This is a genomic window from Neomegalonema sp. (assembly GCF_028688855.1).
Classification (GTDB): Bacteria; Pseudomonadota; Alphaproteobacteria; order Rhodobacterales; family Rhodobacteraceae; genus Neomegalonema.
Genome location: NZ_JAQTXI010000004.1, coordinates 114,739 through 223,939 on the forward strand (window position 1 = coordinate 114,739; position 109,201 = coordinate 223,939).

General features: G+C 68.7%; 97 protein-coding genes, 1 pseudogene and 1 riboswitch (1 of these 99 cut by a window edge). Of the genes and pseudogenes, 38 read left to right on the plus strand and 60 right to left on the minus strand.

What is annotated here, in order from left to right:
- The 4 genes from PHN62_RS04340 to PHN62_RS04355 all read left to right on the plus strand — a co-directional run.
- On the plus strand, positions 1 to 97 hold the 3' portion of the coding sequence (locus tag PHN62_RS04340) for an SDR family oxidoreductase (RefSeq protein ID WP_300146831.1). It extends 677 nt beyond the left edge of the window; the window shows 97 of its 774 coding nt (coding positions 678-774); its start codon lies beyond the left edge, outside the window; its stop codon occupies positions 95 to 97.
- Between the two features lie 193 nt (positions 98 to 290).
- Complete coding sequence (gene ada, locus PHN62_RS04345) at positions 291 to 1,349, plus strand: bifunctional DNA-binding transcriptional regulator/O6-methylguanine-DNA methyltransferase Ada (protein WP_300146834.1); 1,059 nt, start codon at positions 291 to 293, stop codon at positions 1,347 to 1,349.
- Complete coding sequence (locus PHN62_RS04350) at positions 1,346 to 2,095, plus strand: 2OG-Fe(II) oxygenase (protein ID WP_300146837.1); 750 nt, start codon at positions 1,346 to 1,348, stop codon at positions 2,093 to 2,095. Before ada ends, PHN62_RS04350 begins: the two co-directional genes overlap by 4 nt.
- Before the next feature lie 283 nt (positions 2,096 to 2,378).
- Positions 2,379 to 2,588: a cold-shock protein gene (locus tag PHN62_RS04355; RefSeq protein WP_300146840.1), complete on the plus strand. Its 210-nt coding sequence runs from the start codon at positions 2,379 to 2,381 to the stop codon at positions 2,586 to 2,588.
- A 117-nt stretch (positions 2,589 to 2,705) separates the two neighbouring features.
- On the opposite strand, the gene PHN62_RS04360 is transcribed toward PHN62_RS04355, so the two are convergent.
- From PHN62_RS04360 to PHN62_RS04400, 9 genes are all read right to left on the minus strand, one after another.
- Positions 2,706 to 3,980, minus strand: coding sequence for an Hsp70 family protein (locus PHN62_RS04360; RefSeq protein WP_300146842.1), 1,275 nt, complete (start codon positions 3,978 to 3,980; stop codon positions 2,706 to 2,708).
- Between the two features lie 76 nt (positions 3,981 to 4,056).
- Positions 4,057 to 4,875: an ABC transporter ATP-binding protein gene (locus PHN62_RS04365; RefSeq protein WP_300146845.1), complete on the minus strand. Its 819-nt coding sequence runs from the start codon at positions 4,873 to 4,875 to the stop codon at positions 4,057 to 4,059.
- A complete protein-coding gene (locus PHN62_RS04370; protein WP_300146846.1) occupies positions 4,868 to 5,893 on the minus strand; it encodes a hypothetical protein in 1,026 nt (341 codons plus the stop codon). The genes PHN62_RS04365 and PHN62_RS04370 overlap by 8 nt, the downstream gene beginning before the upstream one ends.
- Before the next feature lie 14 nt (positions 5,894 to 5,907).
- Complete coding sequence (locus PHN62_RS04375) at positions 5,908 to 6,894, minus strand: iron ABC transporter permease (RefSeq protein WP_300146849.1); 987 nt, start codon at positions 6,892 to 6,894, stop codon at positions 5,908 to 5,910.
- Complete coding sequence (locus tag PHN62_RS04380) at positions 6,891 to 7,724, minus strand: ABC transporter substrate-binding protein (protein ID WP_300146851.1); 834 nt, start codon at positions 7,722 to 7,724, stop codon at positions 6,891 to 6,893. The genes PHN62_RS04375 and PHN62_RS04380 overlap by 4 nt, the downstream gene beginning before the upstream one ends.
- Before the next feature lie 135 nt (positions 7,725 to 7,859).
- Positions 7,860 to 8,062, minus strand: a riboswitch (cobalamin riboswitch).
- Between the two features lie 40 nt (positions 8,063 to 8,102).
- Positions 8,103 to 9,497, minus strand: coding sequence for a YncE family protein (locus PHN62_RS04385; protein WP_300146853.1), 1,395 nt, complete (start codon positions 9,495 to 9,497; stop codon positions 8,103 to 8,105).
- A gap of 24 nt (positions 9,498 to 9,521) precedes the next feature.
- Positions 9,522 to 11,933, minus strand: coding sequence for a TonB-dependent receptor (locus PHN62_RS04390; RefSeq protein WP_300146856.1), 2,412 nt, complete (start codon positions 11,931 to 11,933; stop codon positions 9,522 to 9,524).
- Positions 11,934 to 12,085: 152 nt separating this feature from the next.
- On the minus strand, positions 12,086 to 13,012 hold the full coding sequence (locus PHN62_RS04395; RefSeq protein WP_300146859.1) for a DUF4880 domain-containing protein: 927 nt from the start codon (positions 13,010 to 13,012) through the stop codon (positions 12,086 to 12,088).
- Between the two features lie 81 nt (positions 13,013 to 13,093).
- Positions 13,094 to 13,597: a sigma-70 family RNA polymerase sigma factor gene (locus tag PHN62_RS04400; RefSeq protein WP_300146862.1), complete on the minus strand. Its 504-nt coding sequence runs from the start codon at positions 13,595 to 13,597 to the stop codon at positions 13,094 to 13,096.
- A 215-nt stretch (positions 13,598 to 13,812) separates the two neighbouring features.
- On the opposite strand from PHN62_RS04400, the gene PHN62_RS04405 reads away from it, so the two are divergent.
- The 7 genes from PHN62_RS04405 (at position 13,813) to PHN62_RS04435 (ending at position 22,653) form a co-directional block, all read left to right on the plus strand.
- Positions 13,813 to 14,346, plus strand: coding sequence for an RNA polymerase sigma factor (locus PHN62_RS04405; protein ID WP_300146864.1), 534 nt, complete (start codon positions 13,813 to 13,815; stop codon positions 14,344 to 14,346).
- Between the two features lie 82 nt (positions 14,347 to 14,428).
- Complete coding sequence (locus PHN62_RS04410; RefSeq protein ID WP_300146867.1) at positions 14,429 to 15,409, plus strand: siderophore-interacting protein; 981 nt, start codon at positions 14,429 to 14,431, stop codon at positions 15,407 to 15,409.
- 148 nt (positions 15,410 to 15,557) lie between these two features.
- Positions 15,558 to 17,999, plus strand: a complete 2,442-nt coding sequence (locus tag PHN62_RS04415; RefSeq protein WP_300146870.1) for a TonB-dependent siderophore receptor — start codon at positions 15,558 to 15,560, stop codon at positions 17,997 to 17,999.
- Positions 17,993 to 18,796, plus strand: a complete 804-nt coding sequence (locus tag PHN62_RS04420) for an ABC transporter ATP-binding protein (protein ID WP_300146873.1) — start codon at positions 17,993 to 17,995, stop codon at positions 18,794 to 18,796. The genes PHN62_RS04415 and PHN62_RS04420 overlap by 7 nt, the downstream gene beginning before the upstream one ends.
- Positions 18,786 to 19,691, plus strand: a complete 906-nt coding sequence (locus PHN62_RS04425) for an iron-siderophore ABC transporter substrate-binding protein (RefSeq protein ID WP_300146876.1) — start codon at positions 18,786 to 18,788, stop codon at positions 19,689 to 19,691. The genes PHN62_RS04420 and PHN62_RS04425 overlap by 11 nt, the downstream gene beginning before the upstream one ends.
- On the plus strand, positions 19,688 to 21,640 hold the full coding sequence (gene fhuB / locus PHN62_RS04430) for a Fe(3+)-hydroxamate ABC transporter permease FhuB (RefSeq protein WP_300146879.1): 1,953 nt from the start codon (positions 19,688 to 19,690) through the stop codon (positions 21,638 to 21,640). Before PHN62_RS04425 ends, fhuB begins: the two co-directional genes overlap by 4 nt.
- Positions 21,637 to 22,653 (plus strand): siderophore-interacting protein, encoded by a 1,017-nt coding sequence (locus PHN62_RS04435; protein WP_300146881.1) that lies wholly within the window; start codon positions 21,637 to 21,639, stop codon positions 22,651 to 22,653. Before fhuB ends, PHN62_RS04435 begins: the two co-directional genes overlap by 4 nt.
- 33 nt (positions 22,654 to 22,686) lie before the next feature.
- Here PHN62_RS04435 and PHN62_RS04440 read toward each other — a convergent pair whose 3' ends face one another.
- Positions 22,687 to 23,610 carry a pseudouridine-5'-phosphate glycosidase gene (locus PHN62_RS04440; RefSeq protein ID WP_300146884.1) on the minus strand — a complete coding sequence of 308 codons (924 nt, stop codon included), beginning with the start codon at positions 23,608 to 23,610 and terminating at the stop codon, positions 22,687 to 22,689.
- Complete coding sequence (locus PHN62_RS04445; RefSeq protein ID WP_300146886.1) at positions 23,607 to 24,749, minus strand: carbohydrate kinase; 1,143 nt, start codon at positions 24,747 to 24,749, stop codon at positions 23,607 to 23,609. The genes PHN62_RS04440 and PHN62_RS04445 overlap by 4 nt, the downstream gene beginning before the upstream one ends.
- A 691-nt stretch (positions 24,750 to 25,440) precedes the next feature.
- Here PHN62_RS04445 and PHN62_RS04450 point away from each other — a divergent pair.
- Positions 25,441 to 26,235, plus strand: a complete 795-nt coding sequence (locus PHN62_RS04450; RefSeq protein WP_300146889.1) for a hypothetical protein — start codon at positions 25,441 to 25,443, stop codon at positions 26,233 to 26,235.
- 121 nt (positions 26,236 to 26,356) lie between these two features.
- Here PHN62_RS04450 and PHN62_RS04455 read toward each other — a convergent pair whose 3' ends face one another.
- From PHN62_RS04455 to PHN62_RS04465, 3 genes are read right to left on the minus strand one after another with little or no spacing between them, the layout of a single operon-like run.
- Positions 26,357 to 26,743, minus strand: a complete 387-nt coding sequence (locus PHN62_RS04455) for a GtrA family protein (RefSeq protein WP_300146892.1) — start codon at positions 26,741 to 26,743, stop codon at positions 26,357 to 26,359.
- Positions 26,740 to 27,741 carry a glycosyltransferase family 2 protein gene (locus PHN62_RS04460; RefSeq protein WP_300146894.1) on the minus strand — a complete coding sequence of 334 codons (1,002 nt, stop codon included), beginning with the start codon at positions 27,739 to 27,741 and terminating at the stop codon, positions 26,740 to 26,742. Before PHN62_RS04460 ends, PHN62_RS04455 begins: the two co-directional genes overlap by 4 nt.
- Positions 27,738 to 29,267, minus strand: coding sequence for a glycosyltransferase family 39 protein (locus PHN62_RS04465; protein ID WP_300146897.1), 1,530 nt, complete (start codon positions 29,265 to 29,267; stop codon positions 27,738 to 27,740). The genes PHN62_RS04460 and PHN62_RS04465 overlap by 4 nt, the downstream gene beginning before the upstream one ends.
- 160 nt (positions 29,268 to 29,427) lie before the next feature.
- Between PHN62_RS04465 and PHN62_RS04470 the strand changes: the two genes are divergently transcribed.
- From PHN62_RS04470 to PHN62_RS04505, 8 genes are all read left to right on the plus strand, one after another.
- On the plus strand, positions 29,428 to 30,102 hold the full coding sequence (locus tag PHN62_RS04470) for a response regulator transcription factor (RefSeq protein ID WP_300146900.1): 675 nt from the start codon (positions 29,428 to 29,430) through the stop codon (positions 30,100 to 30,102).
- Positions 30,095 to 31,510, plus strand: a complete 1,416-nt coding sequence (locus tag PHN62_RS04475) for a HAMP domain-containing sensor histidine kinase (protein ID WP_300146903.1) — start codon at positions 30,095 to 30,097, stop codon at positions 31,508 to 31,510. The genes PHN62_RS04470 and PHN62_RS04475 overlap by 8 nt, the downstream gene beginning before the upstream one ends.
- Before the next feature lie 723 nt (positions 31,511 to 32,233).
- The gene (locus PHN62_RS04480) at positions 32,234 to 34,363 is read left to right on the plus strand and encodes a TonB-dependent receptor (protein ID WP_300146906.1); all 2,130 of its coding nucleotides are present in this window, start codon (positions 32,234 to 32,236) and stop codon (positions 34,361 to 34,363) included.
- A 79-nt stretch (positions 34,364 to 34,442) separates the two neighbouring features.
- Positions 34,443 to 34,652: a molybdopterin-binding protein gene (locus tag PHN62_RS04485; RefSeq protein ID WP_300146909.1), complete on the plus strand. Its 210-nt coding sequence runs from the start codon at positions 34,443 to 34,445 to the stop codon at positions 34,650 to 34,652.
- Entirely contained in the window at positions 34,645 to 35,106 is a 462-nt protein-coding gene (gene tsaA / locus PHN62_RS04490) for a tRNA (N6-threonylcarbamoyladenosine(37)-N6)-methyltransferase TrmO (RefSeq protein WP_300146912.1), read from the plus strand. The genes PHN62_RS04485 and tsaA overlap by 8 nt, the downstream gene beginning before the upstream one ends.
- Positions 35,103 to 36,128, plus strand: a complete 1,026-nt coding sequence (locus PHN62_RS04495; RefSeq protein ID WP_300146915.1) for an iron ABC transporter substrate-binding protein — start codon at positions 35,103 to 35,105, stop codon at positions 36,126 to 36,128. Before tsaA ends, PHN62_RS04495 begins: the two co-directional genes overlap by 4 nt.
- Positions 36,121 to 37,113, plus strand: coding sequence for an iron ABC transporter permease (locus PHN62_RS04500; protein ID WP_300146918.1), 993 nt, complete (start codon positions 36,121 to 36,123; stop codon positions 37,111 to 37,113). The genes PHN62_RS04495 and PHN62_RS04500 overlap by 8 nt, the downstream gene beginning before the upstream one ends.
- Positions 37,101 to 37,877, plus strand: coding sequence for an ABC transporter ATP-binding protein (locus PHN62_RS04505; protein WP_300146921.1), 777 nt, complete (start codon positions 37,101 to 37,103; stop codon positions 37,875 to 37,877). Before PHN62_RS04500 ends, PHN62_RS04505 begins: the two co-directional genes overlap by 13 nt.
- Here the strand turns inward: PHN62_RS04505 and PHN62_RS04510 are convergent.
- The 12 genes from PHN62_RS04510 to nhaA form a co-directional block, all read right to left on the minus strand.
- Complete coding sequence (locus tag PHN62_RS04510; protein ID WP_300146924.1) at positions 37,809 to 38,567, minus strand: formate dehydrogenase subunit gamma; 759 nt, start codon at positions 38,565 to 38,567, stop codon at positions 37,809 to 37,811. The genes PHN62_RS04505 and PHN62_RS04510 overlap by 69 nt on opposite strands.
- The gene (gene fdxH, locus PHN62_RS04515) at positions 38,564 to 39,592 is read right to left on the minus strand and encodes a formate dehydrogenase subunit beta (RefSeq protein WP_300146928.1); all 1,029 of its coding nucleotides are present in this window, start codon (positions 39,590 to 39,592) and stop codon (positions 38,564 to 38,566) included. Before fdxH ends, PHN62_RS04510 begins: the two co-directional genes overlap by 4 nt.
- Complete coding sequence (gene fdnG, locus PHN62_RS04520; RefSeq protein WP_300146931.1) at positions 39,589 to 42,672, minus strand: formate dehydrogenase-N subunit alpha; 3,084 nt, start codon at positions 42,670 to 42,672, stop codon at positions 39,589 to 39,591. Before fdnG ends, fdxH begins: the two co-directional genes overlap by 4 nt.
- 154 nt (positions 42,673 to 42,826) lie before the next feature.
- Positions 42,827 to 44,824, minus strand: a complete 1,998-nt coding sequence (locus PHN62_RS04525; RefSeq protein ID WP_300146933.1) for an ATP-binding protein — start codon at positions 44,822 to 44,824, stop codon at positions 42,827 to 42,829.
- Positions 44,817 to 46,016, minus strand: coding sequence for a sigma-54 dependent transcriptional regulator (locus PHN62_RS04530; protein WP_300146936.1), 1,200 nt, complete (start codon positions 46,014 to 46,016; stop codon positions 44,817 to 44,819). Before PHN62_RS04530 ends, PHN62_RS04525 begins: the two co-directional genes overlap by 8 nt.
- Before the next feature lie 56 nt (positions 46,017 to 46,072).
- Complete coding sequence (locus PHN62_RS04535; RefSeq protein WP_300146938.1) at positions 46,073 to 46,963, minus strand: LysR family transcriptional regulator; 891 nt, start codon at positions 46,961 to 46,963, stop codon at positions 46,073 to 46,075.
- A gap of 16 nt (positions 46,964 to 46,979) precedes the next feature.
- Positions 46,980 to 47,447 (minus strand): OsmC family protein, encoded by a 468-nt coding sequence (locus tag PHN62_RS04540; protein ID WP_300146940.1) that lies wholly within the window; start codon positions 47,445 to 47,447, stop codon positions 46,980 to 46,982.
- Positions 47,440 to 48,621 (minus strand): cobalamin-independent methionine synthase II family protein, encoded by a 1,182-nt coding sequence (locus PHN62_RS04545; RefSeq protein WP_300146943.1) that lies wholly within the window; start codon positions 48,619 to 48,621, stop codon positions 47,440 to 47,442. Before PHN62_RS04545 ends, PHN62_RS04540 begins: the two co-directional genes overlap by 8 nt.
- A 3-nt stretch (positions 48,622 to 48,624) precedes the next feature.
- Positions 48,625 to 49,458, minus strand: coding sequence for a PhnD/SsuA/transferrin family substrate-binding protein (locus PHN62_RS04550; protein WP_300146945.1), 834 nt, complete (start codon positions 49,456 to 49,458; stop codon positions 48,625 to 48,627).
- A gap of 84 nt (positions 49,459 to 49,542) precedes the next feature.
- The gene (locus PHN62_RS04555) at positions 49,543 to 50,652 is read right to left on the minus strand and encodes an acyl-CoA dehydrogenase family protein (protein ID WP_300146948.1); all 1,110 of its coding nucleotides are present in this window, start codon (positions 50,650 to 50,652) and stop codon (positions 49,543 to 49,545) included.
- Positions 50,653 to 50,818: 166 nt separating this feature from the next.
- A complete protein-coding gene (locus PHN62_RS04560) occupies positions 50,819 to 50,941 on the minus strand; it encodes a hypothetical protein (RefSeq protein ID WP_300146951.1) in 123 nt (40 codons plus the stop codon).
- A 154-nt stretch (positions 50,942 to 51,095) separates the two neighbouring features.
- On the minus strand, positions 51,096 to 52,277 hold the full coding sequence (nhaA, locus tag PHN62_RS04565; protein WP_300146953.1) for a Na+/H+ antiporter NhaA: 1,182 nt from the start codon (positions 52,275 to 52,277) through the stop codon (positions 51,096 to 51,098).
- A 367-nt stretch (positions 52,278 to 52,644) separates the two neighbouring features.
- On the opposite strand from nhaA, the gene PHN62_RS04570 reads away from it, so the two are divergent.
- On the plus strand, positions 52,645 to 53,547 hold the full coding sequence (locus PHN62_RS04570; protein ID WP_300146956.1) for a transporter: 903 nt from the start codon (positions 52,645 to 52,647) through the stop codon (positions 53,545 to 53,547).
- 180 nt (positions 53,548 to 53,727) lie between these two features.
- Positions 53,728 to 55,512, plus strand: a complete 1,785-nt coding sequence (locus PHN62_RS04575) for a monovalent cation:proton antiporter-2 (CPA2) family protein (RefSeq protein ID WP_300146959.1) — start codon at positions 53,728 to 53,730, stop codon at positions 55,510 to 55,512.
- A gap of 17 nt (positions 55,513 to 55,529) precedes the next feature.
- On the opposite strand, the gene modC is transcribed toward PHN62_RS04575, so the two are convergent.
- Genes modC through PHN62_RS04595 form a run of 4 tightly spaced genes read right to left on the minus strand, consistent with a single transcriptional unit; the run spans position 55,530 to position 59,213 of the window.
- Positions 55,530 to 56,636 carry a molybdenum ABC transporter ATP-binding protein gene (gene modC / locus PHN62_RS04580; RefSeq protein WP_300146962.1) on the minus strand — a complete coding sequence of 369 codons (1,107 nt, stop codon included), beginning with the start codon at positions 56,634 to 56,636 and terminating at the stop codon, positions 55,530 to 55,532.
- Positions 56,636 to 57,313, minus strand: a complete 678-nt coding sequence (gene modB / locus PHN62_RS04585; protein WP_300146964.1) for a molybdate ABC transporter permease subunit — start codon at positions 57,311 to 57,313, stop codon at positions 56,636 to 56,638. Before modB ends, modC begins: the two co-directional genes overlap by 1 nt.
- Complete coding sequence (gene modA, locus PHN62_RS04590; RefSeq protein WP_300146967.1) at positions 57,310 to 58,140, minus strand: molybdate ABC transporter substrate-binding protein; 831 nt, start codon at positions 58,138 to 58,140, stop codon at positions 57,310 to 57,312. Before modA ends, modB begins: the two co-directional genes overlap by 4 nt.
- 32 nt (positions 58,141 to 58,172) lie before the next feature.
- Positions 58,173 to 59,213, minus strand: a complete 1,041-nt coding sequence (locus PHN62_RS04595; protein ID WP_300146969.1) for a LysR family transcriptional regulator — start codon at positions 59,211 to 59,213, stop codon at positions 58,173 to 58,175.
- A gap of 349 nt (positions 59,214 to 59,562) precedes the next feature.
- On the opposite strand from PHN62_RS04595, the gene PHN62_RS04600 reads away from it, so the two are divergent.
- Entirely contained in the window at positions 59,563 to 60,369 is an 807-nt protein-coding gene (locus PHN62_RS04600) for a ferredoxin--NADP reductase (protein WP_300146972.1), read from the plus strand.
- A gap of 44 nt (positions 60,370 to 60,413) precedes the next feature.
- On the opposite strand, the gene PHN62_RS04605 is transcribed toward PHN62_RS04600, so the two are convergent.
- Positions 60,414 to 61,325: a LysR family transcriptional regulator gene (locus PHN62_RS04605; protein WP_300146974.1), complete on the minus strand. Its 912-nt coding sequence runs from the start codon at positions 61,323 to 61,325 to the stop codon at positions 60,414 to 60,416.
- Between the two features lie 106 nt (positions 61,326 to 61,431).
- Here PHN62_RS04605 and PHN62_RS04610 point away from each other — a divergent pair, with 106 nt between their 5' ends.
- Positions 61,432 to 61,890 (plus strand): VOC family protein, encoded by a 459-nt coding sequence (locus PHN62_RS04610; RefSeq protein WP_300146976.1) that lies wholly within the window; start codon positions 61,432 to 61,434, stop codon positions 61,888 to 61,890.
- A 2-nt stretch (positions 61,891 to 61,892) separates the two neighbouring features.
- Complete coding sequence (locus PHN62_RS04615; RefSeq protein WP_300146979.1) at positions 61,893 to 62,483, plus strand: glutathione S-transferase family protein; 591 nt, start codon at positions 61,893 to 61,895, stop codon at positions 62,481 to 62,483.
- Positions 62,484 to 62,500: 17 nt separating this feature from the next.
- On the opposite strand, the gene PHN62_RS04620 is transcribed toward PHN62_RS04615, so the two are convergent.
- From PHN62_RS04620 to pcaD, 6 genes are read right to left on the minus strand one after another with little or no spacing between them, the layout of a single operon-like run.
- Positions 62,501 to 63,820 carry a lyase family protein gene (locus PHN62_RS04620; RefSeq protein ID WP_300146981.1) on the minus strand — a complete coding sequence of 440 codons (1,320 nt, stop codon included), beginning with the start codon at positions 63,818 to 63,820 and terminating at the stop codon, positions 62,501 to 62,503.
- Between the two features lies 1 nt (position 63,821).
- Positions 63,822 to 64,673, minus strand: coding sequence for a 3-keto-5-aminohexanoate cleavage protein (locus PHN62_RS04625; RefSeq protein WP_300146984.1), 852 nt, complete (start codon positions 64,671 to 64,673; stop codon positions 63,822 to 63,824).
- 9 nt (positions 64,674 to 64,682) lie between these two features.
- Entirely contained in the window at positions 64,683 to 65,288 is a 606-nt protein-coding gene (pcaG, locus tag PHN62_RS04630) for a protocatechuate 3,4-dioxygenase subunit alpha (protein ID WP_300146987.1), read from the minus strand.
- A 1-nt stretch (position 65,289) separates the two neighbouring features.
- Positions 65,290 to 66,030 (minus strand): protocatechuate 3,4-dioxygenase subunit beta, encoded by a 741-nt coding sequence (gene pcaH / locus PHN62_RS04635; RefSeq protein WP_300146990.1) that lies wholly within the window; start codon positions 66,028 to 66,030, stop codon positions 65,290 to 65,292.
- Positions 66,027 to 66,410, minus strand: a complete 384-nt coding sequence (pcaC, locus tag PHN62_RS04640; RefSeq protein ID WP_300146992.1) for a 4-carboxymuconolactone decarboxylase — start codon at positions 66,408 to 66,410, stop codon at positions 66,027 to 66,029. The genes pcaH and pcaC overlap by 4 nt, the downstream gene beginning before the upstream one ends.
- Positions 66,407 to 67,186, minus strand: coding sequence for a 3-oxoadipate enol-lactonase (gene pcaD / locus PHN62_RS04645; RefSeq protein WP_300146995.1), 780 nt, complete (start codon positions 67,184 to 67,186; stop codon positions 66,407 to 66,409). Before pcaD ends, pcaC begins: the two co-directional genes overlap by 4 nt.
- A 96-nt stretch (positions 67,187 to 67,282) precedes the next feature.
- Here pcaD and PHN62_RS04650 point away from each other — a divergent pair, with 96 nt between their 5' ends.
- Complete coding sequence (locus PHN62_RS04650) at positions 67,283 to 68,191, plus strand: LysR substrate-binding domain-containing protein (protein ID WP_300146997.1); 909 nt, start codon at positions 67,283 to 67,285, stop codon at positions 68,189 to 68,191.
- Positions 68,192 to 68,210: 19 nt separating this feature from the next.
- Here the strand turns inward: PHN62_RS04650 and PHN62_RS04655 are convergent, their stop codons facing one another.
- The 5 genes from PHN62_RS04655 to PHN62_RS04675 are packed head-to-tail and all read right to left on the minus strand — an operon-like array spanning position 68,211 to position 73,347.
- The gene (locus tag PHN62_RS04655; RefSeq protein ID WP_300146999.1) at positions 68,211 to 69,032 is read right to left on the minus strand and encodes a TIM barrel protein; all 822 of its coding nucleotides are present in this window, start codon (positions 69,030 to 69,032) and stop codon (positions 68,211 to 68,213) included.
- 7 nt (positions 69,033 to 69,039) lie between these two features.
- Entirely contained in the window at positions 69,040 to 69,651 is a 612-nt protein-coding gene (locus PHN62_RS04660) for an NIPSNAP family protein (RefSeq protein ID WP_300147002.1), read from the minus strand.
- Positions 69,648 to 71,372, minus strand: a complete 1,725-nt coding sequence (locus PHN62_RS04665) for an FAD-dependent oxidoreductase (RefSeq protein ID WP_300147005.1) — start codon at positions 71,370 to 71,372, stop codon at positions 69,648 to 69,650. Before PHN62_RS04665 ends, PHN62_RS04660 begins: the two co-directional genes overlap by 4 nt.
- A 50-nt stretch (positions 71,373 to 71,422) precedes the next feature.
- Positions 71,423 to 72,253 (minus strand): IclR family transcriptional regulator, encoded by an 831-nt coding sequence (locus PHN62_RS04670; RefSeq protein WP_300147008.1) that lies wholly within the window; start codon positions 72,251 to 72,253, stop codon positions 71,423 to 71,425.
- Positions 72,250 to 73,347 carry a Gfo/Idh/MocA family oxidoreductase gene (locus tag PHN62_RS04675; RefSeq protein ID WP_300147011.1) on the minus strand — a complete coding sequence of 366 codons (1,098 nt, stop codon included), beginning with the start codon at positions 73,345 to 73,347 and terminating at the stop codon, positions 72,250 to 72,252. Before PHN62_RS04675 ends, PHN62_RS04670 begins: the two co-directional genes overlap by 4 nt.
- 263 nt (positions 73,348 to 73,610) lie before the next feature.
- Between PHN62_RS04675 and PHN62_RS04680 the strand changes: the two genes are divergently transcribed.
- The 6 genes from PHN62_RS04680 to PHN62_RS04705 all read left to right on the plus strand — a co-directional run bounded on the left by PHN62_RS04680 (position 73,611) and on the right by PHN62_RS04705 (position 79,170).
- Positions 73,611 to 74,489, plus strand: a complete 879-nt coding sequence (locus PHN62_RS04680) for a shikimate dehydrogenase (protein ID WP_300147014.1) — start codon at positions 73,611 to 73,613, stop codon at positions 74,487 to 74,489.
- A gap of 75 nt (positions 74,490 to 74,564) precedes the next feature.
- Entirely contained in the window at positions 74,565 to 75,695 is a 1,131-nt protein-coding gene (locus tag PHN62_RS04685; protein WP_300147017.1) for an ABC transporter substrate-binding protein, read from the plus strand.
- Between the two features lie 156 nt (positions 75,696 to 75,851).
- Positions 75,852 to 76,730 (plus strand): branched-chain amino acid ABC transporter permease, encoded by an 879-nt coding sequence (locus PHN62_RS04690; protein ID WP_300147020.1) that lies wholly within the window; start codon positions 75,852 to 75,854, stop codon positions 76,728 to 76,730.
- Entirely contained in the window at positions 76,727 to 77,701 is a 975-nt protein-coding gene (locus PHN62_RS04695) for a branched-chain amino acid ABC transporter permease (protein WP_300147023.1), read from the plus strand. Before PHN62_RS04690 ends, PHN62_RS04695 begins: the two co-directional genes overlap by 4 nt.
- A complete protein-coding gene (locus PHN62_RS04700) occupies positions 77,698 to 78,444 on the plus strand; it encodes an ABC transporter ATP-binding protein (RefSeq protein WP_300147025.1) in 747 nt (248 codons plus the stop codon). The genes PHN62_RS04695 and PHN62_RS04700 overlap by 4 nt, the downstream gene beginning before the upstream one ends.
- A 3-nt stretch (positions 78,445 to 78,447) precedes the next feature.
- A complete protein-coding gene (locus PHN62_RS04705; protein WP_300147028.1) occupies positions 78,448 to 79,170 on the plus strand; it encodes an ABC transporter ATP-binding protein in 723 nt (240 codons plus the stop codon).
- A gap of 87 nt (positions 79,171 to 79,257) precedes the next feature.
- Here the strand turns inward: PHN62_RS04705 and PHN62_RS04710 are convergent, their stop codons facing one another.
- From PHN62_RS04710 to PHN62_RS04720, 3 genes are read right to left on the minus strand one after another with little or no spacing between them, the layout of a single operon-like run.
- Positions 79,258 to 80,007, minus strand: a complete 750-nt coding sequence (locus PHN62_RS04710) for an SDR family oxidoreductase (protein WP_300147030.1) — start codon at positions 80,005 to 80,007, stop codon at positions 79,258 to 79,260.
- Positions 80,000 to 80,779, minus strand: a complete 780-nt coding sequence (locus PHN62_RS04715; RefSeq protein WP_300147033.1) for an SDR family NAD(P)-dependent oxidoreductase — start codon at positions 80,777 to 80,779, stop codon at positions 80,000 to 80,002. The genes PHN62_RS04710 and PHN62_RS04715 overlap by 8 nt, the downstream gene beginning before the upstream one ends.
- Positions 80,776 to 82,464 (minus strand): FAD-dependent oxidoreductase, encoded by a 1,689-nt coding sequence (locus tag PHN62_RS04720; protein WP_300147036.1) that lies wholly within the window; start codon positions 82,462 to 82,464, stop codon positions 80,776 to 80,778. The genes PHN62_RS04715 and PHN62_RS04720 overlap by 4 nt, the downstream gene beginning before the upstream one ends.
- A 116-nt stretch (positions 82,465 to 82,580) precedes the next feature.
- On the opposite strand from PHN62_RS04720, the gene PHN62_RS04725 reads away from it, so the two are divergent.
- The 3 genes from PHN62_RS04725 (at position 82,581) to pobA (ending at position 85,351) form a co-directional block, all read left to right on the plus strand.
- A complete protein-coding gene (locus PHN62_RS04725) occupies positions 82,581 to 83,483 on the plus strand; it encodes a helix-turn-helix domain-containing protein (RefSeq protein ID WP_300147038.1) in 903 nt (300 codons plus the stop codon).
- 116 nt (positions 83,484 to 83,599) lie between these two features.
- On the plus strand, positions 83,600 to 84,166 hold the full coding sequence (locus tag PHN62_RS04730; RefSeq protein WP_300147041.1) for an NIPSNAP family protein: 567 nt from the start codon (positions 83,600 to 83,602) through the stop codon (positions 84,164 to 84,166).
- An 18-nt stretch (positions 84,167 to 84,184) separates the two neighbouring features.
- On the plus strand, positions 84,185 to 85,351 hold the full coding sequence (pobA, locus tag PHN62_RS04735; RefSeq protein ID WP_300147044.1) for a 4-hydroxybenzoate 3-monooxygenase: 1,167 nt from the start codon (positions 84,185 to 84,187) through the stop codon (positions 85,349 to 85,351).
- On the opposite strand, the gene PHN62_RS04740 is transcribed toward pobA, so the two are convergent.
- Positions 85,345 to 86,217: an NAD(P)-dependent oxidoreductase gene (locus tag PHN62_RS04740; RefSeq protein WP_300147048.1), complete on the minus strand. Its 873-nt coding sequence runs from the start codon at positions 86,215 to 86,217 to the stop codon at positions 85,345 to 85,347. The two genes, pobA and PHN62_RS04740, sit on opposite strands and share 7 nt — an antisense overlap.
- Before the next feature lie 119 nt (positions 86,218 to 86,336).
- Here PHN62_RS04740 and PHN62_RS04745 point away from each other — a divergent pair, with 119 nt between their 5' ends.
- Positions 86,337 to 88,034, plus strand: coding sequence for an FAD-dependent oxidoreductase (locus PHN62_RS04745; protein WP_300147051.1), 1,698 nt, complete (start codon positions 86,337 to 86,339; stop codon positions 88,032 to 88,034).
- On the opposite strand, the gene PHN62_RS04750 is transcribed toward PHN62_RS04745, so the two are convergent.
- Positions 88,031 to 89,065, minus strand: coding sequence for an Ldh family oxidoreductase (locus PHN62_RS04750; protein WP_300147054.1), 1,035 nt, complete (start codon positions 89,063 to 89,065; stop codon positions 88,031 to 88,033). The genes PHN62_RS04745 and PHN62_RS04750 overlap by 4 nt on opposite strands.
- Positions 89,066 to 89,164: 99 nt before the next feature.
- Entirely contained in the window at positions 89,165 to 90,193 is a 1,029-nt protein-coding gene (locus tag PHN62_RS04755) for a GlxA family transcriptional regulator (RefSeq protein WP_300147058.1), read from the minus strand.
- Between the two features lie 110 nt (positions 90,194 to 90,303).
- Between PHN62_RS04755 and PHN62_RS04760 the strand changes: the two genes are divergently transcribed.
- A complete protein-coding gene (locus PHN62_RS04760; protein WP_300147060.1) occupies positions 90,304 to 90,870 on the plus strand; it encodes a cysteine hydrolase family protein in 567 nt (188 codons plus the stop codon).
- Between the two features lie 353 nt (positions 90,871 to 91,223).
- On the opposite strand, the gene metK is transcribed toward PHN62_RS04760, so the two are convergent.
- From metK to PHN62_RS04785, 5 genes are all read right to left on the minus strand, one after another.
- Positions 91,224 to 92,384, minus strand: a complete 1,161-nt coding sequence (gene metK, locus PHN62_RS04765) for a methionine adenosyltransferase (protein ID WP_300147061.1) — start codon at positions 92,382 to 92,384, stop codon at positions 91,224 to 91,226.
- A 20-nt stretch (positions 92,385 to 92,404) separates the two neighbouring features.
- Entirely contained in the window at positions 92,405 to 93,796 is a 1,392-nt protein-coding gene (gene ahcY / locus PHN62_RS04770) for an adenosylhomocysteinase (protein WP_300147063.1), read from the minus strand.
- A gap of 177 nt (positions 93,797 to 93,973) precedes the next feature.
- Positions 93,974 to 94,852 carry a transglutaminase family protein gene (locus PHN62_RS04775; RefSeq protein WP_300147065.1) on the minus strand — a complete coding sequence of 293 codons (879 nt, stop codon included), beginning with the start codon at positions 94,850 to 94,852 and terminating at the stop codon, positions 93,974 to 93,976.
- 140 nt (positions 94,853 to 94,992) lie between these two features.
- Positions 94,993 to 96,396, minus strand: coding sequence for an RtcB family protein (locus PHN62_RS04780; RefSeq protein ID WP_300147067.1), 1,404 nt, complete (start codon positions 96,394 to 96,396; stop codon positions 94,993 to 94,995).
- 1,034 nt (positions 96,397 to 97,430) lie between these two features.
- Complete coding sequence (locus PHN62_RS04785; protein ID WP_300147070.1) at positions 97,431 to 98,999, minus strand: RNA-binding protein; 1,569 nt, start codon at positions 98,997 to 98,999, stop codon at positions 97,431 to 97,433.
- A 225-nt stretch (positions 99,000 to 99,224) separates the two neighbouring features.
- On the opposite strand from PHN62_RS04785, the gene rtcR reads away from it, so the two are divergent.
- Positions 99,225 to 100,841, plus strand: coding sequence for an RNA repair transcriptional activator RtcR (rtcR, locus tag PHN62_RS04790; RefSeq protein ID WP_300147073.1), 1,617 nt, complete (start codon positions 99,225 to 99,227; stop codon positions 100,839 to 100,841).
- Here rtcR and hflX read toward each other — a convergent pair.
- The 7 genes and pseudogenes from hflX to PHN62_RS04825 form a co-directional block, all read right to left on the minus strand.
- Complete coding sequence (gene hflX, locus PHN62_RS04795; protein WP_300147075.1) at positions 100,831 to 102,126, minus strand: GTPase HflX; 1,296 nt, start codon at positions 102,124 to 102,126, stop codon at positions 100,831 to 100,833. The two genes, rtcR and hflX, sit on opposite strands and share 11 nt — an antisense overlap.
- 52 nt (positions 102,127 to 102,178) lie before the next feature.
- Positions 102,179 to 102,424, minus strand: coding sequence for an RNA chaperone Hfq (gene hfq, locus PHN62_RS04800; RefSeq protein WP_300147078.1), 246 nt, complete (start codon positions 102,422 to 102,424; stop codon positions 102,179 to 102,181).
- 151 nt (positions 102,425 to 102,575) lie between these two features.
- Positions 102,576 to 103,982 carry a sigma-54 dependent transcriptional regulator gene (locus PHN62_RS04805; RefSeq protein ID WP_300147081.1) on the minus strand — a complete coding sequence of 469 codons (1,407 nt, stop codon included), beginning with the start codon at positions 103,980 to 103,982 and terminating at the stop codon, positions 102,576 to 102,578.
- A 54-nt stretch (positions 103,983 to 104,036) separates the two neighbouring features.
- Positions 104,037 to 106,349, minus strand: a complete 2,313-nt coding sequence (locus tag PHN62_RS04810; RefSeq protein ID WP_300147083.1) for a PAS domain-containing sensor histidine kinase — start codon at positions 106,347 to 106,349, stop codon at positions 104,037 to 104,039.
- A gap of 57 nt (positions 106,350 to 106,406) precedes the next feature.
- On the minus strand, positions 106,407 to 107,879 hold the full coding sequence (gene ntrC, locus PHN62_RS04815) for a nitrogen regulation protein NR(I) (RefSeq protein WP_300147086.1): 1,473 nt from the start codon (positions 107,877 to 107,879) through the stop codon (positions 106,407 to 106,409).
- Positions 107,876 to 108,997, minus strand: a complete 1,122-nt coding sequence (locus PHN62_RS04820; protein WP_300147089.1) for an ATP-binding protein — start codon at positions 108,995 to 108,997, stop codon at positions 107,876 to 107,878. Before PHN62_RS04820 ends, ntrC begins: the two co-directional genes overlap by 4 nt.
- Positions 108,994 to 109,201 (minus strand): annotated as a pseudogene (locus PHN62_RS04825) (tRNA dihydrouridine synthase DusB); the annotation flags it as partial. The gene PHN62_RS04820 and the pseudogene PHN62_RS04825, both read right to left, overlap by 4 nt.

Below are 109,201 nucleotides of genomic sequence, written 5' to 3' on the forward strand. Positions count from 1 at the left end.
CGAGGATATCGCGCCCTGGATCCGCTTCCTCGTCACGGAGGGCTGGTGGATGACCGGACAGACCATCCTGGTCAACGGCGGCTACACCACGAAGTGAGCGATCAGGCCCAGCCCTTCTTCACAAGGGCCGGGCTCTCCCTGTCAAGACAAGGGCGACACCTGCGGCTCCACCACAAAGAGAGAGTCTTCCGGCGATCCCGTCCGGAAATTCGAAAGCAAGGAGCGGAGTGAGATCGGGCGGCCGCAGGACTATCTCTGTCCTCAAGACAGACAAAGATGCGAGAATCGCCATGATCGAGATGTCAACCGAACAGGATCCGCGCTGGCGCAGCGTCCTGGCGCGCGATGCGCAGGCCGACGGCGGCTTCGTCTACGCGGTGAAGACGACGGGCGTCTATTGCCGTCCCTCCTGCCCGTCGCGCCGGGCGAAGGCCGCCAACGTCGCCTTTTACGATACGCCCGCTCAGGCCGAGGCCGCAGGCTTCCGGCCCTGCCTGAGGTGCAATCCGAAAGGCCCCTCTGCGGCCGAGGCCAATGCGGCGCTAGTGGCCGAGGCCTGCCGGATCATCGAGGCCTCCGACGAGACGCTGAAGCTCGACGGCCTCGCCGAGCGCATCGGCATGAGTCCCTTTCACTTTCACCGTCAGTTCAAGGCGATCACCGGCCTGACGCCGAAACAATGGGCCGCGGCCCATCGCACGCGCAAGATCCGGGCGGAGCTGGCTGACCCCTCCTCCAGCGTGGCCGGAGCGATCTATGGCGCGGGGTTCAACTCGAACAGCCGCTTCTATGAGACGTCGAACGAGGTGCTGGGCATGACGCCGACCGCCTTCCGAAACGGCGGAGACCAAGCCGAGATCCGTTTCGCTCTTGGGGAGAGTTCTTTGGGCGCGATCCTCGTCGCGCAAAGCGACAGGGGCGTCTGCGCGATCACGCTGGGCGATGATCCCGAGGATCTGGTCCGCGATCTGCAGGACCGTTTCCCCAAGGCCGAGCTCATCGGCGGAGACGCCGGATTCGAGGCCCTCGTGGCCCGCGTGGTGGGCTTCGTCGAGGCCCCGCGGATCGGGCTCGATCTGCCGCTCGACATGCGCGGCACCGCCTTTCAGGAACGCGTCTGGCAAGCCCTGAGGCGGATCCCGGCGGGGGAGACCCTGTCCTACGCCGAAGTCGCCCGCCGGATCGGCGAGCCCAGGGCGGCGCGCGCCGTGGCTCAGGCCTGCGGCGCGAACAAGATCGCGGTGGCGATCCCCTGTCACCGCGTCGTCCGCAACGACGGCGCTCTCTCCGGCTATCGCTGGGGCGTCGAGCGCAAGCGCGCCCTGCTCGACAAGGAGGCTCGGGCGTGAGCGCCGTGGAGGAGTTCATGCCCGCGCCGACCTCCGTCGAAGCGGCGGAGCGGCGGCTCGCCGCCTGCGACTGGCGCGCCTTCGCCGAGGAGATGGACGGCTACGGCTGCGCGATTCTGCCGGGCCTTCTGACCCCGGAGGAATGCGCGGATCTGGCCTCGGCCTATCCACATGCGGAGCATTTCCGCAGCCATGTCCTGATGGCGCGGCATGGCTTCGGGAAAGGCGAATATCGCTATTACAGATATCCCTTGCCGGACCTGATCGGCGGCCTGCGGACGGCGCTTTATCCGCATCTGGCCGAGATCGCCAACCACTGGAACGAGCGGATGGGCCTGCCCATCCGCTATCCCGAGGCTCACGAAGATTTTCTGGGCCATTGCCACGCGGTCGGCCAGACGCGCCCGACGCCTTTGCTGCTCCAATATGTCCCCGGCGACTTCAATTGCCTGCATCAGGATCTCTACGGCGATCTCGCCTTTCCGATACAGGTGGCCTTCCTGCTCTCGGAGCCGGGGCGGGACTTCACGGGCGGCGAATTCGTGCTGACCGAGCAGCGCCCCCGGACGCAGAGTCGCGCCGAGGTCGTGCCTTTGCGTCAGGGCGACGCGGTGGCCTTCGCGGTGCATCATCGCCCGGTGCGGGGCTCGAAGGGCGACTACCGCGTCAATCTGCGCCATGGAGTCAGCCGCTTGCGCTCCGGACTGAGGCATAGCCTCGGGATCATCTTCCATGACGCCAGATGACCTGCGCCTCAGCCGCGCCGCCTCATCGCAATCAGGATCATCGGCGCAAGGATCTGCGAGAACCGTCCAGCGGCGGCCAAGACCGCCCTCGCCGCCACGCCTCCAACATGAGATCTTGCGGTGTTGCAAAATCAGGAATCCGGTTTATATCTGTCGCATCGACCATTGCTTGTGACGCCGGTCCTGAGTCCTTGCGCTCATGTCCGTGTTCCTTTCAAGGAATCGATCTCATCCCGCAGGGCATCGCGGGAACCTCAACGGTTGCTTGAAAAAGGAAATCGTCATGAACACCGGCACTGTGAAGTGGTTCAACGCCACCAAGGGCTTCGGCTTCATCCAGCCCGACAACGGCGGCCCGGACGTCTTCGTCCACATCTCCGCCGTCGAGCGCGCCGGATGGCGCTCGCTCGCCGACGGCCAGAAGATCGGCTACGACATCGTGCAGGACCGTCGGTCCGGCAAGAACTCCGCCGACAATCTGCAGGCGGTCTGATCCTCCAGGCTGATCCCGCCCGGCGCGACGCGCAGGCGGCTCCAGCCCGAGGACGACGAATTCGAAAGGCCGGGCGCAAGTCCGGCCTTTCCGCTATCCGGCCAAGGCCGCCGCGCTTCAGACCGGAGCCGCCTGAAGGCCCGCGCCGAAGCGCCGCAGCCCGTCATAGCCCAGCCCCAGCCCGACGCTGGAGAGCTTGTCCTCCTCCGAGATCTCCACGCGCGGAAAGCGGTCGAGGACCGCCCGGCGCAGAGCGGGAATCTCCGTCGTGCCCCCCGTCAGGATCACCAGCTCCACCGCCTCCTCGCCCAGACCCGCCCGCGCCAGACATTCCGTGATCGCGCCCGAGATCCCCGCGACCCGCGAAGCCGTCGCCGCGTCGAAAGCCTCTCGCGAAACCCCCAGACGCCAGCCCCTCTCGATGAAGCCGAGATCTATCCGCTCCTCCTCCCCATGGGTGAGCGCGAGCTTGCCCTCCTCCACGGCGGCGAGGAGGCGATGGCCCGTCTCATCCTCCAGGATCTTCAGGAACCTGCCGAATTTCCCGGGCTCATGGGATTCGCGCAGAAGCTCGACGGCGGTCTGGCGGGTCTTCCGGGTGTAGAGGAAATTGACCTTCGACCATTCCGACATCTCCAGGAACATCCCGGCGGGCAAGGGCAGGCTCTTGTCGCCGTAGCTCGTCCGGTAGCCCAGATGCGGCATGAAGGAATCAAGCTGGAAATCGCGGTCGAAGTCGTTCCCCCCGATCCGCACGCCGGAATTCGCCAGGATGTCCGCCGAGCGGTCCAGCTTGCGGGCGCGCTCGCGCGAGAGGCGGATCAGGGTGAAGTCCGATGTGCCGCCGCCGATGTCCACGATCAGCGCCAGCTTCTCCGAAGAAAGCTTGCGTTCATGGGCGAAGGCCGCGGCGATGGGCTCGAACTGGAACTCGACATGCCGGAAGCCCACCCCCCGCGCGACGGCCTCCAGCGAATCCTGCGCCCGGGCGTCGGCTTCGGGATCGCCGTCGACGAAATGGACGGGGCGTCCCATCACCACGCTCTCCAGCGCGCGGCCCGCTTGCGCCTCGGCGCGGGATTTCAGTCCGCCGATGAAATCCGCAAGGATGCTCTCGAAGCTCTTGCGCCGGTCGTTGACGAAGGTGCCCTGCCCCATCAGCGAAGAGCCGAGAATCCGCTTGAGGCTGCGCATGAAGCGGCCCTCCTCGCCCTCGGCGAAGGCGCGCAGGGCGCTGCGGCCGAAGAGGGGCGACGCGCGGGGCGGATAGAAGACGGCGCTCGGCGAAGTCCCGCCCTGGCCCTCCAGCCGCACCAGCTCCACGCCCGACGCCCCCGCGACCGCCACGGCGGAATTGGACGTTCCGAAATCGACGCCGCAAGAACCAGCCATGTCGAACCCTTCCCTGACACGCCCTCCGGAAGCCCGGGGCGAAAGGGGGAGCAGAAAGCAAGATCCGCCGCCGACGTCAAGCGAACGAGGCCCGTTTTTCCGCTCCATCCGGGGCGAGGCCTCCGGGAAGGCGCCCCCTGACCGCATGAGGCTGGATGAACAGCCCCTCCGGCGTCCTCTCGATCCGGGCCGAGATCCTGAAGACCCGCTCCAGAAGCTCCGGGGTCAGGACTTCGGCGGGCGGGCCGTCGGCGACGATCCGCCCCGCCTCGATCACCGCGATCCGCGAGCAGAAGCGCGCCGCAAGGCCGAGGTCGTGGCAGGTGACGAGCACGCCGCGTCCCTGCGCCGCCAGATCGGCCAGAAGCCCCATGACCTCCATCTGATAGGCCGGATCGAGCCCCGCCGCAGGCTCGTCGGCGAGGATCAGCGGAGTCTCCTGCGCCAGAGCCCGCGCCAGAAGGACCCGCGCCAGCTCGCCGCCGGAAAGCTCCATGACGCTGCGTTCTGCGAAGCCCTCCAGCCCGAGGCGCTTCAGCACGCCCTCCACGATCCGGGCGTCTCCGGGCGGCAGGGCGGTCCCGCGCGCCAGATGCGGCAGACGTCCCAGAGCCACCAGATCCCGGACCGGCATCGGCCAGGCCACCTCCCGCCCCTGAGGCAGCCATGCGGCCTTCAGAGCCCTCGGGCCGGGCGGCAGGCGCGTCAGGGAGTTGAAGCCCTGCGCCGCATCCACGCCCAGAGCCGCCCGGATCAGCGTGGACTTCCCCGCGCCGTTCGGCCCCACAAGCCCGAGGCATTCCCCCGGCGCCAGGCGCAGGGAGATCCCCGAAAGCACGATCCGTCCGCGACAGGCCAGACTCAGGTCGCGCAGCTCCAGCAGCGGTTCAGGCATCCTGATGCCCGATCCGGTCGGGCGTCTCTTCGCCGGAATCCTCCGCTTCGGCGGCGCCGGGGCGGTCATGCGCGGCGATCCAGGCCCGCAGGAGCGCGTCCTCGCCGCGAGTCCGCAGGGCCTGACGCAAGGCCACCCGCAGGGCCTTGCGCTCGGCGCGGCCCTCCGGCGCCATGGAGTCAGGCCCCGCGCCCGAAGCCAGAGCCTCCGCCAGCGCCGACTTGATCCGCAGGGCCTCGGGCGCGCCCCAGAGGCTCATGAGGCGCTGGAAGGCCTCATGGGCGGCGAGGTCGAAGGGCTTCTCCTCGCCCATGAAGCCCGCCAGAGGATTCGCGGGATAGAAGAAGGCGCAGGGCGTCAGGCCCGGAGGCAGCGCGATGTTCGCGGAATGCGTGCGCTTCGCGCGCAGAAGCTGCGGCAGGACATGCGTATGCGGTCCCGGCGGCGAGACGCCTCCGGTGTCGGGGCCGCCGATCTTCTGCCAGACCTCCACCCTTCCGGCCCGGGTCAGGGCGACCCGATGCGGATGCGCCTTGAGAATCGCCCCCATGACCCCATTCCCCGGCGCGAAGAGCGACAGACCCTCGGCGGCGCGCAGGGCCTCCAGAAGGGCGGGATCCGACGTCCGGACGCAGAAATCCACCTGAGGCTGATCCAGGCCCATGTCGAAGAGGATCGCCGCGCGGTCCTCCGGGCGCAGGGCCGCGCGGTCGGGGCCGAGCTCGGTCAGGACCGCGCGCCGCGACAGGGCGGCCTCGGCCTCCGGCAGGCAGAGCGCCACCCCCTGTCCCCAGCGTCCGGGCGACTTCAGCGTGATCTCGTAGGCGACGGGAATCAGCCCCTCCAGGCGGTCGAGGCGCAGCCCGCCCCGCGCCGTATGACGCCCCGGAGGAATCAGCGCGAAGCCCGCCTCTCCGACGTCCTGATGAAACTCGGCGACGGCGCCGAAAGAGCCCATGGACCAGCCGGTTCCGGGGTCCTCCAGATGGCGCGCGAGACTCCCGGCGAGATCGGTCATGAAAGAGGACTCCATCAGCTGCTCGCCAGACGCTGGCGCAGGATCAGATTCACGAAGAAAGGCGCGCCGATCAGAGCCATCAGCACCCCGAGCTTGAGGTCTCGCCCCGGCAGGATCACCCGCACCGCGATGTCGGCGGCCAGAACCAGCGCCGCGCCGCCCAGAGCGGAGACCGTCAGGAGCGCCGCCGGATCCGCCCGCACGAAACGGCGCAGCACATGAGGCGCCACCAGTCCGACGAAGCCCACCGCCCCCGCGACCGCCGTCGCGGCGCCGACCACCGCCGCCAGGCCGAGCATGACCGTCAGACGCAGCCGCACCAGATCGAAGCCGAGCGATTGCGCCGCCCCCTCGCCGAGGGTCAGGGCCGCCAGCGCCCGGCGCTGCGTCGAGAGCAGCGCCACCCCGCCCAGAATCAGCGGCGCCGCGATGGCGACGTGAGTCCAGGAGCGATCGGCGAGCGAGCCCATCAGCCAGAACATGGCCTCGTTGGCCGCGAAGGGGTTCGGCGAGAGATTCAACGCCAGAGTGACCCCCGCACCCGCCACGGCGGAGACTCCGATTCCCGCGAGGATCAGCGTCAGGGAGCCGCCCCGCGGCCCCGCGAGCAGCAGCAGCATCCCGACCGCCGCCGCCGCTCCGGCCAGGGCCGCCAGAGGCAGGGCCAGCGCGAAGCTCGACGCAAGCCCCGTCTGCAACGCCAGCACCGCCCCGAGCGCCGCCGCGCCGGAGACGCCCAGAAGCCCCGGCTCGGCGAGGGGATTGCGCAGATATCCCTGCATCACGGCGCCCGAACAGCCGAGCCCCGCCCCGATGAGCAGAGCCAGAACCGCCCTCGGCGCCCGCACCTCGCGCAGGACGAGGGCCGTCAGGGGATCTTCGCCCCAGACCAGAGCCCGCAAGGCCGCCAGAGGCGGGATTCCGGCGGGGCCGATCACCAGAGAAGCCAGGAAGAGCGCCGCCACCAGCAGCGAAAGCGCGAGGATCAGAGGGCGGTTCATCGCGTCGCCTCCGCTTCGCGGGCGTCGAGCAGGGCCCCGACCGCCGCCAGCACATGCGGCGTGCCGCAGACCCAGTCGCGATCCGCCATGGGCGTTCCCCGCGCATAGGAGGGCAGCCCGCGCAAGGCCGGATGATCCAGCAGGGCCTGAGCCTCCGACCATCCCGGATGACGCCGCCCCAGGACCAGATGATCCGGCGCCGCGAGAATCAGCGATTCCAGCGCGATCCGGCCGCCGGAAGGCAGCCCGAGTTCTCCGGCGATGTTGTCCAGCCCCGCAAGGTCGAGGATCTGCGCCGAAAGCCCCGCCTTTCCGCCGGTGTAGCCGTTGGCGGCGTAGGTGGCGGCGCGCTCGCGCGGCAGGGCGGCGGCCCGAAGCGCGATCCGGGCGCGGTCGGCCTCGAAGCGCGCGATGCGGGCCTCGGCTTCGGGACGGCGCCCCAGAAGATCGCCCATGCGGCGCAGGGCGCGCGTCACGTCGTCGAGGCTGTTCTCCGGCTCGAAGCGCACGACCGGAATCCCGAGGCGCTCCAGAAGCGCGACCGTCGCCAGGGTGGTGTAGCGCCCCGCGAGCACGAGATCGGGCTGAAGGACCACGATGTCCTCCGCCCGACCGTAATTCGTGGCGTAGGCCATGGCGGCCTCGGCCATGGGCGAGGAGCCGGGATCCTGCGCCAGATAGCTCACGGAGATCAGCTGGCCCGGCGCCGCGACCAGCATCGCCAGCTGATCCGTGCACAGATTCATCGACAGGACGCGGCCCGGCGGATCCGCCGCCGCAGCCTGCGCAAGAAAGACGGCGAACATCGCCGCCCCGGAGAAAAGACGCATCGAACCCGCCCGCGCGAAAGGCGCGGAGCCAGCCCGCGCCATGGAACCACCAGCGCCGGGAGACCGAAGCCTCCGCGACGCCGTCCAGCTCACCACGACGGACGAAAGCCGCAGCCCATGCGCCCTCCGCGCGGGGTCAGGGTGAAAGGCTCGGGCAGGTCTCCTGGCTTGCGGGTCGTCGCGCTCTCCGGCCTTCCCGGAGGGCCTGTCGCGGCCTTCCAGTGGCGTGATCGGAGAGCGCTCTCCGCTGACAGTCGCGGGGGCGGCGCCGGATTCAAACCGGCTTCCCTTTTCACCTGAAGGCGTCGCCTCCGGGCTCCTGAGCGGGGCCAGATTGCGCGGGAGACGCCGCGAGAGTCAAGCCGGGCCGCGGTCGGGTCAGGGCGCGCGGCGCAGGCGGCGGAGATTGTCGCTCTGCGGATCCTCGGCGGCGCCCTTGTTGATCGCGAAGACGGTCCCGCTCCCGTCCGTCGCGAGGTGGTTGGGCTGGGGCCCGCCGTCGAGATTGGCGAGGATCTCGCCCTCGGCGTCCAGGACCGTGATCGTCCCCGCGCCGCGCAGACTCACCCAGGCCAGACGCGAGGACGGGTCGAAGAGCACGCCCAGAGGCCCCGCGCCAAGGGAGACGGTTTTCAGAAGCTCGCCGCTTCCGGCGTCGAGGACCAGGACCGCGTCGCTCCCCTGGGCCGCCACGAAGATCCGTTTCGTCTCCGGATCGTAGCTCACGCCGATGGCCGATTTCGCCCCCGGCAGGGGAATGATCTTCTCCAGCTTTCCGGCCCGGCTGTCGATCACCGCCAGCTCCGGCGCCGAGAGGTTGGGCGTGAAGATCCGCCCGCTTTCGGCGTCGAGATGCAGGCTCGTCGGCGAGAAGGCGATCCGGGAATTGGGCCCGACGACGTTGATCATCCCCTCATGGGCCAGACTCGCGGCGTCGAAGACCGCCAGACCCGGAGCCCCCACCGCCGAGACGTAGATCTTGCCCGTCTCGGGGGAGAAGACCACGTCGCGGGCGTGGGGGACGAGGCCGGGCTCGAACTGCCGGATCAGCGAAAGATCCTTCTGGTCATAGACCGCGAGGGTGTCCTGACGCGTATTCGTGACCCAGACGCGCCCGTTCGTCTCGTCCAGACCCAGCCCGTAGACCGCGAAGAGCCCGCCCTCCGGCGTTTCGGGCGGAGTCGCGCGGGCGATCACCTCCAGAGTCTCCGGGTCGATCTTCAGAAGCTCCGATCGCGTGATCGGCGGCCAGCCCGCCGCCGAAGTCGCGAAGAGGGCGCCCTCCCGCGCGCTGAAAGCCGATTGATAAAGTCCCGGCGCCAGCCTGGAGGCCTGCTCCTCGAAGAGTTCGGCGCCGCTCAGGGGGATCTCCTGCGAAATCTTCAGCTCCACGATCTCGGCGTGATAGGGGTTCTCCGTGCTCAGGATGATCGGATGCGTCCCGAGGGGAGCGTCCGCCGGAATGCTCAGCAGGGCCGAGAAGCGCCCCTCCTCGTCGGCGACGATGGGGTCCGGCGTCACGGGATGAATCCCGCGCGAGAACCGGATCTTCTGGCCGGGATGAAAGAACTGTCCGCCCACCGCCACCGTCGCGCCGGGGAGGAAAGGCTTGTCGCCCTCGACGTTCTGCGCCCAGATCTGGCCCTTGTAATCGGGATCGGGCGCGTCGAGGGGGATCTCCTGCGCCGAGGCCGGGAGAACCGCCGGGAGAAGGAAGGCGCAGGCCGCGCCCGCGAGAAGCAGGGCGCGAAGGCCCCGTGACGTCATGGTCATGCTCGAAATCCTCATGAGGCGGGGTCAGAAGCGGTAATCGAGCCGCAGGCCCATTTCGCGACGGTCGCCCAGAGTCGCCATGGCGCCGGGGCCGTATTCGTAGGTGAAATATTCCTTGTCGAAGAGATTCGTGGCGTAGGCGGTCAGCTTGAGGTTCTCCCAGGCGTAGCCCGCTTCGGCGTCCACCAGAGTGCGCGCGCCCAGCGTCACGGGACGCGCCACGCCCTGCTCCAGGCGCGACATCGAGGAGCTGACATGCTTGGCCGATCCCGCGACGAAGAAGCCCTCCTCGCCGCCCCAGCGGAAGCCCGCCGCCAGACTGCGTTCCGGGGCGTTGGGGAAAGGCAGGCCCGAGAAATCGGCGCCCCAGCCCGAGAGGTTGAAGTCTTCGAATTCGGTGTGGAGCAGACCCGCCGAGGCGTAGAGATGGAGCTTGTCCGTCGCGGCGAAGGAGACCTCCAGTTCGCCGCCGTAGCTCTCGGATCTTCCGGCGTTGGCGATATGGCCCGAGGTCGGGACGAGCGGATCGGCCAGAATCTCGATCTGCTGGTCCCGCCAGTCCTGATAGAAGACGTTCGCCCCGAGGCTCAGGCGCCCGTCGAGGAGGCGTCCGCGCCAGGAGAGTTCGTAATTCTTCGCATATTCCGGATCATAGCTGTAGACCTGACCATCCGTGGAGCGGATCGCAGAGCCGCCCGGCCGATAGCCGTGCTGATAGACGAAAGCCAGGGTCTGGCCCTCGGCGAGGTCGTATTCCAGGCCGAGCTTGGGCAGGAAGACGGTGTCGGTGAATTCGGTGCGGCTGTCGGCGGTGGTCGCGCCGTTCACCGCATAGAAGGCGTCCTGATTCTGCCGGATGTGATCCAGACGACCGCCCGCCACGACCCGCAGGCCCGGCAGGAATTCGTAGGTCGCCTCGCCGAAGAGCGCCAGATTCACGATGTCGGCGGAGTTGCGGCTCTGGTCGAAGCTCAGCAGCATGGATTCGCGCCAGGCGTCGTTGTCGGCGCGTCCGGCGTAGACTCCCGCCGTCGCGGAGAGGGGGCCGGAATCATAGTTCAGCCGGACCTCCTGCGAGATGTTGCGCTGGGTGAATTCGCCCCGGGTCTGGAGGAATTCGCCCGGAGTCCCGACGTTGATCGAATCCCGCTCCGTGGCCGAGCGCGAAAATCCGGTCAGCGAGGTCAGGCGCAGGTTGTCGGTCAGGTCATGGGTCGCCTCGAGGCCGAGGTTGTCCACTCTGGTCTCGCGGGATTCCTGAAAGGCCGGAAGCTCCGTCAGGCCGAGATAGCGATACATGTCGGGGAGGATGTCGCCATAGACATCGCCGCGCCGCGCTCCGTAGCCCGGCGCCCCGGTGGACCAGTTCGGCCCCGCGATCTCGTTGTAGTCGGGGTTGTCGTAGGCGTGGGAGGCGCTGAGCAGAAGGCGCGTGGACTCCGTCGGCAGCACGAGCAGCTTGCCCCGGAAGACATGATAATCGTCGGAGGCGAAGTCCTTGTATCTGGCGAAGCGCTCGTAGGAGGGGTGGCTCAGGTCGCTGTCCTTCTCCGACCATTCGCCGCTGAGCCGGAAGGCCGCATGATCGCCGATGGAATCGCCGTAGGCGAGGCCGATCTGACGCTTGCCGTCCTCGCCGAAGGTCAGCTGCGCCGCGCCGGAGCGCGCGAATTCCGGATCCTTCGTCCGCAGATAGATCGCGCCCGCCAGAGCCGCCCGACCCGAAAGCGTCGATTGCGGGCCGCGATAGACTTCGACCTGCTCGACGTCGAAGAAGCCCCGGGTTCCGCGCCGCGTGCCCTCAAGGGTCTGCTGCACGCCGTCCACGTAGAAGGAGGCCAGAGGCGCCCCCGCGCCGCCCGGAATCAGGCCCTCGGAATTCACGCCGCGGATGACGAAGCCGTCTTCGGTCCAGTCCCCCGCGTTGACGTTGGCCATGCGCTGGAAGGAGCCGCGCAGACTCTGGGCGTGAGGCGCGGCTTCGGGCTCGCCGCTCACCACCGCCACGCTGGCCCGCGCCTCGTCGAGGGTGGCCACGGTGCGGGCGCCATAGAGCGTGATGGGCTCCAGCAGGAAGACCACCTCCTGACGCCTCTGCGCCGGGACCGCCGCAGGCGCCGCCTCGATCAGCACCGAGCGGGAATCGAGGAAGGCCGCGTTCAGGCCCGATCGCGCCAGAATCCGCGCCAGAGCCTCTTCCGGCGAGGCCGCCCCCTGCAAGCCCGGCGAGGTCCGTCCCTCGGCGGCCTCGGGCGCATAGGCCAGATGCAGCCCCGATTGAATCCCGAAGGCCGTCAGGGCCTGAGGCAGGGGGCCGGCGGGCACGTCGTAGACGACCGTCTGCGCCTGAGCCGCCGCGATCGCCCCCGGGAAAATCGTCAAAACCGTCGCCAGCAAGGCGCCGCGCAAGGCGCGCGCCGAATTCCGGGCCTGCATCCCCATCTCTCCATTGGTCGCTTGTCATGGAGAGGACCGGCTGCGCCTGAAACGGAATGGCTGCCTCTGACAGGGAAGACGAAGAAGGCTCCGGATCTTTCACCCCGGAGCGGAATTATTTTCACCTCCCCGCGCAAGTCCCCGCGCGAGGCTCACGTCACGAGCGTCATGAAGGGCGTGAGCCGCCGCACTGCGCCGCCCTGGGCCTGAACCGCCGTCCGCAGGGCCCGGCGCGGCTCGGAGAGGTCGAAGACTCCGCTGACCCGGCGCGCGCCCAGAGCCGAATCGAGCAGGACCACCCGCTCGGGCAGCCAGCGCGCCAGACGCTCGACCACCGCCGCGAGGCTCTCGGCCTCGACGATCAGCCGCCCCTCCAGCCAGGCCGAGGCCGCCCCCGGCGGAGACCTCCCCCGCGCGAGGATCTCGCCACGCGGCTCCAGACTCAGCCGCTCTCCCTCGCGCAGCGGAATCGACGCCTCCCCGCGCCCCTCGAAGCGGATCCCGGCCTCTCCCTCTTCGGCCGCCGCCGAGATCAGCCCCGCCTCCTCGCTGAGGCAGAAGGCCCCCCCGGAGCTCGACAGCTCCGCCGCGCCGATCCTCAGCCGGAAAGGCCCGGCCTGCGGCGGAATCCCGCACCAGACCATCCCCGCGACCAGACGCGCGCCGGAGTCCTCCAGGTCGAGGGCGCTCCGCGGGCCGAGCGCGATCCGCAGGCCTCCGGGCGCCTCGACGCGCTCCACCTGAGCCGTCCCGGTGCGATGGCCGGCGCCCGCGACGGCGATCAGCCCCGGCCCCCAGACCAGAGCCGCCGTCGCGCCCGCCGCCGCCAGCCCTCCGGACAACGCCCGCCGCCGCGTGAGGCCGCGCCTCTCGCCATGGGGTTTCAGGGCCTCTCCGGCGAGGCCGTGGATCTCCGCGACTTCGGCCCAGGCGGCTTCATGGGCCGGACTCCGCGCCCGCCAGAGCCTCAGCGCCTCCAGCGCCGTCCGATCCCAGGGATCGGCGTGCAGACGCACGGCGAAGCCCACGGCCTCGTCGAACAGGAGGTCCTCCCGGATGCGGGCTTCCTCAGGCGACATGGGACGCCCCTCCACGAGGATGACGGCCGGTCTTGCGGCCCCTCTCCTTCCAGGACGAGCGGGCAGGGCGGATTTTCACCTTCATGCCTCGCGCAGCCGCTCGCGGATGTGCCGGTAGGCGTCGCGGACCAGAGCCCAGGCCCGCGTCGTCGAGATCCCCAGCGCCTGGGCGGTCTCCGCCAGGGTGAGCCCCTCCAGACGATGGAGCTCGAAGGCGCGGCGCGTGCGCGGCGGAAGCTCGGCGAGGGCCTGCTGGGTCAGCGCGAGGCGCTCGCGGGCGCAGATCCGCCGCTCCGTCGAGGGCGAGGGGTCGGGCAGGGCCGAAAAGGCTTCGTCGTCCATCTCATCGCGGCGGGCGAGGATCTCGCGGCGCTTCTGGTCGATCAGCAGATTGCGCGCCGTGCGGAAGAGATAGGCCCGGGGATCGCCTTCGGCGCCCCGGTCGGCGGGCTGGCGGTCGAGCACGCGCAGGAAGGCGTCCTGAGCCAGATCCTCGGCGGTTTCGGCGCTCGCGCCGCTGCGGCGCAGCGCCCGCGCGATCGAGGCCGCATGCAGCCGGAAAAGATGTTGCAGATCCCAGGTCACGCTGAAAATCTCGCCGCCGCGTCCGGGATGCTGTCTAGCCCTCTCCGGCGCGCGCCTCAAGAGAGGATCCTCCGCCTTGCGCTCCGGAAGGCGGCCGCATTGCTTTTCCGGTCCCGTTTGGTTATCAGACGCTCCGGGTCAGCCGAAAGCCATCTTCCCGAACTTCGCGTCTCCATGGCGCCGAAGGTCACGCCTCTGGGAACAGGCTTCGGCGCATGCGTTTCGATCCGCTCTCCCTCACCGAGCTGCATCTGGAGGAAGGCCGCAGGCTTCAGCGCGTCTACCGGCGGCGCGGCCTCTCGGCGGAGGAGGCCGAAGACCTCGTCCAGGAGGCCTTCCTCAGGCTCGCGCAGCCGCCCCCGGAGGAGATCCGCGAGCCCGGCGCCTATCTGCGCCGGATCGCCGAGAATCTCTTCTTCGACGCCCTGCGCCGCGCGCGCCGGAGCCGCGAGGTCTTTCCCGCCGAGGCCCGCCTCAGCGAGGAGATCGCCGATCCCCAGCCCTCCGTCGAGGCGGCGCTGATCGCGCGCGAGGCGGAGGAGGCCCTCGACCGCGCCCTGGCGGAGCTGCCTCCGCGCTGCCGCGAGGTCGTGCGGCTGCACAAGTTCGAGGGGCTCAGCTACGTCGAGATCGCGCAGAGGATGGGCGTCTCGCGCAATACGGTGATGGTCCACATGGTCCGGGGGCTGGGAGCCCTGCGCCGCAGGCTCGGCGGAGCGGAAGACGGCGCCCCGGAGGAGGAGGATTGATCCTCCCGCGCGGAGCGGCTTGGCCGCAGGCTGTTTTTCTCCTATCAGATTCGACCTGCCCCCAGCTTCCCGCAGGACGCCGATGACCGCCCCGATGAAATTCCGAACGACTGGTCTGGCGCGCAAGCTGAAGCCTTCCGCCCTGCCCGCCCTTCTGGCCCACGCCGAGGAATGGGGCGTGCCCGTGACGCAGGAGGACGGGCGTTTCCGGCTGGATCTCTGGGGCGCTCTGGCGATCCTCGCGCCCGTCGGAGAGGGCTACGGAATCGAGCTCGGATCTCCCGAGGAATTGTTCCTGCGCGCGCTTCAGGACGCCATCTCCGAGGCCTTCGCCGAGCAGGGCGCCGAAATCTCCTGGACGGACGTCGCCGAAGGCGCGCTGGCGCCGGGCCTCGCGCTGATGAAGCTGGCTTCGGCGGGCCTGCGGAGTCCGGGCTTCCTGCGTCTGCGGGTCGAGGGGCCGGAGGCGCCGCGCTTCGCCGCCGAGCATGGCCTGCATTTCCGGCTTCTCCTGCCGCCGCAGGACCGCGCGCCGATCTGGCCGCGCGTCGGGCCGACGGGCCGCGTGATCTGGCCCAGAGGCGAGGACAGGATCCACGCCCCCGCCTACACCACCGCGGATCAGGGCGCGGACTGGATCGAGTTCGAGGTCTTCCGCCATGAGGGAAGCCCGACCTGCGCCTGGCTCGACCGCGATCCCCTCGGGCGGATGGTGGGGATTCTCGGGCCGAACGGCGGGCTGCGTCCGGAGGGGGCGCCTCTGCTGCTCTTCGGCGACGAGACCGCGATTCCGGCCGTCTCGCGCATCCTGAGGCTCTCGGCGCAGCCCGACGCCCGCGCCTGGATCTCCTGCGCGGATCCGGAGGATCTGGGCGATCTGCGCCGCGATCCCCGCGCGACCCGCGCGACGGATCTCCTCGCGGCGCTGGAGAGGGTCGAGACGCCGCAGGGAAGCCATGTGTGGTTCGCGGCGCACGCCTCTCTGGCGCGGGCGGCGCGGGCGCATCTGCTCGGGAGAGGCCTGGCGAGGACGGAATTCACCGTCGCCGCCTATTGGGAGTGAAGGGCTTCTCCGGCGCGGCGCGGCGGTTTCCGCAGATGCGAAAAAAAATCCGACGATTCCAGTAATGCTTTTTCCCGGGTCGGGCGTCTCTTCATCAGAGGGGGCGCGTCTTCGTCGTCCCGAACCCGACAAGAAACTGGAATATGGCATGAACGAGATGGCGAAGAAGGCGGCGAAAGCGCGGCGGGCGCGGCTGCTGGCTCTGCTGACGACCTGCGCGGCCCTGGGTCTGGCGAGCGCTCCGGCCAGAGCGCAGACCGACGCGCAAACCGGACTTCCGGCGGTCGGCGTCTTTCCGGTCGCCATTCCGGCGCAGCCGCTCGATTCGGCCCTGACCGCCTTTTCCCGTCAGACCGGAGTTCAGGTCCTCGTCGCGCCCGAAGCGGCCGCAGGCCGGAACGCCGCCGAGGCGCAGGGCGATCTGACCCCCGAAGCGGCCCTGACGCGGCTGCTCTCCGGAACGGGCCTGACCTTCGCCTTCTCCGGCCCCGGCGTCGCGACGATCTCCGCCCCTCCCCTCCCGGCGACGGCGCAGGCCGCGCCGATCCTGCTCGACACGATCTACGTCGGCGGCGCTGGAGGCACCTGGGCGCCGGTGGCGGGGGTCGTGGCGCATCGCACCGGCACGGGCTCCAAGACCGACGCCGAGGTCATCGACATTCCCGCTTCGGTCTCGGTGATCACCGCCGACGAGCTGAAGGCGCGCGGCGTCAGCGATCTGGACGGCGCGCTGAACTACACGGCGGGCGTCTCGACCAACCTCTACGGCGGCGACGAACGCTATGACTTCGTGGCCATCCGCGGCTTCAACCAGACCACCTCGGGCATCTATCGCGACGGCCTGCCGATCCGGAACTACAATCTGACCGGCGGCCGCGTCGAGCCCTACGGCATGGAGCGCGTGGAGGTGCTGAAGGGCTCCACCTCGACGCTCTACGGCGCCAACAATCCGGGCGGTCTGGTGAACATGATCACCAAGCGCCCCGTGGACTACAAGTTCGGCGAGGTCTACGCCACCGGCGGCGAGGATCATCTGGAGTTCGGCGCGGATTTCGGCGGGCCCCTGGACGCCGAAGGAGTCCTGACCTATCGCCTGACCGCGAAGAAGCAGGATTCGACCCTGCCCAACGGCGTTTCATCGGACGACCGCCTCTATGTCGCCCCCGCCCTGACCTGGAAGCCCGGCGACCGCACCGCCGTGACCCTCATGGCCGATTACAACGAACGCGGCGGCTCCAACCGCTATGGAATCCCGCGGGGTTCGGGAATCGACCCCTGGACCTTCCTCGGAGAACCAGGCTTCGAGACCAACGACACCACCGAATGGGGCGTCGGCTACGCGCTGGAGCATGATTTCCAGAACGGCCTCGTCTTCCGCTCCCATGGCCGCCACATGGAGCTGGATCTGCTCAGCGAGAACGTCTATGCGGCCGGGAACCAGCATCCGGACGTCGGGCGTCTGGCCTGGAGGGTCGACAGCGAACTGAGCCGCGATTCCGTCGACGCCCATCTCCAATACGACCTCGGCTTCGGGCGGCTCAAGAGCCGGACCCTCATCGGCGCCGACTACACCGCCGCCGAGACCTTCGAAGAGATCCAGCAGGGAACGGCGGGCGGCCTCGGCGACGTCGCCGATCCGGTTTACTGCGGGCGGGCCTGCGTGACTCTCCGGCCCTATTACAAGCTGGCGACCGAAGAAGAGACCTGGGGCGTCTACGCGCAGGAGGAGCTGACGCTCGACGACCGCTGGATCCTGACGCTGGGCGCGCGCTATGACGAGGTCGAAGCCACGGCGACGCAGATCTACAGCTTCTTCAGCCTTCCGGTCCCCATCGAGGAGGAGGCCGTGACGCTGCGCGGCGGTCTGACCTACAAGGTCGACGATGATCTCTCGATCTATGGAACCTATTCGGAATCCTTCACGCCGGTCCTGCCGAGCAACCAGTTCGCCCTGCTCATGACAGAGAGCGAACCCATGATGGGCGAGATGTACGAACTGGGCGTCAAATGGCGTCCGCCGGGGGTGAACGGCCTGTTCTCGGCGGCGGTCTACGATCTGACCCAGACCAACGTCCCGCGCTACAAGCAGTTCAGCGGCCCGCCCTATTTCGGCATCGAGCAGGACGGCGAAGTGCGCAGCCGCGGCGTCGAGCTGGAGGGCAAGGCCGAGCTCACCGACCGGACCAACCTCATCCTCGCCTATGGCTACACCGACGCCGAGGTCACGAAATCCGCCTCGGGAGCTTACGACGGAACCCGGCCGATGTTCATCCCCGAGCACACCGCCGCCATCTGGCTGGACCACACCATTCCCGGCGCCGGAGCGCGCGGCGACGTCACGCTGGGTCTCGGCGCGCGTTATGTCGGCTCGCGCTACGCCAATGAGAACAACACCTTCAAGCTGGATCCTCATGTGGTCTTCGACGCCATGGCGAAATACCAGATCACCGAGAACACCGCCCTGACGCTGAACGTCGAGAACCTCTTCGACAAGGAGTACGTCAGCCACGTCGAGACCTGGAGCGAGCCGGACACCGAATTCTACGGCACGCCCCAGACCTTCCGGCTCTCGCTGCGGCATACATGGTGAGCGCAGCCGCCTCCGCATCCGGATCCGGCGCCTTCCGTCTGGAGGGCGTCGGCTTCGCCGTTCAGGGCCGCGAGATCCTGCGCGACGTCACGCTCTCCTTTCCGGAGGGCCGCATGACGGCGCTGCTCGGACATAACGGCTCGGGCAAATCCACGCTGCTGCGGATCATGGCCCGCCGCGCGGAGGCCACCAGCGGCGCCGCTCTCTGGGACGGGCGCGCGGTGCGCGCCTTCGGCGAGCGCGCCTTCGCCCGCGAAGTCGCCTGGCTGCCTCAGGAGATGGGATCGGCGGCGGGCATGACCCTGCGCGAGCTGGTCGCCTGCGGGCGCTATCCCTGGCATGGCCCCCTCGGGCGCTTCACCCCGGAGGACGGCCGCAAGGTCGCCGCCGGAATCGAGGCGGTGGGCCTCGGCGGCTTCGAGGAACGCTTCGTGCAGACGCTCTCGGGCGGCGAGCGCCAGAGGGCCTGGATCGCCATGATGCTGGCTCAGGACGGCAGATGCCTGCTGCTCGACGAGCCCACCGCCGCGCTGGACGTCGCGCATCAGGTGGAGGTGCTGTCCCTGCTGCGGCGCCTCGCGCAGGAGAAGGGTCTGACGGTGGTGGTCGTCATGCACGAGATCAACATGGCGGCGCGCTTCTGCGATCTGATCCATGCGCTCAAGGGCGGCGAGGTCGTCGCCAGCGGCCCGCCCGACGGGATCATGACTCCCGAAACCCTGCGCCTCATCTACGACGTGGAGATGAACGTGACCCATCCGCCGGGCCGGGAAGCGCCCCTCGCCTATGTCCGGTGAGCCCCTCGCCCTGACCCGCCGGACGCTGCTCGCGGCGGCGCCGGCGGCGGGTCTGCTCGGCCTGACGCCGGCCTTCGCCCAAGGGACGACGGCGGCGCCGCGCGTGGTCAGCCTCGATTACGGCCTCTCCTCGACCCTGCTCGGGCTGGGCGCGCCTCCGGTCGGGATCACGGAGCTGGCGGGCTGGAGCGAATGGGTGGTCGAACCCGCCATGCCCTCCGGAGTCGCCGAACTGGGGATCTCCTCGGAGCCCAATCTCGAGGTTCTGGCGGCGCTGAAGCCCGATCTGATCCTCGCGACCTCCTGGCTCGACGCCCAGATTCCGCGGCTGGAGCGCTTCGCCCCCGTGCTGCGTCTGGAGACCTTCATCTGGACCGGAACGCCGATCCTCGAAGCGGCGATCTCGGCGACGCGCGCCGTGGCGGCGCGGATCGGCCGCGCGCCCGAAGCCGAAGCCTTCCTGGCGCGCATGGAGGCGGTTTTCGCCGAAGCCCGCGCCCGTCTGGCGGAGCGGGAGCCCAGAGCCGTGGCTCTGGTCCATTTCTGGGATTCCCGCCATGTGCGGATCAGCGCCGACCCGAGCCTGTTCAACGACGTGCTGCTGCGGATCGGCGTGCGGAACGCCTGGGAGGCCTCGACGGGGCCCTGGGGCTTCCAGACCCTGCCCGTCGAGGAGCTGTCGCGGGTCATGGACCCGGAAGCCCTGCTGCTGGTCTTCGAACCGGTTCCGCAGGACGTCTTCGCCACCCTCGACCGGAGTCCGCTCTGGCGGGCCCTGCCCCTCGCCCAGCCGGACCGGATCCGGCGTCTGCCGCCCGTGCTGCTCTTCGGCATGGTCAACGAGGCGACGAGATTCGCCCGGCTGGTGGTCGAAGCTCTGGAGGCCGAGTCATGAGCGGCCTGCGCGTTCTTCCGGCCATCGTGATCCTGTGCGGGATCGCGGCGGCGTCGGCCCTGCTCTGGATGCTGATCGCGCCCGGGCTGCTGGCGCCCGAGGTCCCCGGCTATGACGCCGCGCGCATGCGGCTTGTTCACTCCACCCTCCCCCGGCTGGCGACGGCCCTGATCGCGGGATTCGCCCTGTCTCTGGCGGGCGCCCTGCTGCAGCAAGTCCTGCGCAATCCGCTCGCCTCGCCGACCACTCTGGGCGTTTCGGCGGGGGCGCATCTGGCGCTCGCGGGGGCGATGCTGTTCTTTCCGGCGCTGCTCGGCCTGGGCCGCGACGCCGTGGCCCTGCTCGGCGCGGGACTGGCGGCGGCTCTGGTGATGGCGCTGGGCGCGCGGCGGGGATTCTCGCCCCTGACGCTGGTGCTCTCGGGACTGGTCATCGGGCTCTGGTGCGGCGCTCTGGCCGCGGCGCTGGTCTATCTCAACGACCGGCGCATGGTGAGCCTCTTCATCTGGGGCGCGGGCTCTCTGGCGACCCAGAGCTGGGAGGCGCCGCTCGCGCTGCTCTGGAAGACCGGGCTGCTGACTCTGGCCTGCGGCTTCCTGCTGCGGCCTCTGACGCTGCTGGAGCTGGGCGACGAAGAGGCTTCGGCGCTCGGGCTGAAGCTGGCGCGGACGCGGTTTCTCGCTCTGGCTCTGGCGGTGGGGCTTTCGGCCCTCGTGACCAGCGCGGTGGGGGTGATCGGCTTCATCGGACTCGTGGCGCCGATTCTCGCGCGGCTTCTGGGCGCGCGGCGGATTCCGGCTTTCCTGCTCGCCTCCGGATTGATCGGCGCCGCCCTGCTCCTGACCACCGACGCCCTGTTGCAGCTGATCGCCGGGATCTTCAGCGATCTTCTGCCGACGGGCGCGGTGACGGCGGTCTTCGGCTCGCCGCTTCTGCTTCTGCTGCTCCCCCGACTGAAGATCCGGCGCGAGCCCTTCGCCCTCGCGAGCTTCGCGCCGAGGCGCAGGGGCGATCTAGGGCCGGGCTTCGCTCTGGTCGCGGCCGCTCTGGCGGGGCTTGTGGTCCTGGCGCTCTTCCTGGGACGCGATTCCGGCGGCGGCTGGAGCTTCGACGCGCAGATGCTGTCCCTCCGGGCGCCGCGGGTCTTCACGGCTCTGGCGGCGGGGGCGATGCTCGCGGTTTCGGGCCTGCTGCTGCAACGCCTCACGGGCAACGAGATGGCCAGCCCCGAAGTGCTGGGCGTCAGCTCCGGCGCGACTCTGGGTCTGGCGCTCGGCGTCTTCCTCGTGGCGACGCCCGGATTCGCCGCGCAGCTCGGCTTCGCGGGCATGGGCGCCTTCGCGGTGCTGGCGGCCATCCTGATCTCGACGCGCCGTTCGGCCCTCGCGCCGGAACGCGTGCTGCTGGTGGGGATCGCGCTCAGCGCGCTGGTGGACGCTCTGGTGGGGCTCATGGCCGCCACGGGGGATCCGCGCGCCCTGACGATCCTGCGCTGGATGAGCGGCTCGACCTACGGCGCCGAGGCCGGAAGCGCCGCCCTGCTCTGCGCCGGAGCGCTGATCCTGATCCTCCCGGCGCTTCTGGCGCGGCGCTGGCTGGATCTTCTGCCGCTGGGGCCGGAGACGGCTTCGGCTCTGGGGATTCCGGTGCGTGCGGCGCGTCTGCGGCTCTTCGCTCTGGCGGGCGCCCTGAGCGCCGCCGCGACGCTCGGCGTGGGGCCTCTGAGCTTCGTGGGGCTGATGGCGCCGCATCTGGCGCGCGAACTGGGCTTCTCCCGCGCGGCCTCCCAGACGGCGGGGGCCGCCCTGATCGGCGCCTTGCTGATGGTCGCGGCGGACTGGATCGGCCGGACGGCGGTCTTCCCCTGGCAGATCCCCGCCGGACTGGTCGCGGCCCTGACGGGCGCGCCCTTCCTGATCCTTCTGCTCTTCAGACGAGGCCGGACATGACCCGCGATCCCGAACCCTCCGCGAGGCTGCGCGGCCGCGCCGTGATCCTGCTGGAGGATCCGGAGCGCGTGTTGAGCGAGCTTCTCGAACACATGACCGAACACGCCGAGGTCACGCTCACCGAGAGCGGCGCCTTTCTGGACAGCCCTTTCGGTTCGGTCTCGGTCTCGCGCTTCGCGGATCGGGTCTTCGTCGAGGCGGCGGCGGAATCGCCGGAGATCCTCGCGCTGATCCAGGCCTTCGTCGCCGAGCATGTCCATGAATTCGCCGGGGAGGACGTGGAGATCGAATGGTCGGGCGAGGCGGCGGCGGAGGCTCCGCCCGCCGGATTCCGTCTGGCGAGCGTCCTGCGGGCCTTCGACGTCACGCCCCGGATGCGCCGCGTGGTCTTCGCCTGCGACGACCCGACCCTCTACGCCGAGGGGGCGGGCCATCACATCCGGCTCTTCCCCGCGCCGGAGGAGACGCCGCCGCTCAACCGCGTCTACACCATCCGCGAGGCGGACGCCGCCGCCGGGACGGTCTCCGTGGATTTCGCGTTGCATGAAGGCGGGGCCTCTCCGGGGGCGGATTTCGCCCGCAAGGCGCGTCCGGGCGAGAGGGTCGGCCTGATGGGGCCGGGCGGCGGCGGAGGCCCGCCCCGGGCGAAGAAGCTGCTGCTGCTCGGCGACGAAGCCGCCTTGCCCGCCATCGCGCGGATACTCGCGGAGGCCCCGCCGGACGCCGAGATCGAAGCCCGTCTCGAAGTCGCCGACGCGCGCGAGGAACAGCATCTGCCCTCGGCGGCGCGGGCGCGGGTGGTCTGGCTGCATCGGGGCGAGGCCCTGCCCGGCCGCTCGGGGCTGCTGGAGGCCGCCCTCGAAGCGCATCTGGAGGGGGGGGCGCATGAAGGGCTCTTCATCTGGGCCGCCTGCGAAAGGGCGGTCGCGGGGCGGCTGCGCAAGAGGCTGGCCTCAGAGCCCGGAATGAAGCGGCGGGCCCATGTCTACGCCTATTGGGAGAGCCGTCGGTGAAGCGGAGGCCCGGCCGGGCCTCCGCCGCGGCCGTCACGGAGTCCGGGCGGCCAGCTCTCCGGCGATCCGCGCCGCGAGCCGGGCGTTGTTCAGCACCAGCGCGATGTTGGCCGCGAGGCTGCGGCCTTCGGTGGCGCGGTTCACCCGGTCGAGCAGGAAGGGCGTGACCTCCTTGCCGACGACGCCCTGAGCCTCGGCTTCGGCCACGGCGGCGCGGATCACGGCCTCGATCTCCGCGCCGGGGATGGCGTCGGCTTCGGGGATGGGATTGGCGATCAGGATTCCCGTCCCCGTGCCGAGCGAGAGATGCGCCGAGATCATCGCGGCCAGCTCGCCGGGGCTGTCGAGCCGGTGATCCGAGGGCAGGCCCGAACTGCGCGAGAAGAAGGCCGGGAATTCGTCGGCGCCGCAGGTCACGACCGGCACGCGCATCGTCTCCAGATGCTCCAGGGTCTTGGGGATGTCGAGGATGGACTTCATCCCCGCGCAGACCACCGCGACCTCGGTCGCGCCCAGTTCGGTGAGATCCGCCGAGATGTCGAAGCTCTCCTCGGCGCCGCGATGGACGCCGCCGATTCCTCCGGTCGCGAAGAGCCGGATCCCCGCCCGCGCCGCGATCAGCATGGTCGAGGAGACGGTGGTCCCCGCCGAGACGCCCCGCGTCATGGCCACCGCGAGATCCCGCCCCGAAGCCTTCACGCAGGATGGATCCTTGACCAGAGCTTCAAGCTCGGACTCGCTCATGCCGACCTTGATCCGCCCCTTCAGCACGGCGATGGTCGCGGGAACGGCGCCTTCCGCGCGGACGGCGGCCTCGACGCGGCGCGCGGTCTCGACGTTCTGCGGCCAGGGCATGCCGTGAGTCACGATGGTCGATTCCAGGGCCACCACCGGGCGTCCGGCGGCGAGCGCCCCGGCGACTTCGGGCGCGACGTCCAGGCTCGGGCGGGTCGTCATCTGTCGTCTCCATGCAAGTCCGCCGGAGCGGGAAAGGATCTGCGTCCGGCCTGAGCGGCCAGAAGTTCGGGAGTCAGATCGTCGCGCACCGCGCCGGGAGCCTCGATGGTCAGCGCGGCCATGAGGCCCCCCAGCCGGGCCGCCGCAACCGGATCCTCTCCGGCGAGCAGGGCGTGGAGCGTTCCGGCCATGGCGGCGTCTCCGGCTCCGGTGACGTCCACGACTTCGGCCGCGACGGCCGGGAGAAGCGCCTCGAAGCCCTCTCCGGCCAGGGCGGCTCCCGCCGCGCCCCGCGACAGCCGGACGCTCCCCGCGCCCCGGTCGCAGAGCGCGCGGGCGGCCGCGAGCGCCTCCGCGCCGGAGGTCGCGCGCGGCGCGTCGAGCAGGGCGGCGGCCTCGTCGGCGTTGAGGAAGAGCAGGTCGATTCCGGAGAGGTCGGCGGGCAGACGGCGCGTCTTGGGAACCGAGACGGCGTCCACCGCGAGACGATAATTTCCGCCGCCGCGCCGCGCGCAGAGACAGGCGAGCGCCTCGGGCGTGAGATTGGCGTCGGCGAAGACCCAGGAGGCGCCGGCGACATGCGGCCAGGCCCGCAGGAGGTCTTCGGGCGTCAGACGGTCGAAGATCGCCATGTCCGCCGCCGCGAGGACCAGCTCTCCCGAGGGGTCCAGCAGGGCGACGTATTCCGCCGTGCGCGCGCCGGGGAGCGTCAGGACGCGGCTGACGTCCACGCCGCGTCCGCGCAGATGCTCCAGCAGCAGCCGCCCCGGCTCGTCGTCGCCGACCACGGAGAGGAAGCCCGGCCTGCGGCCCAGCAGGGCGAGGTTTTCGGCCACGTTGCGCGCGACGCCGCCATGGCTGCGCGAGCCCTCCGCCGGATTGGAGGTCTCCATGCGGGCGGGGGCGAGGAGGCGGTATCTGCGATCCATGACCGCTCCGCCGACGCAGAGGACGCTTGCGCCCTGCGGCAGGACATAGCCGCGTCCGAGGAGGAATCCCTTGCGGGTGAGGCTGGCGACATGGGCGGCGACGGTCGAGCGGGCGAATCCGAGCGCTTCGGCGATCTCCTGCTGTCCGGCGAAGGGATTGCGCGAGATCAGCGCCAGAACCGCCGCTTCCTGCGCCGTCAGTTCATCCATGATGTGTCTGGCATGATGGATCGGGCATGATCGTCGGGTCCCTTCTGCGCGGCCTCGCCGGAGGATAACGGATGTTCTGCATCCCAACAAGAGTTTCCGGCGCGCGCGTCCCGCCCGCGACCGGCGCAGAGGACGGAAGGATTCTCCGGAAACCGACCGTCCAGGCTTCGCGGAAAGGGGCGCCGTATTTTCTGGCCGCCTCCTGCTTCTTCTCCTCCACAGCCGCCTCGATCGGCGCGAAGATTGCGCAGAGATTTCCCACATCGCCTGACGATAGCTAGCCTCGACGGAGCCAGGAACCAGGCTCGGGCTCGCGACGAAGTAGGGATGCCGCCAGGACGCCCTTCTCGTGCGAGGCCTGTCAACCCAGAGTCGCATGACTTACAAAAATTTATCAATGAGATAATTTACTATATTTTTTCTTCATTTATGTAACTTAATGATACATTTTCCCGTAATGGAAGAAGGAAATCAGGGGATCCTTTCATCGCACAAGGCGACAAACCACAAAATCAACCATCTGATCTTGATGTATAATATCAGAATTCTCCTTTCTGGCCCGCCAATTGCTCCGGTTCAATCGCAGCGGCGAGCGCCTTCGCCGCCATCACTCGAACCGAGGAAGGCCATGAAGCCTGACGCCAGAAAGAAACGCTCCAGATCGCCGGACATCGCCATGATGGGCTCCGCCATGAAAGCAACCTATGCGAGCTGGGTCATCGGGCGTTCGCTCGCGCGAGCGGGCCGCACCCCCCAGCTCAAGGGGCATATCCAGGAGATCCTTTTCAAGGATCAGCGCAATCTGCGCGACCTGCTGAACGGCTGCTCCACGCGCCTGACCCGCAATCCGCGCGCCCCGACGGTCGATCTGGTGACGCAGGACGCCTTCGGCCGGGTGGTGAAGCGTTTTCAGATCAAGGACGTCGTCAGCCGCTCCGGGATCGACAAGCTCGTCCGGCAATCCGCTCAGGGGAAGTATCGCAGCGCGCGCCTCGTGGGATCGCCGGAAACCACCAGGCTCTTCAACGCCGCAGCGGGGAAGGCGAGGATCTCCAAGCGCATGATCAGCAGCGGCGTGTCTTCGAACCGTACGGCCTCTCTGGCTCGTCGCGCGGGCGTGGGCGGCGCCTCCCTGACGGGAGCCATGATGCAGGCCGCGAAGCGCGGAGGCGCTTTCGGCGCCGTCCTCGGCGGCGGCGTGGCGCTCTGCAAGGGAGGGCTCGACCTCATGCGGGGGAAGGCGACGGCGAGGGAGGTGGCCGCCTCCGTCGCCAGGTCGGGGCTTCAGGGAGGAGTCGGAGGCGCGACGAGCACCGCAGCGGCTGTCGCCGTAGGGTCGACTGCGGCGGCTCTGGCTTCGGTCGTCGGTTTGACGGGAACGACCGCCGTCGCCTGCACGGTCGCAATTCCGCTGGCCGTCGCGGTGGGAGTGGGTTACGTCGCCTCGACGGCCTGCGGCAAGATCTGGGACTCCATGTTCGCCTAGACCTTGCGGGCGCTGGATCCAGTCGCAACCGCTTGCGATCTGGGAAACGCCGAGGGCTGTCTTCCCGCATCCTGTCGCGAACAGCCCTCCATTCCCCGCGCCCCGCCGAGCGTCTCGCGCTTCAGCGCAGGACAGGCCGGAAGGACCAGAGCCGGTTCAACGCGAAGCTCACGGCGGCGGCCATCCCGACCGCCGCGATCAGGGCGGCGGAGTCGCTCCAGCCGAGCGGACCCGTCGCCAGCAGCAACACGGCCTGATTGGCCGCGAAGCCGCATCCCGCCGCGAGGGAGAACCGCGCGAAGGCCGAACCCGTCCGTCGCCCATGGCCCTGAAAGGAGAAGCGGGAATGTCCCCGGAAGCTCAGCAGGAAAGCGACGAGAAAGGCGACGAGATTGGCCCGCTCCGCGCCCATCCCCGCCGCCAGCAGAGCGAAGGCGACGAAGAGATGGCAAAGCGTGGCCGCGATCCCGACCAGCGTGAAGCGCAGGCCTTCGAGGAGAGGCGTCATCGGCGCGGCGGGACCTCGCGGTTTTCGGCCACCACATAGCCGGGCCGCCCCTTCACCTCCGAGAAGATCCGCGAGACATATTCCCCCAGCACCCCGATGGAGAGCAGCTGCACGCCGCTCAGGAAGAAGATCGCCACGGCCAGAGTCGACCATCCCGGCAGATCGCGGCCCCAGAGCAGCGTCTCGACGGTCAGCCAGATCCCGTAGAGGATCGAGAGCGCAGCCACCCCGACGCCGATCAGCGTCCAGATGCGCAGAGGCCAGCTGGTGAAGGCCGTCATCCCCGTGACGCCGAGCCTCAGCAGCGCCCCCAGCCGGAATTTCGACCGCCCGCCCTGACGCGGCGCCAGTTCGATGGGCAGGGCCGTCGAGCGGAAGCCGACCCAGCCGTAAAGCCCCTTCATGAAGCGGTTGCGCTCGGGCAGGGCGCAGAGCGCGTCCACCACCTTGCGGTCCATCAGACGGAAGTCCCGCGCGTCGGGGGGAATCTCCACCTCGCCATAGCTCAGCAGCCGGTAGAAGACGCGCGTCAGCAGACGCTTGACCGCCGGTTCGTCGCGGCGATGCGCCCGCACCGCATAGACCATCTCGAAGCCCTCGCGATGGCGCGCCAGCATCTCGTCGACATGATCGAGCGATTCCTGAAGATCGGCGTCGAGCAGGATCACCACCGCCCCGGCGGCCTGCCGGAGCCCCGCCATGATGGCCTGTTCCTTGCCGAAGTTCCGCGAGAGCCGCACCAGCCTCAGCGGAACGCGCAAAACCATACGCCCGGCGATCTCCAGGGTGCCGTCGCGGCTGCCGTCGTCGACGAGCACGATCTCCGTCCTCAGGCCCAGCGCGAGGCTCTTGGCCTCCAGGCGCCGCAGGGTCTCGGCGATGCTCTCGGCCTCGTCACAGGCCGGGACCACGAAGGAGAGATCCGGCGGCGGCGCGCGATCCGGCGCGATCTCCTCGAAACGAAAGCCGGGGGACCAGTCTCCGGGGTTCTGATTCATGGCGTCTCTCCGCCGCTGACGAACAACTCATGTCGGCCGAAGCGCCCGACCGGACGAAAGCCCTCCGCCTCGACCTGCGCGGCCTGCCCGACCGGCGCGGAGAGGGCGACGGGGCGAGGCCCTGCGGCCAGAGCGGCGAGGTCTTCGGGCTTCACGGAGCGCGCCCGGCCCGCCGTGTAGAACTCCGCCGAGAAGGAGCGGCGCCCGAGGACGTAGAGCGGATCCTCGCGCAGCCATGGCCGCGCCGCTTCGGCCAGAGCCTCATGCGATTTCAGCCGCAGGGTCTCCGGCGCGAGCGAAACCAGCCCGACGGCCACCGCCGCGATTCCGACCAGCCCCAGGCCCAGAGCCGTCAGCCGCCGCAGGAGGCCTTGCGGGAGATCGGCGCCGGGCGCCGCCGCCATGAGGATCGCCGCGGCGGGCAGAGCAGGCAGGGCGTAGGCGGGCAGGATGTTCCCCGCAGGCGTGAAGAAGATCAGCGGGGCGAGGATCCAGCAGAACAGCCAGGAGGCGAATCCGGAGGGAAGCGCGGCCAGCCCCTCGAGCCCCCGGGAGCGGCGGCGCAGGATCAGCGCAGGCGCCAGCAGGCTCCAGGGGAGGGCGATCATCAGCGCCATGGGCCAGATCCAGCCCTTGGGCCGCAGATGCGCCGAACCGTAGAGATCTCCGCTCCAGCCGGGAACGAGGAAGCGCTGGACATGCTCGCCCCAGAGGAAATAGCGCAGGAATCCGGGCGTGGCGATCTCGGCGGCGAGGTGCCAGGGAACCACCAGCAGGATCAGCAGAAGCGTTCCTCCCGCCCAGGGGAGTCGGCGCAGATCGCCCCAGGCGCGCCGGATCGTCAGCCAGGGAACCAGCGCCACGACCACAAGCGCGATGGCCACGGGCCCCTTGGCCATCAGCCCCATCGCCAGCCCGAGAAAGACGGCGTATCCCCAGAGCGGCGCGGATTCTTCCTCTTGGGTCGCCCGCCAGAAGCCGACCATGACCAGAACCAGCCCGAGGACCATCGGCATGTCGGTCATGACGAAGGCCGAGGCGCCCCAGAAGAGCGCCATGCTGGAGAGGATCGCCGTCGCGGCCAGAGCCCGGTTCGGGCCGAGGAGCCGGGCCGTCCAGCCATGGACGAGCGCCAGAATCGCCAGAGAAACCGCCAGAACCGGCAGACGCGCGGCGAAGGCGTGAATCCCGAAGGCCTCCATCCCGAGCGCGGACAGCCAGGTGTGCAGCGGCGGCTTGCCCCAGAAGGGGACGCCGTAGTCGAATTGCGGCGTGATCCAGTTCCCCGTCTCGACCATCTTGCGCGCGATCTCGGCGTAGCGGGCTTCGGTGGTGTCGACGAGCGGCAATCCCGCCATGGCGATCAGGCGCAGCGCCAGCAGGACCGCAAGGAAGATCCAGATCCGTCGTCGGAAGGCGGCGGGCCATGCGAAATCCGCGGGGAAGGCCCTGCGGCGCGCGGCGGCCTTCGCAGGCGGGGCTTCGGAGATGGGAAAGGCCTCTCCGGTCAAGTTTCGGCTCGTCATCTTGCTCCTGGTCCTGAGGATCCGGAGGCCGGACCATGGACCAGAGCGCATGGCCGGAAGATTGTCCGGATTATACGAAAACGTAATGAGAAGCCCGGTGGCGCCGGATCGGGCTTTCAGGGATGTTCGGAAGCCGCAGAAGACGGAGACTCAGGCGAAGATGCGCATTCTCGTGGTGGAGGACGACGCCGAGACGGCGGCCTATATCCGGTCGAGCCTGGCCCAGGCGGGCCATCAGGCCGAGGTCCGCGCCAATGGCCGCGAGGGCTTCCTCAGCGCGCTGGACGAAGATTACGACGTGCTGATCATCGACCGCATGCTGCCTGGTCTGGATGGTCTGAGCCTCGTGAAATCCATCCGCAGCGCGGGCTGCCGGACGCCGGTCATCTTCCTGAGCGCGCTTGGCGGCATCGACGACCGAGTCGAGGGCCTGGAGGCCGGAGCCGACGACTATCTGACCAAGCCCTTTTCGATCCTGGAGCTTTCGGCGCGGCTCGGCGCCCTGACGCGCCGTCCGCCCCTGCGCCCCGAAGAAGAGACCGTGCTGAAGGTCGCCGGGCTGGAGATGGACCTGATCCGCCGCAAGGTCACGCGGGCCGGGCGGCTCATCGATCTTCAGCCGCGCGAATTCTCCCTGCTGGAGCATCTCATGCGCCACAGCGAGCGGGTCGTGACGCGGAGCATGCTGCTGGAGGCGGTCTGGAATTTCCATTTCGACCCGCGCACCAACGTCGTGGAGACCCACATCAGCCGTCTGCGGGCCAAGATCGACAAGGATTTCCCCTTCCCCCTGATCCACACGATCCGGGGCGCGGGATACAGCCTCCATGCTTAGGCGTCTGCTGCGCCAGGCGGCGCCGCGCTCCACGGCGCTGCATCTCTCGCTGCGCTATTCGGCGCTCTATACGGCGGTGACGCTGCTCGTCTTCGCCTTCGCCTATGTCGAGACCCGGAGAGAAGTCTCCGAGATGCTCGGCGACCAGCTCGAAGGCGAAGCCGAAATCCTGCGCGAGCGTTATCAGGATCTCGGCCTTCCGGGCGTGGTCGGGACTCTGGAGGTCATGGTGTCCCTCAACGCCAGAGGCAGCCGTTTCGCGCTCTTCGTCGGGCCGGAGGGCGAAAGGCTCTACGCCAACACGCCCCTGACTCCCGAGGAGGCTCCGGGCCGCTTCATCGACAAGGCGAAGGCGCAGGTCGTCTCCTCCGACGAGGAGATGTCGGGCTATGAGCTGCGCCGCGTTCATCTGGGTCCGAATCTTCTGATCCTCGGCGTGGGCGACCACATGCGCATGGAGATCCTGGAGGCGCTCGCGGCGGCGCTCGCGGTGGGCTTCGGGCTGATCGCCGCCACGGGGCTGATCTTCGGCCTGTCCATCGGGCGCCGGACGGAAAGGCGGCTTCGGGAGATCGACCGGACCCTGACCGCCGTGGGACGCGGCGCCATCGGCCTGCGCATCCCCGAGGCTCCGCGCCAGACGAGCGAGCTTCTGCGGCTTTCGGGCTCGATCAACGCGACGCTCGGCGAGCTGGAGAAGCTGATGGAGACGCAAAAGCGCATCTCCGCCGACATCGCCCATGATCTGAAGACGCCCTTGCAGCGTCTGCGCCAGCGTCTGGAGCGCTTCGGCCTGGGCTTCGCTCCGGAGTCTCCGGAGGCCATGGAGATCGAACAGGCTCTGGAGTCCGTCGATCATCTGATGAGCGTGTTTCAGGCGATCCTGAGGATCGCGGAGATCGAGGATCACCGGCGCCGCGCGCGGTTCGCGCCGGTGGATCTCGCGGAGCTGGCCGCGCGCGTCCATGACGCCTATGAGCCCGTCGCCGAGGAGAAGGGCCAGATCCTGCGTCTGAAGCTCCCGGAGCGGGCCGCGTGGATCTTCGGCGACGGCGAGCTGATCGCTCAGGCGGCGGTCAATGCGGTGGAGAACGGCTTGCGTCATTGCCCGCCCGGCTCGGAGATCGAGCTTGAGGTCGGCGAGGCGGAGGGCGCGCCTGTCCTGCGGGTCTCCGACGACGGGCCCGGCGTTCCGCCCGAGGAGGTCGGGAAGGTCTTCGACAAGTTCCACCGGGTGGAGCGCAGCCGCACGACTCCCGGGAATGGTCTGGGTCTGGCTCTGGTGAAGGCGGTCGCCGATCTGCATGAGGCCCGGGTCGGGCTCGAGAACCTTCATCCCGGCCTGCGGCTGGAGATCCGTTTCCCGCCTCCGGAGCCCGCCCGGACGACCCAACGCGGGACCACATGAGCGCCGCGACAGGAGGGCGCATCCCGAACGACGGGTTTGCTCGATTTTCAGCTTTTTCCAGCGAAACATGGTCGGTTTCGTTGAAAATCACTCTAAAATAATCGAATAAATCCTGTTATGGACATTATCATGAAAGATATGATGACAAATATAAAACTCTTTATCCAAGTTTTTCTTTTGCCAAGCTCGCCATATGATTCCAAATGATCATGGAACAATTTTTCAATCATGGATTTTTCTTCACTCATTTTTGTATTATTGCTTTCATCGTTTTCAATTTTCATTTGTTTAACATGCATCCTGCAGCATGCGAAGGTTTGCTGATTTTATGGTCCAGGTGCTTCCAGGCGCCTGGTTTCAGTTCCTCCAGAGAAGGCTGGTGCTGGCCTCTCTCTTCGCAGTCTTGTCCGGCGGAAACACAGCGCAAGTCTGCCAGATGAGCAAACCCCGAACGACAGGGAGCCTGCGATTCCGGGAATATGAACGGAATTTATTTCATGATGACTCAAATAAATATCCTGTAATTCCCGAGAACCTGAAGATAAAATTCAATAAATTCCCTCTATATAAACATGCATGAAATCAATGAATCGAGAATTTTCTTTCAATTCATCTGATTCATTCCAATATTGATCCGGATTGATCGCCATGCATCGCCTCTTGTCCGGAGCTCCGGTTTCAGTGGGGCGACGGGGACTTGCGATCAAGCAAGAGAGGGACGACATGGATTTTCAACTCAGGCTCGCGTTGCTTGGCGCGGCCCTCGTCGGCGCGACTCCGCAAACCGCCTCCGCGCAGGAGTCTCCGACGCCGCTTCCCGCCGCCTCCGAAGTCTTCCAGCTTGGCGAGATCTATCTCGGCGGCGTTCATGACGCTCAACCCGGCACTTCGAGCTACGTCTCCGCCGGGACGGCGACCCAGGAAGGCCGCCTCACCCTCGACGACGCCCTGAAGACGGTTCCCGGCGTCGCGGTGGGCAATTCGGGCGGCTCGCGCAACGAACGCCTCGTATTCGTGCGCGGCTTCGATCGCTTCCAGGTTCCGCTCTCGGTGGATGGAATCCGCATCTACCTCCCCGCCGACAACCGGCTGGACTTCGGCCGCTTCCTGACGCCCGACCTCGCCGAGGTTCAGGTGCAGAAAGGCTACGTCTCGGTGCTCAACGGCCCCGGCGCCATGGGCGGCGCGGTGAACCTCGCCACGCGCAAGCCCGTCTCGCCCTTCGAAGGCGAGCTCCAGCTCGGGCTCGAAGCCGGGAATCGCGGCGATCTGAACGGACGCCACGGCTTCCTGTCGCTCGGGACGCTCCAGGAGAAGTTCTACGCGCAGGGCAGCTTCTCGATCCGCGATTTCGACGGCTTCGACCTCTCGCGCGGCTTCGAGCCCACGGCTCAGCAGGGCGCAGGACAGCGCGGCAACTCCGAAAGCGAGGACAGCCGCCTGAACCTCAAGTTCGGCTTCACCCCCAATGCGACCGACGAATATGTCGTGAGCTACACCCGTCAGGACGGCTCCAAGAGCGCGCCCTACAACACGCTTCAGCCGATCCGCCTGCCCGGCGGCGCCATGACCCCCGGAGCCCCCGGCTATGGCGGCGGCGCCCAGCGCGACTGGACCTGGCCGAAATGGGATCTGCAAAGCCTGGCCTTCTACTCGAAGACCGCGCTCGGCGAAGGCGCCGACGTCAAGACGAAACTCTATTACAACACCTTCGACAACGTTCTGTCGGCCTGGGACGACAGCTCCCACTCCACCCAGACCGCCAACCGCGCCTTCGACAGCATCTATGACGACAGCGCCTGGGGCGCCGCCGTGGATCTCGGGGGCGAGATCGGGGGCGGACATGAATTGCGCGGCGCGGTCCAGTTCCGCAGCGACCGCCATGAGAGCACGAACCACAGCCGCCCGGACGTCAACGCGGTCCTCGATCCGACCGAGCGCAGCCGCGAAGACACCTGGTCCTTCGGCGTCGAGGACACATGGCGTCTGAACGATCAGCTTCGCCTCGTGGGCGGCCTGAGCTACGAGCGCGCCGACGTGAAGATGGCCGACCGCACCCCCACCAGCTTCGGCGAGCCCGTCGGCTCGGCGGACGCCTGGAACTGGCAGGCCGCCGCCGTCTGGGAGCCGGAGGCGGGCGGCGCCTGGCACGCCTCGGTCTCTTCGCGGACCCGCTTCCCGAGCCTCTTCGAGCGCTACAGCACGCGGTTCGGCTATGCGGTGCCCAATCCGGATCTCGCCTCCGAGCGCGCCGTGAACTTCGAGGTCGGCTATAAAGGCGATCTCGGCCCGGCCTTCGTCGAGGCGGCGGCCTTCTACAGCCAGATCGACGACATGATCCAGTCCATTCCGCGCGTGGATCTGCCTCTGGACGACCGCGGACGCCGCCCCTCCCAGAACCAGAACGTCGGCGACGGACGGAGCTTCGGCTTCGAGGTCGGCGCGAGCCTGCCGATCACGGATCGGCTGGATCTCGGGGCGGCCTACACCTATCTGGATCGCGAGATCTCGGATCCGGTGCGCCCCGGCCTCCAGCCGACGGACACGCCGCGCCACACCGCCTATCTGCGGCTCGACTGGCGTCCGCTGGAGACCCTGACCCTCTCGCCCTCGCTGGAGCTGGCCAGCTCCCGCCGGACCGAGGCGATCATCCAGACCGGCGATTTCGATCAGGTGGCTTACGCCCGCATGGGCGGCTTCGCTCTGGTCAATCTCGACGCGAAATGGGAGGTCAGGCCGAACGCCAACGTCGTCTTCGGCGTGCGCAACCTCTTCGACAAGGATTACGCCCTGACCGAAGGCTTCCCTGAAGCAGGACGCAGCTTCTATGTGACCACGCAGCTGAAATTCTGAAGCTGGAGGCGGCGGAGGCGGGAGGATATGCTCTCCGCCTTCGCCCTCTCATCCGCCCCCATCCGCAAGGAGACCAGCCATGAAGATCAGCGCGCGCAACGTCCTGCCGGGAATCGTCGTCGGGATCGTCGAAGGCGCCGTGACCAGCCATGTCCGCATCGACATCGGCGGCGCGGTGGTCACGGCCTCCATCACCAACGAGGCCGTGGCGGAACTGGGTCTGAAGGTCGGCGGCCGGGCCTCGGCGGTGGTCAAGGCCTCGGACGTCATGGTGGGTGTGGATGACTGAGCTTCGCGCCGATCCTCTGCGGCCTCATGAGCAGGCCGTGGAGACTCCCGCCGATTTCGACGCCGGAGTCTGGTTCATCGGCCGCATCCGCACGCCCTGGACCCGCCGCGAGGAATGTCCCAAGCGCGGAGATTCCGAAAACGGCCCGGTCTGCCGCATTGAGATCTTCGAGCCCTGGACTCCCGCCCTCGCGGGGGTGGAGGAGAAGGAGCGGCTCCAGATCCTCTACTGGATGCATCTTTCCCGCCGCGACGCCGTGCGTCAGAACCCGAATTTCGGCGGAGGCTCCATCGGAACCTTCGCCATACGCTCGCCCCTGAGGCCCAATCCCATCGCCTCTTCGGTGGTGCGTCTGCTGGCCGTGGAAGGCGCCGTCCTGACGGTGCGCGGACTGGATTGTCTCGACGGAACGCCTCTGATCGACGTCAAACCCGAATTCGGAGTCTTCACATGAAGCTCTTCTCCTTCAAGGTCTTCGCGCTCGCTCTGGCTCTGGCGACGCCCGCCGCCTTCGCTCTGGACGGGCGGAGCGTGCTCGACGCGACCGGCCGCGAGGTTCTGGTCCCCGCCGAGCCCGCCCGGGTCTTCGCCGCCGGGCCGCCCGCCGCCACGCTGCTTTACACGCTCAAGCCTGAAGCGATGGTCGGTTGGGTGCGGGCGCCGCGCGGGGCGGATCTGCCTTTCCTTCTGCCCCAGGTCCGGGAGTTGCCCGAGCTTGGCCGCCTGACGGGCCGGGGCGACACGGTGAATCTGGAAGTCCTGCTTTCGGCGCAACCGGATCTCATCGTGGATTACGGGACCATCAACCCGACCTACATCGACCTCGCCGGGCGGGTGCAGGAGCAGACCGGCGTCCCCTACGCCCTGATCGACGGCTCCTTCGAGGCCATGCCTCAGGCGATCCGGCAGATGGCGGAGATCCTCGGCGTTCCGGAGCGGGGCGAGACCCTCGCCGCCTACGCCGAAGCGCGGCTGGCCGAAGTCGACGCCCTGCTGGAGAAGATCCCCGAGGATCAGCGCCCGACCGTCTATCTGGCGCGCGGCCCGGAGGGTCTGGAATCTCCGGCGCGGGGCTCGATCAACGCCGAGATCATCGAGCGGGTCGGCGGACGCAATGTGACGGTCGCGGAGACTCGGGGCCTGGCCACGGTCTCGCCGGAGCAGGTGCTGGCCTGGGCTCCGGAAGTCGTCATCACCATCGACAAGGATTTCGCGGCGAAGGTCGGCGCGGCGCCCGAATGGAGCGGCGTTCCGGCGGTGGCGGAGGGGCGGGTCTATCTGGCCCCCGCGACGCCTTTCGGCTTCATCGACAGCCCGCCTTCCGTCAATCGTCTGGCGGGGCTGATCTGGCTGACGCACAAGCTCTATCCCGAGCAGGCGGAGGGCGACCTCCGGGCGAAGATCGCGGAGTTCTACGAGCTGTTCTACGGCCTGCGCCCGGACGAGGCTCAATTGACGGCGCTGCTGGGTGAGTGAACGCCTGCTTCCTCCGGCGCTTCTGCTGGGGCTGCTCGCCGCGCTGATGATCGGCGCGATGATCGGCCCCTATCCGCTCTCGCCGGGCCAGATCTTCGGGATTCTCGCCGGAGACCGCAGCGACGCTCAGGCGGCGGTGGTGCTCTGGAATCTGCGCCTGCCGAGGGTTCTGGCGGCGGCGCTCGTGGGCGGGGCTCTGGCGGCGGCGGGCGCGGCCTATCAGACGATCTTCCGCAATCCGCTGGTCTCTCCGGACATCCTCGGCGTTTCGGCGGGGGCGGGATTCGGCGCGACGCTCGGGATTCTGCTCGGGCTCCCGGTCATGGCCATCCAGATGCTCGGCTTCGGCATGGGGCTTCTGGCGGTGGTTCTGGTGCTCGGGCTGACCTGGGCTCTGCGCGGCGAGGGTCAGATTCTCGTGATGGTCTTGTGCGGGGTGGCGGTGGGAGCCTTGGCGGGGGCCGGGATTTCGCTCGTGAAGCTCCTGGCCGATCCCGATCAGCAGCTTCCGGCGATCACCTTCTGGCTGATGGGCAGCCTCGCGGGGATCAAGCGCCCGGATCTCTGGGCGGCTCTGCCCGCCGTGCTGATCGGCCTCGCGCCGCTGATCCTGCTGCGCTGGCGGATCGGGCTCTTGTCGCTCGGCGACGACGAGGCCCGCGCCCTCGGGGTGGAGGCCGGGCGGCTGCGGCTGCTGGTGGTGGCCTGCGCCACGCTGATGACGGCCGCCGTCACGGCCATGGCGGGGATCGTCGGATGGGTGGGGCTGATGGCGCCGCATATGGCGCGTCTGCTGGTGGGGCCGCGCTTCGACCGGTTGTTGCCCGCCGCGGCGCTCCTGGGCGCGAGCTTCATGGTGCTGACCGATCTCGCGGCGCGCAGCCTCGCGACCATGGAGATTCCCCTCGGCGTGCTGACCGCCGTGATCGGAGCGCCGATCTTCCTCTGGCTTCTGGCGCGGAGGGCGCGGACATGGGCGGAATGACGCCGCTTCTGGTCGAGGCGCGGGGTCTGGCGGTCGGCCATGGCGGGCGGGCTCTGGTCTCCGGGATCGACCTGAGCTTGCGCGCCGGAGAGACGCTGTGTCTGCTCGGGCCGAACGGCGTCGGCAAGACGACGCTTTTCCGCACGCTTCTGGGCCTCGCGCCCGCCATCTCCGGGGAGGTCCGGCTCAAGGGCGCGGCTCTGGCGGATCTGACGCGCCGCGAGATCGCCGCGCGTCTGGCCTATGCGCCGCAGTTCCTCGCGACGCCCTTCGCCTGGCGGGCTCTCGACGTGGTGCTGATGGGGGCTTCGGCGAAGCTGGGAGCCTTCGCACGGCCCGGCCCCGAAGAGGAGGCGCGGGCTCTGGCGGCTCTGGCGGCGCTCGGGGCGGAGGATCTGGCTCAGGCCGAGGTGACGCGGCTCTCCGGCGGCCAGCGTCAGATGATCCTGCTCGCGCGAGCCCTGGCGCAGGAGGCGGGCGCCGTGGTCATGGACGAGCCCACCGCCAGCCTCGATTTCGCCAATCGCCTTCAGGTCGAGGCGGCGGTCCGCGCTCTGGCCGGGCGCGGGATGGGCGTGATCCTCTCGACCCATGATCCGGATCAGGCGGCGCGGCTCGGAGACCGCGCGCTGCTCATCGGGCGCGAGGGCCTGATCGCTTCAGGCCCGGTCGACGAGGCCATGACCGCCGGGAATTTATCGCGGCTTTACGGCGTGGCCCTGCGCCGCGAGGTCCTGTCCGACGGCGCCGTTCACTTCCGCTGATCCCTCCGAAGGCTCGTCGCGTTTGCGGCGGGCCAGCTCCTTGAACCATTTGCGATGATGCCGGAAGGCCCAGCCGCCCGTCACCGTGCCGCGGGTCATGGCGCTGATGGTGCCGCGCGTCCAGATGGCCGCGTAGACATGGGCGATGAAGATGAAGAGCGAGCCCAGAGCCGCCAGAGCATGCACCACCACCGCCGCGCGGCGCACCGGAATCGAGACGAGATTGGGGAAATATTGCTCCCAGATCATCACGCCGCTCACGATCAGCACCATGATCAGTCCGGACATGCCCCAGAAGACGCCCTTCTGTCCGGCGTTGTATTTGCCCAGCTCCGGGAGGTTCTCCTCATTGCCCTTGAGCACGTCGCCGATCTTCAGGCTCCATTCGACGTCCTCGCGGCGGGGCAGGTTCAGCCTCCACATCTGGAGGAAAAGCCCCATGAAGCTGAAGAACAGCAGCACCCCCACCAGAGGATGAAGCCAACGCGTCATCTGGCCGCCGCCGAAGAGGCCGGTCAGCCAGAAGAGCGAAGGATGGAAGAAGGCCGCTCCCGACAGCAGCAGCACGATCATGCAGGCGGCGGTCAGCCAGTGGTTCGCCCGCGTGAAGCCCCGATAGCGGAAGACGCGCAAGGGCGCTTCGCTCTCGATCTCGTCGCCGGGCGCGGATTCGAAGCGTTTCTCGGTCATCGGGCCTCCTCGCCCGAAGCGACGGGGCCATGAGCTTCGCCCCCTGAAGCCTCAGGAGCTTCATGGACGATGTCTTCGTAAAGCTCTTCGGCCTCCTCCTCCTCATGCTCGCTGACTTCGTTGGGTTTGGCGAAGATCCCATGCAGCGCCGAGCCCAGAAAGGCCGCGCCCGCCGCCATGAGTCCGAGCTTCTTGGCCGGGCCTTTCCAGGCCTCGACCAGAGGCGAGATGCGCGGATCGACCGGAAGGCCGGAATAGATCGAGGGCTTGTCCGCGTGATGCAGCACATACATCACATGGGTTCCGCCCACGCCCTGAGGATCGTAAAGCCCGGCGTTGTCGTAGCCGCGCTCCTTGAGGTCCTCGACGCGCTCGGCGGCGAGGGCCTTCATCTCTTCCTTCGGGCCGAAGGTGATGCATTGCGTCGGGCAGGCCTTGGCGCAGGCCGGACCCTGGCCCACCGCGATGCGGTCCGAACAGAGGGTGCATTTCTTCGAGACATGCGCCGTCTTGTGGATGCGGGGCACGTCGAAGGGGCAGCCCTTCACGCAATAGCCGCAGCCGATGCAGTTCTCGGAGATGAAGTCCACCACGCCGTTGGTGTATTGCACGATGGCGCCCGGCGCCGGACAGCTCTTCAGACAGCCCGGATCCTCGCAATGCATGCAGCCGTCCTTGCGGATCAGCCATTCGAGCTCGTTGGTCTCGGGATTCTCCCATTCGGCGAAGCGCATGAGGGTGAACATGTCGGGCGTGAGGTCATGGGGATTCTCGTAGATCCCCACGTTCTCCTCGACCTCCGGATGGGTGTCGTTCCACTGGATGCAGGCCGACTGACAGGCCTTGCAGCCGATGCATTTCGACACGTCGATGAGCTTGGCCACCTCGGTGAGCTGGCGCGTCGGCGGCGGAACATGGGCCGTCGCCGAGATGCGCCGCACGTCCGTCGGCAGGAGGTTGCTCTCCAGAGGCTGGGTCGGCGGATTGGAGGCCGCCGTCAGAGGTTCGGGCGCGAGACTCGTCATGCGATGAGATCCCCTGAAGCCGGTTCGATGTTCACGAGGAAGACCTTGGATTCCGGCGTGTCGATGTTGGCGTCTCCGGCGAAGACGGTCAGGCTGTTGGGGCCGAAGCCCTTGCGCGCCGCCCCCATGAAGCCCCAGTGCAGCGGGATTCCCACCACATGGACCTCCTTGCCGTCGCAGAGCAGCGGCTTGATGCGTTTGGTGACGACGGCCTTCGCCCAGATTTCTCCGCGCTTGTTCCAGATCCTCACCCGGCCGCCCTTGCGGACGCCGCGCAATTCGGCCAGCTCCACCGAGATCTCCACGAAGAACTCCGGCTGGAGGACGGCGTTGGTCTTCGAGTGCTTGGTCCAGTAGTGGAAATGCTCGGTCAGGCGATAGGAGGTCCCGACGAAGGGGAATTCATCGCTGGTCCCGAGCTGCGCGAGATCCTGCGGGAAGATCCGTCCGGCGGGATTGCCGCGCATCTCCTTGTTGAAGGGATTCTGGATCGGGCTTTCCCAGGGCTCCATATGGGTCGGGAAGGGCCCGTCCCGCAGGAGCTTGCGCGAGAAGAGGCGCGCCGTGCCTTCCTGGGTCATGATGAAGGGCATGACCTCTTCGGGCTTGGCGGTGGGCGAGATGTCGGGCACGTCGAAGCCCTCCCAGCGCGCGCCGTTCCATTCCAGAAGCTTGCGCTTCGGGTCCCAGGGCTTGCCCTGAAGATCGCAGGAGGCGCGGTTGTAGAGGATGCGCCGATTGGCCGGCCAGGCGAAGGTCCAGCCGAGATAGGTGCCGACCCCGCCTTCGTCGTGATTGTCGCGACGGGCCATCATGTTTCCGGCCTCGGTCCAGGATCCGGCGTAGATCCAGCATCCCGACATGGTGGAGCCGTCGGCGCGGAGCTGGCCGAAATTGTCGAGCAGCTCGCCCGCCTTGCGGAGCACTTTCGTCGGATCGTTCGGATCCGGCAGATCCGCCAGAGCCCGGCCGTTCATCTCCTTGGCCAATTCCTCGGGATGGGGATTCTCCGGCTCATGGTAATCCCATGAGAGGCTCATGATGGGCTCGGGATTGGCGCCGCCTTCCTCCTCATAGAGCCTCTTCACCCTCAGGAAGAGCTGCGCCATGATCCAGGTGTCGTGTTTGGCCGTGCCCGGAGGCGTCGCCGCCTGCCAGTGCCATTGCAGCCAGCGCCCGGAGTTCACCGTGGCGCCGTCGTCTTCGGCGAAGCAGGTCGAGGGAAGCTCGATGACTTCCGTCATGATCTTCGTGGGATCGACGTCGTTGTAGATCCCGTGATCCTGCCAGAAGTTCACCGTCTCGGTCTGGAGCGGGTCGATGGAGACCAGAAGCTTCAGCTTCGAGAGCGCCGAAGTCAGCTTCGCGCGGTTCGGGAAGGAGAGAAGCGGATTGAACCCCTGACAGATGTAGAGGTTGATCTCGCTGCGGTCCATCATGTCGAAGACGCGCAGGATGTCGTAATAGGGGACGTCCAGCTTGGGCAGCCAGCCATATCCCCAGTCGTTTTCGGCCGTGGCCTTCTCGCCCCAGAGGGACTTCAGGAAGGAGACCATGAACTTGTCGGTGTTCCGCCAGAAGCTCGTCTGTCCGGGGAACAGCGGCTTGTTCTCGCGGGCCTTGAGCCAGTCGGCGAGTTCGGGTTCGCGCTCCGTGGGGAGGTTCATGTAGCCCGGCATCATGTGCGACAGAAGCCCGATGTCGGTCAGGCCCTGGATGTTCGCATGGCCGCGCAGAGCGTTCACGCCGCCGCCCGGAAGCCCGATGTTGCCGAGGATCAGCTGAAGCATCGCCATGCCGCGGATGTTCTGGGCGCCCTTGGAATGCTGCGTCCAGCCCAGGGCGTAAAGCGAGGTCATCACCTTGTCTTTGGCCGAGGTCTCGCCGATCATTTCGCAGATCTGGAGATAGCGGTCGACGGGCGTGCCGGTCAGATTCGAGACGAATTCCGGCGTATAGACCTCGACATGCTCCTTGAGCAGATTCCAGACGCAGCGCGGATGAGTCAGCGTGGGATCGGTCAGGGGCTGGCCCTGCTCGTCCATCTGATATTCCCAGGAGCTGCGGTCGAAATCGCGCTTTTCCTCGTCATAGCCCGTGAAGAGCCCTTCGGACCAGCCGAAGTCGTCGCGGATCAGACAGGTCGCGTTGGTGTAGGCCTTGACGTAATCCCACTGCACCTTGTCGTTCTTCAGGCAATAACGGATCACGCCCATCAGCCAGGCGATGTCCGAGCCGGGGCGCACGGGCGCATAGACGTCCGCCACGGAGGCCGTGCGGGTAAAGCGCGGATCCACCACGATCAGCTTGGCGCCGTTGTGATGCTTGGCCTCGGTCACCCATTTGAAGCCGCAGGGATGCGCTTCGGCGGCGTTGCCGCCCATGACGATCACGAGATCCGTATTCTTGATGTCCGTCCAGGCGTTCGTCATCGCTCCGCGGCCGAAGGTCGGGGCCAAACTGGCCACCGTGGGGCCGTGTCAGACGCGAGCCTGATTATCCAGAGGCAACAAGCCGAGCGCGCGGGTGGTCTTCCACGTCAGCCAGCCGGTTTCGTTGGTGCCGCCCGAAGCCGCGAGGAATCCGGCGGTGGTCCAGCGGTTGACCGTCACGCCCGCGTCGTTCGTCTCGACGAAATTGGCGTCGCGGTCGTCCTTGATGTGGCGGGCGATCTTGTCGAGGGCGAAATCCCACGAGACTTCGCGCCATGCGGTCCCGCCCGGCTCGCGATAGCGCGGAACGGTGGTCCGGGTCTCGGAGCGGATGAAGTCCTTCAGCGCCGCGCCCTTGGGGCAGAGCGTGCCCCGATTGGTCGGGTGGTCGGCGTCGCCCTCGATATGGACGAGCTCGGCCTGCTCCCCGGCTTTGAAATCGCCGTTGGAATACATGATGATCCCGCAGGCGACCGAGCAATAGGTGCAGATCGAGCGGGTTTCGGTCGTCGTGACCAGCTTGAAGGGCCGGACGCGCGCGGCGACCGCCGCTTCGGCCGCGCCGAAGCCCATGGCCCCGAGCGACGTGGCCGCCGCTCCGGCGCCCGCCAGCTTCAGAAAACTGCGGCGAGACAGGTTGACGTTCACGAAACCCCCCTTTGGCTGGCTTGCCTTCGCGAGCGATGAGGCGGGAGCGGAAATCTCCCTTGATCAGCGAAATTTCATCTTCCCTGAGGCCGGGGCTCAGACAATGCGCGCTTCAGACGCATGGAAACGCTGATGACATGATCAGCATCGCTTATCATCCGGCGGAGGGGGCTTCCTCGGGCAGCCAGAGCGTGAAGCTCGATCCCTCGCCCGGGACGCTCCGGGCGCGGAGCTCTCCGCCGCGCCGGGCGACCAGAGTCTGACAGATCGCCAGACCCAGGCCCGTCCCGCGCAGGCCGCGGGTGGTGAAGAAGGGGTCGAAGATCCGCGCCAGAACCTCGGGCTTCATGCCCGGTCCCTCGTCGCGGATCGTGATCGCGACTCCGGAGCGGCCGTCTTCGGAGGCGGCGTCCTCGCTGGCGAGGCGCACCGAACCGCCCCGAGGCGTGGCCTGAACGGCGTTGGAGAGCAGATTGACCAGGATCTGCCGCAGCTCATGGGCGCTCATCGCGATCCGCCGCGAAGACCTGGGCTCCAGCGCCAGCTCCACGCCGCCCGCCTCCAGCAGATGGCGCAGCAGAGGCCGGAGTCCCTCCGCGACCTGACGCGGATCGGCGCCGACGGCGCCCTCGGCGAATTCCTCCGGCCGGGCGAATTGCAGAAGCTGACGCGCCAGAGCCTCCATGCGGGACACCTGCTCCTCGATGAGGTGAAGCTCCGTCCCGACTTCTCCGAGGCGATCCTCCAGCAGCATGCGCAGCACTTCGAGATTGCCCTGCATCACCGCCAGAGGATTGTTGATCTCATGCGCGACTCCCGCCGCCATCTCGCCGATGGCCGCCAGCTTCTCGGAGAGGATCAGACGCCGCGTCGCGGCTTCGAGCGCCTGATTGGCGCGCAGAAGCTCCGCCGTGCGGGCCTCCACGCGGGCGTTGAGGTCGCCGTTGAGCCCGCGCAATTCCTGATCCCGCGCCTGAAGCTGATCCAGAAGGCCGTCGAAATGCCGCGCGAGCCGCGCGATTTCATCCGCGCTCGGGCCGGGGGCGGCGAGGCTCCGCGCGGCCATGTCTCCCGCCTCGACGCGCGAGATGGTCGCGCCCATGGCCTCCAGAGGCCGGAAGACGCTCCGCGCCCAGCGCAGGAACAAGGGCAGGGTCAGCAAGGCCACGGCGAGAAAGGCCGCGCCGCTGATCGCCCATGTGATCCGGCGCGCGGCGGCGTAAGGCGCCTTGGGGACTCCGGCGTAGAGCATCCCCACGCGGCGGCCTTGGGCGTCATGGATCGCGTCATAGGCCGAGAAATACCAGGCGTCGACCACGAAGGCGAGGTCGCGCCAGCCTTCGCCCTGCTCCAGAACCTGCGCGCGCACCGCCTCGGAAGCGCGGGTTCCGAGCGCCCGCGCTCCGCCCGAAGGACGCAGGGTGGTGGCGATGCGCAGATCCTCCAGAAACAGCGTGACCACGCCGAGATCCAGACCTTCGCGGGCTTCCGGCGGCGTCTCCGGACGGGTCGCCGGATAGACGAGATCGCCGATGCGGTCCACGAAGCCCTCGTCGCGATTCAGCAGGAGGCCGCCCGTCAGCAGGCCCGCCGCCCCATCCGCCAGCGGCGCGCGGCTCGCCGCCCGGAGGATCAGTCCGCGCGTCTCCTCGCCGGAGGCGCCGCTCAGGGGAATCCGGGCGCGCCCGGCCAGAGCGGGCGAGAGGGACGCCAGATCCTCCGGCCCGATCAGCAGGATTTCGCCGCCGCTCCGCTCCAGGTCGAGGAGCTGGCTCTCCGGCGCCGGATGCGCCTGCGGAGGGCTGGCGGCGAGGATCCGTCCGGCTTCGTCGGTCAGGAGCAGATAATCCAGCCCGAGCCTTGCGCGGCTCTCGGCGAGCAGGGCGGCGGAATCTCCGGCGGCGAGGCGGTCGCGGAACTCCGCCGAAAGCCCCAGAGCCTCGACGGCCCGACCCGCGCCCTCCACGCGCTCCAGCAGATAGCGCCGCGCCACGGCCAGATCGCTGGCCACGCGGGCGATCAGCACCTGATCCATGCGCCATGTCCAGCGCGTGGTCGTCACGCCGATCAGCAGAGGCGTCAGGAGCAGCGTCGGCAGAAGCGCGAGGAGGAGCAGCCGGAGCCGGACGGAGCCTCCAGCGGTTTCAGCCATCGGAAGGGAAGCGCCCGAGGATCAAGGCCCGCTCGACGAGATTGCGCAATTCGCGCAGGTTCCCCGGCCAGTCTTGAGCCTGCAAGGCGGCCTCGACCTCGGGCGGAATGGGCAAGGCGGGACGGTTCAGCCTCTGCGCCAGCTGCGCCATGAAGAGTCGCGCCAGTTCGGGGACGTCCTCGCGGCGCTCCCGCAAGGGCGGCAGATGCAGCCGCACCACGTTGATCCGGTGGTAGAGATCGGCCCGGAAGAGCCCCTCCGCCACCCTCGTCTCCAGATCGGCCTTGGCGGAGAAGATCAACCGCACGTCCACCGGAAAGGCGCGCTCCGCCCCGAGGGGCCGCACCCGGCGTTCTTCGAGAACCCGCAAAAGCTTCGCCTGAGTCGCGAGCGGGGCCTCCGCGATCTCGTCGAAGAAGAGCGTCCCGCCCCGCGCCTGAAGGAAAAGCCCCTCGCGCCGCCCCTTCGCCCCAGGGAAAGCCCCCTCGACATGGCCGAACAGCTCGGAGTCCGCCGTCTCCTCCGGCATGGCCGCGCAATCGACGGGGATGAACGGGCGTTCCGCGCGGTCGGACAGGCTGTGGATCATCCGCGCCGCGACCTCCTTGCCCGTCCCGGATTCCCCGGTCAGCAGCACCGAGCTCGGCGAGGGCGCCGCCCGGGCTATGGCCGCGCGGATCTCCTCCAGGGCGGGCGCGGCGCCGGTCAGACGATCCGTCTCCTCCGAGGCGCGGCGGATCTCGCGGCGCAGGAGGCTAATTTCGGCCTTGAGGCGGCTCCGCTCGACGGCGCGCAGGGCGGCGTTCAGGATCTGGTTCGCCCGGAAGGGTTTCAGCACCAGATCGGCGGCGCCCGCCTGCATGGCCTCGATGGCCATTTCGAGATCGCCGAAAGCCGAGATCAGCACCACCGGCGGCGTATGGCCCGCCTCCCGCTGGCGCGCGAGCCAGTCGAGGCCCCGCGCCTCGCCGAGCATGTTGTCGAGGACGATCAGGTCGAAGGCCTCGACCGCGAGCCATTCCTCCGCCTCCTCCAGGTCGGAGGCCTGTTCGACCCGGCGGCAGCGCGGCCCGAGAATCCGCCAGAGGAAATTGCGCATCCCCGCCTCGTCGTCGACGATCAGCACGGAGATCCGGCTCAGAAGCTCGGCGTCGGAGGAGGACGCGTCCTGAAGGCTGGCGGCGGTCGGCAAGACGGCTCCTCCTCTTCCCGAACCGGGCATGTCCTGGGGGATGGGGCGCGCCGCGCTCAGGCGGAGGGGGCGGCCTGCGTCCACTCCTCGCGCAGCGCGGCGACGCAGTCAAGCAGCGCCTGAGCCATGGGCGAAGGCGGCGCGCGCGCCGCCGTGAGCAGGCCGAGGCTCGGTGCCGCCTCCTCGTCGTCCAGAGGATGCAGAAGGATGTCGTCCTCCGCGCTCAGGAGATGGCGGAAAGCCTCCGGGACCACGGCGCACCAGAGCCCCTCCCGCAGATGGGCCAGCACGCCGTCGAGCCCGGAGCAGACCACCGCCGCGCGGATCTTGCGCGGGGCGAACTCCCGACGCGCCATCTCCTCCGTCGCGCAGAGGGGCTGCGTCGAGGCGTCGCTCCAGCCATGGGCGAGGCCCGAGGCGAAGGGGTGGTCCTTGCGGCAGGCGAAGAGCGGCGCCTCGCGCCAGAGCGGCGTCCAGACGAGCCCTTCGGCCTCCTCCTCCGGGGCGCGGGTGAGGCCGCCCTCCAGCGCGAGGCCGCGCAGCCCTGCGAGGATCGCCTCCGGCGCAAGCTGGCTGATCGAGAGGCGGGCCAGAGGATTGCGGGCCTCGAAGCGGGCGGAGAGCGCCGGAACCAGAGGCGCCGCCGCCGAAAGGACGCCCAGCCGCAGGGTTCCCGTGAGGCCGCCCTTGCGCCGCCCGTCGAGGGCCGCGCGGAGGTCGCCGTAATCGGCGAGGATGCGGCGTCCCCAGATCAGCACGCGCTCGCCTTCGGCGGTGAGTCCCATGAAGCGCTGTCCCCGCAGGATCAGCGTGACGCCGAGATCCTCCTCCAGCTTGCGCAAGGCCAGCGACAAGGCGGGCTGGGTCACGCCGCAGAGATCCGCCGCGCGGCCGAAATGCCGCTCCTCGGCGAGGGTGACGAAGAAATCCAGATGACGGATGAGCAAGGCGGCTCCTCTGCGGCTAGTCCAGCGGCTTGAAGAGGACCGCGACATCGGCGCCTCGCGCCAGCGTCTGGTAAAGAGGACAAAGGCGCAGCGCCTCCTGACAGAACTCCCCGAAGGCCTCGGGCGTCAAGCCTGTCCAGGCGTAGATCGTCGCGCGGATGCGGCTGAAATGCGGAGTCCCTCCGGCGCCCCTCACGCCGACCAGAGGCAGAGGATCGGCCAGTTGCAGCGCAAGGGAGCCCTCCAGATCCTCGACCGGCACGCCGCGCCTGCGGCCATGGGCGCGCAAAGTCAGCATGAGGCTGCTGAGCAAGGCGCCGGCGAAATAATCGACGCTGCTGATCTCCATGCTCTCGTTGTCGAAGCTGATCGCCGAGCCCACGGCGAAGGCGGTCTTGTCGGTGAAGACCTTCACCTCGCCGGAATCGCGGGAGACGGCGCGAAAGCTCATGTCGTGGAAGCGGGATTCATAGACCTCAGCCATGGCGCCGCCTGAGGATCCGCGCGGCCTCGGTCATGGCCGAGACCTTGCGCCCGATGACCTCCTCGACGTTCATCGGGCGATTGGCGAAGGTCGCGAAGCCGCAATCGGGCGTCAGCATGAGGCGTTCCGGCGGCAGCCAGCGCAAGGCCTCTTCCGCGCGGTTCAGGATCTCCTCGACGCTCTCCACATGGTCGATGCGCGGATTGACGACGCCAAGGCCCAGGATCGTCCCGGAGCCGAACCGCCCATCCTCCAGCAGGGCCGAAAGCTCTCCGGCGCGGGGCGTGGAATATTCCAGCTCCAGCAGAGGCGCTTGGACTTCGGCGAAGAGATCCAGCAAAGGCGTATAGGGGCCGCTGAGCAGGGTGCTTTCGTCGCGGCTCCAGTTGCCGCGGCAGACATGCAGCGCCGCCAGAGAGCGGGCGCCGTCCACATGGGCCAGCACCGGCGCGATCAGCGAAGCGGCGAAGGCCAGCTCTTCGGCGGGATCCTTGCGCTCCGACAGGGCGGCGCACATGAAGGAGCGCGGGCGGCCCTCGGTGAAGATCACTTCGGTCAGCACGGGCTCGTCGAACTGGATGACGGCGGCGCCCGCCTCCTGAAGCCGGGAGACCTCCTGCTGGAGCAAAGCCACGACGTCGCGGCCCAATTCCTCCTTGTCGGCGTAGGCCCGCCCCGACAGAGGCGCCAGCCACATGGAGCGGGTCAGCAGATAGGGGCCGGGCAAGGTGACCTTCAGCGGCTTGTTGGCGCGCCGCTTCATCATCTCCAGTTCCGGCAGGGCGATTCCGCCGCGATCTCCGAGCCTTCCGGTGCAGATGGCGTTGCGGATGCTGACCGCAGGCACGTCCAGAATGGTCAGGATCTGCTCGAAGGCCTTCTTGTCCTCGATATGGTCGAGCAGCTGGCCCATATCCATCATCTCGACGCCCGAGAGCCGATCCGCGACGAAAGACACGTAGTTGTCGCGGCCGAATTCGCCGCTCGTGAGGAGGTCGAGGCCCCAGTCCTCCTGAAGCGCGAGCGCCCGCCGCGTCTCCGCCTCGACCAGGGCGTCGAAGGCCTCGCGGGTCAGGGCGCCCTTGCGCAGGCCCCGCAAGCCGTCGAGGATCGCCCTGGGCCGGGGCAGGCTGCCCATCAGCGAGGTGGAGAACAGCGGCGGACGGGCGGCCATGGCTCAGGCTTTCCCTGCGGAGGCGCCGAAGAACTTTAGATAATCGCAGGCTTCCTGCAACTGGGCGAAGCCGCTGGTCCGGCCCGGAACCCAGGCTTTCAGCCCCTCCATGTCCATCATCGTCCTGTGGTCCGGATTGTTGTAATCCATGCGGTCGAGCACCTCCATCCAGCGCTCGAAACGCTCCGGCTGAAGGTCCGGGCGGCCGACGAAGATGCAGTGATCGAATTCCGGCGTGGCCGCGATGCTGACCACCTTGCCGGAATCGACGGTTCCGTCTTTCCTCCAGGCCTCCCAATTGAGGTCGAGGGCCGCCGCGGCGTCGACTTCGCCCGCCTGCAGGGCTTTCACGGCGTCCAGTTCGCCGCCGACGTGATCGCCATGCAGCCCCACGCCGACGTCGAAGCGCTTCTCGACGTAATCCTTTCCGAACTCCAGGCCATGGCGGCGCAGCAGATTGATCGGGATCAGCCGCGCCTGAGGCGAATCCGAGGCCCCCAGCCCCACGACCTTGCCCTTGAGCCCCGCCAGGCTGGTCAGGCCGCTTTCCTTGCGCACGAGGAGATGGGTCTTGCGGTCGCGGTCGGCGTCGCGCATGGCGCCGTAGAGGCAACGCCCCTCGCCGCGCAGATGGCAGTCCACCCAGGCGAGCGGAGAATTCCAGGCGATGTCGATCTCGCCCGCGAAGAGGCCGTCCACCTGGCTTTTGTAGTCGCTGTAGAATTCACATCGCGTCTCCAGCCCTTCCCGGCGGAAGAAATCGGCGATGATCCCCCAGATGACGGTGACCTTGGGATCGTAGATCACGGCCCCGACCTTGATCGCTTCGCTGCTCATGGCGTCAGTCTCTCCCTGGCTGAGTTCGGAAATCCTGACGGCGCGGAGAACCCCCTCCGCGCCGCCTTGCGACGGTCTTGCGGGTCAGGGGATCGGCTGATCGGTCAGGATCTTGCCGAGCCACAGGTTCAGCACGTCCACGCCGGGCGCCATGACCTGGCCGGCGTAGGCGTCGCGCAGGAAACGCTCGATGGGCAGGGCCTTGTTGTAGGCCTTGCCGCCGCCCACGCGCATCGCGAGCCGACCGCATTCGATGGCGGATTCCGCCGAGAAGATGCGCGCCGCGAGGATCTTCGGCAGAGCGTCGGCCTCGGCGCGGGCGGCCTCCAGAGTCAGGCTGCGGGCGGCGGCGGCGCGGACGTAGATGGCCGAAAGATGGTTCTGCACCGTCTCGATATGGCTGAGGGCCGAGCCGTCGGGATAGGTGCGCGATTTCGCATGCCCGGCGGCGAGCTCCCCGAGGGTGGCGCAGACGCCGCTGTAGATCGCCGCGAGGCCGGTCACGAAGAAGATCGACACCACGCCGAGCAGCTGCTCCTGCCCTGAGCCCGCCGCGCCGATCCGGGCGTCGAAGCCGAGCTTCACGTCGTCGAGCAGCATCGGACAGGAGATGTTGGAGCGCATGCCCAGTCCGTTCCAGGCGCTGCTCTGGAAGCTCACGCCCGGCGTGGAGAGCGGCAGGGCCCAGTTGTCGAGCTTGCCCTCCTCCTCGGCGCGCGTGATGATCATGTAGGTGGAGGCCTTGCCCGCCGAGGTCACCATGCTCTTGGCGCCGTTGATCGTCACGCCCTCGGGGCCGAAGGCCGCCTCGATCTGCGGATTGTAGAAATGCGTGCCGGAACCGAACTCGCTATAGGCGAGCGCCATGAATTTTCCGTCCAGCACGTCCTTGCAGATCCGGCGCTTCTGCGCCTCGTCGCCATGGGTCAGGGCGCATCTCAGGGCCACGTTGTGCATCATGTAGCAGAGCGCGGCGCTGGGATTGGCCTCGGCGAAGGCGAGGCAGGCCTCCGCATGCTCGGGCAGGCCGCCGCCCTGTCCGCCGAACTCCTCGGGGATCAGCAGCGCGAACCAGCCATGAGCGGCCATCTGCCTGAAGGCTTCGTCCGGAAAGGACGCCGTGGCGTCGCATTCGGCGCTGGTGGGCAGGACATGCGCGCGGGCGAAGTCCCTGGCCTGCTGATAGACGGACATTTCTGTTCTCCTCTGGCTGATGCGCCGTCGCCTGAAAGGGCGGGTCGCCGTCCGGCGCAAGTTCTGCGCTGGAGTCCCGGCTTCCTGATCGGGGCGCTGATTGCGCGGGCGGAGCCAGGCCGCGACCGGTTCCGCGCCCTGGCGTCGAAACCGCGCGGCGAAGGCGTCATCCGATGCGCGAGGTCGGCGCTTCGGGCTGGGTCTGAAGGACGCGGACTCCGCCCGAGGCCCGCAAGCTCGGGCGCGGATCGATTCCGGAGAGGGGGGAGAGGAGATGGACGACGCTCATGGGGGCGTTTCCCTGTTCGGGGCGACGCGGACCCTCCGCAGCCGCAACCACATCCCTCTCTTGCCACCTCCCCACACGCCGGGCAAGGATTTCAGGCGGCGCGCGCAAGCCGGAGGGACGCAGGCGCCCGGGACGAGGGCGCCTGCGGGAGGCCTCACGCCTGACGGCTTCGTCCGGCGGAGCGCAGCACGAGATATCCGCCGAGGCCCGCGAGGAGCGATCCGGCGAGAATGCCGAACTTCACCCGATCCTGAAGCGCGGGATCCGTGAAGGCGAGCAGCCCGATGAAGAGGCTCATGGTGAAGCCGATGCCGCAGAGCAGCGACAGCCCGAACATCTGCGTCCAGTTCGCGCCCGCCGGGAGCTCGGCGGCGCCGCTGCGGACCATCAGCACGACCGCACCGAAGACGCCGATCAGCTTGCCGAGCACCAGTCCCCCGGCCACGCCCAGAGACAGAGGCTCCGCCAGCACCGAGGGCGAGACCCCCGAGAAGGAGACTCCGGCGTTGGCGAATCCGAAGATGGGCACGATCAGGAAGGCGACCGGCAGATGAAGGGCGTGCTCCAGCTTGCGCAGGGGAGAAACCTCCGCTCCGCCGGAGAGGGCCTTCAGCGGAACGGTCAGCGCCAGCAGCACGCCTGCGACCGTCGCATGGACGCCCGAACGCAGCACGAAGACCCAGAGCGCCAGACCCAGCAGCAGATAGAGCGGCAGGGACGCGACTCCGCGCAGATTGAGGGCGAGCAGCAGGCCCAGAATCGCCGCCGCTCCGGCGAGATCCCCGAGGGACAGGGAGCTGGTGTAGAACAGCGCGATGATCACGACGGCGCCGAGATCGTCGATGATCGCCAGCGCGGCCAGAAACACCTTCAGGGAGGTCGGGACGCGCGGCCCGAGCAGAGACAGCACGCCCAGAGCGAAGGCGATGTCGGTCGCGGCGGGGATCGCCCATCCTCGGGCGGTGGCCGGATCCGAACCGTTGAAGGCGAGGTAGATCAGGGCGGGCGCGGCCATGCCGCCCGCCGCCGCGACGCCCGGCAGAAGCCGCCGCGTCCATGTGGAGAGCTCGCCTTCGGTCATCTCGCGCTTGATCTCGAGTCCGACGAGCAGGAAGAAGACGGCCATGAGCGCGTCGTTGACCCAGTGCTGGACGCTCAGAGGGCCGATGTAGGCGTGGACGGCGGAGAAATAGGCCTCGGCCCAGGGCGAATTGGCGATGAGGATCGCCAGCAGGGCGACGAACATCAGCAGAAGCCCGCCGGAGGCCTCGCTGTTCAGGAAGCGCCGCAGCAGGGAGCGGTCCCGGGGGGACGTCGCAGGGTGATGGGAGGACATGAGTTCAGGAACCTCGAAACAGGTTGCATCCGGTTCTCCGTAAGTGAGGGGGATCCTCGGCGCACGCAGCACACGCCTGCTGGATCATAGCCTGATCGCCGGCCGGATCCGAGAATTTTCCGGCGGATCCGCCTCCGGAGATCCGGAGACGGTCCGGGCGACGATGACCGACTCTTTCATGCGCACGGCCATGCTCGAAGCTCACGCCTCCTGAAGAAGCCGGGCCAGAACCCGAGCCCGGGGTCTTGAGCATAATGTAGGGGTGGGCGGGGCCTGCGTCGTGACGCTTTATGGTCGGGCCGCCAGATCAGGCGGCGCGACGACAAACCTTGCGCATAAAAAAACAGATCGAACATGGGAGGCAACGATGCCGTTCTGGCGTCTGAAGACGAACATTCACAGCCTGAGCGCGGCCCTGGTCGCCGGACTGGCCGGAGCTCTCGCGGCCGGCCCCGCCGCCGCCGTCGACGTCATGCCCGCCGATTACACCGTTCTCCCCTCCGGGACGAACGCGGCGCTGATCTACGGGCAATACACGACCGCCGGAAAACTGCACGTCGAGGGAGCCGGCGAAGTCCCCGATTCCAGACTCGACACGGCCGTCGGCATCGCCCGTCTGCTGCATTACTCCGATCTCGACGGACTCCCCTTCGCCGTCCAGGCCATCCTGCCTTTCGGCGGACTCACGGAAGCCCGGATCGGCGGCGCCGACCTCGAGACGGAGAACGGAGTCGGAGACCTCACCCTCGGACTCACCGTCTGGCCGCTCAACACCAGCGGGCCTTACGGGACCACCCTCGGCGTGACCACCTATGTCGCCCTGCCGACCGGCGACCACAGCGGAACGCCGGGGACTCTGAGCCTCGGCTCGGGCTCCTTCAACATCACGCCGCAGATCGGGCTTGTCCAGGGCCTCGGCGGCTCCCTCTTCCTCGACGCCACCGCCGACATGACCTTCCGCCAGGATCATGACCATTTCGGAGTCGAGCATTCCCGCGATCCCTCGACCCAGCTTCAGGCCTATCTGCGCTATCAGACCTCGCCCTCCACCTCCTTCTCCCTCGGCTATTCGGGGCTCTTCGGCGGCGAGGACTACGTCGACGGCGTCTATCAGGGCACCAAGACGCGCTCCGATCAGGTGCGCCTCTTCGCCGCCACGATGCTCTCTCCGACCGTGCAGATTCAGGGCATGCTCGCCACGGACCTGCGGACGGAGGGCGGCTTCGAACAGGACGTGGTCGGCACCATCCGTCTGATGAAGCTCTTCTGAGGCCTCGGCCTCACGACCGACGAACCGGAAGGCGGCCTCCCTCAGGGCGGGCCGCCTCCCCTCCTGTTTCGCGCCGACTTCGCGGCTCTTGCGGTTTGCGCAGCCTTCGCCATTCTGACGCCCCGAATCGCCTGCGGGAAATCCTCCGCGCAGGCGTCGAAGATCCAGAAAGGCTGAAAAATGGCTGACCCGGTTTCCGCCACGGCCGAGGCTGCGGCGCATCATGGCGTCGATCTGCTTCCGGTCGTGGCGCTTCTGGCGGCGGCGGTGGTCGCCGTTCCCCTCTTCCGACGTCTCGGACTCGGCTCGGTGCTGGGATACCTCGCGGCGGGTCTGGCCATAGGCCCCTACGGGCTCGGCCTCTTCCACGATCCTCAGGCGATCATCCATGTCGCCGAACTGGGCGTGGTGCTCTTCCTCTTCGCCATCGGGCTGGAGATGCAGCCCTCGCGGCTCTGGGCCATGCGCGGCGAGATCTTTGGACTCGGCCTGACCCAGGTCGGCCTCGCCATCGTGGTCCTGATCTGGGTGGGGATCGCGCTCGGCTATCCCGTCGCGGCCAGCTTCGTCGCGGGGACCGGATTCGTGCTGACCTCCACCGCCATCGTCATGCAGATGCTCGCCGAACGCGGCGAGATGGCCCAGCCCAAGGGAAGGCGCATCATCGCCATCCTGCTGCTGGAGGATCTGGCCATCGTGCCCCTGCTGGCGATGGTCGCCTTTCTCGCGCCGGGCGGCGAGGCCGTCACGCTGACGGATCGTCTGGTCTCGGTGGCCGTCGGGCTGACCGCCATCGCGGCGCTGGTGCTGGTCGGGCGCTATCTGCTCGATCCCGCCCTGAGGCTGCTGGCGCGCTTCGGCGTCCGCGAGATCATGACGGCCGCCGCGCTGCTCGTGGCGCTGGGCGCGGCGGTGCTCATGCAGGAAGGCGGGCTCTCCATGGCCATGGGCGCCTTCCTCGCGGGGGTGCTGCTGTCGGAATCCTCCTTCCGCCACCAGCTTGAGGCCGATGTGGAGCCTTTCCGGGGGCTGCTGCTCGGGTTGTTCTTCCTCGGGGTGGGCATGGCGCTCGACCTCAGGGTGATCGCCGCGAACTGGACCGTCATCGCGATCAGCGTGCCCGCCTTCATGCTGCTCAAGATGCTGGTCATCTATGGCGTGGCCCGGCTCTTCAAGGCGGATCGGGAGGAATCCCTGGAGCGCGCCGTCCTGATGGCTCAGGGCGGAGAATTCGCCTTCGTGCTCTACGCCGCCGCGACGCAGTTCGGCGTCCTCACCCCGGACTGGAACGCCAATCTGACTGCGATCATCATCATCTCCATGGCGCTGACTCCGCTGATGATCATGCTCCACGCCCGCTACGCCCCGAAGGCCGCCCCCTCCATGGAGGGCGTCGAGGAGGCGAAGGGACTTTCCGGGCGCGTGCTGGTGATCGGATTCGGGCGCTTCGGCCAGATCGTCAGTCAACCGCTGCTGGCGCGCGGACATTCGCTCTCGATCATCGAGACCAATGCGCAGGCCATCCGCGACGCCGGAGACTTCGGCTTCAAGATCTGGTACGGCGACGGCTCCCGCATGGACATCCTGCACGCCGCCGGCGCCGGACAGGCCAGTCTGATCATCGCCGCCGCCGGAGATCCCGCCGCCGTCACCCGCATCGTGGAGCTGGCGCGGCACGAGTTCCCCATGGTCCCGGTGCTGGCCCGCGCCTTCGACCGCGAACACGCCCTGAAGCTGGTCGCCCTGGGGGCGGAATACCAGATCCGCGAGACCTTCGAATCCGCCCTCTCCATGGGCCACGAAGCGCTTCTGCGGCTCGGCGAGACCCCCGAGGAGGCCGCGCAGGTGCTCGCGGAGGTCCGCGCCCGCGATTCCGACCGCTTCGCGCTGGAGGTCGTCGGGGGGCTGGATGCGGGGCGCGTCATGATCCTCGGCAACGCCGGACAGCCGCAGGCCGCCCACTGATCAGGGCGACCCGGCCCTCACGCGGAAGGCCCGGGCCCCTCCATGGAGTCCAGGGCCGCCGCCTTGACGAGGGCGAAGACCGCTTCGCCCTCCTTCAGATCCATCTCGGCCGCCGCGAGCCGCGTCAGACGGGCGCGCAGGACGCCGCCGCCCTCCAGAGCCAGCCGCGCCTCGACGAAGGGGCCTCCCGTCGCCTCCAGAGCCTGGATGCGGACAGGCAGGGCGTTGCGGATCGAAATGTCTCCCTGCGCAAGATCGGCCAGCGGCAGGCGGGCGAGCGCCACATCCGCGGCGGCGATCCTCAGCCGCAGAGGCGCGCCCTCGGGCGGCGCGGCCTCGACCGGAACCCGCAGAAGCGTCCCGCCGCCCAGATCCACGTCGAGGATCTGGTAGTCCGGATCGTAGCGCCCCGCCCTGCCCTCCAGAGCCGCGCCGGATTCGACCTCTGGCCCCAGAGCCGCAGGCGGAACCCGCGCGAAGACCTCCAGAGGCGGGCCGGAATCGTAGATCTCTCCGTCGCGCATGAGGATCAGCCCCTCGGAGAGCCGCAAGGCCTCCTCGACGGCGTGGGTCACGTAGAGCACGGGGATTCCGAAACGGCGCGGCAGATCGGCGATCAGCGGCAGGATCGCCGCCTTGCGCGCCCGGTCGAGGGCAGAAAGCGGCTCGTCCATGAGCATCAGCCGGGGGCGGGTCAGCAGGGCGCGGCCTATCGCGACGCGCTGGCGCTCGCCGCCGGAGAGGGTTTCGGGGCGGCGCTTGAGCAAGGGCCCCAGATCCATCCGCGAGACGACCTCCTCCCAAGCGATGGGCGAACCGTCTCTGGGCGCGCGCCGCCAGGCGTAGAGGAGGTTCCGCTCCACGCTGAGATGCGGGAAAAGCCTTGCGTCCTGAAAGACATAGCCCACCGGCAGGGCGTGGGGCGGACGCCCCATCCATTCCTCGCCGTCGAGCTTCAGCGAGCCCCGCGCCTCGGGCTCGAAGCCCGCGATCAGACGCAGCAGCGTGGTTTTCCCCGAGCCGCTCGGGCCGAAGAGCGTCGTCACGCCCGACAGCGCGAAGCTCCCCTGCGCCGCGAGCCGGAAGCTCGGGCGCGTGAGGGTCAGATCCAGATCCAGCCGCATCAGGCCCTCATGCTGCGAAAGCGCCCGTTGAGCAGGGCCACCGTCAGAAGGATGCAGAAGGAGACCAGCAGAAGCCCTCCCGCGAGACGATGGGCGGCGGCGTAGTCGAGGCTCTCCACATGCTCGAAGAGCGCCATGGAGATCACCCGCGTGCGCCCCGGAATGTTCCCGCCCACCATGAGCAGCACCCCGAATTCTCCGAGGCAATGCGCGAAGACCAGAGCCCCCGCCGTGGCGTATCCGCGCCCCGCCATGGGAGCGGCCACGGTCAGGAAGGCGTCGAGCGGACGGGCCCTCAGGCTTGCGGCGGCCTCCATGGGGCCGCGCCCCACCGCCTCGAAGGCGTTCTGGAGCGGCTGCACCGCGAAGGGCAGGCTGTAGATCAGCGAGGCCAGCAGGAGCCCGTGGAAGGAGAAGGCCAGAGTCCCCCCCGTGCGCTCCAGCCACCAGCCGCCGAGCAGGCTGTTGGGACTCATCAGCAGAAGCAGATAGAACCCCAGAGCCGTCGGCGGCAGCACCAGAGGCAGCGCCACCACCGCCTCGACCGGAGCGCGCCAACGCCCCTTCGCCCGCGAGAGCCGCCAAGCCAGAGGCGTGGCGATCACCAGCAGGATCAGGGTCGTCAGCGCCGCGAGCCGCGCCGTCAGCCAGACGGCGCTCCAGTCGCTCGCGCTCATTGGGCGGGTTCAAGCTCGAGCTCGGGCTCCTGGAGGGCGGGCTCCTCGGCCAGTTCGTAGCCGAAGCGCTCGATGATGGCGTGGGCGCTCGGAGCGCCGCGCAGATATTCGACGAATTCGCGTCCGGCGGGGGTGTCCTTGATGAGGATCGCGTCCTGACGAATGGGCGCGTACATCTCCTTCGGAGGCAGCCAGAGGCTCCCCTGATCGACGAACTTGCCCTCCTTCACCTGCGACAACGCGATGAAGCCCATGTCCGCGGCGCCGCTGGCGACCGAGGCGAAGGCCTCGCCGATGCTGTTGCCCTGAGCGATCCTGCCTTCAAGATCGGCGGTCAGGCCGAGATTCCCGATGACCTCCATGGCGGCGGCGCCATAGGGGGCGGTCTTGGGATTGGCGATGGAGACCAGACGCGCGGCCTTCAGCCCCGCCGCCCCGAGCTCGACCTTCTCGCGGGGCGTCCAGACCGCAAGCGTGCCGATGGCGTAGGTGAAGCGCGTGCCCGCCACGCCCAGACCTTCCTTCTCCAGAAGCTCCGGACGCTCGTCGTCGGCGGAGAGGAAGGCGTCGAAGGGGGCGCCCTCGCGGATCTGGGTGGTCAGGCCGCCGCTCGCGCCGAAGGCCGGGACCACGGTGTGTCCGGTCTCCTTGTGGAAGTCCTCCGCGAGGACCTCCATGGCGCCCTTGAAGTTGGCGGCCACCGCCACGGTGAGCGTCGCCGGAGCGACCTCCACGGGAGCGGGGCGCGGCGCCTCCTGAGCGAAGGCGGATTGGGCGAAGATGGGCAGGCCGACCAGAGCGGCGGCCAGAAGAGGGGCGAACTTCATCGCAGGACTCCTTGAGAAAGGCGTGAGCTTGTTCATTCGGCGGCTCTCGGCGCGGCGGAGGCTTCGAGGCGGCCTTCGAAATCCGCCTCCTCGACGCAGCTGCGCAAGGCCTCGGCCATGGGCGTCTGGGGCGAGCGCTCGGCCAGGACCAGCCCGACCATGTGGCGACGCGGCGTCTCGGCCATCTCGCGGAGCGCCAGCCCTCCGGCCTCGCCGAAGACGAAGCGGAAGGCTTGCGGGACGATGGCGCACCAGGGCCCCGCCCGCAGATGCGAGGCCACTCCGAGAAAACTGTTGCAGGTGATCTTCGGCCGCAGCTCCACTCCGAGATCTCCCGCCACCTCGTCGAGGATGCGGCGATGCTTCATCTCCTCGCGCAGGAGGCAGAGGGGTTGGGCGGCGGCCTCGGCCCATCCGACGATCCGGCGCTCCGCCAGAGGATGCTCCGCGCGGCAGGCGAAGAGATAGCGCTCGCGGTAGAGCGGAAACTCGCGGAGGTTCTCCTCGGGCGCCTGGTCGAGATAGGTCACGCCGCCGTCGATCTCGAAGGCCTCCAGCGCCCGGCGCAGCGCCTGGAAGGACATCGAACGGATCTCCAGACCCGCCAGAGGATTGCGCCGCGCGAAGCTCTCCGAGATCAGCGAGATCATCGGCATGGCGGCGGGAATCACGCCCAGACGCAGCGTTCCGGTCAGGCCGCCCCGCGCGCCCCTCAGATCCTCGTGGAGGCTGTCGTGATCCGCGAGGATCCGTCGGCTCCAGCGGAGCAGCTTCTCGCCTTCGGGCGTCAGCGCCGTGAAGCGGTGCCCCCGGATCACCAGCGCGAGATTCAGATCCTCCTCCAGCTTGCGGATCGCCTGAGACAGCGTGGGCTGCGAGACGCCGCAGGTCTCGGCGGCGCGGCCGAAATGCCGCTCGTCGGCGAGGACCACGAAGAATCTCAGATGCCGGATGAGCATGGTTCCGCCTTCCTGCGCCGGAACGGCGCTCCGGCGTCCGGGCCGGACGCCGCGCGAGCCCGGATCCGCCCTCTCCGCGCAAGGCGGCTTCCTGCGGTCTGGCGCGTCGAGCATAGGCGATTCCTATCATGCCGCAGGAAAACGACGCGGAATCCTCCGCGCTTCGCCCCTTGCTGCGGCATGTGGGAGAAACAATCAATCTTATTGATTGAAGCGATAAATCAATTGATATTTCCTATCGAGCCCGGAGCCTCGCCCCGCAAGGCGGCGCTCCGGCCTCCGGAAAGGCCCGCCCCAGGCCGCGCGGACGCGATCAGCACGAAACCGAATTCGGTTATGCCGAAAAATCCGCTTGTTCCGCGCCGCCGAAAGGAGGATTCACTCCGTCTTGTCGCCATGGCGGCGGATGTCGCCTGATCCTTGTACCCGATCTTCGTCATCGTCTCTGCCCAAGGACTTCCTCATGACCATCGCCGCTCCGATCTCCGGCCACCCGATCCCCGCAGGCGTCCACGCCGAGCGGATCCTCTCCGTCCGGCATTACACGGACCGGCTCTTCTCCTTCCGGGCGACGCGGCCCGCCTCCTTCCGGTTCCGCTCGGGCGAATTCGTGATGATCGGCCTGCCCAACGCGCCCAAGCCCGTCTTCCGGGCCTATTCCATCGCCAGCCCCGCCTGGGACGAAGAACTCGAATTCTACTCCATCAAGGTTCCGGACGGCCCTCTGACGAGCCATCTCCAGAAGATCCAGCCCGGCGACACGCTGCTGCTGCGTCCCAAGACCACCGGCACCCTGGTTCTCGACGCCCTGCTGCCGGGACGCCGGCTGTGGATGATCTCCACGGGGACGGGAATCGCGCCCTTCGCCAGCCTCATGCGCGATCCGGAGACCTACGAGAAATTCGAACAGGTCGTGCTGACCCACACCTGCCGCGACGTCGCCGAACTGGCCTACGGGCTGGAGCTCTCCCGCGCCCTGGCCGAGGATCCGCTGATCGGCGAACTGGCCCGCGAGCGCTTCCACCACTACCCCGCGACCACCCGCGAGACCTATGAGCGCATGGGCCGCGTCACGGCGCATATCGAGAGCGGCGAATTGTTCCGCAGCTTCGGGCTCCAGGGCTTCGACCCGGCGCAGGACCGCGTGATGATCTGCGGCTCCATCGAACTGAACCGCGACCTCAAGAAGATCCTCGAAGACCTCGGCCTGCGCGAGGGCGCCAACAACGCCCCTGCGGAATTCGTCGTGGAGCGCGCCTTCGTCGGCTGACGGCGCAAGGCGACGGACCCTCGCCCCCGGAAGCGGGCGAGGGATCAGGCGGATGCCGGAAGGGCCGCGCTCAGGCGGGCCGACGTCCAGTCGATGAAGCTCCGCACGCGCGGAGACAACAGACGCGCATGGGGATAGACCATGCGGATCGGCGCGCCCGGCGCCTCGAACTCCCGGAGGATGCGGATCAGGCTCCCCTCCTCCAGCTCCCGCGCGACCTGGTAATGCAGCAGACGCGCGACGCCTGTCCCCTCCAGGCAGGCCAGACGCGCCGCCCGCGCCTGATTGGTCGAGAAGACCGCCGGAACCTCCACCGCCAGAGGGGCCCCCGCCTCCCGGAACTCCCAGACCGGGCCCGGCGGATGAAAGACAACCCCGGGGATCTCCCGCAGATCCTCCGGACGCCTGATCGGACCGCAGCGGCGCAGAAGCTCCGGCGCGACGCAGACCACGGGCCGGGTCTCGCCCAGACGCGCCGCGATCAGCCCCGAATCCGGCATGGGGCCGATGCGGATCGCCAGATCCATCCCCTCCTCCAGCAGATCCACCACCCGATCCAGCAAGGTCAGCTCGACCCGCATCCCCGGATGCGCGCGCAGAAAGGCGTTGACCGTCGGAGCCGCGTAAAGCGCGCCGAACTCGACGGGCGCCGTCAGACGCAGCAGCCCTCCCGGAGCCGCGCGCCGCGCCTCGAAGCTCTGCTCCAGGGTCTCGAACTCCCCGAGGATGCGACGGCACCAGGCGAGATATTCCGCGCCCTCGTCGGTCAGGGCGAGGCGGCGCGTGTTGCGGTTCAGCAGACGCAGCCCCAGAGACCGCTCCAGAGCCGCCAGATTCCGCGCCACCGAAGCGTTGGAGCAGCCGAGCCGCTCGGCGGCGGCGGTCAGGCTGCCCGCCTCCACGATGCTCAGGAAGGTCTCCATGGCCTTGAGCTTGTCCAGATCCGCAGCCTCCATCTCTGCGCCCGACGCAGAAGTCTTCTCCGCGCGGCGGCGTTTCTCCCGGCGAGGGGATCGGAGAAGAATGGCGCTCATCCGCAGCGGGAAGGCAAGGAGGACGCGCATGATCCTGGACCAATCGACAAGCCCCGGAGAGGCCCCTCTCCGCAGCCGCGCCCGGATCTCGGCCTATGACCACGTGGGGATCCGCGTCAGCGACCGCCGCCGCGCCCTGGCCTTCTACGAGGGCCTCGGATTCGTGGAGAGCGCGCGATTCCCCGCCTACGAGGCCAACGAGATGGTCACCGCCGACGGCGTGCGGATCAATCTGATCTTCAACGCCGCCCGTCGCCCCGGCCTGCGCAACGTGCTGCTCGACGAGCCGGTGAAGCTGCCCGGCGTGACTCATCCGGCCTTCGTGGTGGATGATCTGGAGGCGCTTCAGGAATGGCTGGGCGCCCGGAACATCCGGATCACCGAAGGCCCCAAGCCCATCGGCCCGCGCCGGATCGCGCTGTTCATCCGCGATCCGGACGGCAACGTCCTCGAATTCAATCAACTGATTCCACAAGGGGGGAAATGATCATGAAGCTCTACGACCTCGGGCCTTCGGGCAATTGCTACAAGGTGCGGCTCTTCGCGGCGCTGGCGGGGATCGATCTGGAGATCGTCCCGGTGGATTTCCTCGGCGGAGAGCACAAGCGCCCGCCCCTCACCGACCTCAACCCCTGGGGCGAACTGCCCATCCTCGTGGACGGCGATCTCACGTTGAGGGATTCCCAGGCGATCCTCGTCTATCTGGCGGGCGCCCACGGAGGAGCGGCCTGGCTGCCCGTCGAGCCCGCCTTGCAGGCTCAGGTCGCGCAATGGCTCTCGACCGCCGCCAACGAGATCCAGCATGGCCCCGCCTCGGCGCGGCTGGTGGACAAGTTCGGCTACGCCATCGACAAGCCGGGAACCCTGCGGGTCTCGAAGCGCATCCTCGGGCTGCTGGAGGCCCATCTCGCGCGACAGGACTGGCTCGCCGTCGGGCGCCCCACCATCGCCGATTGCGCCGTCTATCCCTATGTGGCCCTCGCGCCGGAAGGCGGGATCGACCTCTCGCCCTATCCGGCCGTCGGCCGCTGGATGGACCGCATCGCCGCCCTGCCCGGATATGCGCCCCCGCCGGCCTGAGGCTCCGGGAGATCGCGTCAGGCGTCGCCCTTCGCCCGGATCGCGAAGGCGCGCGCCTCCCGGGGGGCGGCTCCGAGGCCGCCCGCCGCCGCAAGATCGAGATGCGGGAAATCCCGCGCCACGAGGGCCGAAAGCGAAACGCCTTCCCTCTGGGCCTCCGCGCAGAGGGCCTTGATCTTCGCCTGAGCCTCGGGGCGCGGCAGATGGCGCGCCAGAGCGAAGCTGTAGGCTTCGGCGTGGATCAGCCCCGATCCGTCGTCGAGATTGCGCGCCATGGCCTCCGGAACGGGCGAAATCGCCCCCGCAAGCTCCAGAGCCAGCGACAGCGCCCGCCCCGTCGAGACGCAGAGCTGCGGCAGGGTCAGCCATTCGACGAACCAGGCGGCGCCGTCGCGCTGCTGACGATGGACGCCCGCGCCCTGCATCGTCATGGCCAGAGCCGCCGTCTGGCGCGCCAGAGCGACCAGAACCGATGGCCCGACCGGATTCTGCTTCTGCGGCATGGTCGAGGAGCCGCCCGCGCCCCGGATCGCGATCTCGCCGATCCCCGATTGCGCCATCAGGATCAGATCCTCGCCCATCTTGCCGAGCGAGGCGCAAAGACCCGCCATCCAGGCCGAAAAGGCGCCGATCCGGTCGCGTTCGGCGTGCCAGCTTCCGCCGGGATCGGACAGACGGAGGATCTGCGCGAACCTGGCCCGCGTCGCCGGGCCCTCCGGCCCCATGGCCGACAGCGTGCCCGCAGCTCCCCCGAGCGAAGCCAGGGCCAGCTCCGGCGCCAGAGCCTTCAGCCTCTCGCGGTGGCGCAGCACCGGCCCGCCCCAGCCCGCGACGACCGCGCCGAAGCTGGTCGGCGTGGCGAGCTGGCCATAGGTCCGCGCCGCCATGGGAAGATCCGCATGAGCCTCCGCCAGGGCGCCCAGAGCCCGCGCCAGAGCTTCGAGCCGCGCCTCCCAGATCTCGACCAGGCGGCGCAGGCGCAGGGCGAGCCCCGTATCCATGACGTCCTGAGAGGTCGCGCCCCAATGGAGGTATTGCGCATGTTCCGGCGCGTTCATGGCCTTGCGGAAGGCCGCCACCAGAGCCGGGACCGGAACGCCGTTGATCGCCGTCTCGGCGGAGAGGGCCGCCGGATCCAGCGCGACCTCCCGCGCGGAGCGCGCGATGAAGGCGGCGGATTCCTGCGGGATCAGCCCCAGTTCGCCTTGCGCCTGCGCCAGAGCGCCTTCCGCCAGCAGCATGGCGCGGATCTCGGCGCTCTCGGTGAAGAGGGCGGCGGTCTCCGCATCGGCGAAGAGGCCGCGATAAAGGGCGCCGTCGGCGGGAGAAGCGGGCATCTCAGGCGGCTTCCGGCGGGCGCAGGCCGAGGATCTCGCGGGCCTGACGCCAGGAGGCCACGGGGCGTCCGTATCTCTCGCAAAGCTCCGTCGCCCGGCGCACCAGAGCCGCGTTCGAAGCCGCAAGACGGTCGCGATCCAGACGCACGTTGTCCTCAAGCCCCGTGCGGGTGTGCCCGCCCTTGCGGATCGCCCATTCGTTGATCAGCAGTTGCGCCGGACCGATCCCCGCCGCGCACCATCGCGCATCCGGAGCCAGACGCTTCAGCGTCTCGATGTAGAAATCGAAGATCGCCTCGTCGGGCGGCATGGCGTTCTTCACCCCCATCACGAATTGCACATAGAGCGGCCCCTTCAGACGCCCGTCCGCCTGCATCTTCGTCGCCTGGACGACATGCGACAGGTCGAAAGCCTCGATCTCCGGCTTGACCTCGTATTTCAGCATCTCCGCAGCGAGCCAGTCCACCAGATCGGGCGGATTCTCGTAGACCCGGGTCGGGAAGTTGTTCGAGCCCACCGAAAGCGAAGCCATCTCCGGGCGCAGAGGCAACATCCCGCCGCGCGCCTGTCCCGCGCCCGAGCGTCCGCCCGTCGAGAGCTGGATGATCAGGCCGGGACAATGTTTCTCCAGGCCCTCCTTCAGACGGGCGAAGCGCTCGGGATCGGAGGTCGGCTTTCCCTCCTCGTCGCGGACGTGGCAATGGGCGATGCTCGCCCCGGCCTCGAAGGCCTCCTGGGTGGAGTCGATCTGCTCGGCGATCGTGATCGGCACCGCCGGATTATTCGCCTTGGTCGGCAGGGATCCCGTGATCGCAACGCAGATCACACAGGGATTCTCGGAAGCTGCGGTCATGACGCCCCGTCACATGTCGAAGAATACGGTTTCATTCTCGCCCTGCAGCCTCACGTCGAAGCGATAGGCGCCGGGCGCGGTCTTGCGGGCGATCAGGGTCCTGACCCGCTCGCGATGCTCGATCCGCTGGAGGACCGGGCAGCTGTCGTTGTCTTCGTCCTCGAAGTAGATTCGGGTCTGAAGCCCGAGGTTGATCCCCCGCGCCACGATCCACAGCGCGATATGCGGCGCCATCAGACGCCCGTCCGGGAAGGGGACGCGCCCCGGCCTGATCGTCCTGAGCGTCCATTCGCCGGTGTCGAAATCGGCGATGATGCGCGCCCAGCCGGTCACCTCGGGATCCGCAGCGCCGCGCGGATCATTCGCCGGATAGATCCCGGCGGCGTCCGCCTGCCAGGTCTCGATCAGGGTGTCCCGCAGGATCATGCCCGCTCCGTCGCGCACCTCGCCGGAGATGGTCACGCGTTCGCCCTTCGCGCCAGGCCGGATCGGGCTCTCGCCCAGATCCGCCGGGTAGATCCCCGCGTTCCCGAGCTTGTTCGGCGTCAGGCCGATGTGGACGTAAGGTCCGGCGGTCTGGGAAGGCGTCTCCTTCAGATAGTCGAGGCGCTGCATCTCACATGCCCTCCCGCTTGTTCTCGAAGAAGGACTGACGACGGCCCCTCAGCACGACGTCGAACTTGTAGGCGAGGCAATCCATCGGCAGGGCGCGGTTCATGTCGAGCGGCGCCACCAGAGCCCGGATCGCCTCTTCCTTGCCGATGGTGTTGACGATGGGACAACGCGCGATCAGGGGATCGCCCTCGAAGTAATTCTGCGTGATCAGCCGCTGGCCGAAGCCCGAACCGAAGACCGAGATGTGGATGTGCATCGGACGCCAGTCGTTCACCCGGTTCGGCCAGGGATAGGCGCCGGGCCGGATGGTCAGGAATTCATAGGAGCCGTCCGGCCGGGAGAGCGTGCGTCCGCAGCCGCCGAAATTCGGGTCGAGCGGCGCGAGATAGCCGTCCTTCTTGTGGCGATAGCGCCCGCCCGCGTTGGCCTGCCAGATCTCCACCAGCACGCCGGGGACGCCGCGCCCGTTCTCGTCGAGAATCCGGCCGTGCAGGATGATCCGCTCGCCGACGGCGGGTTGTCCGGTGAAGTTGAGGATCAGGTTGTTGTCCAGTTCGCCGAACATGGAATGGCCGAAGGCCGGGCCCGTCTCCTCGGAGAGCGTCGAGGGCATGGCGATCAGCGGCCGGAAGGGCGCGCGCGTCGTCGAGGTCTTGTAACCCGGCGTCAGGGCGGGCGGATGCCAGTCGCGATCCCGGAAGAACAGCGTTCCCCCATCCACGGAGTTCTTGTTCTGCGTCATCTCTTCGCCGCCTCCATTTCGGCGAAAGTCTCCTTGGCGATCCTGATCGCGTGGTTGGCCCGCGGGACTCCGGCGTAGATGGCCACATGGAGGAGCGCCTCCATCACGTCCTGAGGGCTGGCGCCGGTGTTGGCGGTGGCGCGGACATGCATGGCGAGCTCGTGGTCGTTGCCCAGGCCCGCCAGAAGCGCGATGGTCAGCATGGAGCGTTCGCGCGGCGTGATCGTGTCGCGCGACCAGACATGGCCCCAGGCCGCTTCGGTGATCAGCGCCTGATAAGGCGCGTCGAGGTCGGTCTTGACCGCCTCGGCCTTGTCCACATGGCGGTCGCCGAGGACGCGGCGGCGGGTGGCCATGCCCTGCGCGTGGAAATCGGTCATCGGGCGTGCTCCGTCAGAAAGGGGGCGAGGATCGACGCCCAGGCCTCGGGGGTTTCGACGCAGGGCAGATGCCCCGCGCCGGGGATGATCCGGAAGACGGCGCCGGGAACCAGCCGCGCCGTCGCCTCGACCAGATCCGGCGGAGAAGCGCCGTCCTCCGATCCCGCGATCACGAGGGTCGGCGGGCGCAGAGCCGGAAGCCGGGCGGTCAGATCGAAATCCGCGAGCGCTCCGCAGGCGGCGGCGTAGCCTTCGGGATCGGTGCGGGTCAGCATGTTGCGCCAGAGCGCCAGAGCCGCCGAAGCCCGGAAGGCCGGAGCGAACCACCGCTCCATCACGGGATCGGCGATGCTCTCCAGCCCGCCCTTGCGGATGGCCTCGACGCGGGCGCGCCAGCTTTCCGGCGTCCCCATCTTCGCGGCCGTGTTGGAGAGGACCAGAGCCCGCACCAGATCGGGCCGCGTCAGGGCCAGGCTCTGGCCGACGCAGCCGCCCAGAGACAGCCCGACGAACAGGACCGGCCCCTTCGCTTCGGCCTCGATCAGGGCGGCGGCGTCCTCCGCCAGATCCGCGACGCCATGAGGGCCGCTCCGGTCGGAAAGCCCGTGGCCGCGCTTGTCGAAGCGGATCGCGCGATGGCGCGGCAGAAGAGGCAGGACCGCATCCCAGAGCCGCAGATCCGTGCCCAGGGAATTCGCGAAGACCACCGCCGGAGCCTCCTCCGGACCATCGACGCGGTAATGCAGGGCTCCCCAGGGGCGCATCAGAACTTGCATCGTCTCCTCCAGTCTTCCATAATCTGCCATAGCGAATTCACCTTGAATAATGCAAAGTCCGCCGTGATGAATAAACGCACAGTTATGCATCCGGGCGTGAAGCTGAGGCACGTCCGGGCCTTCCTCGACATCGCCGCCGAACGGAGCCTCACCGCCGTCGCCCGCGGACAGGGGATCACCCAGCCCGCCCTTTCGCGCACCCTCGCGGAGCTGGAGGAGCTTCTCGGTCAGCCGCTCTTCCTGCGTCAGGGGCGCAGGCTCCTGCTGACCGAGGCGGGGACGCTCTTCCGCCGTCACGCCGCCATGGCCGTCGAGGCCCTCGACGCCGGAGCCGCCGCCCTGAGGCCCGAAATCAGCGGGACGATCCGCGTCGGCGTGCTGCCCACCGCCGCGACGCGCGTCTTTCCCCGCGTGGTGCTGCGCTTTCGCGAATTGCGCCCGGAGATGGTCCTCGCCGTCGAGACGGGGCCGCATCACCATCTGATCCGGCTGCTGCGCGAAGGCGGCATCGAACTGATGATCGGACGCCTGCCCGACGTCTCGGAGATGCCGGGCCTGAGCTTCGAACATCTCTACGAGGAAGACATCGTGCTGGTGGGGCGGGCGGGGCATCCTCTGGCCGAGCGCCCGACCGTCGAGGCTCTGGCGGGCTCGGAGCTGATCCTCCCCAGCTCCACGGCGCTGATCCGCAGGCCGGTGGATGATTATCTCGCCTCACTCGGGCTGACGGGCCTCCTGCCCATCGCCGAAACGGTGTCTCTGGCGCTGGGGCGCGGCGTCTGCCTCGCTTCGGACGCGCTGTGGTTCATCTCGCGCGGGGTGGTGGCCGAAGAACTCGAACGCGGGCTGATGATCGAATTCCCGGTGGGCGTGAAGTTCCTCTCCGGAGCGGTGGGCGTCACGCGGCGACGGGGCGCCTCGGCGCCGGGCGTCGCCACGCTGGAGGAGGTCGCGCGCGAGGTCGCGCGTCAATTCCCTCCCAGACGCGCGGCGGAGGAAGGCTGATCCCGCCCCCCTCCTCCGCTCAGGCGCGACCCGCCGCGCGCAGGATCGCCAGAGTCGCTTCCCGCGCCATGGCCGCGCGTCCGAGGGCGTCGATCTTCGTCGCCCAGGGGCGGTTGGGCGCCTCGACGCTGATGGTCGCGTCCGCAGGGATGCTCCGGGCCAGGCCGATCAGGTCGATTCCGCCCTGGCCGGGAAAGAGCCGCTCGCCGCGCGCGATGCGGATCAGGCCCTCGTCGCCGGGGTCGTAGGGAACGGGGCCATCGCAGAACTGCACGTAGTTCACCCGCGCGCGCGGCAGGGCGGCGATCTGCTCCAGAGTGGTGGCCGAGCGGTCGTAATGCAGCGCGTCCACGAGGATTCCCCCGTTCGCGCGCCCCGCCCCCTCGACGATCCGCGAAGCCGCCGCCAGATCCGGAACGGCGGTCCAGGGCATGAACTCCAGATCGGCGGTCAGGCCGTGCGGCGCCGCCAGATCGCAGAAGCGGGCGAAATTCTCCGTCAGGCGCGCGGGGTCGGGGTCGTCGCCCGCCACGAGGACATGACGCGCCGACAAGGCCGCGCAACGCGCGCAGAACCGCGCGAAGAGATCCCAGTCGTTCTGCGCCTTCAGGCGGATGATCTCCACGTCGCCGACCCCCACGCCGGTGTCGGAGAGCGCGGCGCGCACCTCCCGCAACAGGCGGTCGTCGGTCAGCAGGGGATAGTCCGGCTCGCCGGCGGCGGCGGCGGGCAGGATGCGCAGGCCGACCATCTGATGGCCCGTCGCGGCGGCGATCCGCACCGCCTCCACGGGACCGGCCTCGAAGATGGTCAGGAAGGCCAGAGACAGGGGATGGCTCATCGCGCCCTCACTTCAGCGGAGAGAAAGGCAGGGGCATGGCGATCTGGCTGGTCATCTCCGGAGTCAGCCAGTCCGGCCCGCCTTTGGGCGGCCATTTGCCGTCCGCGACGGATTTCGCCCGCGCCTCCGCACGCGCCGCAAGGCTGGCGTAAGGCCAGATCTGGGTCGCGCGGGGCTCGCCGTCGAGGCCGTACATCGCCACGGTCAGCTTCGAATAGGCCTCGCGAGGCGGCACGGCCTCGGCCCATTTGCCCATGGTCGGCGTCAGGCCGTCGAGCTTCGTCCGGTAGGTGCGGAATTCGTAGACCGGGCCGAAGGCGCCCGGCTCCACCGGCGGCAGGAAGTCGAAGGCGCGGTAGCTCTCCATGTTCAGCCGCGTCAGATGCTCCACGCAGCCGAAGGGATCGCTGCTGCGCAAGGCGCGCTCGCGCTCGGCGGTCAGCTCCTCGACGTTCTCGAAGGCCCGCAGCACCAGCACGCGGTTCAGGGCGCCGATGTCCACGCTCCAGGCGCCGCAGAGGCGGCCCGCGCCCTCGGCGCACCATTTCTCGATCCCCGGAGAAGCCTTCCCGGCGCCGAAGATCACGGTCTCCAGCGTGGCGATTTCATAAAGGCTCATGACGTCTGCTCCTGTTCCGATGAAAGCCCGGTCACGGGCTGGCCGGCCAGAAGACGGCCGGCGATGTAGCCGAAGGTCATGCCGGGGCCGAGCGTGATCCCGCCCGAGGGATATTCGCCCCCCATGATCGAGCTCATGTCGTTGCCCACGGCGAAGAGTCCGGGGATGGGGCGGCCAGCGCCGTCGAGGACCCGGGCGGCGGAATCGGTCTTGAGGCCCGAGAAGCTGCCCAGAGAGCCCGGAACGATCTTCACCGCGTAGAAAGGCCCTCTGGCCAGAGGCGCCAGCGAGGGATTGGGCTCATGTCCGGCGTCGCCCTGGACGCGGTTGTAGAGGCTTTCGCCGCGCTGGAAGTCGGGGTCTTCGCCCCGGGCGGCGGCGGCGTTGAAGCGCGCGGCGGTCGCCTCCAGCGTGGCGGCGGGGATCCCGCAGGCCCGGGCGAGCTCGGCCAGCGTCCGGCCCCGCCTGAGGTAGCCCGAACGGAGCGCGCCCCCGAGCGGAAAGGGGAAGGGCTTCGACCAGCCCAGGCCCCAGCGCCTTTGCGCCGGATGGTCGGCGACGAGCCAGCAGAAGGGGAAGCCCTTCTCGAGCATGGCCTTCATGAAGTCGTGGTAGCTGTCCGCCTCGTTGACGAAGCGCTCGCCCTGCGGCGAGACCGCGAAGATCCCCGGCTTGGCCCGCTCGACCAGATGCGGGAAGCTGGCGAAGCTCCCGTCCTTGCGCGGAACCAGAGAGACCGGCGCCAGGGCCATGCTCCAGGCGAGGCTTTCATCCACTCCGGCGCCCGCCGTCTCGGCCAGACGCAGGCCGTCGCCGGAATTGGTCTCCGGCGCGGCGGAGCGGTGGCCCGAGCCGCCAGCCCTGCCCGCCAGAGCCTCCAGCCGGGCCGGATCATGCGGAAAACCGCCCGTGGCCAGAACCACGCCCCGCGCGGCGCGGATCTCCAGATCGCCGTCCGCAGTCGCGAGGATCGCGCCGCAGACGCGGCCTTCTTCCTGGAGCAGGGCCTTCGCGGGGGCGCTCTCCATGAGCGTCGCGCCCTTGTCGAGCGCCGCGCGCATCAGCCGCGCCACAAGGGCGTTGCCGTTCACCAGCCGCATGCCGCGTCTGTGGAAGGCCAGATCCCGCCAATGCCGCAGGATGCGCCCCGCCGCGTAGAGCGCCGAACGCGGACTGCGCGTCGCCTTGAAGAAATGGCCCATGTCGGCGCCGCCCGCGATCCCCATGCCCCAGAGGCTCACCACATCCAGCGGAGGACGCAGCTTCTCGATCCAGGGGCCGAGCGCGCGCCCGTCATAGGGCGCGACCGACAGCGAGCGGCCGCCTTGAGCCGCGCCCGGAGTCGCATGGAAATCGGGGATGCGGTCGCCGCCGATCCAGCGCATCCCGGCCTGATCCTGAAAGAACGCCGCCATCTCCGGCCCGTTCTCCAGGAAGACTTCAAGGCGCGGATCTCCGGCGCGGTTCCCCAGTTCGCTGCGCAGATATTCCTTCGGCGCCTCGGGCGGCTCCTCGACGCCCGCCGCCCTCGCCAGAGGATTGCGTGGAATCCAGAGCCAGCCTCCCGACCAGGCCGAAGTCCCGCCGAAGACCGGCGCCTTCTCGGCCACCACCACCTCGAGTCCGAAATGCGCCGCCGAAACCGCCGCCGCAAGGCCCGAAGCGCCCGAGCCGATCACCAGAACGTCGCAGGTCAGCCTGCGGCGGTTGTCATCCTTCATTCAGGCCCGATCCTCGGCGCCTCCCGCGCGCCCCGTCGCCTGCGGAGGGCTCATGCGCGCCTCCTGTCGGCTTCGGGGGCGGCGTCCGGCGCCCTGACGTTGGTTTGAAAATAGCTGGAGCCGCTCGCCGCAGCCCCGAGTTCGACCGCCGCCGCCTGAAGCCGCGACGCAAGTTCGTCCATGCGCGCGGGAGTCATCCGCACCGCCGGTCCCGCGATGGAGAGGCAGCCCAGAACCGGGCCCTCGCCGTGAGGACGCACCGGAACCGCCATGGCCGCCATGCCGGGAATGTAGCTGTCCACCGCCACCGCGTAGCCGCGCGCCCGCGCCTCGGCCAGAGCCTTCAGCAGCGAATCCGGATCCACCGGCGTCCGGCCCGCGCCGCCCTCGCGCACGAAGCCCTGAGCCCCCACCCGCGCCAGAGCCTCCGCGTCGCTCAGGACCGAAAGCCAGGCCCGACCGCCCGCCGAACTCGCGAGATGGACCACCACGCCCTGCTCCTGGCCCGGATCGTAGCGCAGGCCGTGAGTCGCGCCCTGAGCCACCGCCACCCAGATCAGCCGCTCCGCCTCCACGACGGACAGCCGGACCAGCTCGCCCGAAGCCGCGGCCAGAGCGTCGAGGACGGGCTGAGCCACGTCGGTGATGCCCGCCCGGCCCAGAAAGCCCAGCCCCATGGCCGGAAGCTTGATCGTCAGGGCGTAATCGCCCTGAATGCGCGTCTGGCGCACATAGCCGAGCCGCGCCAGCTCCTGAAGCGTGCGATGCACGCCGCTGGCGGGTTGGTCGAGGGCGGCGGCTATGGCCGTCACCGGGACGCCGCCAGGGCGCTCGACGAGGAATTCGATGATCGCGAGGGATTTCTCCAGAACGCCGCTCATGGTCCGCTTCCGCTGTTGAAGACGGTTCCAGATTCGGAGCCCAGAGGCGAAAGGTCAACTCGCACGACCCCGCCGCTTTCGGCGGCGGCGCGGATCGCCTCCAGCACGATGAGGTTCGCGGTGGCGTCGCGGACCGAAACGAGAGGCGCCCCGCCCGCGCGGACGAGTTCGGCGAAATGGAGAAGCTGCGCCGCATAGGGGTCGCCATGGACGACCGGAAGACGCTGCGGCCGCAATTCCTGCGTCCAGTCCGGAGAGCCCGGCGGATTCCAGAGCGTGAGGTCCGGCAGGGAGAGCCCCGCCCGGCTTCCGGCGTAATGATGGGCCGAAACCGCATGAGCCGGAAAACGGGCCCTGTTCTCGCCCGCCGAGAGATCCCAGGCCCAGGGCCCCACCGCCGCATCCGAAATGCAGAGCGTCGCCAGGCCGCCCTTCGCGAATCTCAGGCAGACCGCCGCCGTATCCTCGACCGCGAAGCCGCGCCGCCCATGGCTCGCGAGGGCCTGGACCTCGGCGATCTCGCCGAAGAAATGGCGCATGAGGTCGATCTCGTGCACCAGATTGATCAGCAGAGGGCCTCCCGCGCCGGGAGTCCGGCGCCATGCGGCCTCGAAATAGCTCCCCGGCTTGGCGAGGGCGCAGGTCACGCTCGCCATGACGAGATCCCCGATCAGCCCGCCCTGAATCGCCGCATGGGCCGCGCGGATGATCGGGTTGTGGCGCCGGTGATGCCCCACCAGAAGCGGGACGCCCGTCTCCTCCGCGACCGCGATCAGCCTGAGGGCCGAAGCGAGGCTTTCGGCCGCCGGCTTCTCCAGCAGCACCGGGAGTCCGGCGCGCAGGAGCGCTTCGGAGACGGGAAGATGCGTCTCGTTGGGCGTGGCGACCACCGCCGCCCGGGCCAGACCCGAATCGATCAGCGCCGCCGCGTCCGGCAGACAGGGCACGCCCAGCGATTCGGCGAGCGCCCCGCCGCCCGGCGCCGGATCCACCAGAGCCGAAAGCTCCAGACCCTCCATGCGCGCGAGAGTCTCCACATGGGTGCGGCCGATGGCTCCCGCGCCGATCACCGCGATCTTCAGACTCCCGGACATGAGCTTCTCCCTCTGGACGGGAGGAGTCCTAGCAGATCCGAAAAATAATGGAAGATGATTCCATTATTGAATATATTTTCATTTTAACAGGACCCCGGAGCCGCCCGGAGCCGGAGCCCGAGTCGGGCCTCCAGCGGGGGGCTGCGCGTCGGGGGTTCACATCGGAGCGACGAATCCATAATCATGAAGTTATCGTTCTCGGTGAACTTTGCATTATCAATGTCGAATTCGGTGTGGCAGCTTATGGAAAGAGGGAGGACAGCATGAACCCCATCAACCTCGATCCTGCGGAGCGCGACTCCGCGAGCGCCCCGAAGACGCCGAAGGAGCCCGTCGCTCCCTTGCGCGTCGACGGCGAGACGCGGATCTTCCCGATCATCGGCCATCCCATCGGCCAGGTGAAGTCGCCCGCCGCGCTGAGCGCCCTCATGGCGGAGCGCGGCTTCAACGGTCTGGTGATCCCGGCGCATGTCCTGCCGGAAGACCTGCCGGGCTGGCTGGCTCAGGCGCGCGCCCTGCGCAATTGCGACGGAATCGTCGTGACCGTGCCGCACAAGGCGGCCTGTCTCGGAAGCTGCGCCAGGGCCACGGCGCGAGCCCTGGCCTCCGGCGCGGTGAACATCATGATCCGCGACGGCGAGGACTGGATCGGCGACGCCACCGACGGACATGGCTATCTCGACGGAATCGCCGCCGAGGGCTTCGACGTGGCGGGGAAGTCCGCCCTGCTGGTCGGGACGGGCGGCGCGGGCTCGGCCATCGCCTACGAGATCCTGGCGCGCGGCGCCTCCGAGCTGGCGCTGCACGACATCGACCTCGCCCGGCGCGACGCCCTGATCGCGCGGCTGAACGCCGCCTTCCCCGGACGCGCCCGCATCGGCGGAGTCGATCCGCGCGGCTTCGCGCTGGTCGCCAACGCAACCCCGCTCGGCATGCGCGAGGGAGATCCCCTGCCGGTGCGGGTCGAGCTGCTGACGCCCGACCAGTTCGTGGCCGACGTGGTGACCCGACCCGCCGTTCCGCCGCTGATCGCGGCGGCCCGCGCCCTCGGATGCAGGACCATGCCCGGCTCGGGCATGTTCGACGCGCAGGCCGCGCTTCTGGCCGAACTGCTCATGGGCGTCCGCAAGGTCGACGCCTGAACTGGAACCGGTCCGAAGCCGCGTCAAGACGGCGGGATTCTTCAACCATCGACACATGATCCGGGAGGAAGACACATGCACAGGAACTTCATCGGCGCGACCGCCATGGCGCTGGCTCTGGCGACGACGCCCCTCGCGGCGGCGGAGCTGAAGGTGGGCTCCATCGTCGAGCTTTCGGGCCCCGGCGCCGCCGCAGGCGTGAACTTCCGCGACGGCGTGAAGATGGGCTTCGAGGAGATCAACGCCGCAGGCGGCGTTCTGGGCGATCCGGTCCGGATCACCGAATACGACAGCCAGACCGATCCGCAGGTCAGCCGCGCCATGGTGCAGAAGGCCATCGACGACGGCGTCCATGTGATCGCCGGGACGGTCTTCTCCTCCTCGACGGTGGTGAACATGATCGTCGCCCGCCGGGCGGGGATTCCTCAGTTCACCGGCTCCGAAGCCCCGAGCATCACCGGCATGGGCAATCCCTACATCTTCCGCAGCGCCTTCGGCTCGCAGAAGGGGATTCCCAAGATGGCCAGATACATGGCCGAGGAGATGGGCGTGAAGAAGGTGGCGGTCGTCTGGGCCAACACCGAATTCGGCAAGGGCGGCTACAGCGCCTTCAAGGCCGAGGCCGCCAATCACGGCCTGGAGATCGTCGCCGACATCCCCACCGAACAGGCCCAGAGCGATTTCTCCGCCGACGTGCTCAAGGCCAAGACCAGCGCCGCCGACGCCCTCTTCGTCTATCTGACCGAGGAGGAGAGCGCCCGCTTCCTGCGCGAAGCCCGCAAACAGAACATCGGCAAGCCCATGGTCGGCGAAACCACGCTGATCGGCCACAAGGTCATCGAACTGGCCGGTGAAGCCGCCGAAGGCGCCATGGGCCATGTCGGCCTGACTCCCGACGCCGACATCCCCGCCATGACCGACATGGTCGAGCGCTTCAAGAAGCGCTTCGACTACACGCCGGACCACAACGCCATCAAGGGCTTCACCACGGCCCACGTGATCCGCTGCGTCGCCGAGCTGGTGGGCTCGCCCGACAGCCAGGCCATCGCCGACAAGATGCACGGCCTGACGCTGACGGTCGAGGAATGCCCCGGCGTGCTCATGGACGTGAGCTGGGACGACACGGGCGAGATGTCCCGCGAGAGCTTCTTCGTCGAGGTCAAGGACGGCAAGCAGGTCGTGCGGGCGATCCTTCCGCCGAACTGACGGCGCTCCCCCCCCGGAAACCCCGGAAGCCCCGGAAGCTCCGGTCCGACGCGCCCGAGCGGCCCGTCGGACCGACCGCGGGTCGGCCGACGGAAGGACTCCGTCCGGCCGAGGCCGCCCGCCCTCCTGTCCGCAACCTCCGTGAGAAGGTCCCCCATGGCGGAGCTCATCCAGATTCTCGTGTCCGGCCTGGCCGCCGGATCCATCTACGCGCTTGCGGCGGTCGGCTTCACGCTGCTGTGGCAGGCGTCGCAGACCATCAACTTCGCGCAGGGCGAATTCGTCATGCTGCCCGCCTTCTTCGTGCTGGTGGGGATGAATTTCCTCGGCCTGGCGCTCTGGCCGGCGGTGTTCTTCGCGCTGATCCTGTCGCTGCTGATCCTCGGGCTGGCCTTCAAGAAGCTGATCGTCGAGCCCATGCTTCCGCATGGGACCTTGCCGCTGGTCATCGCGACCATCGCGCTCGGCCTGCTGATGAAGGAGAGCGTCAAGGAATTCTACGGCGCGACGGCCCAGCCCTTTCCGGCGGTGTTCCCGCAGAAGGTCTACAACGTCCTCGGCGCGAGCGTCTCGGTGCAGGACATCGGCAATCTCCTGGTCTCCATGCTGGCGATCCTCGGGCTCCAGCTCTTCCTGAGCCGCACCCGCACCGGACGCTGCATGCAGGCTTCGGCCCAGAATCCGCAGGTGGCCGAGATCCTCGGCGTGGATGTGAAGAAGATGGTGCTCTACACCTTCCTCATCAACGCGGCTCTGGCGACCATCGCTTCGGTGCTGATCTCGCCGGTCTATCTGGCGAAGTTCTCCAATGGCGAGACCCTGGGCCTGGTGGCCTTCATCGCGGCCATCGTGGGCGGCTTCAACCAGATCCGCGGCGCTCTGGTGGGCGGCCTGCTCATCGGGGTGATCGACAATCTCTCGGCGGTCTACATCTCGGCGCAATACCGCTCGGCGGTGCCGATGCTGCTGCTGATCGCCATCATCCTTTTCCGCCCGCAAGGCCTGCTGGGCACGCCGGAAGGACGCTCCGTATGAACCGCACGCAGATCGTCCTGGTCCTGCTGGGAATCGCGGCCCTGGTCGCCGCGCCCCTCGGACAGGGCAACTACATCGTCTACACCCTGACCTCCTGGCTGCTCTTCTCCATCGCGGCCATGGGCCTCAACCTGACGCTCGGCTACGCCGGACAGATCAGCCTCGCCCAGGCGGGATTCATGGGGATCGGCGCCTACGTCACCGCGCTGATGACCCTCGCGGGGGTTCCCTGGATCCTGGCGGCGCTGTCCTCCATCGGCTCGGCCTTCGTGGTGGGGCTGCTGCTCGGATATCCGGCCCTGAGGGTGCAGCATCACTTCCTCGCCTTCGTGACGCTGGCCTTCAACACGCTGCTGTTCCTCGTGCTGCGCAACGAGGAGGAGATCACCGGCGGCTCCTTCGGCCTGATGGGCATGGAGCGCCCGACGGTCTTCGGGATCTCGACGGACGGCAACCTGAATTTCTACTACTTCGCGCTGGTCTGCTTCCTCGTGGCGGCGGGGATCATGTGGTGGATCCTGCGCTCGCCCTGGGGACGCGCCTTCAAGGCCCTGCGCGAGAACCCCATCCGCGCCGAAAGCCTCGGGCTGAAGGTGCGCCGTCAGACGCTGCTCGCCTTCGCCATCGGCTCGGCCTTCGCGGGGCTGGCGGGCGCCTTGCAGAGTCCGCTGGTGCAGTTCATCGAGCCGCACAGCTTCGCGCTCAACCATTCGCTGAAGATCCTGCTGATGGTGGTCGTGGGAGGCGCGGGCTTCTTCTTCGGGCCGATGCTCGGCGCGGCGGTGGTGATCCTGCTGCCGGAGGTCCTGCGCTTCACCGAGGGCTATTATCTCATCATCTACGCGCTGCTCGTGATCATCCTGATGGTCTATTCGCCCAACGGACTGATCGGACTCGGGCAGAAGCTCTGGAGCAAGCTGCGGCCCAGACACGAGGCGCGCCGCGACATGGACAAGGGGTTCCAGCTATGAGCGCTCCCATCCTCTCCGTGCGCAACATCTCGAAGCGCTTCGGCGGCATCCGCGCGGTGAACGACGTCAGCTTCGACGTCCGCAAGGGCGAGATCCTCGGGCTGATCGGGCCGAACGGCTCGGGCAAGTCCACGCTGTTCAACTGCATCCTCGGGCAGCTCAAGCCGACCGAGGGCCATTGCGAGATCAACGGGAAGTCCACCGACGGCGTGCGTCCGGCCGAGCTTTCCCTGATGGGCGTGGGCCGCACCTTCCAGCAGCTTTCGGTCTTCCCGAAGATGACGGTGCTCGACAACGTCATCCTCTCCGGCCAGGAGCACGAGGGCTCGATGTTCTCGCGGCTGATGGGCGCAGGCGACGCGGGCCTGACGCGGAAGGCCGAGCAGCTCATCGAGTTCTTCCGCCTCACGCCCTATCGCGACACCGAAGCGGGATCGCTCTCCTACGGCCAGCAGAAGCTTGTCGACGCGGCCATGGCCTTCATGGCGGGCCCTGGCATCGTGCTGCTCGACGAACCGGCGGGCGGCGTGAACCTGACGATGCTCGCGCATCTCAAGGAGCGGCTCCAGACCTACAACCGCGAGCATGGCGTCACCTTCGTGGTGATCGAGCACAACATGGAGTTCGTCATGTCGCTGTGCACGCGCATCATCGTGCTGGCGCAAGGCGAGATCATCGCCGAGGGGAGCCCGGAGGAGATCCGGGCGAACCAGATGGTCATCGACGCCTATCTGGGAGGCTGAGACATGCTTGAAGTCAGGAAACTCACCGGAGGCTACGGCCGCATCACCATCCTCAACGGGACGAGCTTCTCCATCCCCAGGGCCTCGATCACCACGGTGATCGGCCCCAACGGCGCGGGGAAGTCCACGGTGTTCAAGGCGATCTTCGGCCTGCTGAACATCCATTCGGGCCAGATCCTGCTCGAAGGCGAGGAGACCACCCGCAAGCGCCCCGCCGAGATGATCGCCCGCGGCGTGACCTATGTGCCGCAAGGGCGCAACGTCGTGCCTCAGCTTTCCGTGCTGCATAATCTGGAGCTGGGCGGCATCACCGCGAAGGATCAGACCAGGGTCAGACGCCGCATGGAGGAGGTCATGGACCAGTTCCCCATGCTGCGTCAGCGCAAGGACCAGAAGGCCATCGAGCTGTCCGGCGGCCAGCAGAAACAGCTGGAGATCGCGCGGGCGCTGCTGCTCGATCCGAAGCTGATCCTCATCGACGAGCCTTCCATCGGGCTCTCGCCGAACCTCGTGCAGGAGGTGTTCCAGACCCTCATGCGTCTGCGCGATCAGGGCGTGACCATCCTCATGGTCGAGCAGAACGCCAAGGCGGCTCTCGCCATGTCCGACTTCGGGCTGGTGCTGGAGCTCGGCCAGACGCGCATGTTCGACAAGGCCGACAAGCTGCTGGCCGATCCGCGCGTGGGTCAGCTCTTCCTCGGCGGACATATCGAGGACGCCGCCTGAGGCCTTCAGGTCTTCTCCCCGAACTGAAAGCCCGGCGGATCGCTCCGTCGGGCTCTTTTCATGCGGGAAGAGGCGCGGCTTCGGGCTTCAGGTTTCGGGCGCGGCCTCGCCGAAATCGCCGAAGGCGGTCCAGCCGCCGTCCACCGGCAATATGGCGCCCGTCACGCCGGAGGCCGCCTCCGAGAGCAGGAACCCGACCGCCGCCGCCACCTCCTCCGCCGCGATGAGCCGTCCGATGGGAGTCCGGCGGCGCAGGCTCGGCAGATCCACGCGCCCGGCCTCGGCGAGCTTGCGGACAAGGGCCGTCTCCACGAAGGCCGGAGCCACGGCGTTGACCCTCACGCCGCCCCGCGCCCATTCGCAGGCCATGGAGCGCGTCAGGGCGACCACCCCCGCCTTGGCCGCGCCATAGGCGTTGCGTCTGGGCAGGCCGGTCAGCCCCGCGATCGAGGAGAGGTTGACGATGGATCCGCCGCCCCGCGCCAGCATCCCGCGCGCGACCTCGCGGCTCATCAGGAAGGCGCCGGAGAGATTGGCGTCCAGCACCCGGCGGAAGGCCTCGAAGCTCTGCTCCAGCGTGGGCAGATGGCTGTCGCCGACGCCCGCGTTGTTCACCAGAGCCGCGAAGGGCGCCGAGGCGGCGGCCTCCATGGCCTGAGCCTCCTGCGTCACGTCGCAGGCGAGGCCGCGATGGGCGTCGCCCAGCTCCGCCGCGCGGGCGCGCGCCTTTTCGCCGTCGAGATCGGCGATGGTCACGCGCCAGCCCTGCGCCGCCAGAAGCCGCGCGATGGCGAGGCCGATTCCATCGGCCCCGCCCGTCACGAGGGCGTCACGCATAGCCGGGCCTCGGCACCAGGCCCATCAGGGTTTGCGACAGTCCGCCGTCGACCACCACGTCCTGACCCGTCACATAGGCGGCGCGATCCGAAGCGAGGAAGAGCGCCACGTCGGCCATGTCCTGCGGAGAAGCGATGCGGCGCAGAGGAACCATGGCTTCGCGGCGAGCCTTGATCTCGGGATCGGCGTAGAAGGCCGCCGACATGGGCGTCAGCACGAGGCCGGGGCTCACGCAATTGGAGCGCACTCCGCGCGGACCCCATTCATGAGCCAGCTGCCGCGAGAGCATCAGCGTCGCCGCCTTGGAGGCCGAATAGGCGCCGCTCGCGGGCTGAGGCTGGCTTCCGGCGATGCTCGCCACATGGACCAGCGCGCCGCGTCCGCGCGCCAGCATGCCCTTGCCGAAGGCCTGGGCGGCGGTCAGATAGCCCGTGAGGTTCACCGCCAGCATGGCCGACCAATCCGCCTCCGACACCGACTCCAGAGCGCCGGGCCGCAGGATCGCGGCGCTGTTGACGAGAACATCCGCGCCGCCTTCGGCCTCGACGCGGCGGGCGGCCTCGGCGACCTGCTCCAGGGCGGCCAGATCGCAGCTCAGCGCGAAGGCGCCTCCGCCCAGCTCCTCCGCCAGAGGCGCCGAGCGCGTCAGATCGCGGTCGAGCAGCGCGACCCGCGCGCCCTGCTCCGCGAAGGCCCGCGCCAGGGCCTGGCCGATGCCGCCGCCCGCTCCGGTGATCACGACGGTCTTTGCGTTCAATCCAAGCCAGCTCACGCCGCTGTCTCCTCTCCGAGGGCGATTCCCGCCAGATGACGGCCGGTGATCCAGCCGAAGGTCATCGCCGGGCCGAGCGTGATGCCCGCTCCCGGGTAATTGCCGCCCATGATCGAGGCGCGGTCGTTGCCCACCGCGAAGAGCCCCGGAATCACGTCGCCCTGACGATCCAGAACCTCGCCCGGCGCGGTGGTCTTGAGTCCGTCGAAGGTGCCGAGGTCGCCCATCTCCATCTTCACCGCGTAGAAGGGCCCCTGCCCGACCGGCGCCACGCAGGGATTGGGCTTGTGTCCGGGATCGGCGAGATAGCGGTTGAAGGAGGTCTCGCCGCGATGGAACTGCTCGTCGCGGCCTTCGCGGGCGCCGCGGTTGTAGGCCTCCACGGTCGCCTTGAGCCCGGCGGCGTCGATTCCGCAGGCGCGGGCGAGATCCTCCAGCGTCGCGCCGGTCTTCAGATAGCCCGTGCGGGTCCAGAGCGCCAAAGGCATGGGCGCGGGCTTGGCGTGGCCGAGGCCATATTTGCGGATGGTCCGGCGGTCGCAGATCAGCCAGGCGGAGGCCTCGCCGGAAGCGGCCATGGCCTCGCCCACGTCATGATAGCTCTCGCTCTCGTTGACGAAGCGACGGCCGTTCGACAGCACCGCGATCATCCCCGGCTTGTAGCGGTCGAGGAGATGCGGAAAGACCCCGCGTCCCGGCACGCGGCTGACGGGCATCCAGGCGGCGGGCTGAGGGAACTCCGCGTCGAAGGCGCCGCCGACCTCCTCGCCGAGCCGGATTCCGTCGCCCGTATTGCCCGAGGGCACGGGCGAGACATGCGCGCCCCCCGCCTTGAGATGGGCGTAGACCTGCGCCCGCCGCGCGAGATCCTGGGCGTAGCCGCCGCAGGCCAGCACCACGCCCTTGCGCGCGAGGATCCGGCGCGGCGTCGCCCCGCCGACTTCGGCGCCGGTCACGCGGCCTTCCTCCCGGATCAGGCGCAGGGCGGGGGTTTCGGTCAGGATGGGAATCCCGAGATCGAAGCAGCTTTTCGCCAGACGCGCCGCAAGGGCGTTGCCGCTGGTCACCTGCACGCCGCGTCCGTGGCGGGCGGCCTCCAGGGCGTGGGAGGCCAGGCGCCTGAGCACATAGGCGAAGGAGGTCGCCGATTTCGTCGCGTTGAAGAAATGCTTGATGTCGGCGTTGGAGGAATTGAACATCATCCCCATGAAGGTGATGGTGCTCAGCGGTGGGCGCAGGCGCTTGAGATTGGCCCCGAGGACGCTGCTGTCGAAGGGCGCCGCCAGCACCGAGCGCCCCACGTCCACGCCGCCCGGCTTCGTCGGGTGATAATCGGGATAGAGCGTCGGGACGAATTTCACCGAGGTTTCGCGCTCGAACCAGTCGAGCATGCGCGGCCCGGCCTCAAGGAAGGCCTCGACCGCCTCGGGCGCGTAGAAATTCCCCGTCTCGGCCTGAAGATAGGTCCGCGCGGCCTCGCGCGTGTCGGCGGGGTTGCCGGCCTCGCCGTGGCGATTGCCCGGAATCCAGAGCACGCCGCCGGAAAAGGCCGTCGTGCCGCCGAAGACCGGCTCCTTCTCGATCACGAGGACCGAAAGCCCGTGTTTCTTCGCCGTGATCGCGGTCGCCAGGCCTCCGGCGCCGGAGCCGATCACCAGAACGTCGCAGTCGTCCGCCGCGCCCATTCGATCCTCCCTGAGCATTTTCCCTGAGCCTTGCTAAAGGGAGGGCTCCGGCGAACCAATGGACGCAGCCGCGCAAATCTTGCACTATTTCCGCAGGAGAATCCGGGAGGGCGCGGATGGGAGAGCCGACGTCGTCGGGCGGGGTTCCGCATTATTATCTCTATGGAGATCAGGGCGCGGACGTCGAGCTGGACTTCCTGCACGTCGAGCCGATCCGCGACCGCAGCGGACCGAACGACTGGAGGATCCGTCCGCACGCCCATCCCGATCATGCGCAGATCCTGCTCGTGCGCGAGGGCGGCGGCGCCCTCGGCGCGGAGGACCGGCGCCTCGTCATTCCGGCGCCCAGCGTGCTGGCGATTCCGGCCGGCGTGGTCCATCAGATCGACTTCGATCCCGGAACCGACGGCTATGTGGCCACGGCGGCCCTCGGCTTCCTGAGGGCGGCCTCCGCCGAGGATCCGAGGCTGAAGGCGGCGGCGGAGCGTCCGGCGGTCTATCCTCTGGAGGGGATGGGGCTCGACATCCCCGCCGTGATCGACAGCTTCGACTGGCTGCATCATGAATTCATCTGGTCGGCCCCCGGACGCCGCGCGGCGATCATGGCGCAGTTCATGCGGATTCTGGTCATCCTGCTGCGGCTCTCGATCGCCCGGGATCATCCGCCGGAGGCTCCGCCGGATCGCGATCACGACCTCGTCCTGCGCTATCGCGCCCTGCTGGAGCGCCATTTCCGTCAGGAGCGCGCCCTCGCCTTCTACGCCGGAGCCCTGGCCGTGACGCCCGCCCGGCTCAACGGCGCCTGCAAGGCCCGCGCGGGAAAGACCGCCTCGGATCTGCTCCATGAGCGCCTCATCGTCGAGGCGAAGCGCTATCTCGTCTATACGGAGAGCAGCGTGGCCCAGGTGGCCCATCTGACGGGATTCGAGGATCCCGCCTATTTCAACCGCTTCTTCGCCCGACGGGTGGGAGTCGCGCCCGGCGCCTTCCGCAAGCGGGCGCTCCAGCGCGAGGCCTGAGCCGCCACGGCGAGCGCGAGGCGCGGGCCTCGACGGGAATCGTCCAATCTTTCCGACGGCCGGTCCATTTCCCCGCCTCCCCCGATCCGCCAGTTTCGCGGACAGGGAGGACGACGATGATCCATGAATGGAGAAGCTACCGCCTCAAGCCCGGCGCGGCGGGGGAATATCTGGCCCTGCTGGCCGACGAGGGCCTGCCGCTCGTCACGCGCCATCTGCCGCTGACGGGCTACTGGCTGGCCGAGACCGGGGCTCTGAACGTGATCCACCACCTCTGGTCCTACGCCGACTGGGCCGAGCGGGAATCCTGCCGCGCCGGACTGGCGCAGGAGGAAGGCTGGACGCGGGGATTCATCCCCAGGGCCTTCGCTCTGGTGGAGGAGCAGCGGAACCGCTTCCTGACTCTGGAGCGGTCTTCGCCCGCTCTCGACGCGGCCCTGAGCGCCCGCAAGCAGGCCCATCCGGCCCGCAGGCCCGGCGCGCCGCTCTTCGCGACGCGCTGCGCGGGCCTGATCCATGGCGCCGCGCCGCAAGAGGCCGTCGCCCTCTGGCGCCCGCTTTCGGGAGATCCGCAAGGGCCTCTCGCCCTTCTTCCGCGCGGCGCCGATCCGACCCCGCACACGCCGATCCCCGAGGGCGCGCGCCATGAAGTCCTGCGCCCCCTCGCCTTCTCGCCGCTCTGAACATCAGGAAAGACCGTCATGCGTCATCAGGTCTGCATCATCGGCGGCGGCCCCTCCGGGCTGCTGCTCGCGCTGCTTCTGCGTCGGGCGGGGGTGGACGCCGTCGTGCTCGAACTGCGCACCCGCGATCACGTGCTCTCCCGCATCCGGGCGGGCGTGCTGGAGCAGGGACTCTGCGACATCCTGCGCAAGGCCGGAATCGGCGCGCGGCTCGACTCCGAAGGGCTGGTCCATGACGGAACGCTCATCGTCTCGCATGGACGGCGCGTCCATGTGGATTTCCGCGCCCTCGCCGGCGCGACCGTCACGATCTACGGCCAGACCGAAGTCACGCGCGACCTCTACGCCGAACTCGACCGCCTCGGGGCTCCGGTGATCCACGAGGCCCAGGGCGTGAAGATCCACGGCGTCGACGGCGACGCGCCCCATGTGACCTTCACCCTGAACGGCGCGGAGCAGCGCGTGGATTGCGATTACGTCGCGGGCTGCGACGGCTTCCACGGCGTCAGCCGCCGCACCATCCCCGAGCGCCTGCGCCAGCAGTTCGAACATGTCTATCCCTTCGGCTGGCTGGGGATCCTCTCGCGCACCGCGCCCCTTCAGGAGGAGCTCGTCTATGCGGGCCATGAACGCGGCTTCGCGCTCTGCTCGATGCGCAACGCCCGCCTGAGCCGCCATTATCTCCAGGTCCCGCTCACCGACAGCCCGGAGGAATGGAGCGACGAAGCCTTCTGGGCCGAGCTGCGCCGCCGTCTGCCGCCCGACCTCGCGGAGGTTCTGGAGACGGGGCCCTCCATCGAGAAATCCATCGCGCCGCTGCGGAGCTTCATCTCCGAGCCCATGAGCTGGGGCAGGCTCTTCCTCGCGGGCGACGCCTCGCACATCGTGCCGCCCACCGGCGCCAAGGGGCTGAACCTCGCGGCCTCCGACGTCTGGTATCTGTCTCAGGCGCTGATCGCCCGCCATGCGGGCGAGGAGGAGCCGCTGAAGGCGTATTCGGCCAGGGCTCTGGCGCGGGTGTGGAAGGCCTCGCGCTTTTCCTGGTCCATGACGCGCCTGCTCCACAGCTTCCCCGCCGAGGGCCCCTTCCTCGCCCGGATGCAGGGCGCCGAACTGGAGTATCTCGCCGGATCGCGCGCCGCGCAGACCGCCCTCGCCGAGAATTACGTGGGCCTGCCCTACTGACGCAGCTCGGCGAGGGCGGCGGCCACCCCCTCCTCCATGGAGGTGGACGGCTGAGCGCCCAGCCAGGCCGGAACCGGATCGGAGGCCAGATCGGCGGGTATCCGCAGCGGCGGGCCTTCGACGCGGGCGCCGTCCCAGCCGCTCCGGCGGGCCAGCTCCGCCGTGAATTCGGTCATCTCGCGCGTGTCTCCCGCCATGACGAGGAGATGCGCGCCCTCCATCGGCGAGAGGACCGCGGCCGCGAGCATCCGCGCCACGTCGTCCACATAGACGAAGCCCACCCGCCCGGAAAACCGGATCGTCGAAGGCTCGCGCCTCACGGCCGCCGCCAGGGCGAGGGAAGGCCCCGCCGCGACCCCGCTGCTGATCCCCGGACCATAGACGATGTAAGGCCGCAGCCCGAGGCTCGGCACGCCGTGATCCGCCGCATGGACGCGCGCCAGACCCTCCGCCGCAAGCTTGGTCACGCCATAGACGGTCATCGGGCGCGGCGTCCGTGCGTCCTCCGGCCCGAAGACTCCGGCGGTCGAGAGCCAGGCCACCCGGGCGCCGGTCCTGCGCGCCGCCTCCAGCACGTTGAGAGTCCCCAGCAGGTTCAGACGCACCGCGCGTTCGGGATCTCTGGCGCAGTCGAGCGTCATGATCCCCGCCAGATGCACGATCCCCGAACAGCCTTCAGCCGCTCTCAGCAGGCCTTCCGCATCGGTCACGTCGCCCGCGACCGCCTCGGCTCCCGCAGGAAGCGCCGTCCGGGCCAGGGCCGAAGGCAGATCGAGAATCCGCAGCCCCACGCCGCGACGCGCCAGAAGCCGCGCGACCCGCAGGCCGATGAAGCCCGTTCCGCCGACCAGAAGAATCCTGTCCATGACCTTTCGCGCCCTCCCTTGGGGAATTTATATTGAATGAAATTCCATATTGAAATGATCTTCCATTTTTTGCGCGAGCATGTCAATTTCCCCGCCATGTCCTGAGGGGAGGAATCGGAATGGCGGCTGCGGATTTCGGCGCGGGTTTCGACGAGGAGGTCGATCTTCTGGTGATCGGCGCGGGCGCGGGCGGCATGACCGCCGCCCTGAGCGGCGCCATCGCGGGGCTGAAGGTCCTGCTCTGCGAGAAGACCGACCTGGTGGGCGGAACGACCGCCACCTCGGGCGGCACCACCTGGGCGCCGGGAACGGAGCTCAGCCGCAGGGCGGGCGTCCCCGACAGCGCCGAGGATGCGGCGGAGTTCCTGCGGCATGTGGTGGGGAATCGCGGCGGCGAGGATCTGCGCGCCGCCTTCCTCGCTTCGAGCGCCGAAGCCATCGCGGATCTGGAGCGCAATTCCGAAGTGCGCTTCGTGGCGGCGACGGCCCATCCGGATTATCTCGACGGTCCCGGCTCGGCCCATGGCGGGCGGGCTCTGGCGCCGGTGGAGTTCGACGGGCGGCTGCTCGGCGAGGATTTCAGGCGCGTCCGGCCGCCGCGCGACGTCTTCATGGGGCTCGGGGGGATGATGGTCGGGCGGGCCGAGCTGGGCGCCCTGCTGAATCCTCTGGCCAGCCTCGCCAATCTCAAGACCACGCTGCGGATGGTCCTGCGCCATTTCCGCGACCGGATCGGCCATGCGCGCGGGACGCGCATCCTCATGGGCAACGCTCTGGTGGGGCGGCTGTTCTACAGCCTGCGTCAGAAGAACGTCCCCATCTGGTTCGACAGCCCCCTCGCCGACTTCATCCGCGTGGAAGGCGAGGTGGTCGGCGCCGCGATCCGGACCCCTCAGGGCCTGCGGCGCGTGCGGGCGCGGCGCGGCGTGGTGCTGGCCACGGGCGGACTCGCCTGGAGCAAGGCCCTGCGCGACAAGCTCTTTCCGGCTCAGATCGCGCCCTTCTCCCAGGCCCCCGCGACGAACTCGGGCGACGGCGTGGCTCTGGCGACGGAGCGCCTCGGGGCGGCTCTGGACGACGGCGGCGACAGCGCGGGGCTCTGGATGCCCTGCTCGACGCTGAAGAAGCCGGACGGCTCCTTCTCCATCTGGCCGCATATCCTGCTCGACCGCGCCAAGCCGGGCCTGATCGCCGTCGGGCCGGACGGGCGGCGCTTCGTGAACGAATCCGACAGCTATCATGATTTCTGCACGGGCATGATCGGCGCCGGACTCAAGGAGGCCTGGCTGATCGTGGACGACGCCTTCGTCCGTCGTTACGGCCTGGGCCTCGTGCTGCCCGGCGGACGCGGGCTGAACCGGCTGCTGCGGGCGGGCTACCTCACGCGCGGCGCCACGCTGGAGGCTCTGGCGCAGGCGGTGGGCGTCGATCCCCGGGGCCTCGCGGAGAGCGTCGCGGCCAACAACCGCTTCGCCGCCGAAGGCCTGGACCGCGATTTCGGGCGCGGGACCTCCGCCATGAACCGCTTCAACGGAGATCCCGAAGTCAAGGGCAATCCCTGCCTCGGCCCCATCTCCGCGACGGGGCCCTTCTACGCGCTGAAGGTGGTCCCGGTGGATCTGGCGAGCAGCGGCGGCCTGCGCATCGACCCGAACGGCGCCGTTCTGGACGCCGCAGGCCAGGTCATCCCCGGACTCTACGCCTGCGGCAACGACGCCAGTTCGATCTTCCGGGGGACCTATCCCGGCCCCGGCACGACCATAGGTCCGGCGATGGTCTTCGGCTGGCGCATCGCGCGCCACGCCGCGACGGCCTAGCCCAGGGCGTCGAGTCCGAGGCGGCGCATCCGCTCCAGCCTCTCCGTCTCCTGCGCGGAGAGGCGGACGCCCTCGGCCAGAGTCCGCGCCCGCACCGTGAAGCGCCTCTGCGACGGCAGGCGCGCGCCCTGTCCGAGGATCGCCTCGAAGAGGATCTCCGCCCGCGCGAAGGGATCTCCGGGACGCCCCGCCGCGAAGCGCTCAGGGTCGAAGGCGAGGATCAGTTCGCCATGCTGGGGCGCAAGATTCGTCGCGCCCAGATGCTCCAGAGCCTCCGCGCTGGTGCGGTCGCCGATCATGCTCCCGGCCAGCAGCTCGATCATGGTCGCCAGAGCCGAGCCCTTGTGTCCGCCGAAGGGCAGCATGGCCCCTTCGAGCGCCTTCTCCGGATCGGTGGTGGGGGCGCCTCCGGAGTCCAGAGCCCAGCCCTCCGGCAGAGGCTCGCCCGCGCGGCGGCGGAGCTCGACCTCTCCGCGCGCCGCCGCCGAGGTCGCGAAATCGAAGACGTAGGGCGGCCCGCCCCGACGCGGCCAGCCGAAGGCCAGGGGATTCGTGCCCAGAAGCGGCCGGATTCCTCCGCTCGGCGCAACCACCGCGTAGCTCGGGCAGAGCGCCAGAGCCGCCAGCCCCATGTCGGTCAAGACCTCGACCTCGGGCCAGAGCGCCGAGAAATGCGTGCAGTCGTTGAGGACCAGCGCCGCGAGTCCCAGCTCACGGGCGCGGGCCGCCAGAACCGGCGCGCCCAGTTCGAAGGCCGGGCCGGAGAATCCGCCTTTCGCCTCCACGCGCAGGATCGCCGATCCGTCGTCGGCGAGGCTCGGCTCGGCGCGCGGATCGACCTTGCCCGCCTTGATCGTGCGCAGACAGCCTTCGATCCGGTAGAGGCCATGAGCGGCGCATCCGTCTCTTTCCCCCGCCACGATGGTCCGCGCGACGGCTCCCGCCGCCCGAGGGCTCGCGCCCGCCTTGTCGAGGATCTCCTCGACCAGCGCCTGAAGCGCCTCCAGAGTCATGACGGTCTGCGCGCTCACGGAAGGCCTGCCTTTCTCCTGACGCCGGGCCTGCGCCGGCGGACTGCGCGCATCCTGGCCCGGAAGCCGCCGCAAGTCGACCCGGCGCGGCGCCTGATCCTAGCCCGCCCGGCCGAATCGCTTGCGGTAATCGCCCGGCGCAAGGCCGGTCATCCGCGCGAAGACCCGGCGGAAGGCGCCCGCGTCCTCGTAACCCACCTCATGGGCGATCTGCGCGATGGGACGGGCCGTGGCCTCCAGACTCTCGCGCGCCTCCTCCACCCGCAGACGCTGGCGATATTCCGTCGGACGCAGGCCCGTGGCCTTGCGGAAGCGCCTCAGGAAGGTGCGCGTCTCCAGCCCCGCCCGCGCGGACATGGCCGCCACGTCGGCTTCGCGGGCCTCGGGGCGGCGCAGCCAGCGCTGGACGCCCAGAATCGCCGCGTCGCCATGGTCCAGACGCGGCGCGAAGGCGCTGTAAGGGGCCTGCTCGCGGCCCGGAGGATCCACCAGCAGAAAGCGCGCCGTCTCGCGCATGGCCGCCGAGCCGAGCAGCCGCTCCACCAGACGCAGCCCGAGGTCCGTCCAGGACATGAGCCCTCCGGCCGTGATCACGTCGCCGTCGTCGATGAGGAGGCGCTCGGCCTCCACCCGGATCTTCGGATAGCGCGCCGCGAAACGCTCGGCGTAGATCCAGTGCGTGGTCGCGCGCCGCCCGTCGAGAAGCCCCGTCTCGGCCAGCCCGAAGGCCCCCGCGCAGACCGAAGCCAGAGCCGAACCCGCCGCATGGCTGCGCGCCAGATGCTCCATCAGTCCGCCGAGGGTCTCGGCCGTGGGCGGCTCGCCGAGGCTCGGCGGCAGGATCACCACCGCAGGCGCCGGATTGCGCCGCGCTTCGGGCGCCGTGTCGAAGACGCGCCGCGCGCCGCAGGCCCCGGGTTCTTCGCCCTCCTCGGCGCGGGCGAGGTGGGTCACGCGCAGCAGAGGCCCCGCTTCGGGCGCGGTCTCGCGCCTTTCGCGGGCCAGAAGATCGGCCACGAGAAACAGATCCGTCAGACCCTGCACGGCTGCGGCCTGAGCCCCGGGATAGACCAGAATCGCGATCTCCGGAGGTCCGGTCGGGGAGCCATGGGGAGAAGCTTGCGTCATTTGTCGCTTTCGCCCCGCTTTTTGTCGCTTTCACCGGTTGCATCCTGGGCCCTCGCAGGCGAGCCTGCAATCTCGATGGACCGTAACAAGACTAAATATGGAGGACTCGCATGAGCGATCGCGCCCTCGTCGTCGTGGATATCCAGAACGATTATTTCCCCGGAGGCAGATTCACCCTCTCCGGGATCGAAGCCGCCGCCGCCAACGCGGCCCGCGTTCTGGAGGCCGCCCGCGCCGCCGGAGATCTGGTCGTGCATGTGCGTCATGAATTCCCCACCGCCGAAGCGCCCTTCTTCGCGCCGGGCTCCGCAGGCGCGGACATCCACGCCAGCGTCGCCGCGCGCCCCGGCGAGGCGGTGGTCGTCAAGCACCAGATCAACGCTTTCCGCGACACCGACCTGAAGGCCCGTCTCGACGCCGCGGGCGTGAAGAAGGTCGTGATCGTGGGCGCGATGAGCCACATGTGCATCGAGGGAACCGCCCGCGCCGCCGCCGATTTCGGCTACGAGACGACCGTCGTCCATGACGCCGTCGCCACGCGGGATCTAGAGTTCGGCGGACAGGTCGTCCCCGCCGCTCAGGCCCATGCGGCCTCCATGGCGGCCATCGGCTTCGCCTACGCCGCCACCCCCTCGACGCAGGAATGGCTTTCGCGTCGCGAGAAGGCCGAAGCCTGATCTTCGGTCTTGTGGGCGCGCGCGACGAGATCGCCCTCTCCTCCGCGCGCTCCTTTTTCGAGCCCCGACGCGAAGCTGGAAGACGCCGCAGGCGGGCTGCGGCGTCTTCGGCTTCCGCCGTTCTCGTCTTCGGAAGCTCCGCCAGACATGGCGCCGGGGGAGCGTCGCCAGAAAGGGCGGAGGCGGCGCGCTGTTCGGGGGAGGACCGTTCGAGACGCCTTGAGAGCAAGCTAGCTCCGGCGCCGCGCCGGACGAAGCGATTTGATCGCCTGAGGTTTTGCGTCCGGCGCATATGTCCGGAAAGCGAAAGGCCCGCATCGCTGCGGGCCTTTTCCTGCTTCCGGAAGGCGGATTCAGACCGCCTTGCGCAGCGCCTCGGCGAGGTCGGTCTTCTCCCAGGAGAAGCCGCCGTCCGCATCCGGCGTGCGGCCGAAATGACCGTAAGCCGCCGTGCGCCGGTAGATCGGCCGGTTCAGCCCCAGATGGGTGCGGATCCCGCGCGGCGTCAGCGGCATGGCCGCGCGGATCGCCGCCTCGATCTTCTCGGGCGGGACTTCGCCGGTGCCGAAGTCGTCGACGTAGATCGACAAGGGTTCGGCCACGCCGATGGCGTAGGCGAGCTGCACGAGGCAGCGTCGCGCCAGACCCGCCGCCACCACGTTCTTGGCCACATAGCGCGCGGCGTAGGCGGCGGAGCGGTCCACCTTGGTCGGATCCTTGCCCGAGAAGGCTCCGCCCCCATGAGGCGCCGCGCCGCCATAGGTGTCGACGATGATCTTGCGGCCGGTCAGGCCCGCGTCTCCGTCGGGCCCGCCGATGACGAAACGCCCCGTCGGATTCACATGCCAGACGGTGCCCGGATCGATCCAGCCTTCCGGCAGGGCCTTGCGGACGTAAGGCTCGATCACCGCCCGCACGTCGGCGGAGGTCATGTCCTCGTCGAGATGCTGCGTCGAGAGCACGATGGTGTGCGCCCGCACGGGCTTTCCGTCGCGATATTCGACCGTGAGCTGGCTTTTCGCGTCCGGCCCGAGCACCGCCGCCGAACCGTCGCGCCGGGCCTCGGAGAGCAGCCGGAGCATCTTGTGGGCGTAGAGGATCGGGGCGGGCATGAGTTCGGGCGTCTCGTCGACGGCGTAGCCGAACATGATGCCCTGATCGCCCGCGCCTTCATCCTTGGAGCCGCTGGAATCCACGCCCTGGGCGATGTCCGCCGATTGCTGATGCACGAGGCATTCGATCTGGCAGCTGTCCCAGTGGAAGCCCTTCTGCTCGTAGCCGATGTCGCGGATGGTCTCGCGGGCGGTGGCGATCATCTCCTCGCGCTTGACCTGGGCGCGGACCTCGCCGAGCAACACCACATGGTTGGTGGTCGCCGCGACCTCGATGGCCGTGCGGGCCTCGGGCTCGCGGGCGAGGACCACGTCGATGATCGAATCCGCGATCTGGTCGCAGATCTTGTCCGGATGGCCCTCGGAGACGGATTCCGAGGTGAAGAGGAAGTCTTTCCGCATGACGCGCTCCGCAGGAGGGATCAATAGCGATAATGATCGGGCTTGAAGGGGCCTTCGGCGGGCACGCCGATATAGGCCGCCTGCTCGGGGGACAGCACGGTCAGCTTCACGCCGAGCTTCTCCAGATGCAGCCGCGCCACCTTCTCGTCCAGAGTCTTGGGCAGGACGTAGACGCGGTTTTCATAGGCCTCGCCGCGCGTCCAGAGCTCGATCTGCGCGAGGGTCTGGTTGGTGAAGCTCGCCGACATGACGAAGCTCGGATGCCCCGTCGCGCAGCCCAGATTCACGAGGCGTCCCTGAGCCAGCAGGATGATCCGCTTGCCGCCGGGGAAGACGACCTCGTCCACCTGCGGCTTGACGTTGCGCCATTCGAGATTGCGCAAGGCCGCGACCTGAATCTCGGCGTCGAAATGGCCGATGTTCGAGACGATGGCCCGATCCTTCATGGCGCGCATGTGGTCGAGCGTGATGATGTCGGCGTTGCCGGTGGCGGTCACGAAGATGTCGCCCAGAGGAGCGGCCTCCTCCATGGTCACCACTTCATAGCCTTCGAGCGCCGCCTGAAGCGCGCAGATGGGGTCGATCTCGGTGATGAGCACCCGCGCGCCCGAGGCCCGCAGCGACATCGCCGAGCCCTTGCCCACGTCGCCGAAGCCCGCGACCACCGCCACCTTGCCCGCGATCATGACGTCGGTGGCGCGGCGCAGGCCGTCCACGAGGCTCTCGCGGCAGCCGTAGAGATTGTCGAACTTGGATTTCGTCACGCTGTCGTTGACGTTGATCGCCGGGAAGGGAAGCTGCCCCTTCGCCGCCAGCTGATAGAGCCGGTGAACGCCGGTGGTGGTCTCCTCGGAGACGCCCTTCAGCCCCGCGCGCACTCTGGCGAACCAGCCGGGCGCAGCCTTGATCCGTTTCAGAATCTGCGCCTTGAGGACTTCCTCTTCTTCATTGGCGGGCTTGTCGAGGAGCTTTTCGCCCGCCTCGATCCGCGCGCCGTAGAGGATGTAGATGGTGGCGTCGCCGCCGTCGTCGAGGATGAGATTGGCCGTCTCGCCGTTCGGCCAGTCGAAGATGCGGTCCACATAGGACCAGTATTCTTCGAGCGTCTCGCCCTTCACCGCGAAGACCGGAGTCCCCGCCGCCGCGATGGCCGCCGCCGCATGATCCTGCGTCGAGAAGATGTTGCAGGAGGACCAGCGCACCTCCGCCCCGAGCGCCTGAAGCGTCTCGATCAGCACGGCGGTCTGGATGGTCATGTGCAGGCATCCGGCGATCCGCGCGCCCTTCAGCGCCTGAACCGGCCCGAATTCGGCGCGGCTGGCCATGAGGCCGGGCATCTCGCTTTCGGCGATCGAGATTTCCTTGCGGCCCCAATCGGCGAGGCTGAGGTCGGCGACGACATGGTCGGTCATGGAGCGGTCTCCTGCGCGGCCTCCCGCAAGGGGGCGCGGATTCGGGTCTCGGCGACGAAGTCCGGCGGCGGATTCCGGCGACGAATTCGCCCCGCCCTAGCATTTCGCAGGAGCGAACTCAACCGTCGCATAAGGAAATCCTTATGCGCTCCGCTTATCGAAATCTTCACTGAGAGCTTAATCCAGCGGAATCACGTCCACGCCCTGTTCGGTGCGCTGCTCTCCGGCCATGCGCATGACGCCGCGCACCGGCGCCACGTCGTCGTAATCGCGGCCCCGGGCGATCACGATGTGATCCGTCCCGACGTTCAGGGCGTTGGTGGGATCATATTCGATCCATCCCATCTCGCGGCCGCACCAGACCCTCACCCAGGCGTGCATGGCGTCCGAACCCTCCAGACGCTCGACGCCGGGCGGCGGGATCGTCCTGAGGAAGCCCGAGACGTAGGCCGCCGGAATCCGCAGCGAGCGCAAGGCCACGATCATGATGTGGCTGAAGTCCTGACAGACGCCGCGTCTGGCCGCGAAGGCCACCGAGACCGGCGTGTCGACTTCGGTGGCCTCGGGATCATAGGCCATCTGGTTGTAGATGGCTTCGCCCAGAGCGATGGCGATCTCGTAGACGCTCTTCTTCCCCTTGGCCAGACCGGCGGCCCATTGCGCGATCAGCGGCTCGACGGGGGCTCGCGGCGAGGGCGCGAGGAAATGATGCGGCGCTTCGGGCTCGACTCCGGCGTGGCCCGCGATCTCGCCTTCCAGCCGCTCCAGCGGCGGCGAGAGGTCCAGAGGCTTCAGCCGGGCGTGCCTCTCGATCCGCGCCAGCATGAGGAATTCGCTGCGCTCCAGAGGCTCGTAGAAGGCCACCTCGACGATGGGGTTCTGAAAGAAGTCGCGCCGCTCCAGACGCTCGTCCGGGCGCGGGTCGATCTTCAGCCGGCTCGCGACGACCGTCTGTTCGCCCGGCAGGTTCGGCGGCGTCAGACAGAGCAGGTGGCGGCCCGTCTCGGCGGCGCGGGGATATTCGTAGATGATGGAGAGGCGCACGTCATACCGCATGGAGTCCTCCTCGGCGCTCGCTTCCGGAGCGGCGCGCCCTCTTCCTACTCCAAAGACCGATGCGGGCAAGGAAAAAGGAAAAAGGCCGCTCCGCCCCCGATCCGGGCGCAGGGCGGCCTTCCTCTTGCGCGGCGGCGCCCTCAGGCGAGGACGGGCTCCGCCTTCTTCTTGTGGCGCCAGAAGGGTTCGCCCGCGTCGCCCGCCATGACGCAGCCGTAGGGCAGCACCTGGTCCACGATCTCCGCGAGGTCGTAGGCCTCGATGTGGCGGCGCAGCGAGCCGACGTCCTTGTAGGCGCTCGGCAGTTCGGAGAGGTCGATGGCGCCCGAGAAGAAACGCGCGTCGATTCCGCGCGTCTCCTCGGCGAAGACCTCCTCGGGCGCGCGGCCCTCCATCTTGCGCCGATGCGCCGTGCGCGAGAGGTTGCGCCCCGCTCCATGCGGCGAGAAGCCGAGGCCGTTCGGCGCGTTGCGGCCCCGCGCGATGAGGATCGGCTGCGCCATGTTGAGCGGAATCAGCGTCAGTTCGGTGGCGTCCTCGGCCCAGCCGTCGAAGGCCGGAGTCGCCCCCTTGGCGTGGGCGAAGAGCCCGTCGGAGCGGCGGAACACGAAGTTGTGTTCGTTCCAGAAGCGCCAGACCCGCTGCGCGCCGACCCGCGCCGCCGCGCGCTCATGGAGGATCTCGTGATTCGCCTTCGTCCAGGCGCGCAGGATCTGGAGCGCCTCCCAATAGGCGTCGCCTTCCCTGGTGTCGGGGGGAATCCAGGCGTTGACCGGCAGGGTCTCCGGCGAGAGCCGCTGACGATGACGCTCGGCGGCCTCCATGCCGCGCGCGAAGAGCCGGGCCCCCGGCCCGCGCGAGCCGTGATGCGTCACGAGGACCGTCTCGCCCGAGGAGGCCAGACGCCCCACATAGGCGAAGTGGTTCCCGTCGCCCTGCGTGCCGAAATGCTCGGTCGCGATCCGGGTCTGATCCTTCAGGAAGGCGTTCTCCGCGAAGCGCGCGAGCAGGCCCGCTTCCGGCTGGATCTGGTCGCCGGGGGCGCGTCCGCCGGGCCCGAAATGGGTCACGGCCTGGATGGCCTCCAGCAGGGGCGCGGGATCGACCTCGCGGAAGATGGTCATCATCACCGAGCAGCAGACGTCCGCCGAATGCATGCCCGGATGGATCGCCTCCGAGAGGACCACCCCGCCCACCGGAATCGAGCCCTCGACGCCCGTGGGGCAGGCGTCCGGCATGACGGCCCCCGCCCGCACCATGGGCGTGCGCATCAGCGTCCTCATGGCGCGCTTCACGGCGGCGGCGTTCTCCTCCTCCTCCGGGGTGTCGGGGTAGAGGTTGACGTGGAAGGGAAGCTCTCCCGGCGCGCTCAGGGGGAGCGTCGACGGCAGGGGGGGCTGGAAGCTCAGGGCCAGAGCCAGCGCCTCCTCGAAGGAGGCCCCCCGCCCGAGCGCCGCATCGCCTGCGGCCAGCGCCGCCTTGAACCACGCGCCCGAACGCGCGCCCGCATCGATCAAATCCTGTCCGTTCAAGATTCTGGTCATCTGACGACGCCTTTCTCGATCTGCTCTTCGCTTGACGACGGAATGGGCCCTTGGCGGGCCTCATCGTGCTTGTCGGGAGGCCTTGCTTCGGAGAGGCGGATTCGTCAGGATGCGGAGCATGCCGGAGCGACGCGCATGAAGGTTGCGCGCGCCGTCGAGATCCTCCCTGCCGTCGAATCCGCTGTCTGGAAGCGGGCCGGGCTCGCGAGGGCGACGACCGCTCCCGCCGGACAGGCGGGAGGGAAGCGACTCCGCGATCAGGAAGGCGACGGTCCGGCGCCGCCTTGAACGTCCGGCGCCTCCTTCCGGGAGGGCGCCTGCTCGACCGCGAGTCAGACCCGGTCCGGGGTCTGGCGGCAAGCTCCGTGAATCATACCTCGAAAAGACGCCGGCCTCAATCACGACCACGCGGGCCGGGCGGGGAATTCGAGGCCGATCAGGGCCATGACGACGAGAGGAGACGAAACGCTACAACCTCCGCGCCACCAGACTGCGCCACGTCGCGAAGGTCGCGACGGCGGGATTCGAACCCGCGTCCTGAGGCTCCCATGGAGTTCCGTCGGCATTCGTCATGGCCCTGATCGGCCTGCTTCAACTGTCCGGGCGGCCCCTCGGGGTCGCGACGACAAGGGGGCGTGAAACGCTCCGCCCGAGGGCGGACCTGCTCTGCCGCTGAGCTACGGGCCCGCAAATGATGGACCCGACGGGATTCGAACCCGCGACCTGGGGGTGAAAGCCTGTAGTTCCACGCAGCATTCGTCGCGCCCCGGAGGGGCCGCAGGACGCCCGGCGGAGAATCGCCGGAAGTCCTCTTCAGGAAGAGCCGCAGCCGGTCCGGGGCGCGGCGACGAAAGAAGATGAAGCGCGCCCGCCCTGCGCCACAGGGCCGTCGCGGGGCGGTCCCTCCGTCGGAACGGCGGAACCCGCGATGGGATCGGAAGACGATGGAGCTCCATCGGCATTCGCCGCGCTCCGGACCGGCCGCAGGGCCTTCGGGGATTCCCCCGGCGGATTCCAGTCCGCCGGGAGATCCTTCACAGGACCACCTCCTCGATCCGCGCAACCCAGTGGTCCGCGTCCTCGGAGCGGGCGAAGCTCGCGATCACGTCGAAGACCTGATCCGAGAAGCCCCCCAGATTCAGAACGTCGGGCGCGTTCTTCATCTGGGTCGTGGCCGAGGGCTGGAGGTCGAGGCAGACCATCTTCGCCTCCGGATTGATCTTCTTCAGCTTGCTCCAGATCTCCATGGCGGCGGTCGGGAAGGGACCGGAACGCCCGTTGATCCAGGATTCGTTGTCCGACACGAAGATCAGCAGATCGAACTGCGCCTTGCGTTTCAGCAGCTCCTCCATGGGCGCGGCCATGTTGGTGCCGCCGCCCCCGTAGGAGGCCAGACGCTTCGCCGTCTCGAAGATCCGCGCCTCGGCGCCGAAATCCACCGCGTGGACCCGATGGTCGAAGGGCAGGACCAGAGTCCCCGGATTCGCCCGCAGGAAGGCCGCCGTCATCAGGCCCGCCACATCCACGCAGCGCGTGGCTGTGGTCGCGCCCTTGCGATGGCCCGTCACGGGAGACCCCATCGAGCCCGAGACGTCGGGCGCCACCACGATCCGCCCGTCGAAGCGCAGGACGTTCTTCAGCGAGACGTCCAGCGCCGCGTCCAGAGCCTTCCGGATCTCCGGAGGAACCTGAGCCGACAGGTTGTCGAGGGTCGTCATCAGCTGATAGGGCATCAGACGCGCCCGACGGATCTCCTCGCGGTCGGAGAGGCGGCCCGCGATCATCCTCGTGAAGCCCTGCTCGTGGAACATGCCGATGCGGGCGAAGGCGTTCAGGTTCTGACGCAGCATCTGCCATCCGGCCTTCCGGGCGATCTCCCGCCAGTGCGCCTTGCCCAGAGGCAGGGAGGTCAGCATCTGGAAGGGAACCTCGGGGACCGGCCCGGACATGTCGCGCTTGAAGGCCTCGAAATCCTGCACGACCTGAGGCAGGGCCCCGAAATCGTAGGGACGTCCGATGAGCCAGCCGTAAAGCGCGGCGCGCTCGGGAGTCTGCGGCCTGGGATGGACCATCTTGACCACGTCGGCCAGAGAAGGATCCGCCCCCACCGCAGCCCGCAGGATCTCGACGGGCGAAGCCGCGTCGATCCAGTCGCGCACCAGCCGCTTGGGCCGGGAGCCCAGAGAAGACCGCCCCGTCTGGCCCGAACGCATGATCTGCACGAAGTTGCGCAGCATCCTGCCGTTGCGGACCACCCGGCCGAAGGCCTTCCCGAAGAGCTCGCCGCTCTGCGGATCGCCCTTCTGCGAGAGGACCGCCAGCAGAAGCGCGGGCATGTCCTTCATGTTCCCGCGCTCGAAGGCGTAGACCGCCGTCTTGGCGAGGAACTCCGCATCCGCCGCATGAGCGAGGGCGAGGGTGGCCTTCATCTGGGCTTCGGCGTCGGCGTAAAAGCCGCTCGCCAGAGTCCCGGTGGCGGCGTATTGCGCCAGAGCCTGACGGGAGGTCAGGGCGTAGGCGCGGCCTCCAGCCTCGTTCACGGCGTCGGCCTGAGGGAGGGCCTTGCGCTTCGCCATGCTGGCGAACAGGGATTTCAGAGCCATCTCGTCCTCCTTTCAAACCGGGCTGACCGCCTGGAATGCGAGGGATGTTTCAAGTTCGGCGCCAGATGGGTCCAGGCCCCCGGATTCCGGAACGATCTTTCTTCCAGCGATCTGAATTTCATGAGGAATAAATCTTCATGCGCCTTCGGGACGGTCGGGCGGCGCTTGACTCTCCGGCCTGATTTCCGATAGAAACATATCCTGACTTATAAATCCGGATAAGCCATGCGCCGCCGCGTCGCCTTCTCGATCCTCGGGACCACCCTCGACGCCTGGAAGAATCTCCCCTCGCGCTGGGGACGCTGGCGCCCGACCCTCGCGCTCTGTCGTCAGCCGGGGCTGCGCGTCGACCGTCTGGAGCTGATCCATCATGCGCGTCATCAGCCTCTGGCCGATCTGGTGAGGCAGGATCTCGCGGAGGTCGCGCCCGGAACCGAGGTCCGCCCCCATCTCGTCGAGCTCAGGGATCCGTGGGATTTCAGCGAGGTCTACGTCGCGCTGCGCGATTTCGCCCAGGGCTATCCCTTCGATCCGGAGGCCGAGGACTATCTCGTCAACATCACCACCGGCACCCATGTCGCCCAGATCTGCTGGTTCCTGCTGACCGAAGCCCGCATGATTCCGGGACGGCTGATCCAGCTTTCCCCCACCCCCGGCGCGCCGCCCGAGGACATCCCCATCGGGCGCCACGCCATCATCGACCTCGACCTCTCGCGCTACGACGCCCTCGCGACGCGATTCGCCGCCGAACGCGAAACCGCGACCTCCTTCCTGAAATCGGGGATCGCCACGCGCAATCCCGACTTCAACGCCCTGATCGACCAGATCGAGAAGGTGGCGATCCGCTCGCGGGCGCCGGTGCTGCTGACCGGGCCGACCGGCGCCGGGAAATCGCAGCTCGCGCGCAGGATCTACGAGCTCAAACGCGCGCAGAGGCAGGTCTCGGGCGCCTTCGTCGAGGTGAATTGCGCCACGCTCCGGGGCGATCAGGCCATGTCGACGCTCTTCGGCCATGCGCGCGGGGCCTTCACCGGCGCTCAGAACGCCCGCGCCGGACTCATGAAGGCCGCCGACAAGGGGCTGCTCTTCCTCGACGAGATCGGAGAACTGGGGCTCGACGAACAGGCCATGTGTCTGCGCGCCGTCGAGGAGAAGCGTTTCCGGCCCATGGGCGCTGATCAGGACGCCGAATCCGATTTTCAATTGCTCGCCGGGACCAACCGCGACCTCGCCGAAGAGGTGCGGGCGGGGCGCTTTCGCGAAGACCTCCTGGCGCGGCTGGATCTCTGGAGCTTCCGCCTGCCCCCCCTGCGCGAGCGGCGGGAGGATCTCGAACCCAATCTCGATTTCGAATTGCGCCGCTTCCATGAGCGCGAAGGGCTCAAGGCGGGCTTCAACGCCGAGGCCCGGCGGCTCTATCTGGAGTTCGCCGCCTCGCCGGAAGCGCTCTGGAGCGCCAATTTCCGCGATCTCTCGGCCTCGGTGACGCGCATGGCCACCCTCGCCCATCGCGGCCGCATCGACGTCGAGACCGTGCGCGGCGAAATCGGAACCCTGAAACGCCGATGGCGCGCCGAAGCGCCCTCGGGCCCGGAGGCCCTGCTGAGGCCCCTGCTCGGGCCCGAAAGGCTGGAGGAGATCGACCTCTTCGACCGCGCCCAACTGGCGGCGGTGGTCGAGGTCTGCCGCGCCAGCCCCTCGGCCAGCGCGGCGGGGCGCAGGCTCTTCGCGGCCTCGCGGCGAGCCAGGGCCAGCGTCAACGACGCCGACCGTCTGCGCAAATATCTCCAGCGCTTCGAGCTGAGCTTCGAAGCGCTGAAGAGCGAGGAGCTCAGTCCCTGATGCGCTCGGCGTAGAGCTTGCGCAGGCGACCTTCCTCGGATTCGGTCATCAGCGCCGTGATGCGGATGGCGCCGTCCTCCTCATCCTTGCGCGAGGCCACCAGGCCCTGACGATAAAGCCAGGCGAGGGCGTCGCCGCCTTCGGGCGCCAGAACCAGCGAGACTTCGCGGGCGTCGCGGGTCAGGGCGCCTTCGACCACATCCAGCAGGGCGGGCAGGTTCTCGCCCGTCTGCGCCGAGACCGCCACCGCGTCCGGACGGCGCGACGCCGCGTTGAGCCAGGCCTCGCGCTCTTCGGGGTCGAGGGCGTCGATCTTGTTCAGCGCCTCGACGGCGCCGTGGATCTTCGATTCCTCGACGCCCAGATCCTTGAGCACGCTCAGGACGTCGGCCTTCTGGGCCTCGTGGTCGGGATTGGAGACGTCCCGCACATGGATCAGAAGATCCGCCTCCAGCACCTCCTCCAGCGTGGCGCGGAAGGCCGCGACCAGCATGGTCGGCAGATCGGAGATGAAGCCCACCGTATCCGAGAGAATCACCGGGCGCCCCGAAGGCGTCTCGATGAGCCGCATGGTCGGATCCAGCGTCGCGAAGAGCATGTCCTTGGCCATGACCTCGGCGGTCGAGAGCCGGTTGAACAGCGTCGACTTGCCCGCGTTGGTGTAGCCCACCAGAGCCACGATGGGATAAGGCACCTTGCGCCGCGCCGAGCGGTGAAGCTCGCGGGTGCGGGCGACCTTCTCCAGATCGGCCTTGAGACGGATCACCCGCTCGTCGATCATGCGCCGGTCGGCTTCGAGCTGGGTCTCGCCGGGACCGCCGAGGAAGCCGAAGCCGCCGCGCTGACGCTCCAGATGGGTCCAGGTGCGCACCAGACGGCTGCGCTGATAGGTCAGATGCGCCAGCTCCACCTGAAGCACGCCCTCGCGGGTGCGGGCGCGCTCGCCGAAGATCTCGAGGATCAGGCCGGTGCGGTCGAGAAGCTTGAGGCCCCATTCCTTTTCGAGATTGCGCTGCTGGACGGGGCTCAGAGGCCCGTCCACCACCACGAGGCTGATCTCCTCGGTCTTGAAGAAGGTCTTGAGGGTCTCGATCTTGCCCGAGCCGAAGAGCAGGCCGGGCCGCGGATTGGGCAGAGGAACGATCTCTCCGCCGACCAGATCCAGCGCGCCGAGCGCCCGCGCGAGGCTCAGGGCCTCGGAGAGACGGGCTTTCGAATCACGGGAAGGACCCTCGCCGTCGGCGCGACGGCGAAGGTCGGGATGCAGAACGTAAGCTCGGGTCAAACAGGCCGCCTTTGGCTGAGGTTCAAGCGGCGCGAAGGCCCGTCCGCGAGGGTCAGCTCGCGGCGGCCTCGTCGCCGTCGTAGAGATTGATCGGCTGCGCGGGCATCACGGTCGAGATCGCATGCTTGTAGACGAGTTGAGACTGGCCGTCGCGGCGCAGCAGCACGCAGAAATTGTCGAACCAGGTGATGACCCCTTGCAGCTTCACGCCGTTGACGAGGAAAATCGTCACGGCGATCTTGTTCTTGCGGACATGGTTCAGGAAGACATCCTGAAGATTTTGTTTTTCGGCCGCCATATGTGCGCCCCCTGTTCGGGTTTCATTGTTTTTGAGCGCCAGAGGCGCCGACAAGCCGCCTCCCCCTTGAAGGCGGCGCGCCGAGGCTACAGGAGCCCTCGCAAGCGCGAAAAGCGAATTCCGGTCTTTCTTAACAAATTCATGGGGAGTGTCACTGTTTAGCCGCGAAAGCCATCCGGGAGCCCGCCCTGTTCGAGGTCTCGACGCCCAGAGACTTCAACTTCCTGTGAAGCGCCGAGCGCTCCATGCCGATGAAGGCCGCCGTTCGCGAGACGTTTCCGCTGAAGCGGTTGATCTGCGCGATGAGATATTCGCGCTCGAAGGCCTCGCGGGCCTCGCGCAGGGGCAGCGCCACGAGGCTCTCGCCCCCCACCCCCACCAGAGCCGCAGGCGCAGAGCCCACGATCTCGCCCGGCAGATCCTCGGCGCAGATGGCGCCCTCCTCGCCCGAGCCGCCGAGAATCAGCAGGCGCTCGACCACGTTGCGCAGCTGGCGCACGTTGCCCGGCCAGGCGTAGGTCTGGAGCGCGGCGAGGGTGTCCTCGCCGATCCTGCGGCGCGGAAGGCCCTGATCCCGGTGGAGCTTCTCGGCGATGTGGTCCACGAGGGCGGGAATGTCCTCGCGGCGCTGCGACAGGGCCGGCGCCTCGATGGGCACCACGCTCAGACGGTGGAACAGGTCCTCGCGGAAGCGGCCCTCGGCGATCTCCTCGCGCAGGTCGCGGCTGGTCGAGCTGACCACCCGCACGTCGACGCGCACCATGTCGGCGCCGCCCACGCGGCTGAAGCTCTGGTCCACCAGAACCCGCAGGATCTTCGATTGCGCGCCGCGCGGCATGTCGGCCACTTCGTCGAAGAAGATCGTGCCGCCATGGGCCATCTCCAGAAGGCCCGATTGCGCGATGCCGCCTTCGCGCTCGCGGCCGAAGAGGGTCTCCTCCAGGCGGTCGGGATCCATGGTCGCGGCGCTGACCACCACGAAAGGCCCCGAAACGCGCTTCGAATGCTGATGCAGCCAGCGCGCCGCCACCTCCTTGCCCACGCCCGAAGGCCCCGAGATCAGCACCCGCGAGCCCGTCGGCGCCACGCGCTCCAGGGTCTGGCGGAAGGCGGTCATGGCGGCCGAGGAGCCGATCATCTCGCCTGCGCGGTCGTCGCGCTGACGCAGGCGCGCGTTCTCGCGCCGCAGACGCGCCGCCTCAAGAGCCCTTTGCACGATCACCAGCAGATGGTCGGTCTTGAAGGGCTTCTCGATGAAGTCGTAGGCGCCCTGCTTGATCGCCGCCACGGCCAGTTCGATGTTGCCATGGCCGCTGATGATGATCACCGGCAGCTCGGGATTGTCGCGCTTGACGATCTTCAGCAGCTCGATGCCGTCCTTGCGGCTGCCCTGAAGCCAGATGTCGAGGATGATCAGATCCGGCTGACGGATGTTGATCTCGCGCAGGGCGGAATCGGCGTCGGCGGCCCTGCGCGCCTTGTAGCCTTCGTCCTCAAGGATGTCGGCGATCAGGTCGCGGATGTCGGCTTCGTCGTCGACGACCAGGATTTCAGCCATGGCTCACCTCTTCTGCGGCCCGCGCGGGCGGGCCTGATGGGGTCTTTCGATCCGTCACGCCGCGGGCGGGACGGGCACGGGCGCGAAGACGGGTTTCGCCTCCGGCGCGAGGGCGGGCTTCGCCTCCGGCGCAGGAGCCGCCTTCGCCAGCGGCAGGAGAACGCGCGCCAGAGCCCCGCAATGGGCCCCCGGCGCGAAAGGCGGCGCGTCGGTCAGGGCGAGGACTCCGCCATGCTGCTCGACGATGCGCTTGACGATGGCCAGCCCCAGCCCGGTGCCCTTGGCGCGGGTGGTGACGTAAGGCTCGGTCAGGCGGCGACGGTCCTGTCTGGGCAGGCCCACGCCGTTGTCGGAGATCTCGACGACGACATGGTCGTTCTCCAGGAGGACCGCCGTGCGGATCTCGCCGGGCGGGCCGCCGGGACAGGCCTCCATCCGGGCCTCGACGGCCTCGGCGGCGTTCTTCATCAGATTGGTCCAGACCTGCCCCAGCATGCCGCGGTCGGCGCTGACGGGGATCCTCTCGGGACGCGCCGACACCGGATAGCTCACCTGAGGATGGGCCGCGCTCTGGAGGGCGGCGGATTCGCGCAGGATCTCCACGAGGTCCAGCTGATGCTTCTCGGGCTCGGGCATGCGGGCGAATTTCGAGAATTCGTCCACCATGCGCCGGATGTCGTCCACCTGACGCACGATGGTGTCCACGCATTGGTCGAAGACGGGCTTGTCGGTCTCGATCTGCTTGCCGAACTTGCGGCGCAGGCGCTCGGCCGAGAGCTGGATGGGGGTCAGGGGGTTCTTGATCTCGTGCGCCACGCGCCGGGCCACGTCGCTCCAGGCGGCGAGGCGCTGGGCGGCGGCCATGTCGGTCATGTCGTCGAAGGTCACGACCACGCCGCGCGAAGGATCGGAATCGGCGCTGGCGCGCACCAGAGCCTCGATCTCCGAGCCCTCGCGGTTCAGCGAGACCTTGGATTCCGCCAGACGGTTGGGGGCCTCGGCGGCGGCGGCCGCCACCCGCGCCAGAGCCGGAGCCGCCTCCCTCAGCGAGCGCCCGACCAGAGAGCCTTCCGGCAGATCCAGCAGGGTTTCGGCGGAGGCGTTGGCCAGCTCCACGCGGCCCTCGCCGTCGATGCGCAGGATGCCCGCGCCCGCGCCCGCCAGAACCGCCTCGATGAACTGGCGGCGGCTTTCGCTTTCGTCATGGGCCTCCACGAGGAGATCGCGCTGAAGCCCGACCTGTTCGGTCATGCGGTTGAAGACCCGGCCCAGCATGGAGATCTCGTCGCCCGCCTCGCCGGAATCGGGCACCCGCGCGCTGAGGTCGCCCGCCGCCACGCGCTCGGCCGCCCCCGCCAGGCGCGAGACCGGCGCCGTCAGGCGATCCGCGAACCAGATGCCGAACCAGATCGCCGCCAGAACCACCAGCAGCGCGAAGCCGATGTAGATCCCCGCGAAGGTCAGCTGCATCTCGCTGCGCTGGGCCAGAAGACGACGGTAGTCGGCGGTCAGGCTCTCCACCACGCGATAGGATTCCAGAGCCGCGGCCCCCGCCGGGCGCGAAGCGTAGAGATAGAGCGGCTCGACGCTGCCGGTCACGCGCTCGGGCAGGCGCGCCAGAGCCCGAGAGGCCCGGTTCTGCACGTCGAGATAGAAGCGCACCGTGGCGGGAGTCGCCAGAGCCATCTGGTTGGGCGGCGGCGGCGTATAGTAGAATTCATAGCTGCCTTCGCTCCGCGCGATGATGCGGGCGTCGCCGGTGACGACGTAATAGGTCGTTTCGCCGCCGTTGCGCAGCCGCTCGGCGGTGCGGGTCAGGGTCTCGCTCATGTGCTGGGGCGAGAGGGCGCCGCGTCCGGCTTCGCGGGCCATGTCGGCGATGGCGTAGCCCGCGTCTTCGAGGATGTCCTTGTCGCGCTGCTCGCGGTAGACCGAGGCCAGAGTCGAAGCCGCCTCCGCGATGGAGCGCACGCCGGGTCCGAACCACATGTCCAGCCCGCGCGTGACCGTCGCCCCCGCCAGAACGCCCAGAAGCAGCGCAGGCGCAACCGCCAGGATGGTGAACATCCGCACCATCCGCAGATGCAGCCGCGAGCCGCTGGAGCGTCGGCGCCGCGCGAGGACCATCTTGGCCACCCGCCAGGCGATGGCCGCCAGAAGCGCCAGAGCCAGGCCCATGTCGGCCAGAATCAGCGCGGGCAGGAAGCGGCGCACGGAGTCGTCCGGCGAAGCGAGGACGGCGTAGGTCGCCGCCGCGCAGAAGGGCGCCAGAATCGCCAGCAAGGCCGGGACGTTGATCCGCCTGCGCAAGGGGAGCCGCGCCGGAGCGGGAGGAGTCTCAGCCGAAGAAGCGGGAGGCGAGGTCACGACCAGGGATCAATCCGTCTGCGGCGGGAAGGACGCGCCTTCTGTTGCGATGACGCATCACTTTTTCCGCCGCGCGGCCGGAATGTCAAGCTCCCGCATCCGCTTGCGCAGGGTGTTGCGGTTGACGCCCAGAATCTCGGCGGCCCGGATCTGGTTGCCGCGCGTCGCCGCCAGAGTCATGACGATCAAGGGAAAATCCACCTCGGCGAGGATGCGCGCCTGCAATCCCGGCGGCGGAAGGGCGTCGCCGTGCAGCGCGAAATACTGCGCAAGATGCGCCTCGACCAGAGCGCTCAGAGGCTTGGAGGCCTCCGTCCGCGCCCCCGCAGGAGGCGGCGCAGGCGCGTCGGCGCCCGCCGCGAGCTCGGCCTCCACCGCCGAAGCCCCGATGATCTCCTCGGGATGCAGCGCCGCCAGACGCAGGATCAGGTTCTCCAGTTCGCGCACGTTGCCCGGCCAGGCGTAGCCCTTGAGGCGCTCCATGGCCTCCGGCGAGAGGATCTTGCGCGGCAGGCCGTCGGCGGCGGCGCGGCGCAGGAAGGCCCGCGCCAGATCCGGAGCGTCCTCGATGCGCTCGCGCAGGGGCGGCAGACGCAAGGGCGCGACGTTCAGCCGGTAATAGAGATCGCTGCGGAAGGCCCCCTCGCGGGTCAGCGCCCGCAGATCCTGATGGGTCGCGGCGATGATCCGCACGTCCGCCTTGCGGGCGGTGCGGCCCCCGACCGGCGTGAACTCCGATTCCTGGAGCACGCGCAGAAGCCGCGTCTGGGCCTCGGCGGGCATGTCGCCGATCTCGTCGAGGAAGAGCGTCCCGCCCTGAGCCTGGGCGAACTTGCCCTCGGCGCGCGCGACCGCCCCCGTGAAGGCGCCGCGCTCATGGCCGAAAAGCTCGGATTCGATCAGGTCGCGCGGAATCGCCGCCATGTTCAGCGCCACGAAGGGCGCGCCCTTGCGGCGCCCGTAATCATGGAGCGCCCGCGCCACCAGCTCCTTGCCCGTGCCGGATTCGCCCTGGATCATCACCGTCAGGTCGGTGTTCATCAGGCGGGCCATGAGGCGATAGACTTCCTGCATGGCCGGAGAGCGCCCCACCAGAGGCAGGGATTCGTCGCGGCTTTCGGCGGATTCCCCGCCGCCGCCCGCTCCGGCGCCTCCGGCGGCGTCGGCGAGGGCCTTGCGCACGCAGGAGATCAGATCCTGAAGATCGAAGGGCTTGGCGAGATAATCGAAGGCGCCGGCTTCAGCCGCCCGGATGGCGGTCATCACGGTGTTCTGGGCGCTCATGACGATGATCGGCAGATTGGGCCGCCGACGCTTCAGCGCGGGCAGCATGTCGAGGGCGTCGCCGTCGGGCATCATGACGTCGGTGACCACGGCGTCGCCCTCGCCCTCCTCGACCCAGCGCCAGAGCGTCGCGGCGGCGCCCGTGGCCCGCGTGCGCAGACCCGCCCGCGCCAGAGCCTGACAGAGCACCGTGCGGATCGCCTTGTCGTCGTCGGCGACGAGGATCAGACCTCCTTCGGCGGTCATGCGGCGTCTCCTTCGGTCCAGACGGGCAGCAGCACCCGGAAGACGGTGCGTCCGGGGCGGCTGTCGCATTCGATCAGCCCGCCGTGGTCCACCACGATCTTCGAGACGAGAGCCAGGCCGAGGCCCACCCCCGCCCCCTTCGAGGTCACGAAGGGCTCGAAGACATGGGGCGCGAGATCCTCCGGCACGCCGGGACCGTCGTCGATGACGCAGATCTCCAGCGGCAGGCTCTCGCGGCTGCGGCCGTCGCGGCCCGTGAGCCGCAGCCCCGCCCGATAGGAGGTCTTCAGCGTGATGGTTCCCGAGGGGCCTGCGGCTTCTGCCGCGTTCTTCACGAGGTTCTGGAAGACTTGCACCAACTGGTCTGAATCTCCGGGAGCGGCGGGAAGGGAGGGGTCGAAATCGAGCACGAACTTCACGCCGCGTCCGAAGCCCGCTTCGGCGGCGCGGCGGGTGAGGTCCAGAACCTGATGCAGATTCACCGCCTTGCGCGTCAGGGGCCTGAGATCGGTGAAGTTCTCCATGCGGTCCACCAGAGACCGGATGCGCCGCGCCTCCTCCTGGATGAGCTGGGCCAGCTCGGCTTCGGCGGGCTCGGACCCCATCTCCAGAAGCTGCGCCGCGCCCGAGATCCCCGCCAGAGGATTGCGGATCTCGTGGGCCAGAGCCGCCGCCAGACCGCTGATCGAGCGCGCCGCGCCGCGATGGGCCAGCGAGCGGTCCATCTTTCCGGCGATGGCGCGCGGATGAAGCTGGAGGATCATCCAGCCCTCACGCTCGGGGGTGGCGGCGGCGAGAGCGTCCACGATGCGCGGGGGATGGTCGAGCCAATGCAGCTCCATGTCGTATTCCGCGATGGAGAGCGCCCCCCGGCGCACCTCCGCCGTCAGGACGCCCACCCGCGAGCCCGCAGGCAGGAACTCGGCCAGCCGACGCCCCGCCAGAACCGCCGAACTCATGGAGAAGAACAGCTCCGCCGAGGGATTCACCGCCCGGAAGCGGTCCTCCTCGTCGAGCAGCATGGTGGGCTGAGGCAGAGCCTGCCAGAGCGCCTCGAAATCGAGGGGCGCCGCCGGAGACGAACCTGCCGGGACGCTCTTGCGCGCCGCCCCCTTCACGCCGCCGCCCGCCCTTCCGGACGGCCTCCCTGTCCATGAGCCTGAGCCTCGAAGGCCGCGACGAACTCCGCCCGCAGCAGACGCCGCACTTCGGCGGTCTCCTCGGTCGCCATGAGCTTGCGGCGCAGGGCCTCGCCGGGCTCTCCGGCCTCCGCGAGCCCCCAGCCCAGATGTTTGCGCGCCGCCTTCACCCCGATCCTGATC

Excerpts from the sequence above, each read along its gene's own strand:
- ada (WP_300146834.1), top strand. The coding sequence starts at position 291 with ATGATCGAGATGTCAACCGAACAGGATCCGCGCTGGCGCAGCGTCCTG.
- PHN62_RS04355 (WP_300146840.1), top strand. The coding sequence starts at position 2,379 with ATGAACACCGGCACTGTGAAGTGGTTCAACGCCACCAAGGGCTTCGGC.
- PHN62_RS04360 (WP_300146842.1), bottom strand. The coding sequence starts at position 3,980 with ATGGCTGGTTCTTGCGGCGTCGATTTCGGAACGTCCAATTCCGCCGTG.
- PHN62_RS04365 (WP_300146845.1), bottom strand. The coding sequence starts at position 4,875 with ATGCCTGAACCGCTGCTGGAGCTGCGCGACCTGAGTCTGGCCTGTCGC.
- PHN62_RS04370 (WP_300146846.1), bottom strand. The coding sequence starts at position 5,893 with ATGACCGATCTCGCCGGGAGTCTCGCGCGCCATCTGGAGGACCCCGGA.
- PHN62_RS04375 (WP_300146849.1), bottom strand. The coding sequence starts at position 6,894 with ATGAACCGCCCTCTGATCCTCGCGCTTTCGCTGCTGGTGGCGGCGCTC.
- PHN62_RS04380 (WP_300146851.1), bottom strand. The coding sequence starts at position 7,724 with ATGCGTCTTTTCTCCGGGGCGGCGATGTTCGCCGTCTTTCTTGCGCAG.
- PHN62_RS04385 (WP_300146853.1), bottom strand. The coding sequence starts at position 9,497 with ATGACCATGACGTCACGGGGCCTTCGCGCCCTGCTTCTCGCGGGCGCG.
- PHN62_RS04390 (WP_300146856.1), bottom strand. The coding sequence starts at position 11,933 with ATGCAGGCCCGGAATTCGGCGCGCGCCTTGCGCGGCGCCTTGCTGGCG.
- PHN62_RS04395 (WP_300146859.1), bottom strand. The coding sequence starts at position 13,012 with ATGTCGCCTGAGGAAGCCCGCATCCGGGAGGACCTCCTGTTCGACGAG.
- PHN62_RS04405 (WP_300146864.1), top strand. The coding sequence starts at position 13,813 with ATGCGTTTCGATCCGCTCTCCCTCACCGAGCTGCATCTGGAGGAAGGC.
- PHN62_RS04410 (WP_300146867.1), top strand. The coding sequence starts at position 14,429 with ATGACCGCCCCGATGAAATTCCGAACGACTGGTCTGGCGCGCAAGCTG.
- PHN62_RS04415 (WP_300146870.1), top strand. The coding sequence starts at position 15,558 with ATGAACGAGATGGCGAAGAAGGCGGCGAAAGCGCGGCGGGCGCGGCTG.
- PHN62_RS04420 (WP_300146873.1), top strand. The coding sequence starts at position 17,993 with ATGGTGAGCGCAGCCGCCTCCGCATCCGGATCCGGCGCCTTCCGTCTG.
- PHN62_RS04425 (WP_300146876.1), top strand. The coding sequence starts at position 18,786 with ATGTCCGGTGAGCCCCTCGCCCTGACCCGCCGGACGCTGCTCGCGGCG.
- fhuB (WP_300146879.1), top strand. The coding sequence starts at position 19,688 with ATGAGCGGCCTGCGCGTTCTTCCGGCCATCGTGATCCTGTGCGGGATC.
- PHN62_RS04435 (WP_300146881.1), top strand. The coding sequence starts at position 21,637 with ATGACCCGCGATCCCGAACCCTCCGCGAGGCTGCGCGGCCGCGCCGTG.
- PHN62_RS04440 (WP_300146884.1), bottom strand. The coding sequence starts at position 23,610 with ATGACGACCCGCCCGAGCCTGGACGTCGCGCCCGAAGTCGCCGGGGCG.
- PHN62_RS04445 (WP_300146886.1), bottom strand. The coding sequence starts at position 24,749 with ATGGATGAACTGACGGCGCAGGAAGCGGCGGTTCTGGCGCTGATCTCG.
- PHN62_RS04450 (WP_300146889.1), top strand. The coding sequence starts at position 25,441 with ATGAAAGCAACCTATGCGAGCTGGGTCATCGGGCGTTCGCTCGCGCGA.
- PHN62_RS04455 (WP_300146892.1), bottom strand. The coding sequence starts at position 26,743 with ATGACGCCTCTCCTCGAAGGCCTGCGCTTCACGCTGGTCGGGATCGCG.
- PHN62_RS04460 (WP_300146894.1), bottom strand. The coding sequence starts at position 27,741 with ATGAATCAGAACCCCGGAGACTGGTCCCCCGGCTTTCGTTTCGAGGAG.
- PHN62_RS04465 (WP_300146897.1), bottom strand. The coding sequence starts at position 29,267 with ATGACGAGCCGAAACTTGACCGGAGAGGCCTTTCCCATCTCCGAAGCC.
- PHN62_RS04470 (WP_300146900.1), top strand. The coding sequence starts at position 29,428 with ATGCGCATTCTCGTGGTGGAGGACGACGCCGAGACGGCGGCCTATATC.
- PHN62_RS04475 (WP_300146903.1), top strand. The coding sequence starts at position 30,095 with ATGCTTAGGCGTCTGCTGCGCCAGGCGGCGCCGCGCTCCACGGCGCTG.
- PHN62_RS04480 (WP_300146906.1), top strand. The coding sequence starts at position 32,234 with ATGGATTTTCAACTCAGGCTCGCGTTGCTTGGCGCGGCCCTCGTCGGC.
- PHN62_RS04485 (WP_300146909.1), top strand. The coding sequence starts at position 34,443 with ATGAAGATCAGCGCGCGCAACGTCCTGCCGGGAATCGTCGTCGGGATC.
- tsaA (WP_300146912.1), top strand. The coding sequence starts at position 34,645 with ATGACTGAGCTTCGCGCCGATCCTCTGCGGCCTCATGAGCAGGCCGTG.
- PHN62_RS04495 (WP_300146915.1), top strand. The coding sequence starts at position 35,103 with ATGAAGCTCTTCTCCTTCAAGGTCTTCGCGCTCGCTCTGGCTCTGGCG.
- PHN62_RS04505 (WP_300146921.1), top strand. The coding sequence starts at position 37,101 with ATGGGCGGAATGACGCCGCTTCTGGTCGAGGCGCGGGGTCTGGCGGTC.
- PHN62_RS04510 (WP_300146924.1), bottom strand. The coding sequence starts at position 38,567 with ATGACCGAGAAACGCTTCGAATCCGCGCCCGGCGACGAGATCGAGAGC.
- fdxH (WP_300146928.1), bottom strand. The coding sequence starts at position 39,592 with ATGACGAGTCTCGCGCCCGAACCTCTGACGGCGGCCTCCAATCCGCCG.
- PHN62_RS04525 (WP_300146933.1), bottom strand. The coding sequence starts at position 44,824 with ATGGCTGAAACCGCTGGAGGCTCCGTCCGGCTCCGGCTGCTCCTCCTC.
- PHN62_RS04540 (WP_300146940.1), bottom strand. The coding sequence starts at position 47,447 with ATGGCTGAGGTCTATGAATCCCGCTTCCACGACATGAGCTTTCGCGCC.
- PHN62_RS04545 (WP_300146943.1), bottom strand. The coding sequence starts at position 48,621 with ATGGCCGCCCGTCCGCCGCTGTTCTCCACCTCGCTGATGGGCAGCCTG.
- PHN62_RS04550 (WP_300146945.1), bottom strand. The coding sequence starts at position 49,458 with ATGAGCAGCGAAGCGATCAAGGTCGGGGCCGTGATCTACGATCCCAAG.
- PHN62_RS04555 (WP_300146948.1), bottom strand. The coding sequence starts at position 50,652 with ATGTCCGTCTATCAGCAGGCCAGGGACTTCGCCCGCGCGCATGTCCTG.
- PHN62_RS04560 (WP_300146951.1), bottom strand. The coding sequence starts at position 50,941 with ATGAGCGTCGTCCATCTCCTCTCCCCCCTCTCCGGAATCGATCCGCGC.
- nhaA (WP_300146953.1), bottom strand. The coding sequence starts at position 52,277 with ATGTCCTCCCATCACCCTGCGACGTCCCCCCGGGACCGCTCCCTGCTG.
- PHN62_RS04570 (WP_300146956.1), top strand. The coding sequence starts at position 52,645 with ATGCCGTTCTGGCGTCTGAAGACGAACATTCACAGCCTGAGCGCGGCC.
- PHN62_RS04575 (WP_300146959.1), top strand. The coding sequence starts at position 53,728 with ATGGCTGACCCGGTTTCCGCCACGGCCGAGGCTGCGGCGCATCATGGC.
- modC (WP_300146962.1), bottom strand. The coding sequence starts at position 56,636 with ATGCGGCTGGATCTGGATCTGACCCTCACGCGCCCGAGCTTCCGGCTC.
- modB (WP_300146964.1), bottom strand. The coding sequence starts at position 57,313 with ATGAGCGCGAGCGACTGGAGCGCCGTCTGGCTGACGGCGCGGCTCGCG.
- modA (WP_300146967.1), bottom strand. The coding sequence starts at position 58,140 with ATGAAGTTCGCCCCTCTTCTGGCCGCCGCTCTGGTCGGCCTGCCCATC.
- PHN62_RS04595 (WP_300146969.1), bottom strand. The coding sequence starts at position 59,213 with ATGCTCGACGCGCCAGACCGCAGGAAGCCGCCTTGCGCGGAGAGGGCG.
- PHN62_RS04600 (WP_300146972.1), top strand. The coding sequence starts at position 59,563 with ATGACCATCGCCGCTCCGATCTCCGGCCACCCGATCCCCGCAGGCGTC.
- PHN62_RS04605 (WP_300146974.1), bottom strand. The coding sequence starts at position 61,325 with ATGGAGGCTGCGGATCTGGACAAGCTCAAGGCCATGGAGACCTTCCTG.
- PHN62_RS04610 (WP_300146976.1), top strand. The coding sequence starts at position 61,432 with ATGATCCTGGACCAATCGACAAGCCCCGGAGAGGCCCCTCTCCGCAGC.
- PHN62_RS04615 (WP_300146979.1), top strand. The coding sequence starts at position 61,893 with ATGAAGCTCTACGACCTCGGGCCTTCGGGCAATTGCTACAAGGTGCGG.
- PHN62_RS04620 (WP_300146981.1), bottom strand. The coding sequence starts at position 63,820 with ATGCCCGCTTCTCCCGCCGACGGCGCCCTTTATCGCGGCCTCTTCGCC.
- PHN62_RS04625 (WP_300146984.1), bottom strand. The coding sequence starts at position 64,673 with ATGACCGCAGCTTCCGAGAATCCCTGTGTGATCTGCGTTGCGATCACG.
- pcaG (WP_300146987.1), bottom strand. The coding sequence starts at position 65,288 with ATGCAGCGCCTCGACTATCTGAAGGAGACGCCTTCCCAGACCGCCGGA.
- pcaH (WP_300146990.1), bottom strand. The coding sequence starts at position 66,030 with ATGACGCAGAACAAGAACTCCGTGGATGGGGGAACGCTGTTCTTCCGG.
- pcaC (WP_300146992.1), bottom strand. The coding sequence starts at position 66,410 with ATGACCGATTTCCACGCGCAGGGCATGGCCACCCGCCGCCGCGTCCTC.
- pcaD (WP_300146995.1), bottom strand. The coding sequence starts at position 67,186 with ATGCAAGTTCTGATGCGCCCCTGGGGAGCCCTGCATTACCGCGTCGAT.
- PHN62_RS04655 (WP_300146999.1), bottom strand. The coding sequence starts at position 69,032 with ATGAGCCATCCCCTGTCTCTGGCCTTCCTGACCATCTTCGAGGCCGGT.
- PHN62_RS04660 (WP_300147002.1), bottom strand. The coding sequence starts at position 69,651 with ATGAGCCTTTATGAAATCGCCACGCTGGAGACCGTGATCTTCGGCGCC.
- PHN62_RS04665 (WP_300147005.1), bottom strand. The coding sequence starts at position 71,372 with ATGAAGGATGACAACCGCCGCAGGCTGACCTGCGACGTTCTGGTGATC.
- PHN62_RS04670 (WP_300147008.1), bottom strand. The coding sequence starts at position 72,253 with ATGAGCGGCGTTCTGGAGAAATCCCTCGCGATCATCGAATTCCTCGTC.
- PHN62_RS04675 (WP_300147011.1), bottom strand. The coding sequence starts at position 73,347 with ATGTCCGGGAGTCTGAAGATCGCGGTGATCGGCGCGGGAGCCATCGGC.
- PHN62_RS04680 (WP_300147014.1), top strand. The coding sequence starts at position 73,611 with ATGAACCCCATCAACCTCGATCCTGCGGAGCGCGACTCCGCGAGCGCC.
- PHN62_RS04685 (WP_300147017.1), top strand. The coding sequence starts at position 74,565 with ATGCACAGGAACTTCATCGGCGCGACCGCCATGGCGCTGGCTCTGGCG.
- PHN62_RS04690 (WP_300147020.1), top strand. The coding sequence starts at position 75,852 with ATGGCGGAGCTCATCCAGATTCTCGTGTCCGGCCTGGCCGCCGGATCC.
- PHN62_RS04695 (WP_300147023.1), top strand. The coding sequence starts at position 76,727 with ATGAACCGCACGCAGATCGTCCTGGTCCTGCTGGGAATCGCGGCCCTG.
- PHN62_RS04700 (WP_300147025.1), top strand. The coding sequence starts at position 77,698 with ATGAGCGCTCCCATCCTCTCCGTGCGCAACATCTCGAAGCGCTTCGGC.
- PHN62_RS04705 (WP_300147028.1), top strand. The coding sequence starts at position 78,448 with ATGCTTGAAGTCAGGAAACTCACCGGAGGCTACGGCCGCATCACCATC.
- PHN62_RS04710 (WP_300147030.1), bottom strand. The coding sequence starts at position 80,007 with ATGCGTGACGCCCTCGTGACGGGCGGGGCCGATGGAATCGGCCTCGCC.
- PHN62_RS04720 (WP_300147036.1), bottom strand. The coding sequence starts at position 82,464 with ATGGGCGCGGCGGACGACTGCGACGTTCTGGTGATCGGCTCCGGCGCC.
- PHN62_RS04725 (WP_300147038.1), top strand. The coding sequence starts at position 82,581 with ATGGGAGAGCCGACGTCGTCGGGCGGGGTTCCGCATTATTATCTCTAT.
- PHN62_RS04730 (WP_300147041.1), top strand. The coding sequence starts at position 83,600 with ATGATCCATGAATGGAGAAGCTACCGCCTCAAGCCCGGCGCGGCGGGG.
- pobA (WP_300147044.1), top strand. The coding sequence starts at position 84,185 with ATGCGTCATCAGGTCTGCATCATCGGCGGCGGCCCCTCCGGGCTGCTG.
- PHN62_RS04740 (WP_300147048.1), bottom strand. The coding sequence starts at position 86,217 with ATGGACAGGATTCTTCTGGTCGGCGGAACGGGCTTCATCGGCCTGCGG.
- PHN62_RS04745 (WP_300147051.1), top strand. The coding sequence starts at position 86,337 with ATGGCGGCTGCGGATTTCGGCGCGGGTTTCGACGAGGAGGTCGATCTT.
- PHN62_RS04755 (WP_300147058.1), bottom strand. The coding sequence starts at position 90,193 with ATGACGCAAGCTTCTCCCCATGGCTCCCCGACCGGACCTCCGGAGATC.
- PHN62_RS04760 (WP_300147060.1), top strand. The coding sequence starts at position 90,304 with ATGAGCGATCGCGCCCTCGTCGTCGTGGATATCCAGAACGATTATTTC.
- metK (WP_300147061.1), bottom strand. The coding sequence starts at position 92,384 with ATGCGGAAAGACTTCCTCTTCACCTCGGAATCCGTCTCCGAGGGCCAT.
- ahcY (WP_300147063.1), bottom strand. The coding sequence starts at position 93,796 with ATGACCGACCATGTCGTCGCCGACCTCAGCCTCGCCGATTGGGGCCGC.
- PHN62_RS04775 (WP_300147065.1), bottom strand. The coding sequence starts at position 94,852 with ATGCGGTATGACGTGCGCCTCTCCATCATCTACGAATATCCCCGCGCC.
- PHN62_RS04780 (WP_300147067.1), bottom strand. The coding sequence starts at position 96,396 with ATGACCAGAATCTTGAACGGACAGGATTTGATCGATGCGGGCGCGCGT.
- PHN62_RS04785 (WP_300147070.1), bottom strand. The coding sequence starts at position 98,999 with ATGGCTCTGAAATCCCTGTTCGCCAGCATGGCGAAGCGCAAGGCCCTC.
- rtcR (WP_300147073.1), top strand. The coding sequence starts at position 99,225 with ATGCGCCGCCGCGTCGCCTTCTCGATCCTCGGGACCACCCTCGACGCC.
- hfq (WP_300147078.1), bottom strand. The coding sequence starts at position 102,424 with ATGGCGGCCGAAAAACAAAATCTTCAGGATGTCTTCCTGAACCATGTC.
- PHN62_RS04805 (WP_300147081.1), bottom strand. The coding sequence starts at position 103,982 with ATGGCTGAAATCCTGGTCGTCGACGACGAAGCCGACATCCGCGACCTG.
- ntrC (WP_300147086.1), bottom strand. The coding sequence starts at position 107,879 with ATGACCGCCGAAGGAGGTCTGATCCTCGTCGCCGACGACGACAAGGCG.